The following is an 84,013-nucleotide window of genomic DNA, read 5'->3' as shown; positions in this document are numbered from 1 at the left end:
TTCAGTTTGATTGTTTACGAGATGCCATTGAAGATGTCTTACGTCAAGCGTCCTAACTGCCTTGGCGACTGCTATATCGCAAGCATTAATTGTAGGGACACGGCACTGCCGTGTCATGGCTGTGGGTAATATTAATTCTCATGCAACCGGATGCGATATCCTTCCCAATTCTAAAATCTAAAATGGTATGAGTTTTGGGTCTTTTATCCCAACACATTATCTACAGCAATTTCTATATCTGGAAAAGCTAGAATGGATAAAGTCTGACCCCGCTGGAATCTTTGAATATTTTGGTATCCCGAGGGAGAAGGCTCGCGATAAACTACTACACATTGCTCGTTAATATCAACCAGCCAAACTTCTACAATATTGTCTTCGGCATAAAGAGGAATTTTGATATTTCTGTCAGTTTCAGCGGTTGCATCCGCTACTTCCACAATGAGTAAAATATCCTCAGACTGAGGATGTCCCGATTCGTAAAAATCATCGCGCCGTCGCAGCAAGGAAATATCCGGTTCAGGTTCGGAGTGATCGTCCAATTCTACCGGATCTTGAACTCCAATGGTTACTCTCGATAATAAGCGAGTATAGAATAACTCTGTCAGACGCTTGACATGAGATGTATGTCTTCTACCGACGGCGGCCATTTGGACAATTTCTCCTCGAATTAATTCAACTTTATCATCTTTTGTCAAGATGCCAGCTTCAATCATATGATGATATTCTTTGACTGTAAATAAACGCTTAATTAACTGAGTGGTACTCATTGGTTAGTCCGGGAATATTCGATTTTTTGTCTGCGACCGCAGCTTTAATAATGTGATTATACTACATCGAAGAGTAGTGGTTCAGTAGGGCAGGCATTGCCCGCCTTACAATCGATGAATCTAATCCCAGGATTGCAATTGCACAACCCAATGCTGCACCAAAGCAGAAATGCGATCGCGCCGCGTTTCAAAAGTAGCAGCAATCCAGATAAACACAATCCCAAAAGCCAAACCAATCGCCCATTTAATCAGCGGATAATCGAAGATCAGAACCACCAACTGATAGAAAACATTGATTAAAAATACAGCCGTTCCCACAAACAAAAACGCCCGAACTCGCAGCGCCAAACCCGCTGCAATCGCCACTAAACTAAAAGCTCCTGCAACTAAACCGTGGCTTTGCTGAGTCAAAAGAGGCATCCCGCAAATCAGCGCAGTTGCGAGCATTCGCAGAGTGTGGCGCAGCGGTTTTTGTGCTGGTAATTTGAGAGTGCGATCGAACTGAGTAATGTAAAGTAAAGAAAGTCCTAAAGAAGTAACATAAAACTCTGGCTGAGTCAATCCTATTTCCCAAAACCACCGCAGCAATATCCAATCAATTATCGCCACACTCACATAGGTAAAACGGACTTCCTCCCTTTCCCAAGCCAGGAAAAAATAGAAGGTAGCAGCTATCAGCAAGCTAATTGGATAAAACTTAGCCGGAGTTTCCAAAATAGTAACTATTGGAATCAGCAAAGCAATTACCTGCCAAGGTTTTTTTGACCAACCCCAGTTGTCCCAAGGCAAAATGTAAATGAAATAAGCTAATAGAGAAGCGAAGGCAACTTTCCAAGGCCCCAGCGGCCCGGAAATATACTTAACTAAAGGTGTATTGATCCAGTAAAGCCGGATGCCAAAGGCTTCTAGCCAGCCCAAGTAAATCCAAATTTCTGCCCATTGGCGATCGATATTATTTCGCCCTTGCAAGAAAGCGTATTGAACTAATAAAGCACCAGTGACTAATCCTAAACTTAAGCCGGACTTAATATCATCAACCGAAGCCCAAATCAGCAGCAAACTGCTCAAAACCCAATGCAGGTGAGCAAATATTTTTAACTCTGCATTAGTTAAATGTAAATAATTGCTGAGCCAAGGAGATAAAATGCGATAGATATATGTTAAAGTTGTGCCGAGAGTTGCCAGGACAATTAAGCCGTCGCCAAAAGCTCCTCCCGGTGTTTGAAAAAGTTGATATAGTAGCGATTCGTAAGCAGCAACGGACACGCCAATTAATCCTAAATAAACCAAAGGTTTGAATTCTGGCTCCCGCCTACCAATGCCGATCGCAATTAAAGACGCCCCCAACACAGTTAAACCAGTCCAATTCGTCAAAGTGTGCGATCGGAAAGTTAAACCCAATACGCCGTAAACCAAAGGTATAAAATGAATGCTAGGTAAAATTGTTGGATCGGGGTGGTGGCGCCGCCACACATCGCCAAATAATTGCGTAGACAACCCGAGAGCGATATTAGCAACTGCCAAATTAATCGTAGTGCGATCGACAAAACTCAAACCCACTGCTGTCAACAACTCCAAACTCCAAGCCAAGGCATAAATTGCCAAAGGGGAAAGTTGGCGTAAACTTCGGAAAATTATCGCAGCAATTATTACCAAAATAGCAGCCAAAACTTCAACATAGGGCGGGGAACTCAAGGTACTGCCTGCGTAGAGTTCATAGGAATAAAAAGTAATAGTTGTTAATAGTAAGCTTGCCAGTAAGATTGCCCATCCATCTAAAGCTTGCTCGTAAATTTTACCTAATTGAGAAGGCTCAGACAAACGGTTGGAAAAACGAACTATTCTGCTGCGAAGCAACCACAGAGACAAAAGAGCGATCGCCCCAGCAATTCCCCAAAGCCAACCAGACACAAAACCTAATTGATCAATCACCGCAGCTACGAAACTCAAGCTAAATCCCACTTCAATTACAGCCGCTGGCAATTCGACTAAATAGTAAGTATTAACCAACATTAATCCGGCTGCCAAGCCCAAACCAATTAACCGATATCCCGGAAAAATAAAAATTATAAATTGTGCAAATATTAGGGCGATCGCACTAAAGGTACTGGCAACTTGTTTGTGAGGACTCTCAGTATATTTAGCAACACCAGTCAATGCCAAAGGAGTCGCCAGCCAGAGCAAACTCCACTGAGGGCGATGAGGGGCAGTACCCGCACTCACATAATTTTGCAACAATATAAAGCTGAATCCTGCTAATACTAAGCCCAGATACCACGAACTTTGGAACCATGCAGAATGCCAGCGGAAAAACGCAGAACTTTCTCGGAAATTCGCCGCTTTCATCCAGACAAAAAATACCCACTCAGCCACCATAAAAATCAATAATATTGCCGACAAAATATTTGGTGGCTGGTTGGGAAAAAATAAGTCAATTGCCGAAGCGATCGCGCCTAAACCAATAATGTGAGTTATGGGAACCAAAATTGCCGGATTTCCCCGTTGTTCAGCCGCAGAAGCCGGCCTCGAAACTCGCCGGGAATTATCGGGAATTACGTATTTCCAAGTGATCCAACCTAAAGTTAAAGTAGAGACTAATAAATTGAGCGATCGCCAAAACGGATTGACAAAACTAATAACAGTTAAAACACTCCCCAAACCGATCGCAAGGTTTTCGCCAAAACTGGCAAGTTGAAACTTTCGCTTGCGGTAGAGCCACTCGGCGGCACTTACCATTAAAATTAAATAAGGCAATAGCAGAACACTCCAAAAAGCCCAAGGAGTTTCCTGAGAGTTTGTAAGCTGAGTTAAAAATGCCACAACTTGTGTTTTAATCCCTAAAGGAAGCAGTCGCCAAAACAGCCAAATACTTTGAAGTCCCACCGCCTCAAGCATTAGCAAATCAAACTCTTGCCCAAACCGCACTAAACGGTTATAAAAAAACCAAACAGCCAATCCGCTAACTGCGATCGCCTGTAGCGGAATTTGGCGAAAACAAACAAGCCATCCCAATCCCAACAAACCCATTCCCGCTAATTGCCATTTAAAAAAATTGCTAGGATTTGGCTGGTCGGATATATTGTTTTCAATAGTTCCAGATGGCCGGGGTTGCTGCCAATCTAGCCATGCTAAAAGTACGCCACAAATCGCCAAAGCTAAACCCATTTCAGCGATATTTACATCCTTGACAAATATCGCTCGACCCAGTAAAATTCCTAATGAATAAGCTACTAAAGCCGCTTTTTTGTAACTCAAAAAATCTCTGCTCAAACTGAAAGCAGCGGGGAATGTTTCAGTATTTCCCCCAAGTTGGATAGATTGCAATCGTTGTTGCTGAACTTGATAAACTGTAATAGCAGCAGTTCCCACTGTACCCACATAAACCGCAGCCAGGGAAAAGCCTGCCAATGCCCACCAAGAGTGCAAATAACTCAATCCCAAGTGATTTAGGGCGATCGAGCGAGTGATGTTTTTTCCTGATAAGCTTTGATATTGATATTTGATAATCCGGGCAGTTATCCAAGTCAAAATAAGTGCCGCTGCGATTGCTACCGCCCAATCCCAAGGATACCGCCACAATCCAAAAGTATCCATCGCCCAAAAATTGATCGGCACTAGCAACAGCGTCACTTCTTGCAAAGTTTGAGCAGTTAAGTGCAAATTCTGCTGTCTGTTTGCCCAACTGCTAATCGCCCAAAAGGTTAAAGTATAAGCTAACAAAACTCCATATTGTCCGGCGGCAGGAAATCTTTCCCACTGACTGGCAGCTAAGACTCCAGAGGAGACAACTACCATGAACACTCCTAAAAACAACAGCCACACCACGCTAATTTCTGCCATTAGCGAGTGCAAAATTTGAGCGATAAAATTAGGGGTTTGAATAGTTTCTGTGGGCCTAGCAACGCTTTCTCTGTTGCTAGGTAATGCTTGAGGCGTTGATAAGGCAGGTACTTTTGGCTCGCCAATAGGAGCTCGCGATTCCTCAATTTCAGAAAAATCTACAGCGGGTTCTCTGATTGGGCAGACTAAATACTGTCGGCACAATTGCTCAACCTCAGCGGGCGAAAGTAAACCTAGCCGCAGCCACGCATCCAAACCTGTCAACAACTCAGGATGCGACGCTAAGACGCTCAATTCAATTTTGCTCGCTCGATCTTTGGGAGACGACATTGGCTTAAACTTGTACTAAGTACCTTCAAGCTATAGCCTAGATTAATGTCGATCGAACATGGCAACATTCCGCCATCGAAATTGGCACAATAAGTATTTATTACTAAAGACCTGTCGCAGCTAGTGTCAACCGGTGAAAAAATCCCGCTGATGGGCCTACACCAGCGTGCATCAGCGGTGAAAAACTCCCAATTAGGACACAGTAGCGGTGTCCTTACCGATGATCGACATATTTCAACAAAGTGTCCACACTAGCATTGTGGTCTATGAAAGAAAACAAATGTTTGAAGAGGAGTTTTCCATCTGCATCCAAAACAAACTGAGCAGGCAAAGGAGCACCTAAAGCCTGACCGACTTGATAAGCCCGAAAAACTTGACAGCCTGGATCAGAAAGCAGAGGCATTTTCAAACCTAAATCTCTAACCACAATTTGGCTTTGGCGATCGTCGGTACTGGCAACCATGAATAATTCTATATTGCGATCGGCAAATTTTTCCCAGTTTTCATTCAAAGCTTTAATGTGAGGAAAACAGAAAGGGCAATATTGCTTTTCTGTAAAAATCCGCGTAAAAGCTAGAATTACCGGCTTATCGCCCCGATAATTCGATAGCCGCACTAATTTGCCATTATTAATATCCGGCAATTCAAAATCTGGCGTTCTCTGTCCCAGGTTAAGAACATTAGTCGCCGGAACAGGCAATAGATTTTGGAAAAACCGCTGATTTAACAAGCCGCTAAAATTAGTAGAAGTCAGCATATTTCCTAATTGGGTAATTGCTAATTGCTAATTAAAAATCCGGTTAAATGAATGCCCGTGCAGGTACGGACACGACACTGCCGTGTCCGTACAAATATAATCTGCTTAAACCGCAGCAAAAAATACCTTAGACTTGACAGGATCGGGAGTCATGGTCTTGTCACCGGGCTGCCAGCCGGCGGGACAAACTTCATCGGGGTGAGACTGGACGTGTTGGATAGCTTGCAGAGTACGGAGAGTTTCGTCCACGTTGCGGCCGAAGGCAAGATTGTTGATAGTAGAGTGTTGGATGATGCCTTCTTTGTCGATGATGAAAAGACCTCGCAGGGCAATACCTGCTTCTGGGTCGAGGACGTTGTAGGCCGAACTAATTGTTTTTTTGAGGTCAGCAACTAAGGGATAGTTGAGGTCGCCAACACCGCCAGATTTGCGGTCTGTTTGTATCCAAGCGAGGTGAGAGAATTCACTGTCAACGGATACGCCGAGGATTTCGGTATCGATTTTCTTGAAGTCCTCGAAGCGATCGCTAAATGCTGTAATCTCAGTCGGGCACACAAAGGTGAAGTCCAAGGGGTAGAAGAACAGGACTACATACTTTTTGCCTTTATAGTCGGACAGTTTAACTGTCTTGAATTCCTGATCCACTACGGCTGTTGCTGCGAAATCGGGTGCAGCTTGACCAACCCGGAGGCATTCACTGGTCATAGATTTTGTTTCCTTTTTTACGAACTGTTACAAATATATCATACTCATAACGACTACAAGTATCTTCTCGATCAATAAAAAAAAAACGCTCTCAAATTTGAGAGCGCAGTTTTTTTGATTAAATAATGGCTCAGGCGGGATTTGAACCTGCGACCTTGGGCTTATGAGTCCCCTGCGCTAACCACTGCGCCACTGAGCCAAATCTACTTCACGATTTATCATCGTAGCACGGTAGGGCTAGCTATGTCTTCTTTTCAAGGAACACTATTTCTAATAACTTCCAGTAAAAGTTATGAGTTTTGCTAATCATTCAAAACCCATAACTTCCGACCAGTAGTTACCGAGAAGCGCTGGACGCATCGTCGGGCAGTAAAGCCATTGGGTTGATAGCACCCTGTCCGGCGGGATGAATTTCAAAGTGCAAGTGCGGCCCGGTACTAAAGCCGGTGCTCCCCATTTCTGAAATTTGTTCCCCTTGAGCGACTCTCTGACCCTTTTGCACCAAAATTCGGCTGTTGTGGGCATAGACAGTCTCAGTGCCGTCAGGATGAGTAATTTCCACCAGATACCCGTAGCCGCCGTCGTTCCACTGAGCATAGGTAACCACCCCGTCTGATGCTGCCACAATTGGCGTGCCGATCGGCCCTGCAATATCAATTCCTTTGTGCATCCGTCCCCACCGCCAGCCGTAGCCAGAAGTAAGAACGCCCTTAGACGGCCAAATAAACCCGTTAGCCGACTGTTGTTTGCCGTTAGGCAGATAGGTATCAGGGTTCGACAGAGGAGGCAGTTCTGGAGAAACCATGCGTCCCAAAGACGGGTTGCTTAGGGGATCGTAACCGTCGGCTCCCAAAGGAGCAGTTGCTACCACAGGCTGCTGCCCAGAAGAGTTCGGGGTCAGGTTTATCGGTTGTAGTTCCGCTGCGCGAGCGGGGTCTAAACGCTCTTGCTGCTGCTTCTGAACCTGCTCTGACCAGGCTCTCGATGGCGGTCTGCTGATTTCCTTCTGCACCGCCTCACTATAGTCGGGGGTGTAGAGATATGGATTGACACTTGGCATATCCTCAGACGGGTTGACCGAGGACCCGTCATTTGGAGCCAGGGACACCGCATTGGCGCCGATCGAATTGCGCGAGGCACGATATTCCTCTCGCAGCCTGACAACTTCTGCCCTCAAGCGTTCGGAATAAGGGTTGAGAGCTTCTGCGGTAGGTAGAGGCTCCGATTTCGACTCTGGTACAGCGCTAGTTGGCTCCGCATTTGAACCCTGGGCGCTAGTATTTGCCACGAAGCTGATCGTCGGCTGCGGGTATTCTCCCGTAGCGATGGCGGTAGCAGTTGCACTGGCTGGCGAGGGCAGGGCACTGGTGTCAACTGCACCTGTAAATGTTGGTTCGCCTTGAAGATCCAGCTTCCGTGGATCGCTAATGGTTTGGGAAACTTGAGTCAGCGGAATGCTGTTAATTTGGGGAACCATCGGCGCTGAAATATTGTTCAGACCTTCCAGGTTCTCCAGGGGAGAGACAACAGGCACTTTGGGCGCGGGTGCTGCAACGCCAGCACCCGCTATTTCCGAGGTAGACGAGCTGGGGTTCAAAGATGCGGGAACCGAACTCGCGGCCCAGACAGATGTAGAGTTGGAGGCAGAATAAGAGGCTGCCGCCTGCACCCCTGGATTTTTAAACCCAACTTGGGGAATTTTCAGCCGTTGATTGACATTCAGCAAGTTGGGGTTGCCGAGCTTGTTAACGGAGATCAGATCTGTGGGCGATACGCCGTGACCTTTGGCGATCGCATCTAGCGTATCTCCCGGACGCACGCTGTAGAGAACCTCAGCCGGCGCGGCGGTACTTCCCGCAGGGGGGACTAGCACAGTGGGTGTTGCCAAAGACTGTTCAATTGACTCGAATGTTCGATCGGGCGATGCTGCTTGACCTCCCCCGGAATTGGGAATTACAGGTGCGGCATCGAGGTCAGGAATAGTTGTCCCAGTTGCATATCCGGGGGAGGTCAGCGTCGGTGCTGACTCCGGCAAAAATGCCGCAGGTGTAGATAAATTTGCTCCCCCCTCAGACCCGAACATAGTTCGACCCGATTCTGTGGTGCGGTTTTCCTGTTTTTTCAAACTGTCGATCGCCCCGTCTGCATTCGGGATCTCGATCAAACTTTGTTCCGGTACCGTCGTGACCAGCGGGGTCGTTGCGGTTGATGGCAGCGCTGTCATGGCTGCACTATCCAATGGCTCGGAGCCAGTCAGATTTAACTCTTGTTCGGGATTGACCGTCGCTGCGCGATCTAGCGAAGCCGATGTGCTATAGCCGGCGTTCTGTTGTGGTGTGGCTTCCGTCGCAGTCGGAATTCTGAGCTGTTGGCCAACTTGGAGTATGGTATCGGGTTGGATGTCGTTGGCAGTTGCTAGTGCCAACGGTTCAACTTCATAATCCCGAGAAAGCTCCCAAAGGCTTTGCCCCTCCTGCACCTTAACCGTCGCGGGTTCATAAGGTGACCCGGGCTGTTCGGCCCTGGAACCGTCAACTTGTGCCGACGTAGCGGGCCCGTTGGCCGATACTGGCTGTACTTCAGCGGTGGATTCTGATGTCGGTGCGAGTTCAGACGCGCGAGCGCTGTCTCCATTTCTCGGTAGCAGGATGCCAGAAGCACCTACCGATATTGCCAGCCCGATCGTGGCGAGAGAGCGAACTCTGCCTGTGCTGAGCGTTGTCTGTTTGGATGGTTCCGCAGAACCGTCTCTGTCGATTTCACTAGCCTGAACAGGCTTAATTTGGGGATATGTTCGTTTCAAAAAAACGACCTCCTACTGAGAAGCGCTAACTGTCCTTGGAAACACTCAAGGGGATCGCATGACGCTGAGTTTAAATCAACAAGCAAAAATATTCTGATTGTTGACAGCTATCATGCTTAGGCCAGATTACCTTGCTTTTTTAATTTAGACAAGCTCAAACCGTCAGAAATTTTAAAATTCTCGGTCAAACCTGCTGCAATTAACCCCACAAGCCTTACACCGTAATAGCTGGAACGAATACATAAAATCTTCGTTCCGGTAAGGCTCTGAACTCTCACCTATTATCAAACTTTAGGCTAATTTCCGGACAACCTACAACCGTATATTTACTAGATATAGTGTTCAGACCCAAGCTGGTACTCGCTCACGCCCTAAATCCCTAAAATCCTCTGTTTTTGTTGCTGAATCATCTTGGGAGTAATTTTGTGTTGCTGATAACAATCTGTTTTGGACTGAATAAAATATATTAATGTCAGCTATCTAGATTTTCACCCCTTTGATACAAATTTCTTATATTTAAATGCAGCTTTGGCAGCCTCCGGCAGCTATTAAATATCTATATATTTATGTGTTGATAATGATTTATCCCAGCTCCCCCAACTGTCGTTTAGCCTCAAATAAACCAACAGCGGCGCTGACGGAGAGGTTCAAACTCCTGACTCCAGGCTGGATCATCGGAATAAAAACTGTGGCGTCGCAGGCATCCAAGACGAATTGGGGAATGCCTACAGTTTCCGAGCCAAACATCAGCCAGTCGCTGGGCTGAAATTGGAATTGCGCGTAATTGCATCGCCCGCCAGTGCTGAATCCGATCGATCGTCCCCCGCGCTGCTCCCGATAGGCCTGAAAAGCCACTAAGTCTTCGTGGCACTGGAGATTGACGTAGGGCCAGTAATCTAAGCCGGCCCGTTTCAGGTAGCGATCGCTAATTTCAAACCCCAGCGGGCCGACTAAATGCAGTTCCGTGCCTGTGGCAGCGCAAGTGCGGGCGATATTGCCAGTATTCGGGGGGATTTGCGGGTGAATCAAGACAAGTTGGGGCATGAAGCTAATTAAAAGCGAAAAATACAGCTCTTGGGAAATTTATAAAACTACCCACAGATAGATATACCTTATAGCTTTTATTTATAACCTTTGTCGAACTCCATTGATTAAATATTCTGATTTGTTTTTCGACGGCGATCTGCAACTTTTGACAATCAAGCATCCAGGATATAAGCCCCCGGATTCATCCGTCCAGAAATAAAAAACCTGTTTCCGATACACAAGCCCCCGAATTTATCCGTGGGGTCAATCTAAAATCTAAAATCTAAAATCGATTGACCGGGAGGTTCGGGCTATTTGTATTGGCTGAGTACGCATAGCCAGGGGGCTAGTGAAAGCCCCCGTTATAATAACGGCGGGTAGTTCAGGCAACTAACTGGGCGCACAAGTTGTCTTCAAGCTCCCATTCTTGCTGAGCCATACCCTGAATCCCTTGCAGAATAATACTGCGAGTGTCGGAACCGCCCTCGTGTAGCTTCAACCACTGCTGGGCCGTGTTGCCTTCCCGGAGAATCTTTTTGAGTGGCGAGAGAAAGCAACTAAAGCCGCGTTTTTTGGCTATAGGCCACACTTCGCGGTAAATTTCCTCAATCCAATCTCGTGCCAGAATAGTTCTGCCGTCTTGCCAGTGGGTGAGTTCGGCATCCAAACTTTGCCGGGATGCAGCAATTTCGTTGGCGTCTGTGAGGGCAACTAAGTCTTCGTTGCGGGTGGCCGCAGGCAAGGTGCTGAGATCTAAAGGGTCTAAGCTGGGGTCTTCCATCATCTGCCAGATGCGAGCTTCTAGTAAGGCAGTAATGGCCAACAAAGCCAGAGGATTGACTTCGAGGTCGCAAATTCTCAGTTCGAGGCGATTGAGACAGTAGGGGCGACGATCGCCATTTGGTCGCACTGCAGACCACAAATGGCGGACGTTTTGCATAGTACCGAGTTCTAGCTGTTCTTCAGTCCACTGAATGTAATGTTTGTGACTTTCAAACAGGGGAACGATGGCGGGAGTTTTGGGAAACAAACCCCACCGAGTCGAATGATAGCCCGTCACTTCGCCGTCTAGGAAGGGGGAAGAGGCGCTCAAGGCAAGGTATAGCGGTGCTTCAACGCGGGCGAGGCGGATGGCGCGCATCAGCATTTCTGGTTGGGAGATGCCGATGTTGATGTGAATGCTGGCGGTGACGACTTTGGTGCCGTAGGTGTGCTCGATGTAGGTATGGTAGGGGTTGTTGGGATCGGATCGGTAAAATCGATCGCTCCCTCCGAGAGACAAGGTACTTCCCGGCAGCAAGGTATAGTCGCCCAATTGTTTTAAATACTCGCGCAGCCGAACTCGTGGCTTGACTAAGGCACACAACAGGCGATCGTAGCTGCACAGCGGGGCGGTCGTGTACTCCACATTGCGGCTATCAGGCTCCCGGACAAATCCCTCTAGATCGGCAACTATGCGATCGGATAGACCGACAACCTCACCTTCGGGAGTGCCGGTATACATTTCTACTTCAAAGCCTTTTGATAGCAGCACGTTTGTTCCTCAGCTAAGTTGAGTGCTAGTTTCTAGTATCCCAAAAATTGACCTGTTCATACTATCTTCCACGGGGCAGAGTTGAAATTTTTCGCCACTGGCACTGAAACCGGATTTTTCGGCGTCCGCTAGGTTGGGCGTTTGTTTCCTAGTTGAGGGCCTGCCACGACAAATACTCCCCTGGCAAAGAGTTTCCGAGGCGGTTTGAGAGTCAAAAATGCTGTTTGTTTGATCGCGGGCCTGTTTCATTCGGCATTGGTTACGATCGAACTTATGGTGAATAGAACCCACTCCTGCCTCAGTTCGACATCTGTTTTCTGTCTTGAGGGGGATAGCCGCAGATAGATCTTAGATGCGATTCTAAAAGAGGGCTCTGCAATATTTTTGAGCTATACTATTAACCCCTAAAAATCCCTGTGAAAGAGCAAGAAAAAACCCCTCCCAATTTTTGGAATATGCTAAGCAATTTAGCCTTAGTCCGGTTTTTGCTTTTATTTGCTTCTGGTTGGGCTGGACTGCAACTTTTAGCTTACTTTGAAACAGCAGTCGCGGTTTTCACCATTGCTGCACTCGTGGCTTTTTTGCTCAACTATCCAGTGCGAACTCTCCAGAGATTTTTACCGCGAAGTTTAGCTGTCGCCTTCGTTGTCCTGCTCACCCTTTTAGTTTTTGGCGGTCTCACCGTCACCGTAGGGGTCACTCTTTTATCTCAAGGACAGCAATTAATTGACAGCCTGACTGAATTTGTGAATGCTCTGGCACCTCTGTCTGAGCGCATCGAAGCATTCCTGCGGGCGAGAAACCTGCAAGTTAACCTGCGAGTTATTGAGGAACAACTGCGAAATCAAGCTTTATCTGGAGTTGTTTGGAGTATTGCTTTCTTACAAGTATTTTTAACCAATTTATTGAATTTAATATTAATTATGGTAGTGGCTTCTTTCATGTTACTTGATGGAGAGAGGCTGTGGCTGTTAGTTCTCAAATTTATACCCCGACACCTGCACAGGCGTTTAAGTTTAACAATTGAGCGAAACTTTTTAGGATTTTTTCAGGCACAAATTCTGTTAATGTTATTTTTGACAACTGCTAGCTTTGGAATTTTCCTACTGTTAGATGTGAGATTTCCTTTAATTTTAGCATTTATTATCGGATTGTTTGATTTAGTTCCGGGGATCGGAGCGACGCTGGGAATTAGCTTAGTGTGTTTTATTGTATTGTCTCAAAATGTGTGGCTATCTTTAAAAGTATTGGCAGCTTGCATTGTTTTGCAGCAAATTCAAGACAACCTTATTCATCCCAGACTAATGCAAAATTCCCTTAACCTCAATCCGGTAGTGGTATTTTTTGCACTGTTAGTTGGGGCAAGATCAGCAGGACTTTTAGGTATATTTCTGGCGATTCCGCTAGCGGGAGTAATAGTTAGCTGGTTTGACATTGAAGAAATGCAAGCGGAAAGTTAATTGATACGGCCCTCCTATTTTATATAAAATCAGGCTGAAAAATTCAGTTTTAACTTGCCGACTAGAAGTCCCCTGCTTTAAAAATTCTACTGTGTCCAAAGTGCAACTAAAAGTAAAGAGAAAAAAGCAACTTATGGTACACATTACTAAGTCAAGTTAATGAATAAATTGCAAGTCAGTAGGAAATCTTTCTTCTTCTGGTTCTGGATCATAAATGTAATCGCAGTCAAAACGCAGAGCTTGAGAGTGGCGACTGATAGAAAATCCGCAATTACTCACCATTTCTGTAGTAAAAGTTGCCATGACTAACTCAATTAGCCTTCTGTAGGAAATGTTAGGTAGTTGAACGTAATAGGTGCGTCTGGCAAAAAAGATTCTCTCATCTTTCGGGAGAATTATGCCATTAATTCTGTGTGCGTGTTGAATCGGCTTGATGTAGGTTTCAATAAACTGCGACTGATTTTTTTGCAGTCTCGCTAATCTTTCGTGTTGCAACCAGCTCATTTGAAACACAATTTTAATAAATTCAAAGCCCAAAATGTAGTTAAAAACATTATTACGTTCTTCTGTACTCAAGACGAAGCGGAGTGCTGATTCTAAATATTGGTCAGTTTCTCGGAGCGATTGTTGAGCTGAGTGGATATAAAATTGTTTGATGTAGCTTCTTAAATCTGATTCGTTTAATTCTTTTTTGACCCGAAATCTGATTAAATACTCTTTGACTCGGTGTAGAGTATCTACATCTTCAAACATTTTTGAGACTAAACCGTCGGCTGTATAATTATCTAAAAATTCTGCTTGCAAGTCGGGAGTAGATGCACACAATATGTAGCAGAGGGACAAGACATAGCGCCGTTGGTTCCAAGGTAAGCTTTGGGCCCATTCTTTAACTTCTACAGGGAGTTTTTGGAGCACGGTATCTGTGTGGGGGAGTTGAGCAAGGTCGGCATATTTATGTTTTTGTTTAATCATTGCCTGAAACCTTATATTAGTAAGTATACAGAGTCGTAGATCGCAGATGATGGGAGAGGGGAGCTGCGAGGGAGGGCTGCCAGTTATTCTGTCTTATTTTCTTGCCATCTATCTAAATATACATTTTGTAGGGAACAGAGGGCGTGATCTGTCTCACACTTTAGCGAGTTTTAAATCACAAATGCTAGCTCTTTGCATCACATTTTGCGACTGTGAGTGTCACTAATCAAACTTATTCACGTCACCGGATTAACAGTGGGTTTCGTTGAGGATTAAGTCGGGTTATTCATAAGTTTTTGTTAGTAATGATTACTGAGATCAATCATGAACTTGACTACAAGTATTTTCCCAGAAAATCAGTGCCAAGACTTAACTTTTTGCGATCGCCTCGTGCAACAAGTGCGACAGTGGCTTGATAGCATTGCCGTGGGAGAGCCACAAGTAACTCAGTGGTGTGCCAACTTATACCCGCACGGTGTCCTTTTGAGAGAGATATTCCGTTATAGGGACACCATCTTTTCCACATACCGCCTATGTGCAAGCTTAATCCTGTGTATGAGGAATTAGCGCGGTTGCGTTTTCGATCGCCCTCGTTTTTTCCTAACCTATACGGGGAAGATGTAACGCCGTAGCTAATTGAGGGGTGTCATACCTCGATCGCCCATTGATATCAATTCTTTATGGGGTCTGTCGCTCTGGTAGTTGCGAGAGCCATAATTTAAGCCATAATTGTTGATAATATCAATGGATGCCTGTCGATAGGAGTGGGTATTCATCGTGGCGCTTAAGCCAAAAATAACATCTAACTGTAGCAGCAAAAACAATAACTATAAAAATAATTTAATAATCTACATGGGCTCAGGGAAGTGAATATGTTTAACGCAACTGAACTGCTGATTAAGGCTTTTGTCAATCGCCTGATTGAAGGCTACCGCCACACTTATGGCGGGTTTAAATCTGACTATGGCGAAATTATTGCTTGGGTGGCGAGTATGGCTTTAGAAAATATTGCTAATAGCGATGCTCTTTACCATAATGTCGAACACACTATTTTAGTGACCTTGGTGGGACAAGCAATTCTGGGTGGGAAGCACATCCGCGAAGGGGGTGTTTCCTGCGAAGATTGGCTGCACTTCCACATTGCTTTGCTATGTCACGATATCGGGTATGTTAAAGGTGTTTGCCGACAAGATAGAAGAGATTTGGGACTGTATGCGACGGGAATAGGCGACCTGAAATTAACGCTGCCTCCGGGGGCGACGGATGCTAGTTTGATGCCTTATCATGTCGATCGCGGAAAAATGTTTATTGACGAGCGTTTTGGCGGTCACAAACTGATTGATGCTGAGCTGGTTAAGCATAATATTGAGCTGACTCGTTTTCCAGTTCCTGCAAATGAAGATTATCAAGATACTGTAAATTATCCTGGTTTAGTTCGGGCTGCTGATTTAATTGGTCAGTTGAGTGATCCGCGATATTTGCAAAAGATTGCGGCGCTGTTTTACGAGTTTGAGGAAATTGGGCAAAATCGGGTTTTGGGCTATCAAAATCCGGGGGAGTTGCGGGATGGTTATCCCAAGTTTTATTGGAATGTGGTTTATCGGTATGTGAAGGATGCGATCGGCTATTTGGAACTGACGCAGCAGGGGAAACAAATTGTTGCTAATTTGAGCGCGAATGTTTTTCGGGTGGAGCATTCTCAGGTTCCAGAGTCTGCGGTGGCTGTAGTTAGCTAGGGTTGGGGTGGATGTAGCGCGATCGTTCTTTTCAACTGATTCGCGGTCAAGGTTACTTTAAGTTAAAACCTGTAATTGCTTTGACAATTACTGATTTTCAAATGTTTGATGATGACCAAGAAGTAATCTCTAATTTTGTGTTTAAGGAGCAAAAGCGTTTATTTGATGATGTCGAGCCAGAGATTGAACTAATATTTATCGAATTGCCAAAATTCAATAAACAATTGGATGAGTTAGAAACTTTGACTGACAAGTGGATTTATTTTAGGAAAAATGCTCCCAGCTTGGAAATAGTGCCGTTAACAATGGAAACAGTATCGGAAATACAGCAAGCCTTTGCGATTGCTAATGAAACTAATTTGAATCCAGAGGAGTTGGCAGATTTAGAAGAACGCGAAATGTTTATTGTCGATCAGCAGGGTGTCTTGCTCAGGGGAATTGAAAAACGAATTGCACAAGCCAGAGAACAAGGCATCGCAGAAGACAGAGAAAAAGGAATCGCGCTAGGAATGAGAGAAAAGGCTTTAGAAATTGCTAGGCAACTTATCAATGTCCTTGACAATCAAACCATTAGTCAAACTACTGGTTTGAGCGTTGAAGATATCCAAAACTGGCGGGAGGAATGAAAGGAAGGGAAAAAGTACGATCGCACAATTAGTACACATTTTCTCGCTACTAGGATCAGCCTGGTAGCACAGGTTTTTGAGTCTCTGCCCCTTTGATTGAGAATGAAGCCAAATATTAACTCTCATCGACATAATACTCAAGGATGAGTCTGCCCTCTCTCTAAAGGAAGATTTCATTAAACCAGGAAATTCCGTATGATGCTGTAAAAGTCAGTCAGAGGGGAAAGCTATCTCCGACTCTAGCTCCGAATAACTGACCAATCTTACAATATAAAAAAATACATCTCATGACATCAGTCACTCCCAATCAAACTTCCTCTCAATACGAAGTTAGCGAACCCGAAGAAAAAATTGAGTCTCTGCTAGAAGAAGTTAAGCCAGAAAGCGAAATCGATTTAGAATTCCTCTACACCAGAGACATTGAATTCCGACAAGAAACAATTTATTTCATTGTAGTCGATCGCTTTTACGACGGCGACCCCGCAAATAACGAAGGCCCCAACCCAGAACTTTACGATCCAGAAGGGAAAGATTGGGGCAAATATTGGGGCGGCGACTTGCAGGGAGTTATCGACAAACTCGATTACTTAAAAGATATGGGAGTTACCGCAGTTTGGCTGACTCCACTGTTCGAGCAAGTTGAAGCATTATTTGTCGAACAAGCAGCAATTCACGGCTACTGGACTAAAGATTTCAAGCGACTAAATCCCCGCTTTATTGCCACAGGCGACAATCCTTCTATTAACCAAACACAAGAAAGTAAAGATACGGTATTTGACAAATTAGTATATGAGTTGCACCAGCGAAACATGAAACTCGTGCTCGATATTGTCTGCAATCACAGCAACCCTGATTTTAGCGGTAAAAAAGGGGAACTCTACGACGACGGCGTAAAAATAGCTGACTTTAACGACGATGAAGATAACTGGTATCACCACTACGGCGAAGTCAAAAACTGGGAAGATGAATGGCAAGTTCAAAACTGCGAACTGTCGGGTTTAGCAACTTTCAACGAAAACAATATTGCATACCGCAATTATATTAAGTCAGCAATTAAACAATGGCTGGACAGAGGTGTTGATGCTTTGCGGGTTGATACAGTCAAGCATATGCCTATTTGGTTTTGGCAGGAATTTAATGCTGACATTTTAACACACAGACCTGATGTTTTCATTTTTGGCGAATGGATTTACAGCGACCCTAGAAACGATCGTTCTGTGGAATTTGTCAACGAGTCGGGGATGACTATTTTAGATTTTGGTCTGTGCGTGGCAATTCGAGAAGTATTGGGGAAGGGTGCGGAGGCGGGATTTAAGTTGGTCCAAGATGTCCTGAATTTGGATCACCGCTACTACGGGGCGACGGAGTTGATTACTTTTATTGACAACCACGATATGCCGAGGTTTCAGTCGTTGAATCCCGATCCAGAAATGCTGCATTTGGCGATATGTTTAATTATGACGACTCGCGGTATTCCCTGCATTTATTACGGCACTGAACAGTATCTGCACGATGATACAGATGGGGGAAATGACCCCTACAACCGCCCCATGATGGAAAAGTGGAATACTGATGCGCCGATTTACCGAGATGTGCGGTTGCTGTCTGGATTGCGGCGACTGAATCCAGCTATTTCGATGGGGAGTCAGTGGCAAAAATATCTAACTCCTGATGTTTATTGTTACGTGCGCCGCTATCGCGATTCCGTGGTGTTTGTAGCGATGAATCGTGGCAGTTCTGTTACAACAATTGAAGAGGTTGATACTGAGCTGCCTGATGGAGAGCATACGGAGGTTTTATCGCGCCGCAAGTTTGAAGTTAAAGACGGGATGCTGTACAACCTTGAGTTGGGTTCGCAGGAAGTAATGATTTTTAGCCGCGTCGGCGAGCGAGTTAAGGCGAAAACTATTGTGCGGGCGCAGCTTAACAGCGTTAGAACTCAGCCTGGGGAAAGAATTGTGGTGATTGGAGATTGTCCTGAACTGGGGAATTGGGATATTAGTAAGGGTTTCCCGTTGGAGTATATCAATACTAATACTTGGTTTGGGGAAATTCCTTTTAATGAAAGTGCCGGGAAGTTGATTTCTTATAAGTATGCGCTGCTACGGGAAGGACTGTCGCCGCTGCGAGAAAATCTGGTTTGTCGCCGCTGGGTTTTAGTTTCGGAAGGTACGGTGAAATGGCGAGACAAGTGGGCGAGTGGACGGGAGTCTTAATAGTTTTGATTTCGGAGTTTTGGGTGAAACTGTTTTAGGCACAGAAACCGGGTTTGATGAACGAAAATACTTCCTTAAGGCTTTCGATTATCTTTTTCAAACCCGCTTTATTTACTAGGTACGTAACTGCTGTGAGATTTAATTAGGAACTGCAAATCATAATTTATTACTTTTTAAATATGACTTAGGTAATAAATAGTTGGGCTTTTTATCTATATCAGTAAGGTGTGCATTGTGCATCCTGCGGACGTGATTTATGGTGCGCCGAGGCGCACCCGCAACTTCTGGACTAAAACATTGACATAAGGTTCGGTGCTGTGCTGGTTCATAACCCTTTCGTACCCCCGCTGCGCTTGAGATTCAGCTTCTTGAGGATTTTTTAGCAAATGGACGATCGCCTCGCGCAAACCTGCTGCATCTCCCACATCTACGACTTTGGCAATATCCGGGGCCGCTAAATAATCGACGATACCTTGAGTCCGAGTAATGACGACCGGCCGCTTGCAGGCCATTGGTTCCAGCAAAACCTGCACTCCAACAGCATATTTATTGTCTACCAAACAAACTGCAATTACGTCTGCATGGCGGTAAAGCTGCACTAAATCCGGCCATTCGTAGAACTTGCGGGACATATTTTCTGGCATAGTATCGGGGAAAGCTTGCGATAAAGCCTTAGCATTTTTAGAAAAACCGCTAATTTTTACCGCAAACGGTGCTGATGTTTAGGAAACCGGGTCGATCGACACCCGCACGCAAATCCTGTACGAATCAAAAACAGTGACACAGGCCGATCGATTCCATCGATTCCAAGGACTTAAGCTTTTATGCTGAAGTTAGCTAAAAAATTTATGTTTAACCTCATGTATATTTCTCCAGAGCAAGACCAAAAAATCCGCTACACCCTGCGCGAGTGCGGTCAAGAAGCTTACAAGCTAGCAGCCCAACCTTTTGAAGTTTCTGAGAAAGGGCCCAACGACTACGTGACGAGTATCGATCAATACCTAGACCGACAACTATCGGCAGCATTTAGCGCTTTGTTTCCTGAAGATGGCAGGATCACCGAGGAAAACAGCGCCTCCAGAGCAGCTTACGGGGCTAATTACCAGCGCCTCTGGTGCATCGATCCCCTGGACGGGACAGAAGAATTTATTCGGGGAAAACTACACTACGCTTCGATGGTGGGGCTGCTGCTTGAGGACGAACCGGTGGCAGGCTGGCTCTACGCCCCGGCTTTTGACCAAATGTATTTTGGGGGCAAAGATTGGGGATTGTTCCAAACTGTCGGAACCCAAGCGCCGCAGCCGATCGCGCTGTGCAAACCCCCGGCTCTGACAGCGGAAAATTGTAAAATTATTCTCGGAGACAAAGACCAGAAAAACTACGCCCAAGCGATCGCCCAAAGCATCCCCGGAGCAGAATTTTACTCGCTGGGCAGCTTTGGCTTAAAAGTGATGGAAGTTATCTTCGGTCGAGCTGGTTTGTACCTGTATCTCAACGGCAGAGTTAAAGTGTGGGATACCGCCGGCCCTCTGGCTTTAGCAAAAGCAGCCGGATTGGTTTGTTGCGACTTGCAAGGTCAACCGCTGAGGTGGACTAAAGATGCGATCGAGCCGGAGACTCTGGCCCACACCCAGTCAATCGCGATCGGCTGGCCGGAATACATAGAACCTCTGTTGGGCAAAGTTCAACAAGCAGTGGCAGGCTTGTAAACCCGTTTAAGATTAAAGAATCTGCCAATTTTAAGTGAAGCGCGCCTCTGCACCCTTATCATCAATTAAAGGAGCAACGGATTGTTTGTGTTCCCAAACATCGATCGTTCCCTAGCTGTTGGGTGTCGCCTAATCATATTTCCCACCTCCGCGAGTTTGCATGAAGACAGAAGCTTTCAGTGAGCTATTCCCTCTATTTAAGGGTGCTAACCCAGAAACCTTGGGAGGGCTGCTATCAAATGCCGTCAAGCACGAGTATCCCCCGGGCCGAGCTGTGGTGATGGAGGATTCTTGGGGCAACGCGATTTACTTTGTCGTGTCCGGCTGGGTCAAAGTCCGGCGCCTTTCAGACGATCGAGCTGTATCAATGGCTATTTTAGGACGGGGTGCCTTCTTCGGCGAAATGGCTATTCTGGACGAATCTCCCCGATCGAATGACGTGCTTGCTCTATCGCCCGTGCGGCTGCTCAGCGTCACAGCTCAGCGATTTATCCAAACCCTGTTTAAAGATCCGCAATTGCACCACCGGATGCTGCAACTGATGGTACGGCGACTCCGCCAAACCAATCTCCGCTATCAACTCCGAAACCGCCAGCCAGCGGTTAAACTAGCAAATACTTTAGTCGAGCTGGCAGAAAACTACGGTCAGAAAACTGCTGAGGGCAAAGATATCTTCAATATTCCTTATGAAGACTTAGCTGATGTGACAGATATCACCCTAGATGAAACCAGCAAAATTATGGAAAAACTCGATAGTAAAGGTTGGATCAAAATCGATCCAGACCGCGAAACTATCCATTTGATCAACCTCAAGCACTTGATTAATTTGGCAAGTCAATGACTGATGTTACTTATGAGGATACCTCGTCCGCTGCCGGCCACCGTCAGGTGCAATTAACAGCACCGACAATTCAATATTCGGTGGCGATGCCCAATCCTGAATCCCATCTCTTTGAAGTAACTTTGCGCGTGCAAGGTTGGTCGGAGCCGGTTCTGGATTTAAAAATGCCTGTCTGGACTCCCGGTTCTTACTTGGTTCGAGAGTACGCCCGCCACCTGCAAGATTTTAGCTCCCAGGCGGGCGATCGAGCTTTACCTTGGCACAAAAAAAGCAAAAATCACTGGCAAATCGAGACCGATTCGGTGTCAGATGTCACGGTTCGCTACCGTATTTTTGCCAACGAACTGACAGTGCGAACCAATCATTTAGACTCGACTCACGGTTATTTCAATCCAGCGGCTTTGTGCTTTTTCTTGCCCGGTTTTGAGCGCAACTGCTACACGGTGAAGGTTGTGCCACCGCAGCCCCAATGGCGCACCGTTACTACTTTGCCACCTGTTTCTGGCCAAAATCTTACTTTCGCTGCTGTGGATTTTGACACTCTAGTAGACAGTCCTTTTGAGATTGGCTATCACGAAGTGTACGAGTTTGAAGTGATGGGAAAATCCCACCAGCTAGTTGTTTGGGGAAAAGGCAATTTAGAGCCGGAACGGGCGATTCGAGACATCCAAAAAGTGATCGAAGTCGAGGCAAAAATGTTCGGCGGTTTACCTTACGAACGCTATGTGTTTTTCCTGCATTTGTCCAGTTCTGGTTTTGGCGGTTTGGAACACAAGGAGAGTTGCACTCTCAACTATCCGCGTTTTGGTTTTCGGGCTAAGGAAAAGTATGAACGCTTTATTCAGTTGGTGGCTCACGAGTTTTTTCACCTGTGGAATGTCAAGCGCATTCGACCGAAAGCTCTCGAAGTATTTGATTACGAAAAAGAAAATTACACTCCTTCTTTATGGTTCTCTGAAGGCACTACCAGTTATTACGATTTGGTGATTCCTTTTCGAGCGGGTCTCTACAGCGTGAAAGGTTTTTTCCAAGGTATGGCTAAGGAAATTACTCGCTTGCAGACGACTCCGGGGCGGAACGTGCAGCCTCTGAGTGAGTCGAGCTGGGATGCTTGGATTAAACTTTATCGCCGGGATTCTAACAGCGACAATTCACAGATTTCCTATTATTTGAAAGGGGAAGTTGTTTCATTTTTGCTCGATTTGTTGATTCGAGCCAGACACGGCAATGAGCGATCGCTCGACGATGTGATGCGTTTGATGTGGCAGCAGTTTGGCAAGGCTAATTCGTCTGAAAATGGCGATTTTGACCTGAAGTCGGAAACAGACGGCAAGTCGGCGCATTTGACATCAAACGGAAAGTTAAATTCTGCTTCGCTGCCCGCAGAAATAGGCTTTACTCCCGAAGAGTTGCAAAGTGCGATCGAGTCCGTCGCCGGCATCGATTTGAGCGACTTTTTCGCGCGCTATATAGACGGCACAGAAGAGTTACCTTACAACAAATATCTCGAACCTTTCGGGCTGCAAATTTGGGTAGATGAAACTGACAAAACGCCTCGCATCGGTTGGACGTTGGGAGCCGAAAACGGGCGGGAAATGGTTAAATTTGTCGAAATAGGCTCTCCGGCACAATTGGCGGGAATTGACGCTGGGGACGAGTTGCTGGCGATCGAAGGTTTTCGGGTAAATTCAGAACAAGCAGGCGAGAGGCTTAAAGATTATCAGCCGGGGGACACAATAGAGGTGACAGTTTTTCACCAAGACGAACTGCGGACTCGTCGTGTGACTCTCGCCCCGCCCCTGCCTGGCCGTTACTCGATCGTGCCTGTGGAAAAGCCCACTACTATTCAGAAACAAAACTTTACTGGATGGCTGGGAGTTCCTCTATCAAAATTGTGACATAAATGAAGGGGAACCGGAAAGAAAAAACTAGAAGGAATCAAGCTGAACTCCCAATTCCCAATTCCCAATTCCCAATTCCCAATTCCCAATTCCCAATTACCAATTTTGATTATGCAAACCCCACCTCCTCCATCAATTACCCCCCGCCAGATGAATCTGCTGAGAATTGTTGCTTCTATGGCATGGGCAGACGGCGAACTCGCTACCGAAGAAGTTAATTTAATGCTCGATCGCTTTTGTCGTTTGTTTGCCCCAGATACCGACGGACAACAAATGCAACAAGAACTGCGGGATTACATCATGCAAAATATTCCCCTTGATGAGTTGATCGGTCAACTAGAAACTCAAGATGAAAGGGAATTAGTCCTGCAACTCGGCTATGAAGTGATTTCTTCTAGTTCTCGCACTCCCGATGAACCCAAAATTAACGCTGAAGAAGCCGCAGCTTATCACAAATTAGTGAAGTTGCTGAATCTTTCAGAGGATGTGGTCAAGCGTATTGAAGCTGAATCATCGGCTGCAGATACTTCAGAGGGAATTGTCGAGAAGATGGCTCACAAATTAGAAAAGTTCATCAAAGGCTAGTTAGTGACTTGCGCGCGCTTGGCTTAAAAACCCGGTTGATTCCTAGATTTCTCGTTACTCAACGTGGAATTTTTCGTAGAAACCGGGAATAAGCCTCCTATACCTAAGTCTTTTTAGGTAAGTATCGCACTCATATTTTTATGAGTGAAACTATTTATAAATAAAGCTGAAGGGAAATAAACCGGCTTGTGAGTCCCAATTTCCTACGATATAGTAACAAAAAAACACGGGGAAGTTGAGCATATTTTTCATCGCCGGGAACGGTAACAGAATTTGCGATCGCCCTTCCCGCGCGCTGCCTTACCCTTAACGATAATTAGGGACTTAGGCAAAGCCTAAATCCCTAATTTATCTACCGATTTGGGGTGCTCACTGAAAGTAATATCGTTTCCGGCTGCATCAGAATAATAAAATCGAGTCAACAGTCAACACTCAACCATTCAGTTTTTCGACCCGCCCGTCAACAGTCAACAGTCAACAGTCAACAGTCAACAGTCAACAATCATTTCTGAGTACAACCGGAATTGATATGAATCCAACCAGTCATTAGTGCGGTAACTTGCTGAGGGCGTGCCAAGTTCTGTAGCCGACAATACCATCTTGGGGTAAAGCCATGCTAATTTGCAATTGTCGCACTGCTACATCTGTCATCGGCCCGAATAATCCGTCAATGAAGCCGAAATAGTATCCATTCATTTTCAAGACATTCTGAACAATTTTAACAGCATTGCCAGAACTGCCCTTCATGAGGGTCGGCATATTCACAGGTGCACCAGAGTATAGTGCTTCCCAAGTGAGAGGGCCCACAATTCCATCTTCTTTTAAAAAGACGCGGTGTTGATAGCCTTTGACCGCGTTTTGAACTTGGACACCGAAAATACCGTCAATCGGCCCGAAATAATATGCCCAATGATATAGAAGCTGTTGTAGTTCCTTGACAGCTTGACCTGTTGAACCCATTTGTAAAGTGGGTTTGTTTACTCCAGTGGTTTCAGCAAATGCCAGACTTGATTGAGCAGTAGTATCGGCGACAAGAGCCATAGTTTCATTGTTCAAGCTTCTTTCTTCGGTATACATAATGTGGTTCCTCTCAGCATTTAAGTTTTCGTTTTTGATATTTCAGGTATAACTGGTGGGATTTGTGGATGCACAGTCACTTTTTGGAGTGTCACTCATGTGAGTGTCACTCGTTTGAGTTACCCGTGGGTTTGTCGTCAGGAATGCAAGTTGTAATATTTTTATGAGGACTTCTGTCGTCACTACAAACCAAGGGGTAAGGTGCGCGGTGGACACCTACCCAATACAAAGATGCGGGGTACGCACCCTACCCATTACTGTTGATTGTTTACTCCGCAAACTCTCGCAAAGCTGGAATTAAATACTGTGTCAAAGTAAAGGCATCTACTCCTAATTCCGTCCGTTCTTTGGCCGCCAGGATTCCGGCTTGAGCGTGCCACCAAGCTGCTGTTGCTGCAACTGATTGGGGGGGGGATTTGCGGGCGATCGCACTTGCTAATAGTCCCCCTAACAAGCCTGTGAGAACGTCGCCACTGCCGCCTCTGGCGAGGGCTGGGGTGCTTTCGGGATTAAGGTAGGTGATGGTACGTGAAGCGTAGCTATCCGGTAGGGAATCTTCCTCATCCTTCCAACTTATGCAAACTCTCGCTCCCTTGAGCAATATCGTTGCACCGCAAAGCTTAGCTGCTGCTTGAGTTGCGGCAATTCGATCCTCGCCCGTTCCATCGGCTAAGTCGGGAAATAAACGCTTGAATTCGCCAGGGTGAGGCGTGATAATTGTCAGCGCTGAACGTTCCGACAAAATCGGGACTGTGCCGAGTTGAGCGAGGATATTTAAACCGTCAGCATCTAAAACCAGAGGTCGATCGCTCTCCAGTACAGATTCTACAGCTATTGCCGCTTCCAATGTCAGACCTGGCCCTGCGGCGATCGCATCATAAGAACTCAAATCAATTGCTACTGGCAACTCGCTAATTGCACCGCTTTGGGTTTCGGGACATCCTATAACTAATGCCTCTGGCAACTGACTGCTCAACATCGGTTTAATCGACTCAGGAACAGCAATTGACAGCATTCCGATGCCGCTGGCTCTTGCTCCAAATGCTGCCAAAATTGCGGCTCCGCTGTAGCGGCGGGAACCTGCAATAATTAGTAAGTGACCATTGGTGTATTTGTGCGAAATTGGCGATCGGGGTAACGGCAAATGCTGACTTGCCGAGGCTTGTGTAATGCGTTGTATTCCTGGCGTTTCACCCAATATTGCTGCAATATCTGCTGCGGGAATATCAAAATCAATTAATTCGGAACTCCCGATATATTCTAACGCTCTATCTTGCAGAAATGCCATTTTCCACAAACCCAAACATAATGTATGTTTTGCCCGGATTGCCGTCCCCAAAACTTCTCCGGTGTCTGTATGAATTCCCGATGGAATGTCTATACTTAAAATCGGTATGTTTAAATTATTTATTTCGTCAATAGCTGCTGCGGTAGCGTTATTAATTTCTCGTTCTAATCCAAAGCCAAATAAACCATCTACGAGCAAAGTACAGTTTTTCAGATTTTCAATTTTATCAAGAAATGAAATATTTAAATAGCGGGCATAATCAGCGTGATTTTTTGTTAGTTCTTTTAGTTTAGAAAACGGGCAGTAAATAACTACTTGGAAACCTTGAAAATGCAATTCACGCGCCACAACCAAAGCATCGCCGCCGTTGTGCCCGGGCCCAACCAATACGCCGATAACTGGCAATTGAGAATTAACAAGATTTTTCCCTTCTTCCCTTTTCCTTCTATCCGTTAAATCCCGTACATTGCTAGTTGCCGAACTTCCTTCCACTTTCAAAAGCTCCTGAATGCGTAGGGCAATCAGTCCCGCGACTTTTTCCATTAAAGCTGCGACTGGCATTCCAGCAGCAAAGATTCTGGTTTCTATTTGCCGCATTTGGTCGGCGGTGACAACAAATTTTTGAATAGTCATATTAGTGCTAAAATTTCAGCTAACAGCAGCAGTGGCAGGTTGTAGTATACTTGTGGTATAATAAATTAGCTCGATCGAACTAACTCACAGTAAAATAGCAATTTCTCTCAGAATCATGAACAAGATTGTTGTAGGCCTCTCCGGCGGGGTCGATAGTTCCGCAGCAGCCGCAATTTTACACCATCAGGGATATGAAGTGGTGGGTTTAACGCTGTGGTTGATGAAGGGTAAAGGTCAGTGCTGCTCTGAGGGAATGGTCGATGCAGCTAAAATTTGCGAAGATTTGGGCGTTCCCCACCACATTGTTGACAGCCGCGAGGTCTTTCAGGCAAGTATTGTCGATTATTTGGTGGAGGGTTACAGTGCAGGAGTTACGCCTTTGCCTTGTTCGCAGTGCAATAAAACTGTGAAGTTCGGGCCAATGCTTAAGTATGCTCGCGAAGAACTCGGAATTGAAAAAATCGCTACAGGGCACTACGCTCGGATTACTTACGATGCTGCTACGGGTCGCTATCAGTTGCTGCGGGCGGTCGACCCTGCGAAAGATCAGTCTTATTTCTTGTATGATTTAACACAGGATTTGTTGGCGGGTACGGAATTTCCTTTGGGGGAAATTACCAAGACAGAAACTCGCAGAATTGCGGCGGAATTTGGCTTGACAACTGCTGATAAGCCGGAAAGTCAGGATTTGTGCTTGGTGGAAAGTAACGGTTCGATGCGGGCTTTTCTGGATAAGTACATTGCGCCACAAAAGGGTGACATTGTGGACAAGTCAGGGCGGGTGCTCGGACAGCATGACGGCGTGCATCACTACACAATCGGCCAGCGGAAGGGACTAGGGATTGCTGGACCGGAACCGCTATACGTGATTGAACTTGATGCTGCTGGCAATCGGGTAATTGTGGGCGATCGACAGTTGGCAGTAGAATCTGAATGTACAGTCCAGAAAGTGAATTGGGTTTCTGTGGCTGCGCCGATGGCTCCGATTCGGGCTCAGGTACAGATTCGATATCGATCGCAACCCGTCCCCGCTACAATTATTCCTGTGGAACCATCTCAAGCAGAGGAAAAAGCCGGCGGTACAAGAGTTAAGTTGATTTTTGACGAACCGCAGTTGAGCATTACCCCCGGACAAGCGGCCGTTTGGTATGACGGAGACGTGCTGTTGGGCGGCGGCATCATCGAAAGAAACCAACTCCCAAATTAAGCCAAGGGCAGGCTAGAAGCCCAACCCCTACTCCCCACAAGAAACCACCCACAAAAAACTCACTCTTTGTGGAACAGGCAAGATGCCTGTTCCAAAAGGAAACTTATATTTCATTTCCCAGGGGTACATTTACTTAACTAACTTTTTTTCCAAACGCAAGATATTTCCCCTAGCATTAGTGCGGTAAACCCAAGTTTGCCTACCATCAGAAACCACAACCCGCCAACCTTCGACAATCATTTGACCGCAAATTTCATCCGCTTTCGAGAGTCCTAAACAAGTATTCGGCCAACTTTGTCCGCTTGATTCCGTTACTTTCAACTTGTCAGCAGCAATGCCAGTGGAGCCCGACAACTCTCGGCGAACTGCTTCTGCTACGGTTGCGGGCAATTGCTTCGGGGGATTTTTGCGCGTACCCTCGGCCAAATTCCCCGGTTCGGAAGTGAGTGTATTAAGTGCCAATACCGAATAGCTGATTGTTTGGGGCACCGCGGCTGAGGAAAATTGCTGCGCGGTTTGCTGCTGTTGCCTTTCCAACTGGGCAAGGGAATCTTTGAGGGCGCCCGCGTTTGCCGCAGCGGTGTGTCTTAGCGCCGGATACATTTCCCATACCAGAATTCCTGTCAGCACCAAAGCCAAGATTACAGGATTGGGCTGCTTTTGGTCTCGGTGTTTATTTTTTTGAAGTTTATTTTTGGAGATTCTTTTCATCATACGCCCTCTGCCTCACTTTACACAATGCGCGATCGCTCCTGAACACTCAACTGCAGATACTTATTTAGACACTATTGCTGGTGCTATTGGTTCCTTTGTGCAGAACCCACTTGACTGCTGGTTGCTGGTGCGGCGCAAGTATTTCCTACTCGCTGCCGGCAGTTGTGCTTCAGGAAACTTGCACTACCCAGTTATTACTTAATTTTTACTTTTTGTCTCAGGGTATTAAGAAAAATTTATGCTTAAGTAAATATTCTTAAAAGCCTCTAATCCTGCCCCCCAATCTCAGTACAAATTACTATTCTTCGTTCCAAAACTGCTAAACATGTTTTAGACTGTGGGAGGCGAGCTGAGCCAAGGATATCACAGGGATGCCGCAAAATTTGTTGCAACAGGACGAAAACGCCTTAGAAATTAAATCAGCGATAGCTAATTAATTGTCTTAGCATTGTGGTTTTCTAGAGCGATCATCCCCAAAACTACTTTAGTAGCGATCGCTACTTTTTTAGTATAATTTTATTTAAATGTATCAATTATGAACAGAAAATCCTTGGCTATCGATTTAATGAATCGGCTGAGCTATCCTCAAAAATTTACCTTAATCGGTTTTCTATTTGCAATACCGTTAACCTTGGTCATGTACCTGCTGATTTCCGAAATTAACAGCAGGGTTGATTTTTCCCAAAAAGAAATCTACGGTAATCAATACCTGCGCCCACTGCGCCAGTTGAGGGAATACCTACCTCAACTTCAACTCTTAAATTATCAGCCTTTAAATACAAATTTAAGCCTACCAGATACGAGAGCCGATTTAGAAGCTAAGATGGACGCGAACTTTCAATCCCTGGCTAATACAGAGCGCCAGCTTGGAAACATACTAATGTCCAGTGAAAAATTTAATACTATTTATCAAGATTGGCAAAACTTCAAACTTCGCCGCAGTCAGTGGAGTTTAGAAACTTACGATTTGGTATATCAACGTTTAGCGGCCGACATTAATAGACTGAGCGCTCACGTCGGCGATACTTCTAATCTAATTTTAGACCCCGATCTTGATACCTATTATTTGATGGATGCTACCTTGCTGAAGATTCCAGAAATCCAAAAAATCTTGTCAGAGATTAGGCTTATTTCTCAAACAAACAGCTTGCGTTCCTATGCCACACCCGAAGAAAGAGCGAAACTGATTACTTTGGCAGGCAAATTGAGAGAACTTAATCAGGATTTAGCAATCAATATGGAGGTAGGATATAGCAATAATCCTCACAGGAATCTGCGACAGAAATTAAGCGACGATGTGACCAAATTTAACTCCGTAGTAGAGCTGCTAACTGGTCAAATAGATAAACTGATTTATCCCACAGCCTTAGTGGAATATTATGCCTATCTCGATGGCAGCGATCGAGTTCTGAATTCGAGTTTTGAACTGTGGGACAAAACTCTCAATGAATTAAACTTTCTCCTGCAAAAACGCATTGATAGTTTTGTTGCCAAAAAACGCATAATTTCTATTGTTGTGTTAATAACCTTAGCTCTAGTTATTTATTTATTTGTAAGTTTTTACAGAAGCGTTATGCAAACTGTATTTGTCCTTAACGAAGCTGCAAAAAAGATGGCAAGCGGCAATCTAAACCACAAAATTATTTTGGATAACAGAGATGAACTGGGGCAAGTTGTGGGTGCGTTTAACAAGATTGCCGATGCCTTAGTTGGTGCAAATCAAAAAATTACTGTCCTCAATGATCGCCTAAAAGCTGAAAATATGCGAATGAGCGCCGAACTAGACGTTACTCGCAAGATTCAGCAGATGCTGCTGCCGAAAGACCGAGAACTCAATGAAGTTGTGGGCTTAGATATTGCGGGATTTATGGAAGCTGCTGAGGAAGTAGGCGGCGACTATTACGATGTACTCCAACACAAAGGTAGAGTGAAAATTGGCATTGGAGATGTGACAGGACACGGATTGGAGAGCGGGGTTTTAATGATTATGGTTCAAACGGCAGTGCGAACTTTGCTCGCTTACAATGAACCAGACCCAGTAAGATTTTTAAGTGCTATTAACAGTGTAATTTACGATAATGTGCAGCGCATGAAATCCGATAAAAACGCCACCCTTGCTTTGCTAGACTATGAGGAGGGGATGCTGAAGTTGAGTGGCCAGCATGAAGAAATGATTGTTGTGCGGTGTAACGGTTCTGTCGAGCGGTTTGATACAATCGATTTGGGTTTCCCGATTGGGCTGGATGTAGATATTGATGAATTTGTTGCTGAGAAAATTGTGCATTTGCGTTCAGGAGATGTGGTTGTACTATACACGGACGGGATTACGGAAGCTAAAAATATGGATAAAGTGCTTTATGGTTTAAAGAGGTTAATTGAGGTAGTAGAGATTAATTGGCAGCGTTCGGCTGCTGAAATTAGGCACGCTGTAATTAAGGACGTGCGATGGCACATCGGCGAACAAAAAGTTTTTGACGACATCACATTGCTGGTACTGAAACAAAAATAACTATTTGGATATGCCTCCTAAAGTTTAAAATATATTCAGCGATCCCCCTCATCTCAAACTTTAGCTCTCACATCGATATGACTCAGATTTTCGGAGATTTCATCGAGCAGACCGCTAGCCAAGAATACTTAATAATTGGATTTTCTCCAAGTTCGGTTCCTCTCAAGCAGCGGTGGCGGAACAACGGTTTGTCGGCGGATTTTCTGGCTGACTACCTGACGACTTTTTTTCCGGGCAACCAAGATGAACCCTCGACAATAGAAAGACAAGCTGAAATAAAAAGCGCTGTTAGCTACATTGCCAACGAGTTATTGGAAAATGCCATGAAGTTTAATGATGAAACCTCGGAGTACCCGATCGCTATTAAACTGCAATTAGAGAGCGACGGAGTGATTTTCTCAGTTGCTAACAGCATCTCTCCCCAAGCGGTGGACAAGTTTCAGGCTTATATTCACCAGTTGCTGACCTCCGAGCCAAGCGAACTTTACATTCAGCGGTTAGAAAAAAATGCTGCTGACGACAACTGTACCAATTCTGGATTGGGTTTGTTGACCATGCTCACCGATTATACCGCCAAGCTTGGCTGGAAATTCCAGACCGTGCACAAAGACCCGGAAGTAATTGCGGTGACAACTATGGTGCAATTAACAGTATAAGCAACACTAGCGATCGATAATATCGAAGGGACTTTTTTTTGTGGCTATGGAAATTTATACAGAAGATTACCAGATCTGTTACGATCCAGCAACGGCAACCGTGAGTTTTATTGGCTCTCTAAGGCTAAGCGGGCCTGCAGAGTACGCGCCGATAGCGCAGTTGCTGACTCAGGTTGCCGACGTGGAACCGACAAAAATTACCCTGAATTTTGAGCAGTTAGAATTTTTGAACAGTTCTGGCATCAATATGCTATCGAAGTTTATTATCCATGTACGCAAAACAGCCAAGGTGCAAATGGCGGTACAAGGCTCTCAAAGCATAGGTTGGCACGGTAAATCTTTGAGAAATTTCCAGCGCCTGATGCCTGGTTTACAGTTGGAATTTCTCTAGAAATACGATTACTTTTAGGGTGCGAGATGTTGAGCAATTTTTTGTTAGTCAAGGCGCAAATTCTCGAGTTATGCTGGAAGAACAACCATCTAGAGAACAGCTACTTTTAGAGATAGAAAGATTGCGCCAGCAAGTGGAAGACTTGAAGGAGGAAAAAGCGGATCTGGAAATCTTGCTGGAAACTACTGCTCAACATTCCGATACGGTTGAAACAGAGTTGCGATCTCGCGCATTCGAGGCGGTGCGCGAAGGCGAAATCAAGCTGGCTCAATTTCTCGAAGCGATTCCCATAGGTGTGCTCGTGCTGGATTCTCAAGGCAGACCTTACTACGTAAATCACGCCGGAGAGCAGTTACTCGGCCAAGGAGTTTTGCCCTTAAATTCAGTTGAGGATTTGTCAGAAAGTTATCAAATTTATATTGCGGGAACTGAGACTATTTACCCTTTCGAGAATTTGCCGATCGTTCGAGCTTTGAGGGGCGAAAATGCGACGGCTGAAAATCTGGAGATTCATCAATCCCACAAGAAAGTTCCCCTGGAGATTTGGGGAACGCCAATTTTTGACGAGAGTGGCAAAGTTGCTTTTGCGATCGCAGTTTTTCAAGATGTCACGGAACGCAAAGAAGCTGAAGCGGATCGCCATTTATTTATTAAGAAACTATTTGACCTGAATCAAAACTTGGAAAAATCCCTGGATGCAGAATCAGACTTAACTGATGCCTATGGGCGATTTGTGCCTCACCAATTTCTAAATTTGTTGGGATATGAAAGTATTATAGATGTCCATTTAGGGGATCAAGTGCAACAGGAAATGTCGGTGCTCTTTTCGGATATTCGCGATTTCACGACGCTTTCGGAAACTATGAATCCCCAAGAAAATTTTAATTTTATCAATGCTTACCTTTCGCGGATGGAGCCTGCGATTACTAGCAATAACGGGTTTATTGACAAATACATCGGCGATGCAATTATGGCTTTGTTTAGTGACTTTGCAGATGATGCAGTGAAAGCGGGTATTGCAATGCTAAATATCCTGAAAAATTATAACGAATACCGTCAAGGCGTCGGCTACATCCCGATTCAAATTGGAATTGGCATTAATTCTGGTTCTTTGATGCTGGGGACAGTCGGGGGTACAAGCCGAATGGACAGCACTGTGATTAGCGATGCTGTTAATTTAGCATCTCGCATTGAAGGATTGACCAAAGATTACGGCGTACCTCTGTTAATTTCTCAGCAGACTTTGGAACGGTTGCGAAATCCCACAGATTATGCTATTAGAATTGTGGATAAAGTACAGGTAAAAGGAAAATCTCAATATGTCGTAGTCTATGAGGTATTTGATGCAGATCCGCCGGAAATTTTGTCGGCAAAGCTAGCAAATTTGTCCGTATATAATGAAGCTATGTTACTGTGCGATCGCAAAGAGTTCCGAGAAGCGGGAAAATTATTTGAAGAGTGTTTGCGAACAAATCCCAGCGATCATGTAGCTCGCATTTACCTGAAACGCTGTCGGGATTGGCGATCGCTCCTCAAAGGAATTTAAAGCAAGCTAGTCTATTTGAGATTTGAGATTGACTCCATATAGCAATCCTCGCATCACTTGTGAATTTCTTACTTTCTCCCTGCAGGTTCGGGGAGAGTTGGGGTGGGTGAAAAATTTACGACTCCTGTAAGGATTGATATATATCTTGAGAGTGATGACTGACCTCTGGAATCTGTCAAAGGTGTAAAATATAAACAGCTTTATAGCTGTTACTTCTGAGGCTTCTCAAAATAGAACGGCTGAGGGCGGAACAGCCAGCGATCGGTAATTTGGTGCGAGAACGGCGGCCAGCGCTGAACCTGTCTCAGAAAAAGTTGGCGGATGAATTAGGGATGACCTTTTCCACGATTAATCGTTGGAAAAAGGGACACGCTACGACTTCTCGCTTGCCACTCAAGCAAATTTACATCTTGCTGGATGAGTTAGGTAATTCGCCAGATGCAACGGCGAATGCACTAAGGCACAGCGAGCAAGATATTTTTCGGATAAGGAGTAAAAAGGGTGAGTGTAGAGGGAATCAACAGCATTTTCAGAGATATTCGACTACTTCCCTATGGTGTGGCGATTCTCTCCGTGGTTCTGGCACTGGGGCTAACCCGATCGCTTTTACCGTGGCTCTACCCAACCACGATGCCCCTGTTTCTCATCGCGGTGATGGTGAGTTCTTGGTATGGCAGTTTCGGGGCTGGGCTTCTGGCAACAATTTTATCGACGCTGGCAATCAACTATTTTTTTATTGAGCCATTCTATTCCTTACAGATCGCTAATGTAGAGACAATTGTTCGGATCGGTATGTTTTCGATCGCCGCAGCATTGAGCGCTTCACTCAGTTTATCGTGGCGCAATGCTCTAAAAAATGCGAAAGCAGCCTTGCAAAATTTACAGGAGGCAAGGTTCCTAGAACAAAAAGCCCAGGTTCGGGGCCAAGTAGCACAAACTGCGGCGATTGAGGCAAAAGAACAGCTAGAAACGGTACTTTCTAGCATCAACGATGGGTTTTACATCCTTGATCGCGATTGGCGCTACACCTATGCCAACGATCGCTACTGTGAAATGATTGGAATGCCCCGGTCAGAGATTCTGGGTCAGAACGTTTGGGAGTTATTTCCGGCAGCCGTTGACACCGATGCTTATGTGCAGTTTCATCGGGCAATGCGCGAACAAACGCCACTCCAGTTTGATTATCTGTACTCACCTTGGAAAGGTTGGCATGACCATCGCATTTACCCTTCGCCCCGGGGACTGACCGTTTTGCTTGCTGACATTACCGATCGCAAACAGGCAGAACTCCTCCTCATCGAGCAGAAACGACTGCTGGAGTCGATCGCCTTCGGACAGCCACTCGACGACTGTCTGGCAGCAGTGTGTGACTCAGTATCCAGGCTGAATCCGGGTACCCGCGCGGGCTTCCTGCTAGCGGATGCTCAGCGGTTAACTTTTAACAGATCCATTACTCCAGACTTTCCACCATCTTTTGCTGAAGGACTTCAAGATGCTCCGATTAACGATTTGTGCATTGGAACCTGCGGCGAAGCATTGTATAGCGGTCAGCCAGTAACCTGCGCCGACATTGTCAAGGACGATCGCTGGTCGCAAGCATGGCGAAATTTATGCGTGGCTCATGGGATTCTAGCCTGTCATTCTCAGCCCGTGTTCAGGCACGACAATCTACCTATGGGGTCGCTGATGCTGTGCTTTAGCGAGGCGCGGATGCCGACTGATTGGGAACATAAACTCGCGGAGTTCGGCACCCAAGTTGCCAGCATCGTCTTCGAGCGCGATCGATCATTCCAGGCGTTGCGTGAGAGCCAAGAACAACTCCGATTGGCTTCCGAAGGCGGCAATTTGGGTTTGTGGTATTGGGATATGGAAACAGACACGCTGAGTTTGACGGACATAGCCAAAGCGATGTTTGGTTTACCCGTCAATACAGCAATGTCGATACAGGTGTTTTTAGAAGCCGTGCATCACGACGATCGCCCATTGCTTCACACCGCCCTCAGTGAGCTAAAAGCGAACCAACCGCATACTGAAATTGAGTATCGGACGCTGTGGGCAGATGGCACCGTTCGTTGGATTTTGGCAAAGGGCGATTGCGCCTATAACGCTGAGGGCATCATAATTTCGACGCGCGGCGTATTAATCGACATCAGTGATCGTAAACAAGCCGAAGAAGCGTTGCGTCAAAGCGAAGAGCACAGTCGGAACATTCTGGAGAGCATTGATGATGGATTCTTTTCCCTTGATGAGAATTGGCGTTTCACTTACGTGAATCGGTCAGCGGAAATTCTGCTAGACCGCACTGCAGGCGATCTGATTGGCAAGAATGTGTGGGAAGAATTCCCCGGACTCAATGGCAGTGAGTTTGAGCGGGTTTATCGGGGCGTGGCAAACGAGCGCGTGGCTTTGTCAGTCACGGCGTTTTATCCCGATCATGATCGGTGGTATGACGTTCGCACCTACCCTGCCGCGAACGGGATTACCATTTATTTCCGAAATGTCACCGATCAACAACTGGCCGAGGAGGTATTGCAACAACGAGAAGCAGAACTTCGTTTAGTCACCAATGCCGTGCCTGCCTTGATCTCTTTTGTAGACTCAGACCAACGCTACCGCTTCAACAATCGAGCATATGAAGAATGGTTTGGACATCCGGCAGCGCAAATCTATGGCAAGCACCTTCAAGAGGTTTTAGGCGAAACTGGCTATGAAGGGATTCGTCCTTATGTTGAGCAAGTCTTGGCAGGACAGGAAGTAACCTTTGAAAGCCAAATTCCCTACAAAGATGGTGGAACCCGGTATATCAATGCGACCTATGTTCCCCGCTTCAATAGCCAGGGAAAAGTTGAAGGGTTTGTAGCACTGGTCAACAATATCACCGATCGCAAACAAGCCGAAGCCACACTACGGGAGAGTGAGGCAAGGTTCCGGCTGATGGCAGATGCCGCCCCTGTGCTGATTTGGATGTCGGGCACCGATAAACTCTGTTATTACTTCAACCTCCCGTGGCTCAACTTTACCGGACGGACGATCGAGCAAGAAAGGGGCAATGGTTGGGCACAAGGAGTCCACCCCGACGACCTCGATCGGTGTTTAGACACCTATGTGACGAGCTTTGATGCCCGTCAACCGTTCAAGATGGAATATCGTTTGAAACGCTTTGATGGCATATACCGTTGGGTGATGGATGAAGCTGTTCCTCGTTACGGATTGGAAGGTGAGTTCTTGGGCTACATCGGCTCCTGTGTTGATATTGAAGACCACAAACAAGCTGAGGAAGCGTTGCGCGAGAGTGAATCCCGCCTCCGTCTGATCTTTGAAAGCGCCAAAGATTATGCCATCTTCACCCTCGACCTTAACGGCATCATTGCCAGTTGGAACTCAGGGGCAGAACGGCTGTTGGGCTATACCGAGACAGAAGCAATTGGTTGCTCCAGTCGGATGATTTTCACACCTGCAGATAACGAACAAGGACAAGCCGAGTACCAGAGGCAAACGGCTCTACTGCAAGGACGGGCCGAAGACGAACGCTGGCACGTTCGCAAAGATGGGAATCACTTTTGGGCGAGTGGATTGATGATGCCCCTGCTTAATGAAGCGAATTCTTTGCAGGGATTTGTCAAAATCATGCAGGACAAGACCGCACAACGGGAAGCAAGTGAGCGACTGCAATTGCTGTATGAAACTACCCGCGATCTATTGAATACAGAACAGCCTCTGGCGTTGATGCACGCGCTATTCCGCAAACTTGCAGTGCAACTCGATCTGCACTGTTACTACAACTTCATGGTGGAAGAAAAAGACAACCACCCGATGCTGCATTTGAGAAACTACGATGGCATCTCTGAAGAAACAGCGCAGGCAATGGCATGGATCGAATTAGGGGAATATCTCTGTGGACTGGTTGCCCAAACGCAGCAGCAAGTTGTCTTTAATCAAGCCCAACTTTCCACTCATCCGAATGCTAAAGCCGTCTGTGAAATGGGCCTCACGGCTTACGCGGGTCAACCGTTAATCGCTCAAGGGCGGTTATTAGGAACGCTCTCATTTGGCAGTTTGACTCGGACGGACTTTACGCCTGCTGAAATCGATCTGCTGCGATCGACCTGTGACCAAATCGCGATCGCTCTGGAACGGGCAAATCTGAACGATTCACTCCAGCAGCAAGCGGAACAGCTAAGACAGGCAAATCGGATCAAGGATGAGTTTTTAGCGGTACTATCCCATGAATTGCGATCGCCGCTCAATCCCATCCTGGGGTGGACAAAGCTGCTTCAAACTGGCAAGCTGGATGCGGCCAAAACTGCACAGGCGTTAGCGACGATCGAACGCAATGCCAAGCTGCAAACTGAATTGATTGAAGATTTACTTGATGTCTCGAAAATTCTCCAAGGCAAACTCAGTCTTAATATTCGTCCAGTCGATTTAGCTTTAACTGTGGAATCGGCGATCGAAACTGTTAATTTGGCTGCTGTTGCTAAATCCATTGATATTCGGACTGCGTTAGATCCTCAGATTGGACAAATTTTGGGGGATTCGGGCCGTTTGCAGCAAATTGTCTGGAATCTTGTTTCCAATGCGGTCAAATTCACCTCAGCCGGGGGGCGCGTTGAGGTGAATTTGACTCGTGTTGGCAATCACGCTCAAATTACTGTGGCTGATACAGGGATTGGCATCGCACGGGAGTTTTTACCCTACGTGTTTGACTACTTCCGGCAAAAAGATGGCGCTACAACCCGCAACTTTGGTGGCTTGGGATTGGGACTGGCGATCGTGCGGCATCTAGTGGAACTTCACGGCGGTACCGTTGGGGCCCAGAGCCAGGGTGAAGGGTTAGGGGCCACCTTTACCGTCAGACTGCCTCTATCAGGGAAGGTAAGACAAGAAAACTCTCTTGCAAGACTTTCGGAACGATCGACTGCGGATGAACCTTTATCCGGGATGCGGATACTTGTGGTAGATGATGAGCCGGATATGCGAGAGTTGATTTCCTTTTTGCTAGAAGATGCAGGTGCAGAGGTACTGACTGTTGCTGTGCCTCAAGAAGCCGTCACAGCGTTGACTAATTTCCAGCCAGATGTCCTGTTGAGTGACATTGGTATGCCGGGGATGGATGGCTATATGCTGTTGCGGCAAGTGCGAGCTCTGCCGCCAGAACGGGGTGGGCAGATTCCCGCGATCGCCCTGACTGCCTATGCGGGTGAGTTTAATCAACAGCAAGCTTTGCAAGCTGGATTTCACCGACATCTGGCAAAGCCGATCGAACCGGATAAATTAATTAAGACGATCGCCGCGCTTCTTAGCAATAACAGTCATCGCCCAGCAAGCTCTAAGGATTGATGCGATCGAGTTCAAGCCGATCGAACATCACCAAGCTTTTAAGTTGCTCTGGTTAGGCAGCGATATTTGCATTAAAGGAGAATCTATCAATAAATCCGGTTTCTAGTCTAAGAGTGCGTAAGTCCTGATAATATAATCAGTAATTTGGAGTGTCAAAAAAAGACGATGAGAATCAACAAGCTGCAGCCTAAAATATTTATAAAACCTTCAGTGATTAAAGCTATAGCTCTGTTCTGTCTGTGCTGCTTGTTAACTGCAAGTTGCGGACAGGGATCACGTCGATCGGTGACTGCGAGCGGCGAAAATGCTAATAACCGCGTTACTATTGGCACAACCTTGAAATTGCGGACGATCGACCCTGCGGACGGTTACGAAACCTTATCAGGACAATTGCTGCGAAATTTGGGCGACACTCTCTACACTTACAAGTCGGGAACTACTGAGTTAATCCCCCACTTAGCGACAGCAATGCCAAAAGTTAGCCAAGACGGATTGACATATACAATCCCCTTGCGTCAAGGAGTTATTTTTCACGACGACACACCGTTTAACGCCGCAGCAATGGAATTTTCCTTGCAGCGGTTTATCAAAAATGGTGGCAGTCCGGCTATGTTGTTGAGTGATGCAGTAGAATCGGTAAAAGCCACGGGCGAATACGAATTAACTTTTCAACTCAAAAAGCCTTTTTCTGCTTTTCCTTCCCTGTTGACATTTTCCGGTATGTGTGCTGTTTCTCCGAAAGCATACGAGATTGGACAGGGTAAATTTAAACCCGATACGTTCGTGGGAACTGGACGTTACAAGCTGGCCAAGTACGGCAGCGATTCTCTCAAGTTTGACGTGTTTGAAAAGTATTGGGGGGAAAAGCCGGTTAATCAAGGAATTGACATTTTGCTGCTTTCTAGTTCGTCAAATTTGTTCAATACTTTTCAGACTGGTGCCGTTGATGTGGCTTATTTGTCTCTGGATGCAGACCAAGTTCAAAGCTTGGACGAGGGAGCAAAAAAAGGGAAATGGCAGGAAATCGCGGGGGAAAGCAGTACGGTTAATTACATAACGCTGAATACCAAGTCTAAACCGCTGGACAAGTTAGAAGTCAGACAGGCTATCGCAGCAGTGATGGATCGCCCGGTGATTAACGAGCGCGTACTGCGGGGACAAGCACAACCGCTTTACAGTCTGATTCCCACAAACTTCGACGTTCAAAAACCAGTTTTTAAAGAACTCTACGGTGATGCCAACACTACAAAGGCTAAGGAACTTTTAACGAAAGCGGGATACTCGGCTACCAATCCTTTCGTTCTGCCAATTTGGTATGCTTCGGCTTCCACAAAACGAGCTTTAGTGGTGAGCATGATGGAGGCGCAAGCTAAACTCAAAATGGACGGGATAATGAAAGTAGAAATTAACAGCGTGGAATCTCCGACTTTGTTTCAAAACATAGAGAAGGGAATTTATCCTGCGGTTTTAGTGGATTGGTCCGCCGACTTTTTTGACGCTGACAATTACATCCACCCGTTTTTAGATTGTGCGACAGGTTCCGAGGCGGGGGGCTGTTCCAAGGGTCAAAGTCAAAGTCAGGGTTCGTTTTATTATAGCGATCGGGTAAATCAACTGATCGACAAGGAGCGCAAAGAAACAAACCCTGAAACCCGCAAAGCCCTATTTGGCGAAATTCAAGACATACTGGGTCAAGATGTACCTTTCATCCCTCTTTGGCAAGATAAGGACTATACTTTTGCTCAGAACAGCATTACCGGCGTCCGTCTCGAACCGACGCAATCTTTTCCTTTTTGGTTCCTGAAAAAGCAATAATTCTTTACAAGAATTTCTAGGAGTTGAAACGTCAATAATTATTGCATAGTTTGTGCACAATAGGGTGATGATTGTCACAGTTTATCAAAGAGACTGATCACCCTAACCTCTTTAATGATGTGGGATATTATTAAAAGAGAGATATTGCTGAGGGTGGGTATATGAAACTTAGAATTTTAACAACAGGGCTGCTAATTGTGATGGGTTGTGCCTCTGGAGTAAAGGCCGAAAACGTATCACAAGTCAAACAATTATTAGAAACTAAAAAATGTAGCCAATGTGACTTGACAGGAGCGCAGCTTGCTGGTAGGGATCTGAGCGGAGCAGATTTGAGCGGTGCGAATCTCAGAGGTGCAAATTTGAACGGTGCAAATTTGGACGAAGCCAAGCTGAACGAAGCAAATCTGACACAAGCGAAATTGCAAGGTGCGAGTTTAATTGGGGCTAAAATGCACGGGGCTAATTTGGAGGGTGCTGATTTGAGCCGCGCTAATCTGAGTCTGGCGGGTTTAGTGATTGCCACTTTGAAAAATACCAACCTCACCAGCGCTAATTTAATCGGCGCTAATTTAGAAAGCGCCAATTTGGCGGGTGCCAACCTGAAAAATGCTCGCCAGTCTGTAGCGAATTTAGCTAATGTCAGCCTCAGAGGTGGCAGTTTGGCGGGAATAGACGTACAGGGAGTCAACTTGCGGGATGCAAATTTGACCAATGCAAATTTGAACGGTGCAAATTTGAACGGTTCGGACTTGACAGGTGCTAATTTAAAGAATGCCAATATGGCAAATGTAGATTTGAAAAACGCTTCTTTGCCGTAGGACGATCGCCAATTGCTATATCAAATTCTGGTGCTTAACAAAGTTAATATAATAAGGTAGGGGCAATTATGAAATTGCCCCTAAATTTTCAATTGTAGGATTTATCTTTTTTCTGGTAGCTGCGTAGCGTAGGTCATTGTTCGGTGTGCGAAGCTTTTCCCAGGCGTCAGCGATTGCTTCAAATTTGGATCTAGGATCAATCTGCCTCGTGAGCATCTTGGGCGAAGCGGATAATGTCATCATCGCCGAGGTATTCACCATTTTGGATTTCAATCATCACCAGGGGAATAACGCCTGGATTTTCTACGCGGTGAGCAGTATTCATGGGAACGTAGGTTGACTGTTTCTGCATGAGAATCGTCTCTTTGTCGTCGCAGATAACTTTAGCGGTACCGGAGACGACAACCCAGTGCTCGCTGCGGTGATAGTGCATTTGGGTGCTGATGTGATGCCCCGGCTTGACTTCAATGCGATTGATCTTATAACGATCGCCCGCGTCTATGACTGTAACTTGACCCCAGTAGCGGGTTTGTGTGCGATCGTCAATTTTTTCGCTTGTCTCCACTGTTTCCACCATCCTGTTTATCTCGCCAACGGTGTCTGTAAAAATATCTGTAGTTCAAAGTATAGCAGGGATTGGCTCAGTGCGATCGATTTAAACATTACTCAATTAGCCGCCACTCGCGAGCATCAACAAATTGCGACAAATGCCCCACATTTGTTGTAGCAATTACCACCTGATTTCCTTCACTTGCCTCCGATATTGCTTGCGCCGCCAAAATCACATCACCGTCAAATGCATTGGCTTCTGCGGTTGGTCTTCCTCTCATTCTCGCTTGCGCCCATAACTAAGCGGCTAAAAGCATTACTTCTGTAGTCAAAAGACGGTATGTAAGTTGTAATTTCAATTCATCAAGCTGTTGAATACCTGCTAATTTACCTGCGCGGATAAACTCCCGTCGCACTTCGTAGTCAGCAATTCCAGGCAGAATTATTATTTCGCCCCTCCGCATTAAAGAGTTTAGCCAAACTTTGCACTCTTGAATTTCAGTAGAGGATGCTTTAGGGTTTGTTACCATTCCTAATGGGCCAGAGTCGAGAATTATTACTCTACTCATGGGAATAATGGCTGATTAGAAAGGCGGTCTTCATCTAAAGCTTTACGGAGATATTCAGCGGTTTCTGTTTGTTCTTGTTCATCTCCCTCCTCAATCCATGAATTGATTAATTCAATTGCACCTTTATTTCTTTGTATCCGTTCCTCCAGCGACAGTTTAGTAATGTCTATTTTCTCAGATGTCTGGGGAGGCTCGGACTATACGGGCTTTACTGTCACCGTTTCCAGAAATAAGCGCATCATCTGAAGTAAGTTTGGCCAATATTCTCTGGGAGTTTGCTGAATTACGCGGAGAAATTCCGCTATCGGCTGGCTTAAGGAGCGATCGCTTTCTTTGTCTTCAACCATAGGAGTTTTGGGCGCGGACTTTACTGTCCCTTGGCTTTCGCTGCTTAAAACTTGTTCTGACATAATTACTTTTTTCCTTTCTCTCGTTTACTCCTATTATAAACAAAGGGCGGGCAATTGCCCGCCACACTTTTTACTTGCTCAATACACCATCGGGAATCCCCAAAAGATCCTCAATTCGAGGCATATCTTCCAAAGCAATGACTCTGCCTTCATCCTCAAAACCAGCAATTTGATCGAAATTCAAATAGCGATACAAATCACCCGCAAAAGGATCGATTCTCTTCGACACAATGTCATTGTATTCTTGGACTGTAGGAATGCGACCTAACAGCGAACAAACGGCCGCCAATTCTGCTGAACCGAGATAAACTTGTGCATCTTTGCCCATGCGGTTGTTAAAGTTACGAGTAGAAGTTGAAAAAACCGTTGTCGCATCTTTAACCCGCGCTTGATTGCCCATACAAAGACTGCAACCGGGCATTTCTGTGCGCGCTCCAGCGGCCCCAAAAATGCTGTAATAACCTTCTTCTTTGAGTTGCTGTTCGTCCATGCGAGTTGGGGGACAAATCCACAGGCGAGTTTTCACTTCTCCTGCACCTTCCAACACCTTCGCTGTGGCGCGGTAGTGACCGATATTTGTCATGCAAGAACCGACAAATACTTCGTCAACGCGATCGCCCGCAACCTCACTCAACAACTTAACATTATCCGGGTCATTGGGAGCAGCCACAATGGGTTCTGTAATGTCGTTTAAATCTATTTCGATGATTTCAACGTATTCCGCATCAGCATCCGCCTCCATCAGCACCGGATTTGCCAGCCATTCCTCCATTTTAGCCACCCGGCGCATCATCGTCCGCGCATCTTGATAGCCCCGCGCCACCATGTTTTTGAGCAGCGCGACATTGGAGCGAATGTACTCGGAAACAGTCTCTACGCTCAATTTAATCGTGCATCCAGCGCAAGAACGCTCTGCCGACGCATCGGTCAATTCAAAAGCCTGCTCGACCTTCAAATCGGGCAAACCTTCAATCTCCATAATCCGCCCAGAAAAGACGTTCTTTTTATTCTGTTTCGCGACGGTTAGCAAACCTTTTTGAATTGCTACATAGGGAATTGCATTCACAACATCCCGCAGCGTTACTCCGGGCTGCAATTCGCCTTTAAACCGCACTAAAACTGATTCCGGCATATCCAAAGGCATCACGCCCAAAGCAGCAGCAAATGCCACCAATCCCGAACCCGCAGGAAAGGAAATTCCCAAGGGAAAACGAGTGTGAGAATCGCCGCCAGTTCCCACTGTATCTGGCAATAACATTCGGTTCAGCCAAGAGTGAATAATGCCGTCTCCCGGCCGCAAAGCTATGCCGGCGCGCTCTGCCATGAAATCGGGCAATTCATGGTGAGTTTTGACATCAACTGGTTTTGGATAAGCGGCGGTGTGGCAGAAACTTTGAATTACCAAATCGGCGCTAAATCCCAAACAAGCAAGTTCTTTCAATTCGTCCCGAGTCATCGGCCCGGTCGTATCTTGCGAGCCAACTGTTGTCATGACTGGTTCGCAAGATGTACCGGGACGAACGCCGGATAAACCGCAAGCTTTGCCTACCATTTTTTGGGCTAAAGTGAAGCCTTTGCCCGTATCTACTGGGATTGTGGGACGGGTAAAAATAGTGCTAGGTTCTAGTCCTAAAGCTGCGCGAGTTTTGTCGGTTAAAGTTCGTCCAATTAATAGCGGAATGCGGCCACCTGCGCGAACTTCGTCTAGAATTGTGTCGGGTTTGAGGGTGAATGTGGAGATAATTTCTCCGGCTTCGTTGGTGATTTCGCCTTTGTAGGGATGGATGGTAATTACCATTCCTGTTTCCATTTGGGAGACATCACATTCGATCGGCAATGCACCGGAATCTTCAGCGGTATTGAAGAAGATCGGGGCGATCGCACCTCCTAAAATATAACCGCCACTGCGTTTGTTCGGCACAAACGGAATATCATTGCCAATATGCCAGAGCACGGAATTAATAGCTGATTTCCGTGAAGAACCGGTACCGACAACATCACCAACATAGGCTACGGGATGACCTTTTTGCTTCAAGTCAGCAATGGTTTGCAAAGCTCCTGGCATCTTACTTTCGAGCATCGCCAAAGCGTGTAGGGGAATGTCCGGTCGCGTGGTAGCATGAGGTGCAGGCGACAAGTCGTCAGTATTGGTTTCTCCAGGAACTTTGAAGACTGTAACGGTAATCGCTTCTGGCAATACAGGACGGCCTGTAAACCACTCGGCATCCGCCCAAGAATCGACTACCTGCTTGGCGTAGGGATTGGTATCAGACAAAGCTATAACGTCGTGGAAAGCGTCGAATACTAACAACGTTTTGCTCAGTGCCCGGGCGGCGGTGGCGGGAATGGCGATTTCGGCAGTGGGGTTGAGCAAATCGATTAAAGATTGGACGTTGTAACCGCCCATCATTGTCCCCAGCAGGTAAACTGCCCATTTGGGAGCAATTAGGGGGCTGTGGATTTCGCCTTTAGCAATGCCAGTTAAAAACCCAGCTTTGACGTAGGCGGCGCTGTCTACTCCGGGCGGGACGCGATCGCGCAATAATTCTATTAAGGTCTCTTCTTCTCCAGCCGGCGGATTTTTCAGCAGTTCACACAGTTCCGACGTTTGCTGGGCGTCTAGCGGCAGCGGTGGAATTCCCTCATGGGCCCGTTCGGCAGCGGTACGGCGGTAAGATTCAAGCATTTCTCCTCTCTCCTCGGATAGTATTCGGTGGTTGTTTGTAGGTGACTTTACTTTTTAGATTAGGAGCTTCCGCTGCACATTGGGTAAAGTACCTCGCTCTTATAAAAACTTAACGCAACTTTAAAAACAGTAGATTTTCATACCAAAGACAGATGTGGTCTTTAACGGGAGAGCAGCGTATCAAACTTCAGCCGAGCAGTTTAGGGGCCTTCAGTTGCATAGTTCTGGTTAAGATTAATGTGTTGTGGGCTACTGTAGATCCTCCTCTGCATCTGAAATCGTCATTTACCAATAATCTGGACTGTTTTTAATTCGTAGTCTGAAACCCTTGATTTTCCGTTGGTAGCTCCATTGGCGAATCGACTTGAAACTTTTATTCTACGAATGCTAATTAAAAACCGTCCGCAGTATTGATTGACCACAAGTTTAAAAAAGTTGTCCTGCTAATGGATCGATTAAAAAATGGAAAGTTTTATCCCTGAAAACTCTGAAAACTGTCACGGCTGGGCCTCCAAGCCAGACTTGTACAAAGAGCTGCAAGGAACCAAAGAATTACTGCTGACGATCGCCAACTCGATGCCCATACCCCTGATCGTCAGCAGTCTGGCGGATGGCACAATTCTTTATAGTAACGATTTATGTCGTCAGGCTTTCGGGTTCACAGGATTTAAGTCGATCGACCGCCACAAAGCTGAAATGCTCTACCACAAACCTGCAGACCGCCAGGAATTGCTGTTGCGGCTCGCCCGCAACGGACACGTCCGCGAGACAGAAGTCCGGCTTAAAAAAGCTGACGGCACCCTGTTTTGGGCGAGTGTATCGATGCGGTATCTGACATTGGTGTCGGGAAAAGCTGTTCTGTCGGTGTTCACCGACATTACGGATCGGAAGCGAGTGGCCGCCAAGGAGCAAGAATTGCTCACGTCAATCCACTCGCGAGCCCGCCAGCAAGCGGCCGTCGCTTACTTGGGACAGCAGGCCCTGGCCGAAACAGATTTGTCCGCACTGATGGACAAAGCTGCGGTTTTAATTGCTCAAACCCTGGACGTTGATTATTGCCAGGTGTTAGAACTGTTGCCCTCTGGTCATGCTTTTATGCTGCGAGCGGGGGTTGGCTGGCAGCCGGGCCTCGTCGGCAGCGCTACTGTTGCCGCTTCTGCCCGATCGCAAGCAGGTTACACATTGCTAGTGGGCGAACCGACGATCGTCGAAGATTTGCGGGTGGAAACGCGCTTTAGCGAGTTGCCGCTACTGCATAACCATCGGGCAGTCAGCGGCGTCACTGTAATTATTCCCGGCAATCGGGGACTGGGGAGGAACTGGGGACAAGCAGAACCAGCGAATAGTTCATCCTCACCTGCCTGGGGTATTTTGGGAGTTCATACCAGCCAAGGGCGGGTTTTCAGTCAAGATGACGTTTATTTTGTAGAAGCGATCGCCAACGTGTTAGCTGCCGCGATCGAGCGAATTATATCGCAAGAGCGCTTACAAATGATGGAACGGGCGATCGAAAGTTGCAGCAACGGCATTGCAATCACCGACGCAACCGTTGCAGATAATCCGATTATTTATGTCAATCCCAGTTTTGAGCGGATTACGGGTTATCGCAGAGACGAGTTAATGGGCAAAAATTGCCGCTTTTTGCAGGGTACAGACACTGACACCCCCGCTGCCAAAGAATTGCGAATTGCGATTGAAGAAGGCAGAGAATCTCAAGTTATATTACGCAACTTTCGGAAAGACGGCACTCCTTTTTGGCACGAACTGTCGATCGCTCCGGTTTACAACTCGCGGCGACACTTAACCCACTTTATTGGAGTGCAAACAGACATTACCGACCGCCAGCGATCGGAAGAAGAATTATTTTTAAATTCTCAAGCTTTAGCAGCTTTTAGCGCTAATCTCAAACACTTGCACCGGATTACAACTTATCATTATCAAAACTTTGAAGAACTGGTTGACGATTATCTAACAGCAGGCTGTTTGATGTTTGGACTTTCTATGGGAATCATGGCTGAAGTTGACAGAGAAACTTTTATTGTCCGAGCAGCGAAAAGCGATTTAGAATACTTCGTGCGAGGCTTAGAATTGAACCTCAGCGATACTTACTGCGCGGCAGTCATTAAACTTAACAAAACAGTTGCGTATTCTCATATCGGAGCAGATATGGAGATGCGCGAACATCCTGCTTATCAGAACTGCCAGTCGGAATCTTACATCGGAACGCCGATATTTGTCAACAATAAAACTTACGGCACGTTGAGTTTTAGTTCGCCAGAAATAAAGAAAAGAAAGTTCAAGTACGAGGAAATAGAAATTATAGAATTGATGGCTCAAAGTATTGGGAAAATTCTGGCGGTTCACCAAATGGAAATCGAACGCCAGCAAGCTGAAAAAGAGCGATGCGAGTTGATAGTATCTCTCAAAGAAAGTGAAGAACGCTATCGCCGTTTAGTAGAACTATCTCCCGAAGCGATCGCCGTTCACAGTCAAGGGAAAATCGCCTACATCAATGCTGCCGGCGCAAAACTCCTCGGTGCGAGTTCTCCCGAAGCACTGATTGGCTTTCCCATATTGCATTTCGTCCATCCAAACTATGTGCAAATAGCCACAGAGCGCATTCGGCTAGTCGAGATAGAAAATCAGCCACTCGACCTTGCCGAACAAAAACTGATGCGGCTCGACGGACAAATAATAGACGTTGAAATGGCCGGCATCCCGGCTATTTATCAAGGCTCGACGGCCGGCCAGATTATTATCCGAGATGTCACCGAGCGCAAGCGAGTAGAACAGCAACTGCTGCACGGCGCTTTTCACGATGCGCTGACGGGTTTGCCCAACCGGGTTTTGTTCATCGATAGGCTAGGACAAGCCATCCGCCGCTCCAATCAGTCCCCCGATTACAAATTTGGTTTACTTTTCCTAGATTTAGACCGCTTCAAAGTAGTTAATGATTCTTTAGGACACGTTTTAGGAGACAAACTGCTAATCGCCCTCGCCCAGCGACTGCAAACCTGCGTCCGGGTTTCTGATACCGTCGCCCGACTGGGGGGAGACGAATTCACCATCCTGCTAGATCACATTCAGAGCCTCAGCGACGCCACCCTCGCAGCTAAAAAGATACAAAAAGAACTGACGAAGCCGTTTCATCTCGAAGGGCACGAAGTATTTACCACCGCTAGTATTGGCATTGTTTTCAGTCGAGGCGAAGCTACCGCCAGTGGCGAATCGAATCAGTACACTCACCCGGAAGAATTCCTACGCGATGCTGACATCGCTATGTACCGCGCTAAAGCTTTGGGTAAGGCCCGTCACGAAGTGTTTAATTTGGCAATGCACGACCAAACTATGTCGCTGTTGCAGTTAGAAACTGACCTGCGGTTGGCTATTTTGGGCAAGGAGGAATTAGGAGAGAGCAAGGATCAACGTTCGCACTTTATTGTGCACTACCAGCCGATTGTTTCGATCGCCAGCGGTGCGCTCGAAGGTTTTGAGGCCTTGGTGCGCTGGCACCACCCTGTTCGGGGTCTAGTTCCGCCGTCTACTTTTATCCCTGTAGCTGAAGAAACAGGTTTGATCGTGCCTCTGGGAGCGTGGGTGTTGCGGGAAGCTTGTCAGCAATTGCGGATTTGGCAAGAAATGTTAACCGAGCAACAGGGAAGAAGTCCAATGGAAGTTGGAACAATGCCCTTCGACTCGCTTCGGCTGCACTCAGGGCAAGTCGCTGAGGGTAACAAGAAGGAAGAAGGCGCTTCGATTTCGCTCAGGGTAACAACAGGGAAGATGGCAACGGGCAATGTAGGGGAGTTAAGTGATGTAACAGATACAGGGCATGAGGAACACGCAACTTTTACTGAGCGTACCCCCAGTATTGGTCACAGGGAAGAAAGAATCAGTAAAAAATTACCAATTCCCAGTTACCAATTCCCGATTAGCGATTTCCACTCATCTATTACCAATTCCCAATTCCCAATTACCAACTCTGCGGCTACGTTCAGTACAACTTCCCAGGTACCAATTCCAAATTTTAAGTTACCAATTATTGCTCCTTCGCAATTAACAATGAGCGTCAATCTCTCTCCTAAACAGTTAGGTATGCCGAATTTAATTGAGGAAATCGATGAGATTTTAGCAGAAACTGGCTGCGATCCGAGCTGTTTAAAATTGGAGATTACTGAAAGTGCGATCGTGGAAAATGTCAAGAAAGCCAATATTGTGCTATCCCAACTAAAAATTAGAAATATTCGATTGTCGATCGACGATTTCGGTACTGGCTATTCGTCTTTGAGTTACTTGCACCGTTTTCCGCTGGATACACTGAAGATCGATCGATCTTTTGTGAGCCGCTTGGGGGCTGTCGAAAACGGTGACCACGGGGGTCAGCCTTTGCAGATTGTGCGGGCGATCGTAACTTTGGCTCACAATTTGGGATTAAATGCGATCGCCGAAGGTGTAGAGACAGCCGAACAGTTAGCACAGCTTCGAGAACTAGACTGCGAATTAGCTCAGGGATATTGGTTTTCTAAACCTTTGGAAAGTTCTGCCGTGACAGAAATCTTGATAAATCTGGGTAATATAGCAATTATGGACTGATTGAGGTACAGATTGGTAAAGGGTGCCTCACCCCGTGAAGACATTTTTGCTACAAACTCCTAATCTCAAAACTGATGCACCAGGGAATAAATGGTGCATCCAAATTAGATTTTAGGTGATGATATCACATCTGTTAGGATCGGAATTCTTCATTTGCGTGAATCCGCGTTAATCCCTTGTCATCGGCGGTTAATACATTCTCTTTATTAAACCGCAGATGAGGGCAGATTAACACAGATTAACGCAGATGAGTGAGTTCAATTCCGCTTGTAGCGTTCGTGATTGTTGAGTATTGAGTGGATTTTACGCCCGACTATGGTACCGGATTTTATCTGGTTTAAAATTACACAACTGACGCACAGTAACGCTTTCGCAATTGCCACTTGCCAATTACAACTTACCAATTCCCCATTAACAATTAGCTTTGAGGGGAATCTCGATCGCCAATTCTGTACCCTGTCCCGGCGAAGAAGTGCATTTCAGCGACCCGTTGTGTCTGTCTGTAACAATTTGATAGCTAATTGACAAGCCCATCCCAGTGCCTTTACCGACAGGTTTAGTGGTAAAAAACGGGTCAAAAAGCCGAGTGCCGACAGTCTCCGGTATTCCTGGCCCGTTGTCAGCAATCCGAATGATTACTTTGCCCGCTGGCGATATTTCAGTGCGGATGCGGATGTTGCTGGGCTTTTGCCGCATTTCCTCAGCAGAACGGCGCTGATCCCGTTCTTCCAAAGCATCCAAAGCATTGCTCAAGATGTTCATAAATACTTGATTTAACTGTCCGGCATAACATTCTACTAAGGGAAGTTGAGCGTATTCTTTAATCACCTGAATTTCTGGATGATTGTGTTTAGCTTTGAGCCGGTGCTGCAAAATCATCAGGGTGCTATCTATGCCGTCGTGGATGTTGACTGCTTTCTTTTCGGCTTCGTCCATGCGGGAAAATGTGCGGAGAGAAGCAACAATTTGCTGAATTCTGTCTGCACCGACTTTCATTGAAGAAAGCAACTTTGGCAAGTCTTCCATCAAAAAGTCGAGTTCAATCTTGTCTACTTCCTGTTGAATTTCCGGGACGGGATCGGGATAGTGGTTTTGGTAAAGTTCGATTAGGTGCAGCAAGTCTTGGGTATAGTCGTTGGCGTGGCTGAGATTGCCGTAAATAAAGTTAACTGGGTTGTTGATTTCGTGGGCGACTCCTGCCACAAGTTGACCGAGACTTGACATTTTTTCATTTTGAATTAACTGCGATTGAGTGCTGGTTAATTTCTGCAATGTTTGCTCTAATTCGCGAGCTTTATTGCGAGTTTGGGCGTAAAGATCGGCTTGGTTGAGAGCGATCGCCAATTGAACTGTAACCGCTTGCAACAATTCTATTTCGCCCTCACTCCAGGGTCGCACAGCAGCGGAGTGGGCGCAGGTAACAACGCTCACTACTCCCGAAAGTGCCTGCATCGGAATTGCCAACACAGATCGGTACCCCAGAGAGTTAAGAGACTTCCTCCAAACAGGGTCTGTGAGCGCTCCGACATCATCGATTTGCAGCGTTTCTAGACGCAACATCTGTTCTCCGATAGTGCCGAAATCAGAAGCTTTATAGCAACCTATTAAATCGGGAAGTTCTATTCTGCGAGATTCTTGAATAATTTCCCAAAAAGCCTCTTCTTGTTCGCTGCGATACCAGGAAAAATAGCACCGATCGATCTGCATGAAAGCCCGAATTTCTTGGACAGCGACAGCAATAATGCTGTCGAAATCGAGAGAATTGCGGATTTGAGTAGTGAGGTTGTTGAGCAATTTTTCTCGCTCTGCCTGCTGCTTGAGTTGGGCTGACGATCGCCTCAAGGCAATTTCTCCCCGCTTGCGCTCGGTAATGTCTTCGGTGACAGCTAATAGATATTGCGGTTTGCCATCAGCATCGAGTATTGTGGTTTTCTTGGTATGAAATATGCGAGTATCGCCTTCTCTGGTTTGAATCAGTTCTTCGGGAATGTCTACAATTTGCCGGCTGGCGAGCGCTTCCCGGTCTTTGGCGGTGAAAAATTCGGCTTGTTCTCTGGGGAAAAAGTCGTAATCATTTTTGCCCCTAACTTCTGCTTCACTGAAACCGAGCAACTCTTGGGCCGCCGGGTTCCACAGTACAAATCGCAAGTCTTCTGCTTCTTTGGCAAATACTCCTACGGGTATGGTGTTGAGCACTGATTCCATAAACTGTTGAGCCTGTTGCAGTTCTGCTTCTGCCTGTTTGCGATCACTAATATCTCGGACGTTGGCAATGATGCTGAGATTGCCGTTGAGATGAATTCTGGACAGGGCAATTTCTGCATCAAAAGTTGAACCGTCCTTGGGACGCCTCGCTTTCCATTCCACGCGACCTGTTTCGCCTGCTAATACTCTTTGCCAAAGTTCTTCCATTTTTTCAATGGGATTGTCGTCTGTTGAATAGTCGTTTTTAATTGATAATTTGGTTGCTTGTTCCGGGTTCACTCCGTACATTTCTAACATTCGATTATTGACATCGAGAATGTTTCCTTCTAAATCGTGAATGAAGATAGCATCGTAGACATTGTTAAATATGGTTCTCAGGTTTTGCTCGGAAACTTGCAGCGCTGCTTCTGCCTGTTTGCGATCGCTAATTTCTTGTTCTAATTGGGTGACTGCTTGGGAAAGTTCGGCCGTGCGCTCGCTCACTCTGTCTTCTAACTCGACTGCTGCTTGCCGCAGTGCTGCTTCGGCGGCTTTGCGATCGGTAATGTCGATCACCGTACCGAACAGTTTTAGTACCTTGCCGTTCACATCGGTTTCGGCTCTGCCCACGGCGTTTACGTGTCGCAAGATGCCGTCGGGACGGTAAAGGCGAAAGTCAAAATCAAAAGGGATGCCTGTTGCGAGTCCCTGCTGCACTTGAGTTTGCCACAATTCCAAATCTTCAGGATGAATCAGAGCTACCTGTTCGGCTATGTTGGGCGCGATGGGGGCCGGTTCGAGCCCGAAGATGCGGAAAAGTTCTTCCGACCAAGTGAGGGTTTCGGTGGCTGCGTCGAGTTCCCAATTGCCGACGTGGGCGAGTCTCTGGGCTTCTTTGAGCTGCCGCTGGCTGTTGCGGATGGCGGTTTCGGCAACTTTGCGATCAGTAATGTCGAACAATACGCCGCAAAATACGATTTCGCCGTTCTCGCTGCGGGTGGGCATGGAGTCGCCCTGCCACCAGCGAATCTCACCGTCGGGCTTGACTAACCGCCCTTCGTAGTGCCAGGGAGAGAGGTTTTCTACGGCTTCGTTGACGGAGGCGATGTAGCTTTCCAAGTCTTCAGGGTGGACGCGGGAAATGAATGTATTGATGTCTCGCATCATTTCTGCTCCTGTGACGCCGCTGATATATTCGATGCGATCGCTCATGTAGTCAATGCGCCAAACTCCGTCACGGTTGCAAAATTGGAACAGAGCTCCGGGCATGGTGGCCGCGATCGTCCGAAACTTGGTTTCGCTGGCCGTGAGGGCGACAAAAGTCTGGCGCAGTTCGGCCGTGCGTGCTTCTACTCTGCGCTCTAGTTCTGCGTTGGCGTGTTGTAAGGCTGCTTCTGCGCCCTTGCGATCGGTAATGTCGGTGGCTGTACCGGTGGTGCCTAGGAAGTTTCCGGTTTCGTCGTAGAGGGCAAGGGCGTTAAACATTAAATGTTTCATGCTGCCGTCTTTGGCGATTTGGGTGGTTTCGTACTGGAAAAGTGATTCTCCGGCAAACAACCGGGCGAAAACTTCTAAATCTTTCTGGCTTTGTTCTGGTGTCACAAAGTCGGAGAACGGCCGACCGATCATTTCTTCTGGTTCGTAACCGTAGATGTACTTAACTGCTGGGTTGACGAAGGTGTAGCGCCCGATGGCATCGACCGACCAAATCATGTCTTGGGAGGTTTCTACTAGGCTGCGGTATTTGCTTTCGCTGGCTTGGACGGCTTCTTCTGCTTTTTTGCGTTCCGTCATATCGCGGGAGACGCCGACAGTCATGACGATTTGGCCGTCTGCGTTGCGGATCGGTGTTTTGACAGTGCTGAACAGCCGCACTTCTCCGTCGTAGCGCGTCACCGGTTCTTCGGAAATTTGCAGAGTCTGTCCGGTTTCAAAGACGAAGGCGTCATCTTTGATGTACTGGAGAGTATTGTCGGTATCGGCGAAAGGTGCGTCTACGATGTCTTGAAGCTCCTCTTGAGTCATGCCGTAATAGTCGCGGAATGCTTGATTTGCCCAAACAATTTTGGATTTGGGGCCTTTGACTAATACCATATCGGCGATCGAATCGAGAATTTGGTGATATTTTTCCTCGCTGTCGCGGAGTTTCTGCTGTGCCGCTTCGATTTGTGCTATTTGCCTCTGGGTTTGCAAGTGCAGTTCGGCTTGGTGGATGGCAACTGCTAAATGGTCGCCTACTTGTCTGGCAAATTCGATTTCGTCTTCTTGCCACTGGCGGGGTTGACCGCAGGAGTGAATGCACAGCAATCCCCACAGGTGTTGCCCTTGCAGTAGGGGTACTACTAAGTTGGCTCGGATTTGAAATCGCTTGAGGATTTTGAGGTGACAAGGGCTCAACCGGGCTTTGTAGATGTCCGTGACTGCTTGAACGTATCCTTTGGCATAGTTGCCGGCAAATTGTTCGCCGAAACAGTAGTCGCGGACTCGGGTTCCTAAAGATGGGCTGTATTGGGGCAGTACGTCTTCGGACACTACTTCGCCTTCATTCCATTCGGATTCGGGAAAGAAGCGGTAGACGGCGACTCGATCGGCATTTAGGAGTTGCCGAACTTCGGTGGCTGTGATTTTGAATATTGTTTCTAAGTCTAGGGATTCACGAATTTTGCTAATAACTCCCATCAGCGCTTGCAGCTTTTTGAACCAGGTTTGAGACTGCGTTTCTCTTTCTAGGTGAGCTAGTTTCTCGCGCAGGTTGCAGACTTCGTGATACAGGTATTCATGAAACATAATGCTTTTTATTTAGTTATTTTGCGTTTTGGTATCGAGGTTGATGGCATCTCAATAGCGCTCTGCAAGTTGAGCCTGGTAACTCAAAAAGGCAAAGAACCTATTCTCCTCCTTCTGCTAGCACTTAGCAGCTACTCACACTGCATTTCCGTATTTTTTCGAGATTTGGAGGTCAATCGACCATCTTAGCTCCCGTATATTTACTGAAAAAGTGGCATAATTTGCTACTTGATTAATTGTCAATTATTGATAATAATGCTAACAAAACTTACACATAAACCCGGTTTATTAACGTAATTAACTCAGGGAAACTCCGAAAGTGGAAACAAGAAACCCGGTTCCATTGCGCGATCGGGAGGAGCGTATCGGGAGCATCTCAATGAAAGCAGGCAAGGTAGAAATTGGAGTTTTGAGGCTCTCTTGCTGCGGGGAAAGAGGAAGAAGGAAGAAGCCAGAAGAAGTGTTTTTACAAATATGAGATGCTCCCAGTGTCTATGACTAATTTTGACATTTTTTTGGCTCGCCTTCGGTTGCGATTGTCACCTTTTTATTATTACCGCCAAAAGAATAAATTTCGTATAAACTCGCATTTCGCTTTCTACCTCTAAAGTGCAACCGTGTGGTTCTGGCATATAGCAGTTCTCAATCTTGGTGAGGTATACCCTATGCCCACGGATGCCTATGCCGACGGAGGTCTATGCCCTATGCCCGCTTATCAAGCGTGCACCTCATGTTACTGAGAAAGGCTATACTATCGCGACTGAGAGATAACCCTAAACCAACTGCTGGTTGGTTTAGTAAAGAAAAGATGGAAGATTATTGGTTAAATTTTTAGAGAAATTTTGATGCCATTGTCGCGAAAAAAAATTAATTGCTTTTGCAATTTTTTGCTCTATTACCACATTTTTGAGAGTACAATGTTGTGTTTATCTATCGGTTTTTGGCTACCCATTTTCTGCTTATGAAATACAGCATAACAAGCATGATTAAAATATTTATCAAAGCGAGGTTTAAATCCTCGAAGCCAACTTACGAAAGAGCGATCGCACTGTCATACTCAGTATAAATTATTATATTGAAGCGACGAGAGATCGGCTGCTGCGATCGACGAATTGCTACAAGCTTAAGCTGTTGTGCATTTAAATAGGGTGTGAGAATTTGGTGAAAGGGAACAGGAAACGGGAAACGGGGAACAGACAATATGTAATTTAAATACTTGACAGCTTAAGAAGCAGTTTTCAGTATTGCCTTCGCTTCCTCAATATTTTGGGCTACTAATTTGCCCGACTCGATAAAGGCTGTTCTTTCAGTATCGCTGAGTTCGAGTTCCACTATTTGTTCGACTCCCTGATATCCCAGGCGGCAGGGCACTCCTAAAAAGATATCTTGCACGCCGTATTCGCCGTGCAAATAAACGCAGCAAGGCAAGAGTCGCGACTGATTAAATAAAATAGATTCTACCATCAAACAGACAGCAGATGCGGGTGCAAAATAAGCACTACCAGTCTTCATCAATTCTACAATTTCTGCGCCACCGTGGCGAGTCCGCTGTACGATTCGATCGATCGCCCCAGTATCCATAAGTTGATTGATGGGAATACCGTTGACAGTAGAATAGCGGGGCAAAGGAACCATCAAATCGCCATGAGAACCGATGACAGTTGCATTAACTTCAGTATTTGAAACGCCCAATTCCATAGCAATAAAAGTTTGAAAGCGGGCGGAGTCTAGAACTCCTCCCATCCCCATGACTCGGTGTTTTGGCAAATCCGCAGCTTCCCAAGCTAAATAAGTCATGATATCTAGGGGATTTGTGACTGTGATTAAGATTGCTTCGGGAGAATGCTCGATCGCCTGTTTTGTGGCTTCGGTGACAATTCGAGCATTGATTTTAATTAAATCTTCCCGATTGATACCGGGTTTGCGCGGCACTCCGGCGGCAATTACTATGATATTTGAGTTTGCCGTATCTGTATAATCATTTGTACCGACAATTTGGCGATCGTGGCGTTCCACTCCCCTGGCTTCCATCAAATCCAAAGCAATACCTTGTGGCCAACCCTCCACAATATCTAGCAATACTACATCTGCCAGATTTTTCTCAGCAATTCGCTGGGCTAATGTACTGCCGACTCTGCCTGCACCAATAATTGATACGCGGTTGGATGGAGAATTCATTGGGTTTTAGATTTTAGATTTTAGATTTTAGATTTTAGCAATCAACTTAATTGGGAAAGGTGCGCGGTGTGCACCCTTCGCTACATTAAGAACAGTGATGTTTAGTTTTGGTGAGTTACTGAAAATCTTCGAGTTGGTCTACCCGCAGCCAAATATTCGGGGTGGGAACTTTGCCAAATTTGACGAAGGCATAGTCGCCGCGAACATCCATCACTTCGCCCTTTGTTTCAAATATATAGGAGGAAAAGCGCTGGTCGCTGGCTTGGGCTTCTAGACTGTTTTCCAATTTTTCGCGTACAGCGCGAACTATACTGCCTTTCTTGATTGCCATAACTTGCTTTGTTTAGTTTAAAAAACTATACAAATTTTAATCTAGATTTGGTTGGAAAGTCACTCGGCGATTGAAATCGCTACTAAACAAACGAAGTCCACTCCAAGCTGACTAAGGAATAAAGGAGTACGATTCGTGGAGTACATCTAAAATCTACAATCTAAAGCCTAAAATCCATTGACTGCTTCCTATGTCTGACAAATGGGGCAAAAATGAGTCGAGCGCCCTGCTAATTTTATACGTTCGATAGTTGTGGAGCAAGTGCGACAGGGTTGACCTGCGCGATTGTACACCCAAGCGACGCCGCCGTAGTTGCCGTTGACACCTTGGACGTTGAGAAAATTGCTAAAAGTGGTGCCACCAGATGCGATCGCCTTCTGTAAAACTTGAATAATAGCTGTATGGATGCGCCCAATTTGCTCTGCGGTCAAATCCGCGCACAGAGTTGTGGGCATCACTCCCGACAAAAACAAAGTTTCGTCTGCGTAAATATTGCCCAAACCAGCTATCAGTGCCTGGTCTAGCAAAGCTGTTTTAATAGGTCGCGCCCGCCGATGTAGCTTGCGGATCAAATATTCTGTTGTAAACTCGTCTGAAAATGGTTCGGGGCCTAAGAGTTTCAGACCGATGACAGTGCTCGAAACCTCGGTTTCTGCGGGCACGTACCACATTTGCCCGAAGGTGCGCTGGTCTACAAACCGCAATTCTTGGTTTCCTTCAAAAAATAGCCGTACTCGCGTGTGTTTTTGCAGGGGTTCGGATCTGTTCACCCACAGCAGTTGTCCCGTCATCCGCAGGTGAACGCCCAACCAGCCAGCTTTTGAAGGAACGAGGAAGGAAGAAGGAAGAGTGGAAGAACTTGGAGTTTGAGCCCTAAATTCTCCCCCTTTCCCTTTTTCCCTTTCTCCTTCTGGGAATTGAGATAGTTCTGCCAGGAGGTATTTGCCGCGTCTGTACCAGCGGGCGATCGACTTTCCTTTGAATTTTGTCAAAAAATCGGTCGCAGAGATTGAGCGGGCGATTGTGCTGTTTAACAACACGTCCCCGTCCAAAATTTCTCGATCGAGGGTTGCTTGATTCAAACCTCGGCAAATAGTTTCAACTTCTGGCAGTTCAGGCACAATTAGCGTTGTTCTGTTCCTTGATTTGGCGAACCTTCGACGCTGCCCGGAACTTCGGCACCGGGTTTGCTGTCGGTTGAAGTTTTCGGCTGCTGGGGGGCTCCTCCGCTGCCGGTTTTCCGGGTTTTTTCCTCGATCGTGGTTTGCTTGCCGCCTGGAGCTGCGGTTGATTTTGCTTTCGCTTTGGGGGCTGCTACTTCCACTAATTCGCTTTGGGCGAAGTTGTTGGTGTTGACGCCGGCATAATTTACTTTGTCAAAGCGAACGATAACTGGGTATTTAATGCCACTTTGGTCTACCGTAGCAACGGTGCCCACTTCTTGATACCAGTAGGATTCTTTGCGGAGAATCCGAACTGTAGAACCGCGTTGAACCATGAGCTTTGTTTCCTTTGCGATGAATAAACGGATAAAGCCATTTTTTTTACTCTAGTCGATCGCGCGACGCATTTGAAGTCTGCAACGAAATTTTTACCTGTCGCGCCGTTTTTTGATCTGCTGTTTGTAAAGAAAAGTAAATACTTTGCTAGGGCGATCGCTGGGGTTGCAAAATAAATAAACAGACATTATCCGTTAAATAAAACCCGTAAGAGCGAGTTGAAAACAAACTTTACAAATAGTTGTGAATTGCTACAGTTAAATGTTCTGGGAAATTCTGATAAGTCATGACTGAACCTCACGCCACAGTAATACTCGCGATCAGTGCGGACGGTAAAATTGCAGATGCAGTACGATCGCCCGCGAGATTCGGTTCTGCCAACGACAAAGCCCACCTCGAACAGCAAGTAGCAGCAAGCGACGCGGTTTTGTTCGGCAACGGCACTTTACAGGCTTATGGGACGACGATGAGAGTGATTTCGCCGGAATTGGTCAAACAGAGGGAACTCCAAGGGAAGCCCCCACAACCGGTGCAAATTGTATGTTCGCGATCGTCTCAATTTGACCCAAACTTGCGATTTTTCCAGCAACCGGTACCTCGCTGGCTGCTGACACGGCAAGAGAGTACGGAAACGGCATTGCCGTCTCCTCTTCCTTCTTCCCTCTTCCCTCTTCCTTCTTCCTTCTTCCTTCTTCCTTCGATGTTCGATCGAATCATCTATGCAAAAACCGTAGGTGGAGAGATTGATTGGATTGATGCGTTTCAAAAGCTAGAAACTATCGGTATCAAACGTTTGGCGATTCTGGGCGGGGGGAAACTGGTAGCCTCTGTGCTAGCTGCAGGCTTGGTAGACGAACTTTGGCTGACGGTGTGCCCGTTAATTTTGGGCGGGGCGGATGCACCGACACCTGTGGAGGGAGAGGGTTTTTTGGCGGATTTAGCTCCGAAATTGGAGCTTTTGGCGGTTAAACAGGTGGGACAAGAGGTGTTTTTGCATTATAGATTCGGGGCGGGCTAGAAGCCCACCCCACAACACTTGTGTGGCACAGGCATCTTGCCTGTGGCGGGCTAGAAACCCACCACACAACACTTGTGTGGCACAGGCATCTTGCCTGTGGCGAGTAATTACACAAGCAGGGGAGATTGTATTAACTTAAATGAAGTTCGATCGCTCTACGCACAAATCTCCCTATGCTGAAACAGCCAAAACCTGAATATTCTGTAGCCTGGATTAGCAAAATAGGTGAAATCCCGCAAGCGTCGTGGGATACCTTGGCGATGCCACTAAAAACTCCATTTCTGGAATGGGATTGGCTTAACAATCTCGAAGTATCGGGCAGTGCGACAGGTAAAACCGGTTGGCTACCGCATCACTTAACAGTCTGGCGAGACAAACAGTTGATTGCTTGCGCGCCACTTTATGTCAAAAGTCACAGTTACGGCGAATTTGTATTCGATAATCAGTGGGCTGATTTAGCTCAACGTTTGGGTGTTCAATATTATCCCAAATTGATGGGAATGACGCCGTTTACTCCGGCTGAGGGCTATCGGTTTTTGATTGCCGAGGGAGAAGATGAAGACGAGTTAACAGGAGTAATGGTAAGCGCGATCGACCATTTTTGCGATCGGCACAATATCTCTGGTTGCAATTTCCTTTATGTCGATCCAGAATGGCGAGAAAGAATGGAACGCCACGGTTTCAGCAGTTGGCTGCACCACAGCTATATTTGGCAAAATCAAGGCTATCAAAATTTTGACAATTATTTAGGCGCATTTAATGCCAACCAGCGCCGCAATATCAAACGCGAACGCAAAGCAGTCGATCAAGCTGGTTTGTTGATAAAAACCCTGACAGGTGATGAAATTCCCCAAGCCATGTTTGCTCAAATGTATGCTTTTTATGAGAATACTTGCGACAAATTTGGTTGGTGGGGCAGCAAGTATCTGACTAAGCGATTTTTTGAACAGTTGCACCACAATTATCGCGATCGAGTTTTATTTGTAGCCGCCTACGACAAGGAAGATGAGAGACAGCCGGTGGGTATGTCTTTTTGTTTGTATAAGGGCGATCGACTGTACGGGCGTTATTGGGGCAGTTTGCAGGAAATAGACTGCTTGCACTTCGATGCTTGTTACTATACGCCGATCGAATGGGCGATCGATCGGGGCATCCAAAGCTTCGATCCCGGTGCGGGCGGGCGGCACAAAAAACGGCGCGGCTTTCCAGCTACGCCCAATTATAGTTTGCACCGATTTTATAACAACCGTCTGGCGCAAATTCTCAAGTCTTATATCGGTCAAATCAACGAAAGAGAACAAGAAGAAATTGATGCCGTCAACGAGGATTTACCTTTTACTAAGTTACCTCCTTTGTTACTCGGCGATTGACGGTTGACTGGGAATTTGGAATTGGAAATTGGGAATTAGTAACAGACCATAGGTGTCAACATAATACTAAAACCCTGTGTATAATATCTCGTTTGTATCGAAGTTTCGACGCTCCTAAATCCTCCTTAAGAAAGGGGATTTGAATGCTCTTCCCGCTTTATTAATGGGAGTTAGAGGGGACGTAAGAATACTCTTATCCCCCCCTTAACAAGGGGGATTAGGGGGCATCGAAATTCAACTATAAACGATATTTATTAGGGATTTTAGTCTTAAGTTGACACGAATGGTAACAGTCAACAGTCAACCGTCAACCGTCAACCAATTAACTAATTAACCAATTAACCTAATTCAAAAATACCCTCCCATCTTCCTGAATTTCCAGAGATTTTGTATCAGCGGCCACCTCAGTTGTCGCGCCGAAACTGACTTGCAACATTCCCGGCATCGCGGTTGCTTGGGGGCGAACCAGCACCAATCCGCCGTCTGGGCGCTGGTAAGTGAGGGTGATTGGTACTGGGAGGGTTTGAAGCAAAATTTCCGATTGTTCGCCGAGAGTGCGCGGCTGGGTAACGCCTACGATTTGATAATTGATGACAGCATTGGTGGTATTCACCAGTTTAATTACTATCCCGCCTTCGGCAGGCGTAACTCGCGCACTGGGCAGTGGGAAGCGGGGAGGCGCGTCTGTGGGTGTAGATGGCATCCCGCTGGGGTTCGGACTCGCAGCCGGAGTTGGTTCACTGACGGGTTCTTCAGTGGCTGCGGGAGTCTCTGAGGGAGTTTCTGCGGGTTGGGAAACGGGTTTTCCTTGTTGGGGCGGGGGGCCGCCGGCGTGGGAAAGTGTTGCGAGACTAACGAGTAAAACTCCGCAGGTGGCTGCTAGCAAGCTGATTTTTTTTAACGGTAGATTGTGGCGAAACATAAATAACTCCTCACAAGTTCGATCGAGGTTTTCCAACAACGTTTATGTTAATCTATGGCGTAAATGAATTTTAATAGCTGGGTTTGGGCGCGAGGTAGGAAGAATAAGGGTTTGAGGGGTAGATTTTTTTTAAACCGCAGAGGGCCCAGAGGGCGCAGAGGAAGAGAAGAAGAGGGGAAGTTTTAAAGGCGGAATTGTTCTGATTTGTGGGCGGGGAGGGTGACGGTAACGGCGGTACCTCGATCGACCTGGCTGTCAATGCGGATTTGGCCGCGGTGATTTTCGACAATTGCTTTGGCGATGGCTAATCCTAAACCGGAACCGGCGGCGCTGCGGTGGGTGCGGGCGGGATCTGCGCGGTAAAATCGATCGAATAAATGCGGCAGGGCTTCTGTGGAAATTCCTATGCCGGTGTCTGTTACTTTTATTTGCAGCGCTGGATTTAACATCGGCGAATTTCTTTTGTTTTTAGCTGCCACGTCCAATTCTACTTGAATTTGACCTCCAGAGGGCGTGTACTGCACGGCGTTGCTGACGATATTGGTAAAAAGTCGAGCTAGTTGATCCCAGTCTCCCAACAGTGTAAAGTTGTCGTCAGCGTTGGGCAGATCGACAATTTCCAAAGAAAGAGAGAGATTTTGGGTAGTAGCGATCGCCTGTTGTTCTTCAATTACCTCCATCAGCAAAGCATCGAGGGGAACTTCAATCCACTGCTGCTGCACGATACCGCTATCTTGTCGGGCTAAAAATAACAAATCGTCAACCAAGCGCCCCAAGCGGCGGGTGAGGCGTTCGATAACTTGTAGCTGTTGATGTTGCTGCGGTTCGATATCCGGTTCCGCCAAAGCTACTTGGACGTTAGTTTGAATAGTGGCGATCGGATTTCTGAGTTCGTGAGAAGCATCAGCAGTAAACTGTTTGAGACGCCCGTAAGACTCCCGCACAGGTTTCATAGCCAATCCCGACAGCAGCCAGCCAATAGCTGCAACGCAAATTAGAGTTAAACTCGCGCCCAAAATCAAATCAAGAATTAATTGGCGGATGGGTTTTGTCACTTCAAACCAAGGATGGCTGACTCGCAAATATCCCAGAACTTGGCGGCCACTTTGTACTCGCTGCGTTACTTGTCTGAGGGAATAGTTTTGATCTGACTGTAACTTATTATTAATTATCCAAACTGTTTCCCCGGTGCGGTTAGCATGAATGGGAATATTCAGCGGTTCGGATAATGTAGACCACAGCAATTCGCCCGTAGGACTGAACCATTCTAAATCAATGTGGTCGTCTTCTACTGCATCGGTACTATCTCGAAAACTCGCTTGAATATTAACTTGCAATTTATTTTTATCTGTGGTAATAGGGAAACTTAGCGGTTCGATAACGAGAGTTCGCTCTATTACTTCGACAACGTGATGGAGGGTGTCATCAATGCGATCGATCAAAGTAGTGCGGACGTAAAAATAGAAACCTGTGGCGAATACAAGTAACAATACAGCAGTAACGGCAGTGTACCAAATAGCGAGGCGGCGGCGGGTAGCTTGAAACATATTGCGAAGGAAGTTCGGCAACTGATTATGTAATCGATTCAACAGATTTAACCGATTTAATAACTATAACCTTCTTCTCTTTTTATCTTCCTTCGTGTCCTAGCGCTTACGCGGTTCGTTAAAAAAAAGCCTTCTCAGCCAACGATCCAAAAAAACTATAACAATATTTCATTATTAATACTTCAGACAGATGTCGAGTTAGCTGTCAGCCTGGTATTGTACTCGCTAAACTTTTTAGGTAGAAAGCCTGTGAACAAATTTTTATTTCGAGCTGCGATCGGGCTATTAATGGCATTTTTTGGAGCAATCACCTATTTTACAAACGACGTACAAAATCCGGTAACTGGAGAGAGACAGCGCGTGCAGCTTTCTCCCCGCCAAGAGATAGTTTTGGGATTGCAGGCGCGGGATCAAATGGCCGCTAAGTACGGGGGGCTTTATCCGAGTCAGAGTATTCAGCAGTATGTCGATCGAGTCGGAGAACGAGTTGTTAACGGTTCTGCCGCGAAACAAGCGGGTTATCCGTTTGAATTCCACCTGCTGCGAGACCCCGAAACTGTCAATGCTTTTGCTTTACCGGGGGGACAAGTTTTCATTACTGCGGGGCTGCTGCGGCGGCTGAATTCCGAGGCTCAGTTGGCTGCTGTACTGGGGCACGAAAGCGGTCACGTTGTGGCGCGCCACGCTGCGGAACACTTGGCAAAACAGCAGTTGGGCAGGGCTTTGGTAACGGCGGTTGGGGTGGCTACTAGCGACGATCGCGGGGGTGGTCAGCAGGCAGCATTAATTGCTCAAGCTGTCAATCAAGTTGTCGGTTTGCGGTACGGTAGATCGGATGAACTTGAGAGCGATCAGCTCGGTTTTCGGTTTATGACCGAAGCTGGTTACGATCCTAGAGGTATTGTTGAGGTGATGCAAATTCTCGGTGCTGCTAGGAAGGGCGAAGCGCCGCCGGAGTTTTTGAGTTCTCACCCCAACCCTGAAAACCGAGTGCAAAAGTTGCAAGCTTTAATCGCACAAAATTACCCTAACGGCGTTCCAGCTAATTTGGTGTCTGGACGCGAAGAGTTTGCTAAAAATGTGTCGGGCGGTTAGCAATAATTGCATCGGGCTTTACAAAAGTTATTGCTAAAGGCGGATGGAAGTTCGGCTGTAAGTTGGGACGATCGACTTAATGAGCGATCGAGCAATTTGAAAGTTGAGAACCATGATGGAATCTTGGATGATTATCGGGGGCGTGACTTTCTCAGTCGCCTTCGGAACTCTGTTTTTTAAACTGCGGGATATTAACTGGGCCGTCAAACTTCAAAGACCAGATTGGATGTTTTTTGAGCCTGCTATTCCGTTAATTTGGACGGTGATTTTTGCTTGCGGGGCCGGCAGCGCTGCTGTCGTGTGGGAACAGGAGCCAGGGAGCCTTAAAACATGGCTGTTGATGGCTTTATACTTGCTTTTAGAAATTGTCACAGTTGCTTATATTCCGGCTACTCTCAGAGCCAAAAGTCTGAAAGTAGGGACAATTTTGGGAGGGGTTGGCGAGATTTTGGGAGTTGTGCTGACGTTAGCTGTTTTGCCGATTTCTCAAACCGCAGCTTTGTTACTTTTGCCTTACGCGATTTGGGGTGCGATCGGCACTTATACCACTTGGGAAATGATTCAGTTAAACCCGGAAGCTGCATAAATATTCGGTGTTCTTCGACGCACCCTACATACTATAACGCTCTTCTCTTCTCTTCCTTCGTTTCCTTAGCGTCTTCGCGCTTACTCAAAAAAAACATTGTTAATAATAGCAAATCCGTGCTAGCGGGTTAACCCACCCGATAAAGTGAGGAAATCCGCTTAACAGTGTGTGGGTATTTGATGAGAAAATAGATGAATAAAACTGCTTTAAATCAAAGGATGACAGTTATCAATGGCCATTAAAGACCAGCCCCAACCACCTCGTTTTCGACAAATTAGCAATATCTTGTTATTGCTCTCAAGTTTATTTTTGCTGGCAAACATCTTTTTACCCAATTTGTTTGGCCCCCAAATTCCGCAAGTGCCTTACAGCTTGTTCGTTCATCAGGTTCAAGAACAAGATGTAGTCCGAGCTTCGGTAGGCCAAAATGAAATCCGCTACCAACTCAAAGGCGAAGGGGATAAACCCGGTCAAGTGCTGACAACTACGCCGATTTTTGACCTGGAATTGCCTAAACTTTTGCAAGAAAAAGGCGTGGAATTTGCGGCAACTCCGCCAGCTAAAAATGGCTGGATTGGCAGTGTTTTAAGCTGGGTGGTTCCGCCGCTGATTTTTGTGGCGATTTTTCAATTTTTCATGAACAGGCAGGGTGGCGGGCCGCAGGGTGCGCTCTCGCTCGGCAAAAGCAAAGCTAAGGTCTATGTAGAAGGCGAATCGGCGAAAATTACTTTTGCTGATGTGGCTGGAGTAGAAGAGGCTAAAACTGAATTAGTCGAAGTTGTTGAGTTCCTGAAAACTCCCGATAGATTTACGGCAATTGGCGCGCGAATTCCGAAAGGCGTGCTGTTAGTCGGACCTCCGGGAACTGGCAAAACGCTGCTAGCAAAAGCAGTGGCTGGTGAAGCTGGCGTGCCGTTTTTTAGCATCTCCGGTTCGGAGTTTGTGGAACTGTTTGTAGGTGTTGGTTCTGCAAGAGTTAGAGATTTATTCGAGCAGGCTAAGAAACAGGCTCCTTGTATTATTTTCATTGATGAATTGGACGCGATCGGCAAATCTCGTAGCAGTAACGCTAGCTTCGGTGGGAATGATGAACGCGAACAAACTCTCAATCAATTATTAACTGAAATGGACGGTTTTGCTGCGGGCAATACTACGGTAATTGTGCTGGCTGCAACTAACCGCCCGGAAAGTTTGGATGCTGCTTTGTTGCGCCCTGGTCGTTTCGATCGCCAAGTTTTAGTCGATCGCCCGGATTTATCCGGCCGCGAAGCAATTTTGAACATTCACTCTCAAAAAGTGAAGTTGGGCCCGGATATTGACTTGAAGGCGGTCGCCACTCGCACCCCCGGTTTTTCGGGCGCAGATTTGGCAAATTTGGTCAATGAAGCTGCCTTGCTAGCTGCTCGCAACAAGCGCCTAACTGTAGCTCAGGAAGACTTTTATGAGGCGTTTGAGCGGGTTGTCGCTGGCTTGGAAAAGAAAAGCCGGGTGCTCAACGAAAAAGAGAAAAAGATTGTGGCTTACCACGAAGTCGGGCACGCGATGGTGGGTGCTGCGATGACTGGTGGCGGTGAAGTGTCAAAAATCTCGATCGTCCCGCGCGGTATGGCAGCATTGGGTTACACGTTGCAAGTACCGACAGAAGACCGTTTCTTGTTGGATGAATCGGAATTGCGCGGTCAGATTGCTACACTGCTTGGAGGGCGATCGGCTGAGGAAGTTGTGTTTGGTAGCATTACAACTGGCGCTTCAAATGACTTGCAAAGGGCGACTGATTTAGCTGAACGGATGGTGACAACTTACGGGATGAGTAAGGTTTTGGGGCCTCTTGCTTACGATCGAGGCCAGCAAGCAATGTTCCTTAGTGATGGTATGGGAAATGCCCGCCGCGCGGTAAGTGCTCAGACTGCTGAGGCGATCGACCAAGAAGTGAAGGAAATTGTCGAAACTGCACATCAGCAAGCTTTGGATATTCTGAAAGCCAATCGGGAATTGTTGGAAACAATTACGCAGAAACTGTTGGAAACTGAGGTGGTCGAAGGTGATGCACTTCACGAATTCCTCGGTCAAGTGCGGCCTTTAGATAAGGTTGCGGCTTCAGTTTAACAGGGTTTAATTAAACCGCCGATGAACGCAGATGATTCCAAATCATCTGCGTTTTGCGATCGCACTCCACGATGAGCCGACGGAAACAGACAACGGCAAACTGACAAACCCGCGTTTGTGCGATCGCAAGTAATCGTATTAAGGGAGAACAATCACAGGGCGCTCTCCCTTCGCACCAAATACCTTCTGACTGCAATTACAGTAGAATTGGTGAATATGACATAGTAAAAATTGTACAGAAATCATGACTATCGAGCTACAGATTTTTCAAACGGTCGTCAAAATGCCAGAATCTCTCAAACAAGAGATATTGCATTATGCAAAATATCTACTTGAAAAACACGCCAAAACAGAATCATATCCCGAACAAATTGAACAACCTCATGGTTATGGTAGTTGGGCAGGTCAGATCGTTATGTCTGATGATTTCGATGAACCCCTGGAAGATTTAAAGGAATATATGTAACATGGAATCCCTTTTAGATACTCATGCCTTTCTGTGGTATTTGCTTGGCGATTCCAATCTAGGTAGTAAAGCAAAAGAAGCGATCGATACTAAAACAGGTTTATATTTTAGTATTGCCAGCCTGTGGGAAATCTCTATTAAAATTAATGTCGGTAAGCTTCACCTGAATCGACCATTTGAAGACCTGCCGAAGGAATTGCAATACATTAACGCTCAAATTCTACCAATTACACTGGAAGACACTGAGATTTACGCAGGTCTTCCTCTGCATCATCGAGATCCCTTCGATCGCATTCTGGTAGCACAGACCATGAATCATTCGCTGGTTTTGATTAGTCGCGATGAGGCTTTTGATGCTTATCCAATTCAGCGAGTTTGGTCATAAAGAAGGCAAAAATTTTATACTAGCGATCGCCCCTACCTAATTAATAACCAAAAACAAAATAAACATACAGAAACCCGGCTGGTTCAAAACACCGGGTTTCTCCATATTGTTGCTGCATTTTTGACCGATCAAACTCCGTTTATGTAAGCCATAACAGGAGTACCTTGCTGCTGCTGCGCCATTTCCAAAAGGCGTTGAATGCGATCCTCTGTCGGCGGGTGAGTGCGGAAAAGTGACTGCAAACCTTTAGTCGAAAAAGGATTCACAATCAGCAGCGGCGACATCGCAGGATTGCCGTGCATGGGAATTTCATGACCCAGTTTCTCTAATTTTTGCAGGGCGTTTGCTAAGCCGATCGGATTATTTGTAATTTCCACCGCACCGCTGTCGGCTGCAAATTCCCTCGTCCGAGAAATCGCCAATTGAATTACGGTTGCTGATAGTGGCGCTAAAATGATTAAAAACAGTAAACCAAACGGATTCGCGCCTTGTCTGCTATCCCGCGTTACCGGGCCGTAAAGCGCTCCAAAAGTCAGAATTCGCCCGACAAATGTAATCGCGCCGGCAATTGTGCCTGCAACTGCTTGAGTGAGGGTATCGCGGTTGCGGATGTGCGTGAGTTCGTGGGCTAAAACCCCTTCCAATTCTTCGCGGGAAAGCAGCTTGATGATGCCTTCAGTAACTGCTATTGTCGCGTGTTCCGGGTCTCTTCCTGTGGCGAATGCGTTGGGAGATTGAGTGGGAACTAGAAATATTTTCGGCACCGGAATTTGGGCTTTTTCGCTCAGCGATGCTACCATATCGTAGATTTCTGGTGCTTCGCTGCGGGCGATCGGCTGAGCGCGGTAAGCCATTAACGCGGCCGTGTCGGAATAGTACCAAGAGCTAAAACTTGAGAAGGCGGCTAGCGCTAAACCGATGTAAAGTCCTTGTTCGTTGCCGATTAAATAATAACTTCCTAAAACGAGAAGGCCGCTTAGGAGTCCTAAGAGAGCGGCTGTTCTGAGTTGATTTGTTCCTAACATGGCGGATTGAGGGCGATCGCTATTTTGATATTTTTGAGCTTGTAATTAGATTTTCATATTTGCGGGCGATCGCGCCTCTATCTGCCGAAATAACTGCTGCCGCCAATAGTAGTATTTCACGTTTTCAGTGAGAAACTGGGAATCCCTCTGGAGGCTCTCTCGCCTGCTCTCAAAAGGTGGCCGATCGGCAGGATATGACATTTTCAGCCCGAACCTGGAACCCAGATTAAAAACAAAATAAACGCAGACAATCTTACATTCATCTGCGTTTACCTGCGTTCATCTGCGGTTGAATTCTCCAACCCTAAACCGCTTGCACTTCCTTTTCCTCAACAGCAACAGGTTCTTGATATACAGTTTGAGACTCATTAGCCAAAAACTCAGCCAATTGAGCTTCAATTTCATCCCGCACAATCTGGCGATATTCCAGGAAATGCTCGTTGTGAGCGCAGACTGTCAAATAGTGATCCCAAACTGCAGGATTGCGCTTGAGAATGCTGAACAAATGATGCCAAAACTTCCAGCGAGTTTTGCGCTTGACTCCCTGCCGCCAAACCACAGTTAGCAGTGCTCGCAAATCGATCCAACTGGGAACTCTCGCAGGTATCTTTGCTGTAGGTGCACCCAACATTAAGAAATGGCGATAAGTCCGGTCTAAATATTTCTCAGCATCGTACACTTCGCAGAATGCCTCGACATATTCGCGGGCAATATCTTCGAGAGGCCGCGTCGGGATAAAGTTCATCAAGGTAGTCTGGTTGAGGTTGCCAGATTTGTCGCGCAACCGCCCTTCTTTTGCTAGTCTGTGGGACAATGCCGTGTGTGGCAAAGCTTGCAGCATTCCAAAGGTTGTGCTCGGAATGGCTGCTGCTTCGGCAAACTTGACAATCCGCTGACCGGCACCGGGTTTTTCGCCGTCAAATCCAATGATAAATCCGGCCATTACTCGCAAACCCGATTTGGCAATTAACTCTACGGATTCGATCAGGGAATTGCGGGTATTTTGGAATTTCTTGGTCATTTGCAGGCTTTCTTCATCGGGAGTTTCAATCCCTAGAAACACTGCATTGAAATTGCAAGCAACCATCATGTCCATCAATTCTTGATCTTGGGCTAAGTCGATGGATGCTTCTGTGTTGAAAGTAAAGGGAAATTTGTGTTCTTCTTGCCAGACTTTTAAGTCTTTTAGCAACAGTTTGACGCTGCGTTTGTTGCCGATAAAGTTGTCGTCTACCATGAACACGCCGCGCCGCCACCCCAAGTTGTAGAGATAGTCTAATTCTGCTATCAATTGTTGGGGGTTTTTGGTGCGGGGTTTGCGGCCGTAGAGGACGATGATATCGCAGAATTCGCACTGGAAAGGACAGCCTCGCGAAAATTGAATCGACATCGAGTCGTAGGCGTCTAATTCCAGCAAGTCGAAGCGGGGAACGGGGGTTGTGGTAACATCGGGTTTTACGCCGTCCGATCGATAAATTCCGCTTTTTTCGCCACGCCCGATTGCTTCGACGAACATCGGCAAGGTGATTTCGCCTTCGTCGAGAATCAGGTAATCTATGCCCGCTGCTTGAGGTTCTTCGGGTACGGAAGTCGGGTAGGGGCCGCCGCAAGCTACGGGTTTACCGCGCCGTTTTGCTTCGCGAATGATGTCTAGCAAATCTTCTTTTTGGACAATCATGGCGGACAGAATAACGAGCTCTGCCCATTCCCATTCTGCTTCTGTGATTTGTCTGATGTTGCGATCGACTAACTTAAATTCCCATTCTTGGGGTAAAATAGCTGCTACTGTTACCAAACCCAGCGGTGGCAGCAGAACTTTACGATCAACTAATTCTAGGATTTTCTCGTAAGACCAAAATGTTTTCGGAAACAGCGGGTAAACTAGAAGAACTCGCATTATATGTTAAACCTCACATCAGTAAACAACTTGCGATCGGGCTGGCGGGGCGTGAGAGTTCGAGCGACTCTCAAGACTTCATGTTAAGGCTAAAATTACGATCTTGCACTCGATCGAATATCTGGCGAGGGGTGACACCCCCTAAGCCACACACAATGAGCGCAATTTTTAGCTTGCAGTTCCCTGTTAAAGTTTGCAAATGCTGATATCTTATCGTATTTGACCCTTAATTGACGATAATCGCATTTAAAAAGCCTGGAATTAAGGCAAAAAAAACTGGAAACAGTAAATTACTGCTTTGGTGCGCCATAAGAACCCTACATTAGTTGTTTAATTCACATTGCCTCTTCCTTTTTCCTCAACATTCATCCGTTACATCCGTTACATCCGTTATAAAATCCGCTGCCGAACTTCCCTCTTCCTTCTAATTTGAATCTTTGCCGGGAATCCCGCTAGTTCTTAACATATCGGCAACTGTGCCGCAGTAACTCGGCATTCCTATGCTTTCGGGATTCACAAGATTTTGATAGGTAAAATGGCGGTAGCTGATGCAAAATCTATCCCAAGCAGCCACTTGAATTCGGAACAGCCAAATAAAGAAATCGGCCAGCCAAGGTGACAGAGTAATCCGAAAAAATATTTTTTTATTCAAATACTTGCAAGCTTGTTCTACCACTTCGTTAGCTGTAATCGGGGGATTTCCTAGCACAAAATGTCGCGTTTCCTCGGAAGCAGGCGGATGTTGAACTAAATAATTAACTACTTTAGCAATATCTGCGCCGTGGATGAAGTGAAAACTGCCATCTGCCTTAAACCAGCGAATCAAACCAATCCATTTGGCCACAAGGGGCAGGCCAGAGGACAAGTGAGAGACTGGTTTTTCTGCGTCTCCTCCCAATACTAATGTCGGGTAAAGTGCCGTAATTGGAGGCACATTTGTCAAAGCTGACAAATGCACCATGCAGTTGTATTTTGAGCTAATATAATCTGTCCCCAGTTCTCCGGCTTCTTTCAGCAAATTGTTGTCTCGACCGAGAATACTGGCCGTTGAAAAATAAATTACTTGTTGGCAAGTCTGTGGCGAAAGTAGTTGAATTAGCTGGAGAGTTTTCGTTACGTTAACGTCAAACACTTCTTGAGTTCCTCCCCAAGCAGTGGCAGCTAAAATTGCGACATTAATTGTTTGCAAAAGTTCGGCGTGTTGCTCGATATCTCGCATATCACCTTGTAATATATGGATGCCGGGGCGGGCTTTCCAGTCAAATTTTAATTTTTCTGGGTTGCGAACTAATAAGTAAAGTTCGTGGTTTGTTTCTTGAATCAAAGTTTCGGCCATGTAGTGACCGATACAGCCACTTGCACCCGTCACAAAAATTTTTTTTGAGTTCATTTTGCCGCAGGGGAAGAGGGTTTTTTGACTTGATGCTGAGGCTAAGATCCCCCCTCGCCCCCCTTCTTAAGGGGGGACAAGATTATTGTCAAAGTCCCGCTTCTTAAGGGGGATTTAGGGGGATCTCTACTCGGTTATAAGCGAGATTTGTCAGGGGTTGTTACTCGTTACCAGGGTCTGACCTGGTAAGGCAGATCAGGAGGCTCTGCCTCCATTTTACGCGAGGCAGAGCCTCTGGATATGGGTTGACCAGGCAGAGCTGGGGAACCCGTTAAAACCAGTTCGCAATCAATTTCAAGCAGCAACGGCAAGCAATTTGTCCGCTTGTTTTGCGGTTTCAAAGAAGAAACGCACGTTATCTTCGGGAGTTCCCGGTAATACGCCGTGTCCCAAATTGAGGATGTGTCCGCGATGACCGGCTTTGCGAATTGTATCAAGAATTCGATCGCGAATAAACGGTTGAGAACCAAACAACACGCCCGGATCGAGATTTCCTTGAACGTTCATATTCGGGCCCAAACGCTTGCGCGCGTCGGCCATATCAACTGTCCAATCGACGCTGATAATATCCGCGCCGGATGTTGTCATGCGTTCGAGGAGGCCCGCACTACCGGTGACTAACAGAATTAGCGGTGTGTCGGGATGGGTTTTTTTGACTTGCTCGAATACTTGTTTCTGGTAAGGTAGAGCGAAGGTGTCGTAGTCCTGCGGGGAGAGTTGGCCGGCCCAGGAGTCGAACATTTGCACTACTTGCGCGCCACAGTCGATTTGATAGCGCACGTAAACGGCGATCGCATCGGCGAATTTCGACAGCAACTGATGCAGTAAAGTTGGATCGGAAAATGCCATGTTTTTGATGATGGCATAATCCTTAGAACCTTTACCCTCAACTGCATAGGCCGCCAGCGTCCACGGCGCGCCCACAAAACCGAGCACGGTGGACTTGTTGCCGACTTCCTCGCGCAGGGATTTCAGGATAGTTTTGATAAACGGCAAGCTTTCTTCCGGGTTCAGCGGTTGCAGGTTGTCGATTTGCTGCTGAGTGCGGATGGGTGCGTGGATAATCGGGCCTTTGCCTTCGGCGATGTCCATGTCGATGCCCAAACCCGGCATGGGGGTGACAATATCGGAAAACAGAATTACGCCGTCGGGTTGAAACGCGCGCCACGGCTGAAGGGAAACTTCGATGGCAACTTCGGGAATTTCGGAACGTTCGCGAAACGAGGGATACTTTTCTCGCAAATCTCGATAAGCCTTCATGTAGCGACCGGCTTGGCGCATCATCCACACGGGCGGGCGGTCTAGGGTTTCGCCGCGGGCTGCCCGCAACAACAAGGGAACTTCATTTAATGCCGACATTTTAACTTTTCTCTACCTTAGATATTTCAATGCCTTTGGTAGCTTACCACTGTGCGATCGTCCTTTTTGACAAAATCGTTGTGTGTACAAATGTGTATTTTGTCACTGCCAAAGAAAGTGAGGCGATAGCCGCAGATCGACTCGTATATAAAGGACGGGTATAAATCCTGTGTATAGGGTCAGAAACCGGGTTTCTTCGTAGAAACCCGGTTTCTGATTCCGCGCTACAGTTTGACCTACTTACCTCGTTACACAAACTCCGCCCACCACTACGCGACATTGATCTGGGCCCGCATCGAATCTACTATCATTCCGCCGCGCCGAGTCTAAATCTCTAGTCCGCGAATTGTAGTAATAATCTCCCGCCGGATACCTTCTATTCGGGACAGCGCAGTAAGTTGAATCTTGATTACCATCGTCAAACCTTACTCTCACCATAGAACGTCTCTCGCGACAATCAACAGACCGCAAGTCAAAATCAGTTTGCAACAGCAGTTCTCTGTCATATTGACCGTCATATTGATCGTCATCTCGCCTCGTGTACCAATCGTCCCGCGAATTGCGAGATCGTCTGTCGCCCCCATCAATTCCCGAAACTTCCAGCGTGTAGCTACCGCCTCTGGCAGCATCTTTTGCTAACACTAAAAGCTTGTAATCGCCACTACGGGGAATTTGATAATTAAAAGAACGGTCTTGCGTAAAAGCGACTTGTTTGTTGTTCCCGTAAAACAGCACCATGACGGGAGTAAAACCGCGACTTCTATCTGTATCTAAAAACACTTCAATGTTGTCGCCTTCCCTCGCGCTGAATGTGTATTCTTGACCACGCAATTCTTCCGTCGGAGAACCCGGAACCCACATATTCCGAAAACGGTAGATGGGGGAAGTGCGGCGAATTACTCCATCAATGCGATCGTTATTCCGTATCTGTTCGCCAACTGCACTAGACGAAATGCCAGTGAGTGCCAATCCTGCAACTAGCACAGCGGCAGCAATACTGTTTAACAAGTTGTGTGTTCTCATATCAACCTCTTTGGGAAAGTTTTAAAATCTTTTTGCTGTGTTGGCAGCGACATTTGCACATATAATCCATTTTAAATGTATTTTTGGCTATCTAATGTTAGCCTCATCCAACCGGACTATTTTGTCGCTGTAAACTCTGATCAGGCAGGATTTACGCCATCCCTCTGGATATAGCGCGAACCTAGGGGCAAACCTCCCGCGATTCGCGATCGCACAATGTCGATTCCCCAAAACCTCCGTAGATTTACTTATAGTGGTTGGAGCTTGAAAACTTTGATAGAATGAAACGTCCCTGCTTAGAGTTAGGTAGTGGCAATTGATGCAATTCACGATCGTGTTTTTTGCTATGCCATTAAATTTAAATCAGTTCTTCAAACTATTGTACTCGCTCTTGCCCTACCGGGAAGCAATCCTTCATATACCATTTTCCAAAAATGTAGTCCGTCAACGGCTTGCTGCCAAAGTTCGTACAGGTTTAACGGTTCGCAAAGCTATAATTGGGGGGAGCCGAATTCTTTACTGCTACCAAATCGAGCTTGATGGTGATTTCCTCCGCGCGACAATTACTGGCGGAAATTGGAAAGGGCTTTTGGTGGCGACAGGACAAGTTCAAGACATTGAAGGCGGTTCGGTGTTGCCATTGAAGATGACTATTCCCGCTTTATCTATTGTCTTTTTACTGTCTTTGGCATTGGGTTGGCTGGTATTTTTATTTGTCACCGAAAAACCACCCTTAGAAATCATCCCATTTTTCCTGATAATTTTACTATCATCCTATGCTTTATTTATGCTTCAGTTTCGCTACCATGCAGAACGCACCTTAAATATTCTGAAATCAACAATTCTTTTACAGAACTTTGATGAATGATTTTCAGGCTATCTAAAAAGTGATTTTTACCCGCAACTGAGCAATCCCAAATCAGCGTCGAGACTAGCCATAATTCCCATAGGTAAAGCAGCGTTAACGCCCTCATGCCCGAAGGGCAAATCCGAGACAATGGGAATATTCAAATCCCCCAGCCGATCGCGCAAAACCTCTTCAATGCTAAAACTGGGAATACTCGGCTCAATCTCGCAACGGCTGAAGCGCCCCAAAGCAATGCCCCGCACCCCAGCGAAAGCCCCCGCCATCCGCCACAAAGTCAACATTCGATCGACCCTGTAAGGAGCCTCGGAAACATCCTCAAATGCGAGAATAACCCCGGTCAAATCCGGTTGATAGGGGGTTCCGAGCAAATGAGAAGCAACCGTCAGATTCGCCGGAAACAGCCGCCCGATGGCTTTTCCGCTGCCCCATCCTTTACCTTGCAAAGATTGTAAGGGACGACCTTCTATGCAGTCAAAAAGTCGATCGACAGACCAATCCGGTTCAGCAGCCAAAGTTGTCAGCATCGGCCCGTGAACACCCCAAACACCCAATTTAGCCTGATTCCACAGCAAAGCAGTAATGTCGGAAAAGCCGATTAACCATTTCGACGAATGGGAATCGGGAGTTGGAAATTGAGAATTTTCCGCCTTTCCCACATTTCCTTTTTCCAAAAGTCGAGTGCTGCCGAAACCGCCTCGAACACAGAGAATACCGCGACAATCCGGGTCATTGAGGGCATCTGCCAACTGTCGTACGCGGTTTTCGTCGGAACCTGCCAAATAGCCCCAGCGATCGTCAAAACCGGGTGTTAATTCAATTCGATAGCCGCGGGATTTCCAAATTTCTACACCCTTTTCAAAATTGGTTGATTCTCGCAAAGTGCCACTAGGGGCAATTACTTTGAGTAAATCTCCTGGTTGCAGAAATTGTATGTCAGTCATTAGTTATTAGTTATTAGTTATATCGTGTTTGGTGAATCGCTCGTAATTCTGTAGGGGCGGATTTTACCGACAATTTCTTACTGAAACAGACCATCTCGAAAACTCGCCCCCACCCACCCATAAATACAAACCTACATTTTAAGATTCGATGCAAATTTCAGGTTGATTTGGGTTATCGGTTGTGGCGGGGCGGGTTTATCTAGATTGTTGATAATCGTTAGATATTGTCGGTAAAACCCGCCCCTACGGGATATGGTTGATTATTGATTTAGGAGTGAGTTTTTGAGATTGTTTGTTAATGATTGCTACGGCAAAGTCAGAATTTCCACCCCAGAATCAGTCACAGCCAGAGTGTGTTCGAATTGAGCCGAAAGCTTTCCATCTTTGGTGATAGAGGTCCAACCGTCGCCCAAAATTTCCACTTCCCAAGTACCCTCATTAATCATCGGCTCGATCGTAAAAACCATGCCTTGTCTGAGCTTTTTTCCTGTGCCCCGCTTGCCATAGTGCAGAATTTCCGGTTCAGTGTGAAATACTCGGTGAATCCCGTGCCCCGCAAAATTTCGCACTACCGAAAAACCCTGTGCTTCAGCATATTCTTGAATTGCTGCACCGATGTCGCCGGTACGGGCACCCGGTTTGACTTCCGCAATTCCTCTTCTTAAACATTCCTCGGTTACTTCAACTAACTTTTTCGCTACAGGTGAAGGTTTGCCCACAAAAAAAGTTTTGGAAGTATCGCCATGATAACCATCCACTAAAGGTGTTACATCAATATTAATAATGTCACCTTCTTTAAGAATTTGTTTCGCATTAGGGATGCCGTGACAGACTACTTCATTGACGCTAGCACACAGAGATTTAGGAAATCCTTTATAGCCTAGCGGAGCGCTTTTTGCTCCGTGTGCCAAAGTCCAGCGTTCGGCTTCGTCGTTAATTTCTAGAGTGCTGACACCAGGTTTTACCATTGGTTCGAGATGTAGCAGAAGTTCGGCCGCTAAACGGCCTGCTTGGCGCATTTTTTCGATTTCTCTACTGGATAAAAGCACTAAACGTTCGGTTGCCATGTTTTTTTCTGTTTGCTTTTTGTGTGGTCGATTAATAGTTTATTTAACTCAATTTTAGAATAGATTTGAATTGCTGTTCAATAAACTTTTAAGGTGCGTCAGTCAGCGAATCTTTCTAAAAATGTGCCAGTATTATTACTGACGCACCCTACTAGCAGTGATAGATTTGAACCAGTGTTCACAACGATCGCCCAAAGCTGCTAAAGAATATTCTACCTCTGCTTGTCGCCTGCAAGCGCTGCGGTCAATTTCGTCTAAGCGGGCGATCGCACCTACCAAGCCATTTACGCTATCAGGCTGCACTAAAAAGCCCGTCAGTCCCTCTCTAACAATTTCCGCCGGCCCCCCGCGCTCGTAAGCAATCACGGGTACACCGCACGCTAAAGCCTCGATCGCGACATTTCCGAAAGCTTCCACCCAGCGCGGTGTCATCAACAATGCTCGGCACTGACGGACTTGCTCTTGCATTTGGGTTGTTGTCAGAAACCCTAAATATTCTACTGGAGCATCCGGGTAATCTGCACAAATTTTTTGCCAATAATCCTCATCTTGCATTTTGCCCATAATTTTCAGGGGAATGCCTGTAATTTTCGCTGCTGCTACTGCATCTTCTAAGCCTTTCTCCGGGGCGATGCGCCCTAGCCAAGCTAATTTAGACTCGGGTTTGTTGCAAAATTTGTACAGGAATAAATCTATGCCATTTCCCAACAACTGACATTCATCGGCAAAGGCGAATGTTTTGGCTTGAGAAGCGGTGTGAACTCCGATCGTACCAGGAAACTGGACGGCGGTTTGTCCGGCAATGCGATCGAGGGCTGCGGAAAGGGAGCCCATGCTGATCAAATGTGCGATCGGAGTCCTAAAAAATGGTGTCAAATAAAACGGCAGCCAATCGTAGGCAAAATTAACAATGACATCCCATTCATCCTGAACTTGGCGAGCATATTCCCACATATTCGCCAGCACAGAATCGGCGGGCATCACAATAGGATCATTGTAATCTTGTGTTTGGGCGGTTACTTGCAAATCACCCGTTATTTCGATTACTGGAATTGATTCTAAATTTGAACCTATCGGTGCTACAACTGCTATTTTATGACCGCGACTCTGTAATTCTTTAGCGATGTTAAGGACTGTAAGTTCGACTCCACCACCCAACCCCGAACCGAGTTTACCGACCGAAGTTGACAGGAACAATAGTTTTAAAGTGTCATTAGTCATTAGTCATTAGTCATTAATCAGCATTCACTAATTTTAACATAATCTAAATTATCAATTTCCCATTGCAAATCTCAAGTTCAAAGTATTTGAAAATTGCTACGTTTATTAATCCATCCCAGAACGCGGACGGATGCGATTCAACTGATTGATTGCCCAGCGAGCAGTTTCCTGAACTTCTGGATCTGGATCGTCCGTCGCACGGTGCAACAAGTAACTGATTTGATTCACCAATTCGTAAATCCGCGTCAAGTCGCGAATTGCATTTTTACGCACTTCGGGATTTTCATTTTGCAGCGAAATTGACCACGCATTATTCATGGGTTTGAGGGTGCGAATGCCAATTTCCGAGAGACTTGCCAAAATTAAACTGTACTGCTTGGAGTCGGAATTTGCTAGCAAATCGAGCAACGGCTCAACTGCTCTGGAATCTCCCCGCTGGCCTAGTTCCCAAATTGTTTTGCCTCTCTTTGCCGGATTTAGCTGCTGCAAATCTTCAATCAGTGCTTCAATAATATCAACTTTAGGTCTACCATCCGTTTCGGGAAGGGCAATACCTTTCTTCTTAGCTAGGGAATCGGTTTGATTAGTTGTTTCGGGAATGTTGAAACCTGTGTTACTGTATCCGTTGCTGTGAGTTTCCAAGGGCGAGGTGTCGGAATTAATTCGATCGCCCTCGACTGCTGCATCCTGGGATTCTGGTTCCCCGGATTCCATATTTAACGGAAAAGGTTGATCGCTGTTCTCGATACTGTTGTCTTTTGGCAAATCCAAAGGGTAGGGCAAGGCTGACAGCGGTTTTGATGGCCCAAAAGAAGTCTTGTGCCGTGTAATTGCGTGCGAGTTTGTAGGAGAATCGGGATTATTAGTAAATTGAGAGTTTCTTGGGTTGTGGCGCTCAAATCGTCCCCGTCTTCGCTTAGAATAATTTGACTCGTCATTACTAACTAATTTGAGCATGATAAATACTGCCGCTGCCGTGACGACAACTGCTGCCAAACCCAACATTAAGAACCCTCGCTGACGAGACAAAATGACGATCAAATTGGATACCGATTTCGGGATCTTAGAATTAGATTTGGACGTTTTGGACGGCTGAGATTTGTTTTTATCGGGCGCTGGAGACGGTTTTGGAGGCTTGGAATCCTGGCGATCGTCCGGGGGAGAGTTCGCCTGAGCAATTTCTTGGGAAACAGCACGCGCAGAGGCATTGAGTACCTGTTGCCCTCCGTCGGCACTTGGACTGAACACAGCGCCCAGACAGGCAATGCAGGTGAACAAACATACAGAGGAGCGGTAATGCGCCATAAGACTCAATCCGGGTTTTGAGAGGCAACGCCGCATGACGAGCTTTAGTTTAACCTTGAGTTAGCTCGATCCTAGCTGCTATGGGCTTAACTAACTCACAAATACCACCAGACTAGCGAAAAACCCTGGTTTGAGAGGGCACCGAGCCAGATATTATAAGCACAATTGTGTCATTGACGTGCAACTCCTTTAAATAATTAGTTTAATTAGTTTAAAACGAACAACTACATTGGCGGCCGCGACTTTAGCAGCGGCATCCCGAAAGTTGATTGCAGCTAATCTCACCTACGTGCAGTGTGCAATGCAGGCCCCGCAGCCCAGCACTGCGGGGGCGTTAGCAGACGATTGTGGCTAGCCGTCGATTTCTCACCAATAGCGTGACATGACCAAGAGTTTAACAAGCTTCCGAGCCTGCAGGTCGATCGTTTTTGTGTGAATTTGGGCCCAAGTGGGACAGGGGGATTGGCACTGGTAACGAGAAAGCCGGTTTTTTCGTTAATTCTTCGCTGCTAAACTGCATATTTTCCGTACATTCCAGGACACACTCTCGACGCTCACAAACCAGTTTTATTTACCAAAAATGCTGTAAGAAAGAGAGCGCTGATTTGACCGATGTTAATTTGCAGGGGGCAAATATCCCGGATAGAAGTGTTGGGGCGATCGAGTAAGATAACCGTTAGGAAATATTGTATTCAGCTAGCCAGCGCCAAAAATCATACTATCTGGTAAAAGTAGGGTCTGATTTAGTTAGGAGCTATATAGCAATCCTCGCATCATTTGTGAATTTCTTACTCCCTCCCCTTGATAAGGGGAGGGTTGGGGTGGGGTAAAAAGTTTACGACTCCTGCAAGGATTGCTATAGTGAGAGCGAGTATACCCTTTCACGCACGCGCCCTGTGCCCACGTTCTGTTTATTTGTACCCACTTAGTTAAGTTAAACCAATCGGTATTTAATGCTGTGCCGCCAAATTTGATATAAGATCGAGCTAAATTTTTAGTGTGAGAGTAGAGGCGTTTGTGAGCCAACAAGATATTTTAAATTTAGCAAAAGAAGGCGATGCCAGGGCGATCGCATTTCTGATCAGCCAAGCACTCCAAAGCTTCGGCGTCACGGCTAAAGCCAGCCGGGAAAATGACACCCTGCACCTGCTGCTGGAAGCAGAAAATTTACCCGCAGAAGAAGCCTGTCTCCGAGTCGCCGTCAAAGGGTTGCAGCGGCTGCAACCAAATAACCTTTACTCAGTGACAGTTTACGGGCGGCGCGACGGCGAGCAATTGCCCGCTTGGACTCAGACAGTAGAATTAAAAAAACGCTTGACTTCCGTACCCGTGAGTCCATTAGTTGCCGTGAATGCAGCAGTAGCTGCGAGTGCAGCAGTAGCTGCTAGTGTAGCCGCTTCTCCCATTCCTGTGACTTTGCCCAAGCTAGAAAAAACTCAAAATGTCACAACGGCGCCCCCTCAAACACCAGAAAAATCTCCGCCCCAACCCCCTCAAATCCCAACTCCAAAACCCCCAAACCAAAGGCAGCAAAAGCCATCGCCGCAGCCAGCATTAGCAGGCACTAAAACTAAAAAATCAGGGCTGTCAGTCGGTGCTCTGAGTCTAATTTTCGTACCCATATCCGGCCTTGTACTGGCTTCTCAACTTTACAAATCCTCACCCACCGCTACTAATAACCCTCCCACGTCAAAGCCTGCGGTACAAGAAGTGAGCTCGACACCCGCAGCCAAACCCCTTCCCGCTCCAAAATCGCCCTCCCCGGCTGCCAAAAAACCTGCCATTTTGCCCGCAACTGTCAGTATCAAAGCAGTTGGCGACATGATCCCCGGCACAAATTATCCCTACAACAAACTGCCGGCAAAAAAAGAGATGTTATTAGAGTCGGTAAAACCGTACCTCAAAGGAGCTGATATTCTGTTTGGCAATTTTGAAAGCACGATGACCGATTATCCTTACAGTTCCAAAGCAGGTGGCGGACGAATGCTGTTTGCCTTTCGGACGCCTCCGAGTTATGCAAAAATTTTCAAAGATGTTGGTTTTGATATTTTGAATATTGCCAACAATCACTCTTACGATTTTAACGAGCAGGGATTTAAGGACACGATTAAAAACATCGACAGCAACGGCATGAAGGCTGTTGGCAAAAGAGATCAAATTGTTTATCAAAATGTCAAGGGCGTGAATTTTGCCTTTATCGGTTTCAGCAACTACGGCGACGTTCACAATTCTTTGTTGGAACTGAAAGCAGGATCAGAAGTTGTCAAAAAAGCTAAGCAAAACGCTGATATTGTAGTGATATCAGTTCATGCTGGAGCTGAAGGAACGGGAGCTATCAATGTGAGAAATAAAACTGAGTTCTTTTACGGAGAAAACCGCGGAAATATGGTTTTGTTTTCGCGGACGATGATTGATGCGGGAGCCGATTTGATTTTGGGTCATGGCCCGCACGTTCCGCGAGCAATGGAACTTTATAAAGGTAAATTGATTGCTTACTCTCTGGGAAATTTTTTGGGTTATCGCACTTTGTCTACAGCAGGATCACTCGGTCAATCTCTAATTTTGGATGTGAAAATGACTCCGCAAGGGGATTTTGTTTCTGGTAAGATTATCCCCGTCCAACTTGACGGGCGAGGTGTTCCGGCTGTTGATAACAAATTTAGAACTGTGGGGTTGATTAACCGTTTGACAAAGAGCGATTTTCCCAATAGCGGTTTGACAATTGATGACAAGGGGCAAATTTTGAAAAAAAGTAAGTAGGGTTTGCTGAATAATTGATCGCAGACCACTAGCAGGAGCGATCGATATATTCAAGGTGAGTTAAATATAAGTTT

64 protein-coding genes, 1 tRNA gene and 1 pseudogene are annotated in these 84,013 nt (G+C 46.4%); 31 read left to right on the top strand and 35 right to left on the bottom strand.

The window, feature by feature from the left end; all coding sequences use genetic code 11:
• Positions 1-203: 203 nt before the first annotated feature.
• From QUA10_RS13330 to gshA, 8 genes are all read right to left on the bottom strand, one after another.
• Positions 204-767, bottom strand: coding sequence for a Uma2 family endonuclease (locus QUA10_RS13330; protein WP_333083086.1), 564 nt, complete (start codon positions 765-767; stop codon positions 204-206).
• 120 nt (positions 768-887) lie between these two features.
• Positions 888-4,937, bottom strand: coding sequence for a hypothetical protein (locus QUA10_RS13325; RefSeq protein ID WP_333083085.1), 4,050 nt, complete (start codon positions 4,935-4,937; stop codon positions 888-890).
• A gap of 214 nt (positions 4,938-5,151) precedes the next feature.
• A complete protein-coding gene (locus QUA10_RS13320; RefSeq protein ID WP_333083084.1) occupies positions 5,152-5,694 on the bottom strand; it encodes a redoxin domain-containing protein in 543 nt (180 codons plus the stop codon).
• A gap of 105 nt (positions 5,695-5,799) precedes the next feature.
• Complete coding sequence (locus tag QUA10_RS13315; protein WP_015178160.1) at positions 5,800-6,399, bottom strand: peroxiredoxin; 600 nt, start codon at positions 6,397-6,399, stop codon at positions 5,800-5,802.
• A 126-nt stretch (positions 6,400-6,525) separates the two neighbouring features.
• Positions 6,526-6,598 (bottom strand) — tRNA-Met (locus QUA10_RS13310).
• Positions 6,599-6,736: 138 nt separating this feature from the next.
• A complete protein-coding gene (locus tag QUA10_RS13305; RefSeq protein ID WP_333083083.1) occupies positions 6,737-9,202 on the bottom strand; it encodes a peptidoglycan DD-metalloendopeptidase family protein in 2,466 nt (821 codons plus the stop codon).
• Between the two features lie 582 nt (positions 9,203-9,784).
• Positions 9,785-10,246 (bottom strand): tRNA (cytidine(34)-2'-O)-methyltransferase, encoded by a 462-nt coding sequence (locus QUA10_RS13300; protein ID WP_333083082.1) that lies wholly within the window; start codon positions 10,244-10,246, stop codon positions 9,785-9,787.
• Positions 10,247-10,610: 364 nt separating this feature from the next.
• Positions 10,611-11,762, bottom strand: coding sequence for a glutamate--cysteine ligase (gene gshA / locus QUA10_RS13295; protein ID WP_333083081.1), 1,152 nt, complete (start codon positions 11,760-11,762; stop codon positions 10,611-10,613).
• A 416-nt stretch (positions 11,763-12,178) separates the two neighbouring features.
• Here gshA and QUA10_RS13290 point away from each other — a divergent pair, with 416 nt between their 5' ends.
• A complete protein-coding gene (locus tag QUA10_RS13290; protein WP_333083079.1) occupies positions 12,179-13,222 on the top strand; it encodes an AI-2E family transporter in 1,044 nt (347 codons plus the stop codon).
• A 156-nt stretch (positions 13,223-13,378) separates the two neighbouring features.
• On the opposite strand, the gene QUA10_RS13285 is transcribed toward QUA10_RS13290, so the two are convergent.
• Entirely contained in the window at positions 13,379-14,194 is an 816-nt protein-coding gene (locus QUA10_RS13285) for a cobyrinic acid a,c-diamide synthase (protein ID WP_333083078.1), read from the bottom strand.
• A 324-nt stretch (positions 14,195-14,518) separates the two neighbouring features.
• On the opposite strand from QUA10_RS13285, the gene QUA10_RS13280 reads away from it, so the two are divergent.
• The 5 genes from QUA10_RS13280 (at position 14,519) to QUA10_RS13260 (ending at position 18,772) form a co-directional block, all read left to right on the top strand.
• Positions 14,519-14,761 (top strand): hypothetical protein, encoded by a 243-nt coding sequence (locus tag QUA10_RS13280; RefSeq protein WP_333083077.1) that lies wholly within the window; start codon positions 14,519-14,521, stop codon positions 14,759-14,761.
• On the top strand, positions 14,728-14,826 hold the full coding sequence (locus QUA10_RS13275) for a Mo-dependent nitrogenase C-terminal domain-containing protein (RefSeq protein WP_445243581.1): 99 nt from the start codon (positions 14,728-14,730) through the stop codon (positions 14,824-14,826). Before QUA10_RS13280 ends, QUA10_RS13275 begins: the two co-directional genes overlap by 34 nt.
• A 240-nt stretch (positions 14,827-15,066) precedes the next feature.
• On the top strand, positions 15,067-15,930 hold the full coding sequence (locus tag QUA10_RS13270; RefSeq protein ID WP_333083075.1) for an Npun_R2479 family HD domain-containing metalloprotein: 864 nt from the start codon (positions 15,067-15,069) through the stop codon (positions 15,928-15,930).
• Positions 15,931-15,965: 35 nt separating this feature from the next.
• Positions 15,966-16,556 (top strand): Rpn family recombination-promoting nuclease/putative transposase, encoded by a 591-nt coding sequence (locus QUA10_RS13265; RefSeq protein ID WP_333083088.1) that lies wholly within the window; start codon positions 15,966-15,968, stop codon positions 16,554-16,556.
• 287 nt (positions 16,557-16,843) lie between these two features.
• Positions 16,844-18,772: an alpha-amylase family glycosyl hydrolase gene (locus QUA10_RS13260; protein ID WP_333083074.1), complete on the top strand. Its 1,929-nt coding sequence runs from the start codon at positions 16,844-16,846 to the stop codon at positions 18,770-18,772.
• Positions 18,773-19,026: 254 nt separating this feature from the next.
• On the opposite strand, the gene QUA10_RS13255 is transcribed toward QUA10_RS13260, so the two are convergent.
• Positions 19,027-19,416 carry a glycosyltransferase gene (locus QUA10_RS13255; RefSeq protein WP_333086275.1) on the bottom strand — a complete coding sequence of 130 codons (390 nt, stop codon included), beginning with the start codon at positions 19,414-19,416 and terminating at the stop codon, positions 19,027-19,029.
• Between the two features lie 204 nt (positions 19,417-19,620).
• On the opposite strand from QUA10_RS13255, the gene QUA10_RS13250 reads away from it, so the two are divergent.
• The 4 genes from QUA10_RS13250 to QUA10_RS13235 all read left to right on the top strand — a co-directional run bounded on the left by QUA10_RS13250 (position 19,621) and on the right by QUA10_RS13235 (position 23,808).
• Positions 19,621-20,481 (top strand): inositol monophosphatase family protein, encoded by an 861-nt coding sequence (locus tag QUA10_RS13250; RefSeq protein WP_333083072.1) that lies wholly within the window; start codon positions 19,621-19,623, stop codon positions 20,479-20,481.
• A gap of 160 nt (positions 20,482-20,641) precedes the next feature.
• Positions 20,642-21,322 (top strand): Crp/Fnr family transcriptional regulator, encoded by a 681-nt coding sequence (locus QUA10_RS13245; protein ID WP_333083071.1) that lies wholly within the window; start codon positions 20,642-20,644, stop codon positions 21,320-21,322.
• Positions 21,319-23,220 carry a M61 family metallopeptidase gene (locus QUA10_RS13240; protein ID WP_333083070.1) on the top strand — a complete coding sequence of 634 codons (1,902 nt, stop codon included), beginning with the start codon at positions 21,319-21,321 and terminating at the stop codon, positions 23,218-23,220. The genes QUA10_RS13245 and QUA10_RS13240 overlap by 4 nt, the downstream gene beginning before the upstream one ends.
• 114 nt (positions 23,221-23,334) lie before the next feature.
• Positions 23,335-23,808 carry a TerB family tellurite resistance protein gene (locus QUA10_RS13235; protein ID WP_333083069.1) on the top strand — a complete coding sequence of 158 codons (474 nt, stop codon included), beginning with the start codon at positions 23,335-23,337 and terminating at the stop codon, positions 23,806-23,808.
• 546 nt (positions 23,809-24,354) lie between these two features.
• Here the strand turns inward: QUA10_RS13235 and QUA10_RS13230 are convergent.
• Both QUA10_RS13230 and QUA10_RS13225 read right to left on the bottom strand, forming a co-directional pair.
• On the bottom strand, positions 24,355-24,885 hold the full coding sequence (locus tag QUA10_RS13230; RefSeq protein WP_333083068.1) for a peptidoglycan-binding protein: 531 nt from the start codon (positions 24,883-24,885) through the stop codon (positions 24,355-24,357).
• A 268-nt stretch (positions 24,886-25,153) separates the two neighbouring features.
• A complete protein-coding gene (locus QUA10_RS13225) occupies positions 25,154-26,806 on the bottom strand; it encodes an NAD(P)H-hydrate dehydratase (protein ID WP_333083067.1) in 1,653 nt (550 codons plus the stop codon).
• Positions 26,807-26,921: 115 nt separating this feature from the next.
• Here QUA10_RS13225 and mnmA point away from each other — a divergent pair, with 115 nt between their 5' ends.
• Positions 26,922-28,013, top strand: a complete 1,092-nt coding sequence (gene mnmA, locus QUA10_RS13220; protein WP_333083065.1) for a tRNA 2-thiouridine(34) synthase MnmA — start codon at positions 26,922-26,924, stop codon at positions 28,011-28,013.
• Between the two features lie 129 nt (positions 28,014-28,142).
• Here mnmA and QUA10_RS13215 read toward each other — a convergent pair whose 3' ends face one another.
• Positions 28,143-28,727 (bottom strand): hypothetical protein, encoded by a 585-nt coding sequence (locus QUA10_RS13215; RefSeq protein WP_333083064.1) that lies wholly within the window; start codon positions 28,725-28,727, stop codon positions 28,143-28,145.
• 535 nt (positions 28,728-29,262) lie between these two features.
• On the opposite strand from QUA10_RS13215, the gene QUA10_RS13210 reads away from it, so the two are divergent.
• From QUA10_RS13210 to QUA10_RS13175, 8 genes and pseudogenes are all read left to right on the top strand, one after another.
• A complete protein-coding gene (locus tag QUA10_RS13210; protein WP_333083062.1) occupies positions 29,263-31,236 on the top strand; it encodes a SpoIIE family protein phosphatase in 1,974 nt (657 codons plus the stop codon).
• Between the two features lie 77 nt (positions 31,237-31,313).
• Entirely contained in the window at positions 31,314-31,892 is a 579-nt protein-coding gene (locus QUA10_RS13205) for a DUF6272 family protein (protein WP_333083061.1), read from the top strand.
• 46 nt (positions 31,893-31,938) lie between these two features.
• Positions 31,939-32,283 carry a slr1659 superfamily regulator gene (locus tag QUA10_RS13200; RefSeq protein ID WP_333083060.1) on the top strand — a complete coding sequence of 115 codons (345 nt, stop codon included), beginning with the start codon at positions 31,939-31,941 and terminating at the stop codon, positions 32,281-32,283.
• Between the two features lie 70 nt (positions 32,284-32,353).
• Positions 32,354-33,829, top strand: a complete 1,476-nt coding sequence (locus QUA10_RS13195) for an adenylate/guanylate cyclase domain-containing protein (protein WP_333083059.1) — start codon at positions 32,354-32,356, stop codon at positions 33,827-33,829.
• A 272-nt stretch (positions 33,830-34,101) separates the two neighbouring features.
• Positions 34,102-34,254 (top strand): annotated as a pseudogene (locus tag QUA10_RS13190) (helix-turn-helix domain-containing protein); the annotation flags it as partial.
• Between the two features lie 76 nt (positions 34,255-34,330).
• The gene (locus QUA10_RS13185; RefSeq protein WP_333083058.1) at positions 34,331-39,169 is read left to right on the top strand and encodes a PAS domain S-box protein; all 4,839 of its coding nucleotides are present in this window, start codon (positions 34,331-34,333) and stop codon (positions 39,167-39,169) included.
• A gap of 165 nt (positions 39,170-39,334) precedes the next feature.
• Complete coding sequence (locus tag QUA10_RS13180; RefSeq protein WP_333083057.1) at positions 39,335-40,984, top strand: ABC transporter substrate-binding protein; 1,650 nt, start codon at positions 39,335-39,337, stop codon at positions 40,982-40,984.
• Positions 40,985-41,145: 161 nt separating this feature from the next.
• On the top strand, positions 41,146-41,802 hold the full coding sequence (locus QUA10_RS13175) for a pentapeptide repeat-containing protein (protein WP_333083056.1): 657 nt from the start codon (positions 41,146-41,148) through the stop codon (positions 41,800-41,802).
• 196 nt (positions 41,803-41,998) lie between these two features.
• Here the strand turns inward: QUA10_RS13175 and QUA10_RS13170 are convergent, their stop codons facing one another.
• From QUA10_RS13170 to acnB, 5 genes are all read right to left on the bottom strand, one after another.
• Complete coding sequence (locus QUA10_RS13170; protein ID WP_445242800.1) at positions 41,999-42,379, bottom strand: cupin domain-containing protein; 381 nt, start codon at positions 42,377-42,379, stop codon at positions 41,999-42,001.
• An 85-nt stretch (positions 42,380-42,464) separates the two neighbouring features.
• The gene (locus tag QUA10_RS13165; protein WP_333083055.1) at positions 42,465-42,632 is read right to left on the bottom strand and encodes a hypothetical protein; all 168 of its coding nucleotides are present in this window, start codon (positions 42,630-42,632) and stop codon (positions 42,465-42,467) included.
• Positions 42,633-42,650: 18 nt separating this feature from the next.
• Positions 42,651-42,920 (bottom strand): hypothetical protein, encoded by a 270-nt coding sequence (locus QUA10_RS13160; RefSeq protein ID WP_333083054.1) that lies wholly within the window; start codon positions 42,918-42,920, stop codon positions 42,651-42,653.
• Positions 42,921-43,117: 197 nt separating this feature from the next.
• Positions 43,118-43,330, bottom strand: coding sequence for a hypothetical protein (locus QUA10_RS13155; RefSeq protein ID WP_333083053.1), 213 nt, complete (start codon positions 43,328-43,330; stop codon positions 43,118-43,120).
• A gap of 70 nt (positions 43,331-43,400) precedes the next feature.
• Complete coding sequence (gene acnB / locus QUA10_RS13150) at positions 43,401-46,016, bottom strand: bifunctional aconitate hydratase 2/2-methylisocitrate dehydratase (protein ID WP_333083052.1); 2,616 nt, start codon at positions 46,014-46,016, stop codon at positions 43,401-43,403.
• A gap of 462 nt (positions 46,017-46,478) precedes the next feature.
• On the opposite strand from acnB, the gene QUA10_RS13145 reads away from it, so the two are divergent.
• Complete coding sequence (locus QUA10_RS13145) at positions 46,479-50,609, top strand: EAL domain-containing protein (RefSeq protein ID WP_333083051.1); 4,131 nt, start codon at positions 46,479-46,481, stop codon at positions 50,607-50,609.
• 411 nt (positions 50,610-51,020) lie between these two features.
• Here the strand turns inward: QUA10_RS13145 and QUA10_RS13140 are convergent, their stop codons facing one another.
• Positions 51,021-55,580 (bottom strand): PAS domain S-box protein, encoded by a 4,560-nt coding sequence (locus tag QUA10_RS13140; protein ID WP_333083050.1) that lies wholly within the window; start codon positions 55,578-55,580, stop codon positions 51,021-51,023.
• 319 nt (positions 55,581-55,899) lie between these two features.
• Here QUA10_RS13140 and QUA10_RS13135 point away from each other — a divergent pair, with 319 nt between their 5' ends.
• Positions 55,900-56,058, top strand: coding sequence for a hypothetical protein (locus tag QUA10_RS13135; protein ID WP_333086274.1), 159 nt, complete (start codon positions 55,900-55,902; stop codon positions 56,056-56,058).
• A gap of 551 nt (positions 56,059-56,609) precedes the next feature.
• Here QUA10_RS13135 and QUA10_RS13130 read toward each other — a convergent pair.
• From QUA10_RS13130 to QUA10_RS13110, 5 genes are all read right to left on the bottom strand, one after another.
• On the bottom strand, positions 56,610-56,780 hold the full coding sequence (locus tag QUA10_RS13130; RefSeq protein ID WP_333083049.1) for a hypothetical protein: 171 nt from the start codon (positions 56,778-56,780) through the stop codon (positions 56,610-56,612).
• Between the two features lie 24 nt (positions 56,781-56,804).
• Positions 56,805-57,758, bottom strand: coding sequence for a malate dehydrogenase (mdh, locus tag QUA10_RS13125; protein ID WP_333083048.1), 954 nt, complete (start codon positions 57,756-57,758; stop codon positions 56,805-56,807).
• A gap of 115 nt (positions 57,759-57,873) precedes the next feature.
• Positions 57,874-58,089, bottom strand: a complete 216-nt coding sequence (locus QUA10_RS13120; protein ID WP_333083047.1) for an NAD(P)H-quinone oxidoreductase subunit O — start codon at positions 58,087-58,089, stop codon at positions 57,874-57,876.
• 188 nt (positions 58,090-58,277) lie between these two features.
• Entirely contained in the window at positions 58,278-59,210 is a 933-nt protein-coding gene (locus QUA10_RS13115; RefSeq protein WP_333083045.1) for a DNA-formamidopyrimidine glycosylase, read from the bottom strand.
• A 2-nt stretch (positions 59,211-59,212) separates the two neighbouring features.
• A complete protein-coding gene (locus QUA10_RS13110; protein ID WP_333083044.1) occupies positions 59,213-59,587 on the bottom strand; it encodes a photosystem I reaction center subunit IV in 375 nt (124 codons plus the stop codon).
• 287 nt (positions 59,588-59,874) lie between these two features.
• Between QUA10_RS13110 and QUA10_RS13105 the strand changes: the two genes are divergently transcribed.
• Both QUA10_RS13105 and QUA10_RS13100 read left to right on the top strand, forming a co-directional pair.
• Positions 59,875-60,606, top strand: coding sequence for a dihydrofolate reductase family protein (locus QUA10_RS13105; protein ID WP_333083043.1), 732 nt, complete (start codon positions 59,875-59,877; stop codon positions 60,604-60,606).
• Between the two features lie 173 nt (positions 60,607-60,779).
• Complete coding sequence (locus QUA10_RS13100; RefSeq protein WP_333083042.1) at positions 60,780-61,976, top strand: GNAT family N-acetyltransferase; 1,197 nt, start codon at positions 60,780-60,782, stop codon at positions 61,974-61,976.
• A gap of 343 nt (positions 61,977-62,319) precedes the next feature.
• On the opposite strand, the gene QUA10_RS13095 is transcribed toward QUA10_RS13100, so the two are convergent.
• Positions 62,320-62,898 carry a hypothetical protein gene (locus QUA10_RS13095; protein ID WP_333083041.1) on the bottom strand — a complete coding sequence of 193 codons (579 nt, stop codon included), beginning with the start codon at positions 62,896-62,898 and terminating at the stop codon, positions 62,320-62,322.
• 182 nt (positions 62,899-63,080) lie between these two features.
• The gene (locus QUA10_RS13090) at positions 63,081-64,445 is read right to left on the bottom strand and encodes an ATP-binding protein (protein WP_333083040.1); all 1,365 of its coding nucleotides are present in this window, start codon (positions 64,443-64,445) and stop codon (positions 63,081-63,083) included.
• A gap of 249 nt (positions 64,446-64,694) precedes the next feature.
• Between QUA10_RS13090 and QUA10_RS13085 the strand changes: the two genes are divergently transcribed.
• From QUA10_RS13085 to QUA10_RS13065, 5 genes are all read left to right on the top strand, one after another.
• Positions 64,695-65,540 (top strand): M48 family metallopeptidase, encoded by an 846-nt coding sequence (locus QUA10_RS13085; RefSeq protein ID WP_333083039.1) that lies wholly within the window; start codon positions 64,695-64,697, stop codon positions 65,538-65,540.
• 112 nt (positions 65,541-65,652) lie between these two features.
• Complete coding sequence (locus tag QUA10_RS13080) at positions 65,653-66,126, top strand: tryptophan-rich sensory protein (protein WP_333083037.1); 474 nt, start codon at positions 65,653-65,655, stop codon at positions 66,124-66,126.
• A gap of 231 nt (positions 66,127-66,357) precedes the next feature.
• Positions 66,358-68,232, top strand: coding sequence for an ATP-dependent zinc metalloprotease FtsH4 (ftsH4, locus tag QUA10_RS13075; protein ID WP_333083036.1), 1,875 nt, complete (start codon positions 66,358-66,360; stop codon positions 68,230-68,232).
• Between the two features lie 244 nt (positions 68,233-68,476).
• Positions 68,477-68,698 (top strand): type II toxin-antitoxin system VapB family antitoxin, encoded by a 222-nt coding sequence (vapB, locus tag QUA10_RS13070; protein WP_333083035.1) that lies wholly within the window; start codon positions 68,477-68,479, stop codon positions 68,696-68,698.
• A gap of 1 nt (position 68,699) precedes the next feature.
• Positions 68,700-69,083: a type II toxin-antitoxin system VapC family toxin gene (locus tag QUA10_RS13065; protein WP_190743312.1), complete on the top strand. Its 384-nt coding sequence runs from the start codon at positions 68,700-68,702 to the stop codon at positions 69,081-69,083.
• Between the two features lie 128 nt (positions 69,084-69,211).
• Here QUA10_RS13065 and QUA10_RS13060 read toward each other — a convergent pair whose 3' ends face one another.
• The 5 genes from QUA10_RS13060 to QUA10_RS13040 form a co-directional block, all read right to left on the bottom strand.
• The gene (locus tag QUA10_RS13060; protein WP_333083034.1) at positions 69,212-70,108 is read right to left on the bottom strand and encodes a M48 family metalloprotease; all 897 of its coding nucleotides are present in this window, start codon (positions 70,106-70,108) and stop codon (positions 69,212-69,214) included.
• A 304-nt stretch (positions 70,109-70,412) separates the two neighbouring features.
• Complete coding sequence (locus tag QUA10_RS13055) at positions 70,413-72,005, bottom strand: B12-binding domain-containing radical SAM protein (RefSeq protein ID WP_333083033.1); 1,593 nt, start codon at positions 72,003-72,005, stop codon at positions 70,413-70,415.
• A 424-nt stretch (positions 72,006-72,429) separates the two neighbouring features.
• Positions 72,430-73,395: an NAD(P)-dependent oxidoreductase gene (locus QUA10_RS13050; RefSeq protein ID WP_333083032.1), complete on the bottom strand. Its 966-nt coding sequence runs from the start codon at positions 73,393-73,395 to the stop codon at positions 72,430-72,432.
• A 294-nt stretch (positions 73,396-73,689) separates the two neighbouring features.
• Entirely contained in the window at positions 73,690-74,754 is a 1,065-nt protein-coding gene (gene hemE / locus QUA10_RS13045; protein WP_015178097.1) for a uroporphyrinogen decarboxylase, read from the bottom strand.
• A 240-nt stretch (positions 74,755-74,994) separates the two neighbouring features.
• Positions 74,995-75,777 carry a hypothetical protein gene (locus QUA10_RS13040; protein ID WP_333083031.1) on the bottom strand — a complete coding sequence of 261 codons (783 nt, stop codon included), beginning with the start codon at positions 75,775-75,777 and terminating at the stop codon, positions 74,995-74,997.
• A gap of 319 nt (positions 75,778-76,096) precedes the next feature.
• Between QUA10_RS13040 and QUA10_RS13035 the strand changes: the two genes are divergently transcribed.
• Positions 76,097-76,645, top strand: coding sequence for a hypothetical protein (locus QUA10_RS13035; RefSeq protein WP_333086273.1), 549 nt, complete (start codon positions 76,097-76,099; stop codon positions 76,643-76,645).
• A 26-nt stretch (positions 76,646-76,671) separates the two neighbouring features.
• On the opposite strand, the gene QUA10_RS13030 is transcribed toward QUA10_RS13035, so the two are convergent.
• The 4 genes from QUA10_RS13030 to QUA10_RS13015 form a co-directional block, all read right to left on the bottom strand.
• The gene (locus tag QUA10_RS13030) at positions 76,672-77,586 is read right to left on the bottom strand and encodes an LD-carboxypeptidase (RefSeq protein WP_333083029.1); all 915 of its coding nucleotides are present in this window, start codon (positions 77,584-77,586) and stop codon (positions 76,672-76,674) included.
• A gap of 305 nt (positions 77,587-77,891) precedes the next feature.
• Positions 77,892-78,653 carry a type I methionyl aminopeptidase gene (gene map / locus QUA10_RS13025; RefSeq protein WP_333083028.1) on the bottom strand — a complete coding sequence of 254 codons (762 nt, stop codon included), beginning with the start codon at positions 78,651-78,653 and terminating at the stop codon, positions 77,892-77,894.
• A 135-nt stretch (positions 78,654-78,788) separates the two neighbouring features.
• A complete protein-coding gene (locus QUA10_RS13020) occupies positions 78,789-79,874 on the bottom strand; it encodes a glycosyltransferase family 4 protein (RefSeq protein ID WP_333083027.1) in 1,086 nt (361 codons plus the stop codon).
• A gap of 105 nt (positions 79,875-79,979) precedes the next feature.
• Positions 79,980-81,179: a HEAT repeat domain-containing protein gene (locus tag QUA10_RS13015; RefSeq protein WP_333083026.1), complete on the bottom strand. Its 1,200-nt coding sequence runs from the start codon at positions 81,177-81,179 to the stop codon at positions 79,980-79,982.
• Between the two features lie 229 nt (positions 81,180-81,408).
• Between QUA10_RS13015 and QUA10_RS13010 the strand changes: the two genes are divergently transcribed.
• On the top strand, positions 81,409-81,534 hold the full coding sequence (locus tag QUA10_RS13010) for a hypothetical protein (protein WP_333086272.1): 126 nt from the start codon (positions 81,409-81,411) through the stop codon (positions 81,532-81,534).
• A 662-nt stretch (positions 81,535-82,196) separates the two neighbouring features.
• Positions 82,197-83,939, top strand: coding sequence for a CapA family protein (locus tag QUA10_RS13005; RefSeq protein ID WP_333083025.1), 1,743 nt, complete (start codon positions 82,197-82,199; stop codon positions 83,937-83,939).
• Positions 83,940-84,013: the final 74 nt, after the last annotated feature.

Source organism: Microcoleus sp. Pol8_D6, assembly GCF_036700965.1.
In the GTDB taxonomy this organism is placed as follows: Bacteria; Cyanobacteriota; Cyanobacteriia; order Cyanobacteriales; family Microcoleaceae; genus Microcoleus.
This window is presented reverse-complemented; position numbering and strand designations above follow the sequence as displayed.

Coding starts and splice junctions, on each gene's coding strand:
- QUA10_RS13330 (WP_333083086.1), bottom strand. CDS start 767: ATGAGTACCACTCAGTTAATTAAGCGTTTATTTACAGTCAAAGAATAT.
- QUA10_RS13325 (WP_333083085.1), bottom strand. CDS start 4,937: ATGTCGTCTCCCAAAGATCGAGCGAGCAAAATTGAATTGAGCGTCTTA.
- QUA10_RS13320 (WP_333083084.1), bottom strand. CDS start 5,694: ATGCTGACTTCTACTAATTTTAGCGGCTTGTTAAATCAGCGGTTTTTC.
- QUA10_RS13315 (WP_015178160.1), bottom strand. CDS start 6,399: ATGACCAGTGAATGCCTCCGGGTTGGTCAAGCTGCACCCGATTTCGCA.
- QUA10_RS13300 (WP_333083082.1), bottom strand. CDS start 10,246: ATGCCCCAACTTGTCTTGATTCACCCGCAAATCCCCCCGAATACTGGC.
- QUA10_RS13285 (WP_333083078.1), bottom strand. CDS start 14,194: ATGATTAAACAAAAACATAAATATGCCGACCTTGCTCAACTCCCCCAC.
- QUA10_RS13280 (WP_333083077.1), top strand. CDS start 14,519: ATGAACTTGACTACAAGTATTTTCCCAGAAAATCAGTGCCAAGACTTA.
- QUA10_RS13275 (WP_445243581.1), top strand. CDS start 14,728: ATGTGCAAGCTTAATCCTGTGTATGAGGAATTAGCGCGGTTGCGTTTT.
- QUA10_RS13270 (WP_333083075.1), top strand. CDS start 15,067: ATGTTTAACGCAACTGAACTGCTGATTAAGGCTTTTGTCAATCGCCTG.
- QUA10_RS13260 (WP_333083074.1), top strand. CDS start 16,844: ATGACATCAGTCACTCCCAATCAAACTTCCTCTCAATACGAAGTTAGC.
- QUA10_RS13255 (WP_333086275.1), bottom strand. CDS start 19,416: ATGCCAGAAAATATGTCCCGCAAGTTCTACGAATGGCCGGATTTAGTG.
- QUA10_RS13250 (WP_333083072.1), top strand. CDS start 19,621: ATGTTTAACCTCATGTATATTTCTCCAGAGCAAGACCAAAAAATCCGC.
- QUA10_RS13245 (WP_333083071.1), top strand. CDS start 20,642: ATGAAGACAGAAGCTTTCAGTGAGCTATTCCCTCTATTTAAGGGTGCT.
- QUA10_RS13240 (WP_333083070.1), top strand. CDS start 21,319: ATGACTGATGTTACTTATGAGGATACCTCGTCCGCTGCCGGCCACCGT.
- QUA10_RS13235 (WP_333083069.1), top strand. CDS start 23,335: ATGCAAACCCCACCTCCTCCATCAATTACCCCCCGCCAGATGAATCTG.
- QUA10_RS13230 (WP_333083068.1), bottom strand. CDS start 24,885: ATGTATACCGAAGAAAGAAGCTTGAACAATGAAACTATGGCTCTTGTC.
- QUA10_RS13225 (WP_333083067.1), bottom strand. CDS start 26,806: ATGACTATTCAAAAATTTGTTGTCACCGCCGACCAAATGCGGCAAATA.
- mnmA (WP_333083065.1), top strand. CDS start 26,922: ATGAACAAGATTGTTGTAGGCCTCTCCGGCGGGGTCGATAGTTCCGCA.
- QUA10_RS13215 (WP_333083064.1), bottom strand. CDS start 28,727: ATGATGAAAAGAATCTCCAAAAATAAACTTCAAAAAAATAAACACCGA.
- QUA10_RS13210 (WP_333083062.1), top strand. CDS start 29,263: ATGAACAGAAAATCCTTGGCTATCGATTTAATGAATCGGCTGAGCTAT.
- QUA10_RS13205 (WP_333083061.1), top strand. CDS start 31,314: ATGACTCAGATTTTCGGAGATTTCATCGAGCAGACCGCTAGCCAAGAA.
- QUA10_RS13200 (WP_333083060.1), top strand. CDS start 31,939: ATGGAAATTTATACAGAAGATTACCAGATCTGTTACGATCCAGCAACG.
- QUA10_RS13195 (WP_333083059.1), top strand. CDS start 32,354: ATGCTGGAAGAACAACCATCTAGAGAACAGCTACTTTTAGAGATAGAA.
- QUA10_RS13180 (WP_333083057.1), top strand. CDS start 39,335: ATGAGAATCAACAAGCTGCAGCCTAAAATATTTATAAAACCTTCAGTG.
- QUA10_RS13175 (WP_333083056.1), top strand. CDS start 41,146: ATGAAACTTAGAATTTTAACAACAGGGCTGCTAATTGTGATGGGTTGT.
- QUA10_RS13170 (WP_445242800.1), bottom strand. CDS start 42,379: ATGGTGGAAACAGTGGAGACAAGCGAAAAAATTGACGATCGCACACAA.
- QUA10_RS13165 (WP_333083055.1), bottom strand. CDS start 42,632: ATGAGAGGAAGACCAACCGCAGAAGCCAATGCATTTGACGGTGATGTG.
- QUA10_RS13160 (WP_333083054.1), bottom strand. CDS start 42,920: ATGAGTAGAGTAATAATTCTCGACTCTGGCCCATTAGGAATGGTAACA.
- QUA10_RS13155 (WP_333083053.1), bottom strand. CDS start 43,330: ATGTCAGAACAAGTTTTAAGCAGCGAAAGCCAAGGGACAGTAAAGTCC.
- acnB (WP_333083052.1), bottom strand. CDS start 46,016: ATGCTTGAATCTTACCGCCGTACCGCTGCCGAACGGGCCCATGAGGGA.
- QUA10_RS13145 (WP_333083051.1), top strand. CDS start 46,479: ATGGAAAGTTTTATCCCTGAAAACTCTGAAAACTGTCACGGCTGGGCC.
- QUA10_RS13140 (WP_333083050.1), bottom strand. CDS start 55,580: ATGTTTCATGAATACCTGTATCACGAAGTCTGCAACCTGCGCGAGAAA.
- mdh (WP_333083048.1), bottom strand. CDS start 57,758: ATGAATTCTCCATCCAACCGCGTATCAATTATTGGTGCAGGCAGAGTC.
- QUA10_RS13120 (WP_333083047.1), bottom strand. CDS start 58,089: ATGGCAATCAAGAAAGGCAGTATAGTTCGCGCTGTACGCGAAAAATTG.
- QUA10_RS13110 (WP_333083044.1), bottom strand. CDS start 59,587: ATGGTTCAACGCGGTTCTACAGTTCGGATTCTCCGCAAAGAATCCTAC.
- QUA10_RS13105 (WP_333083043.1), top strand. CDS start 59,875: ATGACTGAACCTCACGCCACAGTAATACTCGCGATCAGTGCGGACGGT.
- QUA10_RS13100 (WP_333083042.1), top strand. CDS start 60,780: ATGCTGAAACAGCCAAAACCTGAATATTCTGTAGCCTGGATTAGCAAA.
- QUA10_RS13095 (WP_333083041.1), bottom strand. CDS start 62,898: ATGTTTCGCCACAATCTACCGTTAAAAAAAATCAGCTTGCTAGCAGCC.
- QUA10_RS13090 (WP_333083040.1), bottom strand. CDS start 64,445: ATGTTTCAAGCTACCCGCCGCCGCCTCGCTATTTGGTACACTGCCGTT.
- QUA10_RS13080 (WP_333083037.1), top strand. CDS start 65,653: ATGATGGAATCTTGGATGATTATCGGGGGCGTGACTTTCTCAGTCGCC.
- ftsH4 (WP_333083036.1), top strand. CDS start 66,358: ATGGCCATTAAAGACCAGCCCCAACCACCTCGTTTTCGACAAATTAGC.
- vapB (WP_333083035.1), top strand. CDS start 68,477: ATGACTATCGAGCTACAGATTTTTCAAACGGTCGTCAAAATGCCAGAA.
- QUA10_RS13065 (WP_190743312.1), top strand. CDS start 68,700: ATGGAATCCCTTTTAGATACTCATGCCTTTCTGTGGTATTTGCTTGGC.
- QUA10_RS13060 (WP_333083034.1), bottom strand. CDS start 70,108: ATGTTAGGAACAAATCAACTCAGAACAGCCGCTCTCTTAGGACTCCTA.
- QUA10_RS13055 (WP_333083033.1), bottom strand. CDS start 72,005: ATGCGAGTTCTTCTAGTTTACCCGCTGTTTCCGAAAACATTTTGGTCT.
- QUA10_RS13050 (WP_333083032.1), bottom strand. CDS start 73,395: ATGAACTCAAAAAAAATTTTTGTGACGGGTGCAAGTGGCTGTATCGGT.
- hemE (WP_015178097.1), bottom strand. CDS start 74,754: ATGTCGGCATTAAATGAAGTTCCCTTGTTGTTGCGGGCAGCCCGCGGC.
- QUA10_RS13040 (WP_333083031.1), bottom strand. CDS start 75,777: ATGAGAACACACAACTTGTTAAACAGTATTGCTGCCGCTGTGCTAGTT.
- QUA10_RS13035 (WP_333086273.1), top strand. CDS start 76,097: ATGCAATTCACGATCGTGTTTTTTGCTATGCCATTAAATTTAAATCAG.
- QUA10_RS13030 (WP_333083029.1), bottom strand. CDS start 77,586: ATGACTGACATACAATTTCTGCAACCAGGAGATTTACTCAAAGTAATT.
- map (WP_333083028.1), bottom strand. CDS start 78,653: ATGGCAACCGAACGTTTAGTGCTTTTATCCAGTAGAGAAATCGAAAAA.
- QUA10_RS13020 (WP_333083027.1), bottom strand. CDS start 79,874: ATGACTAATGACACTTTAAAACTATTGTTCCTGTCAACTTCGGTCGGT.
- QUA10_RS13015 (WP_333083026.1), bottom strand. CDS start 81,179: ATGGCGCATTACCGCTCCTCTGTATGTTTGTTCACCTGCATTGCCTGT.